Below are 113,621 nucleotides of genomic sequence, written 5' to 3'. Positions count from 1 at the left end.
TGCGCTCGCCATCGGCCACGATCCCGGTTTCCTCGAACAGTTCGCGCGCGGCGGTAGCGGGCAGCGCTTCATCTGGCGCGTCGAGCGAACCGGTGACGGACTGCCAGAATCCCGGCTTGTCGGCGCGCTCGATGAGCAGCACCTCCAGCGCGGGCGTGTGGATGACGACGAGGACGGATTCCGGGATTTTTATGGGCATGAATCAGGTAGGAAAACCAAGGCCAGGATCGGGACCAAAAAAAAGCACGGCGAACCGTGCTTTTCAGTTTAAACGATCTTCGGTTCGGCGTTGCGCAAGCGGATGTGCAGTTCGCGCAGTTGCTTCTCGTCGACTTCGGACGGGGCGTTGGTCAGCAGGCACTGGGCGCGCTGGGTTTTCGGGAAGGCGATCACGTCGCGGATCGAATCGGAACCGGTCATCATCGTCACGATGCGGTCCAGGCCGAAAGCCAGGCCACCGTGCGGCGGCGCGCCGTATTGCAGCGCGTCGAGCAGGAAGCCGAATTTGAGCTGGGCTTCTTCGGCATCGATCTTCAGTGCGCGGAACACCTTGCTCTGCACTTCTTCACGGTGGATACGGATCGAACCGCCACCCAGTTCCCAGCCGTTCAAGACCATGTCGTAAGCTTTGGCGATACAGGCGCCAGGGTTGGTTTCGAGCATGTCTTCGTGGCCGTCTTTCGGCGCCGTGAACGGATGGTGGGTCGCGGTCCAGCGATCGGCTTCTTCGTCGTAGTCGAACATCGGGAAGTCGACCACCCACAATGGCTTCCAGACGTCGTCGAACAGGCCGGCTTTCTTGCCGAAGTCGGAGTGGCCGATTTTCACGCGCAGCGCGCCGATGGCGTCGTTGACGACTTTCTCTTTGTCCGCGCCAAAGAAGATCAGGTCGCCGTCTTCGGCGCCGGTCTGCTCGACGATGGCCGCCAGTACCTCAGGCGGCAGGAACTTGACGATCGGCGACTGCAGGCCCTCGGCACCATCGGCTTTCTTGTTGACCTTGATGTAGGCCAGGCCCTTGGCGCCATAAATGGCCACGAACTGGGTGTAGGCGTCGATTTCCGAACGCGCCATGTTGCCACCCTGTGGTACGCGCAAGGCCACCACGCGGCCGCCCTTCATGTTGGCTGCGCCGTTGAACACCTTGAACTCGACCGACTTCATGAGTTCGGTCAGGTCGGTAAATTCCATCTTCACGCGCATGTCCGGCTTGTCCGAACCGTACAGGCCCATCGCGGTGGCGAAGTCCATCACCGGGAACGGGTTCGGCAGGTCGATGTCGAGCGTGTTCTTGAAGACGATGCGGATCATGTCTTCGAACAGGTCGCGGATTTCCTGTTCGGTCAGGAACGAGGTTTCGCAGTCGATCTGGGTGAATTCAGGCTGGCGGTCGGCGCGCAGGTCTTCGTCGCGGAAGCACTTGGTGATCTGGTAGTAGCGGTCGAAGTTGGCGACCATCAGCAGCTGCTTGAACAGCTGCGGCGACTGCGGCAGCGCGAAGAAGCTGCCGGCGTTGACGCGCGACGGCACCAGGTAGTCGCGCGCGCCTTCCGGGGTCGACTTGGTCAGCATCGGCGTTTCGATGTCGATGAAGCCGAGGTTGTCGAGATACTTGCGCACTTCCATCGTCACCTTGTAGCGCAGGCGCAGGTTGTTCTGCATCTGCGGACGGCGCAGGTCGAGCACGCGGTGGGTCAGGCGGGTGGTTTCCGACAGGTTGTCGTCGTCCAGCTGGAACGGCACCGGCACCGAGGCGTTGAGCACTTCGACCGCGCTGGCGACGATCTCGATCTTGCCCGACTTGAGGTTGCTGTTGGCCGTGTTGCCGATCCGGGCGGTGACCACACCGGTCACGCGCAGGCAGTATTCGTTACGCACCGCTTCGGCGACCTTGAACATCTCCGCCTGCTCCGGATTGCAGACTACCTGCACCAGGCCTTCGCGGTCGCGCAGGTCGATGAAAATCAGTTGCCCGTGGTCGCGGCGGCGGTGAACCCAGCCGCACAGGCTGACGGTTTGGCCCAGCAGTTCTTCAGTGACAAGGCCGCAGTAGTTTGTACGCATGGAGGACATAGTGTTTTCAGTCTAGGTTGGTTATTCAAGGGGCGCGGCAACAACCGCACTCTTACTCTTTGGTTGGCAAATGCTCGGGGGCGACGACGCCCATCGAGACGATGTATTTGAGGGCCGCGTCGACCGTCATGTCGAGTTCGACCACCTTGCTGCGTTCCATCATCAGGAAAAAGCCGGAAGTCGGGTTGGGCGTGGTCGGCACGTACACGCTGACGAAGTCGCCCACCAGGTGGTTCTTGACGTCGCCGCCCGGCACCCCGGTCAGAAAACCGATGGTCCAGCTGTCGGCATGCGGATACGGCAGCAGCACGGCCTTGCGAAAGGCGTTGCCGGACGATGAAAACAGGGTGTCCGAGACTTGCTTGACGCTGCCGTAGAGCGAGCTGACCACGGGAATGCGGTGCAGCAGGCGTTCCCACAGGCGCACCAGGTAGTTGCCGACCAGGTTATTGGCCAGCAAGCCGGTCAGGAACACGATGGCGATCGTCAGGATCGTGCCCAGGCCCGGAATCTCGCGCCCGAACAAAGTGTGCGGCTGCCAGCGCTCGGGCACCAGCAGCAGCGACTGGTCCATCGTGCTGATGACCAGGTTCAGGACCCACAAGGTGATCGCCAGCGGGACCAGGACCAGTAATCCGGTAATGAAATATTTACGCATTCGGCTCTCGGTGATTGGCGGGACGCGCGCGGCGTCCCTTGGCTCAGGTCGTGCCGCTGCCGGGGGTGGCCGCCGGCTTGGCTGGAGCCGCCGCCGCGGACGACTCGGCCGCGGGAGTGGCGGGCGCGGCCGACGCGGGTGTGCCGCCCTCGGCCGGGCCGCTGGCGGTTCCGGTCGACGGCGCGGCGCCGCCGCGGAAATCGGTGGCATACCAGCCGGTTCCCTTGAGCTGGAAGCCGGCGGCGGTTAATTGCTTCTTGAAAGAAGGCTTGCCGCAGGACAGACAGACCGTCAACACCGGGTCGGAGATCTTCTGCAATACATCCTTGGCAAAACCGCATTCATCGCAGCGGTAGGCGTAAATCGGCATTGAATACTCCGCAAAAATCGTCAAAACCCTGAATTATAAGCTTTTTTCAAGATCGCAAGCATAAATGCCCAGCCACGGGGATGGTAAGATGCGTGCCTGCTGCGCGGCATGCGCCGGGCTAACTTGAAAAAGGAAATTGAACGATGTTGATTAAGTCTCGTGTTCTGCTCATCGGCGCTGCCTCGGCGCTGGCTCTGGCCGCCTGCGGTCCAAAAGATGCCACCAAGGCAGGGACCACTCCCGCGACGCCGGCGGCATCGACCGCCGCGCCTGCGGCCGGCGTTGCCGCCACCGTCAACGGCACCGCGATTTCGACCGCCACGGTCGAGATGATGGTCAAGGAACGCACCGCCCAGGGCCAGCCGGACACCCCGGAACTGCGCAAGGCCATTATCGACAACCTGGCCATGCAGACCCTGGTGGCCAACGAAGGCATCAAGAAGGGCCTGGACAAGAGCGAGGACGTGACGCGCCAGCTGGAACTGATCAAGCAGTCGATGACGGCCAACGCCTTCATCCAGGACTGGATGAAAGCCAATCCGGTCACCGACGCCATGGTCAAGGCCGACTACGACAAGATGGTCACCTCGGCCGGCGGCACCGAATACAAGGCGCGCCATATCCTGGTCAAGGAAGAGGCTGACGCAAAAGCCATCATCGCCAAGCTGAAAAAAGATGCCAAGGCCTTCGCCGGCCTGGCCAAGGACAAGTCGATGGATCCGGGCTCGAAAGTCAACGGCGGCGACCTGGGCTGGTTCAATCCGGCCAGCATGGTGCCCGAGTTCGGCGCGGCCGTGGCCAAGCTGGAAAAAGGCAAGTTCACCGAGGAGCCGGTCAAGTCGCAGTTCGGCTACCACGTGATCATGCTGGAAGATTCGCGCCCGATCGCACCGCCGCCGTTCGAGCAGGTCAAGGACCAGATCAAGCAGCAGCAACAGCGCAGCAACATGAAAAACTACCTCGACAAGCTCAAGGCCGACGCCAAGATCGAGATCAAGGCCGATCCGTCCGCGCCTGTCATGAGCGGTAGCGCCCCGTCGGCGGCGCCAGCGGCTCCGGCCGTTCCAACCGCGCCGCCGCAGGCACCGGCGGCACCGGCGGCCCACGACGGCCACGATCACGGAGCAGCGCCTGCGGCAGAACCGGCAGCGGCCACCCCGGCGGCATCGAAGTAATCGCGCCAGGACGGGATGCGCGCCGCGCGCGTGCATCCCCGCCGTTCCCTTTCAGGGGGAACGGCTCAGCTGCGTTGCCACACCTTCCAGCGCTCCTTGCCGGCGAACACGGCAATCGAATCCTCCACGGCAGCATCTTCCACGCAGATAAATGACGGCGTCAGCAGCGCATCGAGCGCGCCCTCGCTGATCCCGAACGGCGGCCCCTTGGCCGCATCGTCAAAAAAGAAAAATCCCGCCAGCAAGGCGCCCGGCGCCAGCAGCTCGGCCCAGCGCGCGGCCACCCGCGGCCACATGGCGCGCGGCAGGGCGCACAGGAAAGCGCGCTCGTAAATCAATTCCAGCGGATGTTGCGGGGCATACGTGAAAAAATCGGCCTCGCGCACGCGCCCGCTCCACGGCCCCAGCGCCGCTTTGGCCGTGGCCACCGCGCCCGGCGCAAAGTCGATCGCGGTGGCGTCCCAGCCGGCCTCGCACAGGTAGGCCAGTTCGTAAGCGGCGCCGCAGCCGGGAATCAGGGTGCGCAGCGGGCGCGCGCAGTGCTCCACAAAAGTGCGCAGCGCGGCCGGCACCCCGCCCCGGTCCCAGGGCGTGAAGCCGCGCGCGAAGCGTTCGTCCCAGAAGGCGGGCGATTGCGGATCGCGGCTGGCGAAGTCATTCATGATCAGAACAGATGGGTCCAGCGCCCGTACACCAGCGCCACCGTGGCGCCGGCCACGATCAGGGCGGCGCCGCCCAGCGCCAGCGAGAGCAGGCGGTTGGTGCGCTGCTGTTCGAGCACCAGCAGTTTGAGCAGGTCCTGGTTGACGGTGGACGGCTCGGCGGCTTGCTGCAGCGCGCGGTGAACCAGGCGCGGCAGTTGCGGCAGGATGTGGGTGTAGCGCGGCGCCTCGGCTTTCAGGCGCTCGACCATGCCGCGCACCCCGACCTGCTCGCCCATCCAGCGCTCCAGATAGGGCTTGGCGGTTTTCCAGAGGTCGAGGTCGGGATCGAGCTGGCGCCCCAGGCCTTCGATATTGAGCAGGGTCTTTTGCAGCAGCACCAGTTGCGGCTGGACTTCGACGTTGAAGCGGCGCGAGGTCTGAAACAGGCGCAGCAGGATCTGGCCGAAAGAAATATCCTTGAGCGGGCGGTCGAAGATCGGTTCGCAGCAGGCGCGCACGGCCGATTCGAGCTCGTCGACGCGGGTTTCGCGCGGCGCCCAGCCCGATTCGATGTGGGCTTCGGCCACGCGCTTGTAGTCGCGCCGGAAGAAGGCCAGGAAGTTTTGCGACAGGTAATCCTTGTCGAAGTCGTTCAGGGTGCCGACGATGCCGAAGTCGAGCGCGATGTAGCGCCCGAAGGTTTGCGGCGCCACCGAGACCAGAATATTCCCCGGGTGCATGTCCGCGTGGAAAAAGCCGTCGCGGAACACCTGGGTGAAGAAAATCTCGACGCCGTCGCTCGACAGTTTTTTCAGGTCCACGCCCTCGGCCGCCAGGCGGTCGATCTGCGAGACCGGAATGCCGTGCATGCGTTCCATCACGATCACGCTGCTGGCGCAGTAATCCCAGTACATCTCGGGCACCATCAGCAGGTTCGAGCCGGCGAAGTTGCGGCGCAGCTGGCTGGCGTTGGCGGCCTCGCGCATCAGGTCGAGTTCGTCGTGCAGGTATTTGTCGAACTCGGCGACCACCTCGCGCGGTTTCAGGCGCTTGCTGTCGGCCCAGATGCGCCCGATCCACTCGGCGGCGATGTGCATCAGCGCCACGTCTTCATCGATCGACTTTTTCATGCCGGGGCGCAGCACCTTGACGGCGACTTCCTTGCCGTCTTTTAAGGTGGCGAAGTGGACCTGGGCGATCGAGGCGGACGCCACCGGGGTGCGGTCGAAACTGGCGAACAGTTCGTCCGGGTGGGCGCGCAAGGAGCGCGTGATCTGGGCGATCGCCAGGTCGGAGCTGAACGGCGGCACCCGGTCTTGCAGGTGGGTCAGCTCGTCGGCGATGTCGAACGGCATCAGGTCGCGCCGGGTCGAGAGCACCTGGCCGAACTTCACAAAAATCGGCCCCAGTTCTTCCAGCGCCATGCGCAGGCGCACGCCGCGCGGGGCGGAAATATCGCGCCAGAAGATCACATTGTCGATCAGCTTGGCCGTGCGCGGCACTTTCAAGCCCGAGATGGCGATTTCGTCGAGGCCATACTTGACCGCGACCCGGAGAATTTTCAGCAGGCGCAGGAATTTCAATACCATTAGCTATCCAATTTCTGTTGCCCGGAAGCATTGATGGCATCCGGTGCGGCGCCAGCGGGCGCCAGCTTTTGTTCGAGCCGCGCGAGGCGCTTGGCGGTGCGTTCGACATCGTCGCGCAGGCGGTTCACCTCTGCGCCGAAGGCCTCGACGGCGCTCGGCCGCACCAGCAGCGGCTGCTCTTCGAGAAAGTACTCGGCCAGGTTCTCGGTCACCTTGCCGTGCAAGGCGCGCGCGCCGTCGAACACGCTGCGGGCGCCGCCGGCGAGGCGGTTGGCGGCGATCGGGCCGAGCAGGCGTTCGAGGTCGTGCTCGGCTTCCCAGCGCAAGCCCTTGCTCAGCTGCGAAATCGTGTTGGCGAATTCGGCGTCGCCCTCGATCTTGACGTAAGAAAAGGCACGCTCGCGGTTCTGCGCGATCAGCGGCAGGTCGGCCAGCTTGATGCGGATGGTGACGTTGGCGCCCTCTTCCGTCCCGGCTGGAGCGGCCTCGACCATGCCGTCGCGCGTGACCAGCAGGCGCAGCGCAATGCCGCTGGCGTCGATGCAGGCGAGCTTGCCGCTGTGCGGCGCCAGCGCATCCCTGGCCCACGCTTCCTGCGCCAGCAAGTGATTGATTGCGGCGATGGCGGGCGCCATCAGCGCGGAGTGGGGAGACAAGGAGTTCGGTTGTGACATGTGGGCACGCTTAAAAAACAAAACCGCCGGGGAACAAGGCGGTTTTGATCTTACCAGTTCGGCGGGCACTTTTCCGGCGGCACTGTTACTTTGAGCAAGAATAATCAGGAAAGCTGCCCGATGCCGGCCAGCTTCCAGTCGCCGCCGCCCTTGACCGGCTTGGACATATTCCACACCTCGGCCAGCGCTTCGGGCGCGGCGCCGGGGGCCGTGCGGATCTGGCCGCTGAAGCGGACCGTGGCGCGGTAGCTGTCGCCGACCGTTTCCACGCCCAGCAATTCGGACTCGATCGCCACCACTTCGGTGACGCTGGCGCCGGGCGCCTGCATTTGCGGCTGCAGTTCGGCGTACACCTGGGGCGTGGTGAACTGGCGCAGGTCGTTGGCGTCGGCCTTGTCCCAGGTCTTTTGCATGCGGATGAAAGTCGCCTTGGCCTGGCGCAGCAAGGCGCCGGTGTCGACGCCGGGCGGCATGGCCGGCTTGGCGCTGACCGGGGCCGGCGCCGGCTTGGCCGCCGCGTCGCGGCGCCGGATGATGCGGAAACCAAAGAAACCGGCCAGGCCGAACAGCATGACCGCACCGCCGATGTAGACCGTGGGCGGCAATTCCGACGCCGGGGCGGTGGCAGGCGCGGCAGCGGCCGGAGCCTGCTGGGCGCTGGCCATGCCGGGCAGCGCCGACGCGGACAGCGCCGACGCGGCGAAAAGCATGCTTGCAACAAATTTTTTCATCGAACTATTCCTAAAACTTGATACCGGTGTGCAACGCCGCCACCCCGGCCGTCAAATTGAAATACTGGACCCGCTCCAGGCCGGCCGTTTCCATCATGGTCTTGAGGGTTTCCTGGTCCGGATGCATGCGGATCGATTCGGCCAGGTAGCGGTAGCTCTCGGCGTCGCCGGCGATTTTCTGGCCCAGCCACGGCAGCACCGAGAACGAATACACGTCGTAGGGCTTTTGCAGGGGCGCGGCGACCTTGGAAAATTCCAGCACCAGCAGCTTGCCGCCCGGTTTCAGCACGCGCCGCATTTCGGCCAGCGCCTGGTCCTTGTGGGTCATGTTGCGCAAACCAAAAGCCACGCTGACACGGTCGAAGTAATTGTCGGGGAACGGCAGCTTTTCGGCGTCGCACAGCAGGGTCGGCGTGATCAGGCCCTTGTCGAGCAGGCGGTCGCGGCCGACGCGCAGCATCGATTCGTTGATGTCGGTGAGCCAGACTTCGCCGGTCTTGCCGGCCTGTTTGGCGAAGGCCTTGGCCAGGTCGCCCGTGCCGCCGGCGATATCGAGCACCTTGAAGCCGGGGCGCACGCCCGCGTTGGCGATGGTGAAGGTCTTCCACAGCCGGTGCAGGCCGCCCGACATCAGGTCGTTCATCACATCGTACTTGGATGCGACCGAATGGAACACCTTGGCCACTTCGTGGACCTTGTCGTCCTCGGAGACCGTTTTGTAACCGAAATGTGTGCTGTTTGTCATAGTAGGGCTGCCGTTTGTCTGCGTGCATTATACAAGCGACGAACGGCAGCGGCACGCTATGCGGCAAGCGATGCGTTTCCTATTGGCTCCAGGCGCGCGAGCGCTCCACCGCGCGCCGCCATTCGCCCATGCGCTGCACCCGCTCGTCCGCCGCCATGGCGGGATCGAAGCGGCGCTCCATCTGCCACTGGGCGGCGATTTCTTCCTGCGAAGCCCAGAAGCCGACCGCCAGCCCGGCCAGGAAAGCCGCGCCGAGGGCCGTGGTTTCGGTCACCACCGGGCGCACCACCGGCACGCCCAGGATATCGGCCTGGAACTGCATCAACAGGTTGTTGCGGGCGCAGCCGCCGTCGACCCGCAGCTGGGTCAGCGGCATGGCGGCGTCGGCCTGCATGGCTTCGAGCACGTCGGCGCTTTGCAGGGCGATGCTTTCCAGGGTGGCGCGCGCGATGTGCGACTTGTTGGTGCCGCGCGTCATGCCGACCATGGTGCCGCGCGCGTAAGCGTCCCAGTGCGGCGCGCCGAGACCGGCGAAGGCGGGCACGAACAGCACCCCGCCGTTGTCGGGCACGGCCAGCGCCAGCTCTTCGACCTGGTCCGCGTGTGCGATGATGCCGAGGCCGTCGCGCAGCCACTGGATGGCGGCCCCGGCCATGAAGACGCTGCCTTCGAGCAGGTAGTCGGTCCGATTCGCGGTCTGGCCCGGCAAGGTCCAGCCGATTGTGCTGATCAGCTTGTTCTGCGAGATGGTGGCGGCCTGGCCGGTGTGCATCAGCATGAAGCAGCCGGTGCCGTAGGTATTCTTGGCCATGCCGGGGCTGTGGCAAGCCTGGCCGAAGGTGGCGGCCTGCTGGTCGCCGGCAATGCCCGCGATCGGCAGGGCCACGCCGAACAGGCTGGCATCGGTGTGGGCGGCGATGCCGCTGCTGGGGACGATTGCCGGCAACAGGCCGGCGGGAATGTCGAGCAGGGCCAGCAGTTCATCGTCCCACTGCCCCGTGTGGATGTTGAACATCAGGGTGCGCGCGGCGTTGCTGGGGTCGGTCAAGTGCTTGCCGCTCATCTTGAAGATGAGCCAGCTGTCGACGGTGCCGAAGGCCAGCTCGCCTTTGTCGGCACGGGCGCGCGCGCCGGGGACGTTATCGAGCAGCCATTTGAGTTTGGGGCCGGAGAAGTAAGCGTCCAGCACCAGGCCGGTTTTTTGCTGGAACAGCACTTCGTGGCCGGCGGCGCGCAGGGCTTCGCAGCAGGGCGTGCTGCGGCGGTCCTGCCAGACGATGGCGGGGGCCACCGGTTCGCCGGTGGCGCGGTCCCACAGGACGGTCGTTTCGCGCTGGTTGGTGATGCCGATGGCGGCGATGTCGGTGGGCGCTACCTTGTTGGTGCGCAGGACCTCGTCGATGACGGCGCGTTGGGATTGCCAGATGTCGTTGGCGTCGTGTTCGACCCAGCCGGGCTGGGGGAAGAACTGGCGGAACTCCTGCTGCGCCGCGCCGTGAATGAGACCGGCGCGATCGAACAGGATCGCGCGCGAACTGGTGGTGCCCTGGTCGATGGCGAGAATGAATTTGGTCATGCTGGGTCGCTAGTAGATCCGTCGTTCCCGCGAAGGCGGGAACCCAAGTTGTTAGCTCAGACGCTACGGCACGAACTTGGATCCCCGCCTGCGCGGGGATGACGGTTTTGAGGTTCGAGGAAAAACGGACGTAGCTTACCTCCTAACGCGCCCGCCCTTCCTTCCACGCCTGCAGCAAGACGTCATACGCAATCGTCTCGCCCTTCGGCTTCTCGTTGGCCAGCTTCTTCCACGGCGCGGCCTTGTCGCTCAAATACGTGGCCGGATCGACCTTGGGATTGAGCTTCGGCGGGCAATGCTGCATCCCGGCGCGCTGCAAACGCGCCATGACCGAATCCATTTCCTCGGCCAGGTTATCCATCGCCGCCTGCGGGGTCTTTTCGCCGCTGACCGCGGTGGCCACGTTCTTCCACCACAGCTGCGCCATCTTCGGATAGTCGGCCACGTTGTTCCCGGTCGGGCTCCACGCCACCCGCGCCGGGCTGCGGTAGAACTCGATCAAGCCGCCGTATTTATCCGCGTTCTTGGTAAAGTACTCGTGCTTGATATCCGACTCGCGAATGAAGGTCAGGCCGGTGATCGACTTCTTGAGCGACACCGTCTTGGACGTGACGAACTGCGCATACAGCCACGCCGCCGCGCGCCGGTCCGGCGGGGTCGATTTGAAGAACGTCCACGCACCCACGTCCTGGTAACCGTTCTGCATGCCCTCTTTCCAGTACGGACCGTGCGGCGACGGCGCCATGCGCCATTTCGGCTTGCCGTCGGCCTGCACCACCGGCAGGCCCGGTTTCATCATCGAGGCGGTAAACGCCGTGTACCAGAAAATCTGCTGCGCCACTTCACCCTGCGCCGGCACCGGGCCGGATTCGGAGAAGGTCATCCCGCCCGCCTGCGGCGGTGCGTACTTCTTCATCCAGTCGACATACTTGGTCAGCGCGAACACCGAGGCTGGCGAATTGGTGGCCCCGCCGCGCGCAACCGCCGCACCGACCGGCGTGCACTTGTCGGCCGCGACGCGGATGCCCCATTCGTCGACCGGCAGGCCGTTCGGAATGCCCTTGTCGGCGGCGCCAGCCATCGACAGCCAGGCATCGGTGAAACGCCAGCCCAGCGACGGATCCTTTTTGCCGTAGTCCATATGGCCGAACACCTTCTTGCCGTCGATGTTCTTCACATCGTTGGTGAAGAATTCGGCGATGTCTTCATACGCCGACCAGTTCTGCGGCACACCGAGCTCGTAGCCGTACTTGGCCTTGAACTTGTCTTTCAGGTCCTTGCGCGCGAACCAGTCGGCGCGGAACCAGTACAGGTTGGCGAACTGCTGGTCGGGCAGCTGATACAGCTTGCCGTCCGGCGCGGTGGTAAAACTCGATCCGATGAAGTCCTTCAGGTCCAGGCCCGGATTGGTGAACGGCTTGCCCTCGCCGGCCATGTAGTCCGACAGCGGCATGATCGCGCCGTAGCGGTAATGGGTGCCGATCAGGTCCGAGTCCGAGACCCAGCCGTCGTAAATACTCTTACCCGACTGCATGGAGGTCTGCAACTTCTCGACCACGTCGCCTTCCTGGATGATGTCGTGCTTGACCTTGATGCCGGTGATTTCTTCGAAGGCCTTGGCCAGCACCTTCGATTCGTAGACGTGGGTATCGATGGTTTCGGAGACCACGCTGATTTCCTTGATGCCCTTGGCCTTGAGCTTGGCGGCGGCGTCGATGAACCACTTCATTTCGTCCATCTGCTGCTGCTTCGACAGCGAGGACGGCTGGAATTCCTGGCCAATCCATTTTTCGGCCTGCTTGGTGTCGGCCCAAGCGCTCGCCGTGGCCAGCAATGCAGCCGCCATCAGTGTCATTTTCAGTTTCATGTCTCCGCCTTTTTTTATATGTACATCGTTAAGAAAGTACCCCACCTGTGCGCAGCTAGCAGGTCAGCCCCAGCGCATCACAATCAACAACACCACAAAACCGATCGCCGCGCCGAAGCCCTGATGCAGATCGGAGAGGCCCGCCCATGCGAGGTTAACATAGGCGGCCGTCAAGAGGCCAATAAACAAACGGTCGCCGCGCGTGGTCGCCATCGGCAGAAAACCGCGCCGCTCGATCGACGGCGAACGTACCTGCCAGATCGTCATCCCGGCCAGCATCAGGCCGATGCAGCTGAAAAAAATCGCCACCGGCGCGGTCCACGCCATCCATGAAAACAGGTTTTCCATCTCACACCCTCCCCATGGCAAAGCCCTTGGCAATATGATTGCGGACGAACCAGATCACCAGCGCGCCCGGCACGATGGTCAGCACGCCGGCCGCGGCCAGCACGCCCCAGTCCATGCCGCCGGCCGAGACGGTGCGCGTCATGATGGCGGTGATCGGCTTGGCGTCCACCGACGTCAAGGTACGCGCCAGCAGCAGTTCGACCCAGCTGAACATGAAGCAGAAGAAGGCGGTCACGCCCACGCCCGATTTGATCAGCGGCAGGAAGATCTTGAAGAAGAAGCGCGGGAAGCTGTAGCCGTCGATGTAGGCCGTCTCGTCGATCTCTTTCGGAATGCCGGACATGAAGCCTTCCAGGATCCACACCGCCAGCGGCACGTTGAACAGCATGTGAACCAGCGCCACGGCCAGGTGGGTATCCATCAGGCCGACCGTGGAATAGAGCTGGAAGAACGGCAGGAGGAACACCGCCGGCGGCGTCATGCGGTTGGTCAGCAGCCAGAAAAACAGATGCTTGTCGCCGATGAAGGAATAGCGCGAGAACGCATACGCGGCCGGCAACGCCACCGCCACCGACATCACCATGTTCATCATCACGTAGATCATGGAGTTGATGTAGCCGCTGTACCACGACGGATCGGTGAAGATGGTGCGGTAGTTCGCCAAGGTGAACTCGCGCGGGAACAAGGTGAGCGCCCCGGTGATTTCTTCGTTGGTCTTGAACGACATGTTCAGCATCCAGTAGATGGGCAGCATCGCCAGCACCAGGTAGAACACCAGCAGCGGTGTGGACATGCGCTTCATTTGGACTCTCCCGTGCCAAGACGTTGCATCCAGCTATAGAGCACAAAGCAGAACAGCAGGATGATGAGGAAGTAAATCAAGGAGAACGCGGCGGCCGGACCCAGGTCGAACTGGCCCACGGCTTTTTGCGTCAGGTACTGCGACAGGAAGGTGGTGGCGTTGCCAGGCCCGCCGCCGGTCAGCACGAACGGTTCGGTGTAGATCATGAAGCTGTCCATGAAGCGCAGCAGCACGCCGATCATCAGCACATTGCGCATCTTGGGCAGTTCGATGTAGCGGAACACGGCAAAGCGCGAGGCGCCGTCGATGCGCGCCGCCTGGTAATAGGCGTCGGGGATCGAGCGCAGGCCGGCGTAGGCCAGCAGCACCACCAGCGGCGTCCAGTGCCACACATCCATCACCAGCACCGTCACCCAGGCGTCAACCACGCTGCCGGTGTAGTTGTAGCTGATGCCCATGCGGTTGATGGTATTGCCCATCAAGCCGATGTCGTCGCGGCCGAAAATCTGCCAGATGGTGCCGACCACGTTCCAGGGAATCAGGAGCGGCAAGGCGATCAGCACCAGCGCCAGCGAGGCGCGCCAGCCGCTGGCCGGCATGGTCAGCGCGATCAGGATACCGAGCGGGAGCTGGATCAGCAGCACCGCCATCGAAAAGCCCAGCTGGCGCACCAGCGCGCCATGCAGCTCGCTGTCGCGCATGATCATCTTGAACCATTCGGTGCCGACGAACACGCTGTTGGTCGGGCTCAGAATATCCTGCACCGAGTAGTTCACGATGGTCATCAAGGGCAGCACGGCCGAAAAGGCCACGCAGATGATCACCGGGAGCACCAGCAGCCAGGCGCGGTTGTTATAGGTTTTCATGTCAGGCCACCCGCTTGTCGTTGACGTAGTAAAGAGTGCGCTCGGGCGGAAAGCGCAGCCACACCGCTTCGCCGGCACGCGCCGGCGCGCTGCGCAGCTTGGCCGTCACGGTATGGCTGCCCACGGCAAAATCGGCCATGAAGTGCGTGCCCATGTTGCGCACGCTGGCCACCGTGGCGGCCACGGTGTCGGCTCCCTGCACGGCTGCGCATTCGACGAATTCGGGACGGATGCCGATGGTGATGGCCGCGCCCCCGGCCAGTGCGGTTTGAGCGCTTGCGGGCAGGTTGACGCCGTCGGCGCCGGGGTAGGCGCGGCCGTCGCGCACCGGGCAGGCCAGCAGGTTCATGCCGGGGTTGCCGATGAAGTAGCCCACGAAGGTGTGCGCCGGTTCCTCGAACAGTTCCTGCGCACTGCCGGTCTGCACCACTTCGCCCTGGGTCATCACGACCACCTTGTCGGCGAAGGTCAGCGCTTCGACCTGGTCGTGCGTGACGTAGATCAGCGAGAGTTTGAGTTCGTGATGGATTTCCTTGAGCTTGCGGCGCAGCAGCCACTTGAGGTGCGGGTCGATCACCGTGAGCGGCTCGTCGAACAGCACCGCCGCCACATCGGGTCGCACCAGGCCGCGGCCGAGCGAAATCTTTTGCTTGGCGTCGACCGCCAGGCCGCTGGCGCGCTGTTTCAGCTCGCTGGACAGTTCCAGCATGCCCGCGATGTGTTCGACGCGTTTGCGTACCTCGGCTTCTTTCCAGCCGCGGTTACGCAGCGGGAAAGCCAGGTTGTCGAACACCGTCATGGTGTCGTAGATGACGGGGAACTGGAACACCTGCGCGATGTTGCGCGCTTCGGGCGGCAGGTCGGTGACATCCTTGCCGTCGAAAATCACGCGTCCGTGCGACGGGCGCACCAGGCCCGAGATGATGTTGAGCAGCGTTGTCTTGCCGCAGCCGGATGGACCAAGCAGCGCATAGGCGCCGCCGTCGTCCCAGGTCAGGTTCATGGGGCGCAGGGCGTAGTCTTCAGGCTTCTGCGGGTTCGGTTTGTAGGCATGCGCCAGGTCGGGCAGTTCGATGCGGGCCATTACACTGCCTCCTGGATCTGCGGGGGCGCGAACAGCAAGGCGCCGCCGGGTGCGAACACGAACAAGTCATCCGGACGCAGGTACACGGTGCACGGCACGCCGAGGTCGAGGTTATGCACGCCGGTCAGTTGCGCCACCAGCCCGATCGGGCCGCGCTGCAAGTGGACATAGGTTTCCGAGCCGCTGATTTCGGCCAGTTCGACCTGGCACTGGATCGGAAAATCGTCGGCGTGCAGAGGCGCCAGGCGCAGGCTGTGGGCGCGCAGGCCGAGCACCACCTCGCCATGCTGCGCGGCCTGGCGGCGCTGGGCCTCGTTCAGGGGAATCGCCAGGTCGCCCGCCACCAGTGCCATGCCGTCAGGGCCGACGCTGGCCGTCACCAGGTTGATCGGCGGGTCGCTGAAGGTGCGCGCGCTCTGGACCGAATTGGGTGCGTTGAACACATCGAGCGTGGCGCCATGCTGCAGCAGGCGTCCTTCGTGCAGCAGCACCGTGTGGCCGCCCAGCTGCAAGGCTTCGAGCGGCTCGGTGGTGGCGTAGACGACGGTGGTTTTGCCTTCCGCGAACAGGGCGCCGAGCTCCTTGCGCAATTCTTCGCGCAGCTTGTAATCGAGGTTGACCAGCGGCTCGTCGAGCAGCAGCAGGGCCGATTCCTTGATCAGCGCGCGCGCCAGCGCGGTGCGCTGCTGCTGGCCGCCGGACAGCTGCGCCGGCAGCTTGTCGAGGTGCGCCGAGATGTGCAGGCGCTCGGCCATGCTCGTCACACGGGTGCGGATCTCGGCCTCGGGCACGCGCTTGATGCGCAGCGGCGACGCGATGTTGTCAAATATCGTAAACGACGGATAGTTGATGAACTGCTGGTACACCATCGCCAGGTCGCGCTGGCGCACCGGCAGGCCGGTCACGTCCTTGCCGCCGGCGATCACCTTGCCGTGCGTGGGCCGGTCCAGGCCCGCCATGACCCGCATCAGCGAGGTCTTGCCGGCCTGCGTGGTGCCCAGCAGGACGTTGATGGTACCGGGTACCAGTTCGAGCGACATCGGGTACAGGTGATCCTGCGCCCCGTACTTCGTGCTCACGTTTTCCAATGACAGCTGCATTTCGTCTCCTATTGTCGGGGCCTCGACTAACCTGCTGCGCGGCGCCATTTTCGCCCTGCGATGCTCACCGTACTTTCGTACGGCTGCGCTTCTCGGACAAAACTGGCACCGCTCGCTACGGTTTTTCGAGGCCCCTTTTCTCGTCTTTTACTGCATCCCTGTCGCGGGATTTGCTTGTATTTGCTTGTTCTACTTGCGGAATTCGGTGATCCAGGCATCGACTGCGATGGCCGCATCGGCGGGCAGATGCAAGCCCAGTTTGGAACGGCGCCACAGCATGTCGGTTGCCGTGGTGGCCCATTCATGATCGATCCAGTACACCGCTTCGGCTTCGTACAGGCCGGGCACGATCTGCGCGCCCATGGCGGCGATGCTGCTGCGCTGGTCGATCACCAGGTGGATGCGGGTGCCGTAGGCGCGCGCGTAGCGTGCCACCAGCGGCGCCGGCAGCCACGCGTACTGCTCCTGCAGGCCGGCCACGAAACGGTCGAATTCGAGCACGCTGCGGTTGTCCGGCAGCGGACCGTGCACGTCGCCGCCGGGCAGGCAGGCGTCGACGGTCCATGGCCCGTGGCTGTTGCCCAGCCTTGGTGCGATCAGGTCGACGGCTTGCTCGGCCAGCTTGCGGAAGGTGGTGATCTTGCCGCCGAAGATGGAGAGCATCGGCGCGCCCTTGTCATCGAGCTCGAAGGTGTAGTCGCGCGTGACGTCGGAGGCGTCGCTCGACTCGTCGTCGAGCAGCGGGCGCACGCCGGAGTAGCTCCACACCACGTCGGCCGGCGTGATGGATTTACTGAAGTAACGGCTCGACAGCGCGCACAGGTAGTCGATTTCGGCCTGGTCGATTTCGACCTTGCCGGCGTCGCCATGGTATTCGAGGTCGGTGGTGCCGATCAGGGTGAAGTCCTGCTCGTACGGAATGGCGAACACCACGCGCCCGTCCGGGTGCTGGAAGATGTAGGCATACGGATGCTCGTACAGGCTCCGCACGACGATATGGCTGCCTTTGATGAGGCGCACCGATTTGTCGGCCGGCCCCGGGTTGGTCCCCTGCAGAAAGCGCGAGGCCCATGGTCCGGCGGCGTTGACGATGCAGCGCGCGCTGACATCCATGGCCGAACCGTCGGCGCGCCGCAGACGCGCTTCCCAGCGCTCGCCCTGGCGCCGCGCCGACTCGCAGGCGGTGCGGGTAAACACGTGCGCGCCTTTGCTGGCGGCGTCGATCGCGTTGAGCACCACCAGGCGCGCATCGTCGACCCAGCCGTCGGAATACACGAAGCCGCGCGTAAAGTCCGGCTTGAGCGGCGCGCCGGCCGCATGGCGGCGCAGGTCGATGCCCTCGGAACCGGGCAGCAGCTCGCGCCGCGCCAGGTGATCGTACAGGAACAGGCCTGCGCGGATCATCCAGGCCGGGCGCTGGCCCTTGTCGACCGGGGTGACGAAGCGCATCGGCCACATGATGTGCGGGGCGGCGCGCAGCAGCACTTCGCGTTCGATCAGCGCCTTGCGCACCAGGCCGAATTCGTACTGCTCCAGATAACGCAGGCCGCCGTGAATCAGCTTGGTGGCCGCCGACGAGGTGTGCGAGGCCAGGTCGTCCTTCTCGCACAGGACCACGGACAGGCCGCGCCCCGCTGCGTCACGGGCGATGCCGGCGCCATTGACGCCGCCGCCGACCACCAGTACATCACACGCGATATTGCCCGCCTTGTCCATGCCGCTCTCGCTTCAATTGGGGATGTTGAATTCACTGCAAAGATAAACAATACGACAAGAACGAAAAAAATGAAACAACAATTTATGTGTTTGTTTTCGTTTTAGTTCGTTTGTGATAAATTTGGCGCTTTTACAGGAGCCCACATGACGCTCAATCCACGCCAGCGCCGTATCCTCGACGCCGTGCGCCAGCAGGTGACGGTATCGCTCGAAGCGCTCGCGCAGCAGCTGGAAGTCACGCCGCAAACCGTGCGGCGCGATGTCAAGCTGATGGAAGAAGCGGGCCTGCTGGCACGCTACCACGGCGGCGTGGGCCTGCCCTCGTCGGTCCAGAACATCGACTACAGCGACCGCCAGGTGCTCAACGTGGACGCCAAGCGCCGCATCGCCAGCGCGGTGGCGGCGCAAGTGCCGTCGCACTGTTCGCTGTTGATCAATATAGGCACCACCACCGAAGAAGTGGCGCGCGCCCTGGTGCATCACCAGGGACTGCACGTGGTCACCAACAACCTCAATGTGGCGTCCATCCTGTGCGACAGCCCGGGCTGCGAAGTCATTCTGGCCGGCGGCGTGGTGCGCGGGCGCGACCGCGGCATCGTCGGCGAGACCACCATCGATTTCATCCGCCAGTTCAAGGTCGATATCGGCATCATCGGCATTTCGAGCATCGAGCCCGATGGCACCCTGCGCGACTTCGACCCGCGCGAAGTCAAGGTGGCGCAGGCCATCATCGAACAGTCGCGCGCCGTGTGGCTGGTGGCCGACCACGACAAGTTCGGCCGCCAGGCCCTGATGCGCATGGCCCATGCCTCGCAGATCGACGTGCTGTTCACCGACGCCAAACCGCCCGAGGCGCTGGCCCGTGTACTGCGCGAGGCCAAGGTTAATGTTGTAATTGCGCAATAATCAAGCTGAGCGCTGGGCCGCTGGCGGTTTTTGGGGGATGATTGGTGTTACCCTGTCTCCCCCTGTTTTGTTAGCCAATGAGCATGTTTACTTTTCTGATGATTATTGCGGTGCTGGCGATCGTGGCCGGCGCCGTGGCGGCTGGTTACTTCTACCTGCAGCGCAGTCAAGTCAGCAGGCTGGCCGGCGATTTCAAGCTGTATGCACCGTATCTGGTCGAGCAAACGGCACGCGTGCGCCTGCGCGTACAGCCGCTGGGACGTGAATACATCGGCGAAGAAGATGCCGAGGCCTACGCCGAGATGAAAAAACTGTGGTCGGGCATGACCAACCACCGCATGAAACTGATCGGCACCTTCGCGTCCGACGAAAACGACCGCGTGTACATCATCGGCCAGCACCCCGACAACAAGATCGTCGGCCTGGTGGGCCTGCAGCGCGGCATGCGCCCGTTCGTCGAATTCTTCAAGCTCTCGGGCAGCGGCACCATGGGGGTGCTGAGCGGCGCGCCCGGTGCGCGCCCCATGCGCCTGGCCACCCTGACGGTCGAACCGAAGCAAAATCCGGCGTGGCGGTCGGCGGTCGAAGCGTTTGCCTCCACGGCCGAAGGGCGAGCGCTCGACGTCAACAACCTGATCGTGCTGTTCGAGCGCGTGCATTCGGCGCGCATGGATCACCAGCTCAAAGCCGCACCAACCCTGGCCGAAATCAAGTCGCACGCCGCCGCGCAGGGCGCCGCCGATACCCTGCACGGCCAGCAGCTCGACCACGCGCTCGAGATCAACCACGTGGCCTGGCGCGACGCCGTGCAGGTGGCACTGCTCGACAACACCAGGCGCAAGCTCAAACTGACCGTCGACACCTGGTCGCGGCTCGAACCGCAGCTGATCGTCATCCACGCGGGCATGGATGTCGACGACGTCATCGCCAAGCTGGCGGAGTATCCGATGGTCGATGCGCTGGGCGTGCAGCTCAAGGCGCAGGAGCTCGGACCGCTGGAGATTTTCAAGCAGATCAACGAGCAGCTGGCGCCGGCCGAACGGCGCCGCCTGGTGGTCGAATTGAATTCCCCGGTAGCCGCCGCGATCTACGCCCGTGCCGGCGCGATGCAGTCGGCCGGCGTGCCGGCGCAGGCGATGGCGGCATGATGTTGAAGCCATCGACCGCGCCCACTCGCGATGCGCAGGTAGAGCTGGCGGATGCTCAGGTTCTCGCCCTGGGCCAGATTGGTCAGCAGTTGCTGGCCGCTGCGCTGGCCGTCCTGGGCGAACAAACCACGGCGCTCAGCCCCATCAAGAAAGCGGACGGCATGAAGGCGGTGCTGGTACCGACCGGCGCCAGCACCGCCCTCATGATCGAAAGTCGCCGGGCCACCGGGTATGACACCGGCATGGCCCGGGAAGGCGCGCTGGTCTATTTGATCGACACCGCGGCGGGGAGCGGCAATGGACCGATCAAGGTGATCGGACCGGCTGCCGGCGACGCTGGGCGCAGGACAGTCGCTCACGGCCGGCAAAGTGACCGTCCATGTTGTCAGCGCTGGCGCTGATGGCGATACGGTCACGGTTCGCATCGGCGATGGAAGGAAAAATCGGGATGGTGTCCGCAGCCCTTGTGCGCGTGCTCGTTAGCGGGCTTGTACAGCTGATCCCACGAAAACAAGCCGGTGTCATGCATGTCCGAGAAGATCGGCCGCACCGCGTAGCTCCGCAGCGGTTCGAGCGCCATGGCGCTTCAAGGCGGCGTACGACCGTAGTACTCGTTCATTAACCGAGCAGCAATCCGCGCGGTCTTACTCACGTCCTTCTCGGACGACGCTCGTACCAGTTGACTCACCGTAGCATCTTTCAATTCTATATCCCGGAAACCATGCTGCTCGGCGAAATCTATCCAACGTTTCAATGGCTTGTCAGACGTCAATTTTCCAATCACACGGATATCACCCGCAAAAACACTGTTCAGATAATAGGACCAACGCTCCTGGGTCAGGCGGTTTAGCATCTGGGACGCTTCTTCCGCAGCGGCCCAGGCGACGCCGTACGAGTTGCCCAATACAACGCAAAGCAAAGCGGTAATGCAAGCAGGTAGCGCAGGAGTCGGAATCGTCGTACCCAGCTTCGCCAAATTCTTTACTGGTGACGCTTCGTTATAAAAGTTATTGAGCCCTTCATGGGCTTTTATGATTGCATCGGCGGCTTTCACAAACGCGTCGCTGCGAAGATTTTCAGGGACGAAATCGAAACCCTTCACCTTCAGCAGCGCGCTCTTCAAACCGCTCACAACCGTGGTTTTGCCATCCGCATACGCTTCCGCGTAAGTCCGCCCGATTTGCCATTTTTCCGTATCGCGCAAACTTGGCCAGATAGCCGGCACCACCACATTGATATTTGCAAGGGCATGGTCCAAATTTCCGCCCGCATTTTTCTTCGCTGCGCTCATGAGCACACTGATCGTGAGCTTATAGAAAAAATACGGCGAACTCTTCAGCATGACGACGTGCGGATCCTCATCAACCAGCGTCGCCCCTTCCAACGCCTTGCGAAAATCCACGAATTTTTTTGCGACTTCTATTTTCGGACGTCCCAACACGCCTTTCACACAGGCTTTTAGCGAAGATATCGCTTCCGATTCATCAATGTCTTCCGAATCGCTTTCCAAAGAATCCATCTGGGAAAAGTGCGTTATCAGTTCGTACGTATGCCTGAGTCGAAGACCATCGGTGGGGGAAACAATTCCCAACTCTTCCGCCAGACGTATCGTATCCTTGACAGTCAGGATATCATCCACGTCGTCATCTTCATCGACGTCCAGTTTTCCGAGCATTTCCCCCAACAGGCGCACGCCAACGGTGGCCAGCTCTTTTTTCAGAGCGGTAATGGTCTTTCCCCACAAATAGCTGACCGCCATTTCGTAGTGGCGCGATTCGAACGCGGCAACCAGTTGAGCCTTATCCTTCGTACTCAACTGCAATGCATAATCCGAAATTTGGACGGGCGATTTCGCCTCCGCGGGAAGCGTTCCATTTTCTTGCTGCCAAACCGTCATATTATCCATGTTCGCTCCCATTAAATTCGGACCATCCGTCTTGCGACTGCATGAACGCTGCACGAAGGTCGTGTCCAACTTTTGCACTAAGACTGCGAAAAGCGCGTCGACGCGCTCCTCCTTGAACAACACCGGCAGCGGCTGTCGCCTCGGGCTCCAGCTTGACAAAACAATTATAGCCAAGCAGACGCCCGCTGCTGTCGAACAGAATGATCCCGTCGGAGTTGAGCATCCCCTGAAGCAAATAGCCTTTGCTTTCAAGTCTTGACTGTTGGGCAGGATCTTTTTTGAATTCGTTGATTAATGCCGGGAAATCGATTGGCTCGTCGAAAATGACGCCGTCTTCGGCCAGGAAGCCAGGCGGCTGCTCAAGGTCCGTGACCGCAATGATGCAACCGTGTGATTTTCGGAGAGTGTCAAACAACAGGCGGGTGACATAGCCGTGCGCCGCCTCGCGAACGTTAGAGTCCGTCCTGGCCACAATCGCCAGGACCAACTCGTCGAGAAATTGCAAGGGTGGCGCGGCGTCTTCTTTGCGATGATTCAGGAACACATAATGAAAAGCCCCCTGATTCGAACGAATTTCCACACACTCATCAGCAACTTGAAAAACCTTTACAACCGAGAATGGATTGTTCTCGCTCATCAAAACCTGATCGACCAGCACCGCAATGGGATTTCCGGAATCCTTGAAAACGCCGTATTCGATCGTTCCAGCCAGGTCCTCGATGTAAATCATCCACCCGCCAGCCGCAAGCGGAGCACATTTCTTTATGGCGGTCTTGAGTCCGTCGACGTCTCTGCTCGTGCTTCCGATCTTCATGCGTTCGCCGCCCGGAAGCATTGCACTCAACAGCTTCATGTCATCGGTCAAATAGACTTTGGGAACGAGCTTGACGCCCTCTTCCATATATCGCGCCAGAAGAACCACAAGCTCAACCAAATGCAATGAGTTGGCAAGAAATGGCAATTTGCTGCTATGGCAAAACTCAGCGACGCCTCCGAGCAACTGAGTCCGAAACGTGATGTTAACGGCCATGTCGTTACCTCCGCAGCAAAGTTAACACAACACTACGCCGCTGCCGGATTTTTCGCAAACCGTATCCACAATTAGCTATCAGCGCGCCAAGAACAACGATATCGGCCAGTTGCAAGTCTGCTTTTTAGTGCTTGTGCCCGCAGCCCTTGTGCGCTGTGGCTGCGCCAGGCAGCACGGCGCCCGGTTCGCGGCCCGCCTCGCCTTCGAAGCCCGCTGCGTGCAGGCGCGCCATGTAATCGGCCCACAGGGTCGCCTGCTCGTTACCGAGCTTGTACAGGTAATCCCACGAAAACAAGCCGGTGTTGTGGCCGTCCGAGAAGGTCGGCTGCACCGCGTAGTTACCCACCGGTTCGAGCGCCGTGACGCCCACATTGCGTTTGCCCAGCTGGAGCACTTCCTGCCCCTGGCCGTGGCCGCGCACTTCGGCCGACGGCGAGTACACGCGCAGCAGCTCGAACGGAATCGAAAAACTGCTGCCGTCTTCAAAGGCGATATCGAGCACGCGCGATTTCTGGTGGACGGTCAGTGCGGTCGGGTTCATGCTGATTTTTCCATGCGGCGGACGATATCGTCCGCCAGTTTCGGCAGCAGCGCGCGGCGCTCCGCCAGGGTCGGTTCGTCGGTCGCGCGCACCGCCACCGTCCACACCGGATTGGGGAAGTGCGCATCGTCGGCGTAGCGCGGAATGACGTGCCAGTGCAGGTGCGGCGTCATGTTGCCAAGGCTGGCGACGTTGATTTTCGCCGGCTTCAAGACATCGCGCAGCGCCAGTTCCACATGCCAGACCGCGTCCATGAACAGCGCGCGGTCGCTCGGCGCCAGGTCGGTCATCTCTTTCACGTGATCGTTCCAGATCACGCGGCAGAAGCCCGGATAGGCGGCGTCGTCGACCAGGATGACCGACAGCTTGTCGTCGCGCCAGATCGGTTCGACCGCCAGTTGGCACAGTTCGCAGCCGTTGACGGCGCTCATACCAGCACCCTCTCGATGCCGCCGTTGTTGGCACGGGCCACGTATTCGGGCAGCCAGTTTTCGCCCAGCTTGTGGCGCGCCATTTCGACGACGATGTAGTCGGCGGTGGTGCCGGCATCGTCGTTGTAGCGCGACAGGCCTTGCAGGCACGATGGGCAGCTGGTCAGGATCTTGACGTCGCCGGTAAAACCATCGGCGCGCAGCTTGTCGGCGCCCTTCTCCATCTCGCCTTCCTTGCGGAAGCGCACCTGGGTGGCGATGTCGGGACGCGATACGCCGAAGGTGCCGGATTCGCCGCAGCAGCGGTCGTTCTTTTCGATCTTGACGTTGTCCACCGTCGACACCAGCGCATTGACGGTCTTGACCGAATCCTGCAGCTTCATCGGATTGTGGCAAGGCTCGTGGTACATGTAGCGCGTACCGCTGACGCCTTCGAGCTTCATGTCCTTTTCGAGCAGGTACTCGTGAATGTCCATGATGCGGCAGCCAGGGAAGATCTTGTCGAACTCATAGGTCGCCAACTGGTCGTAGCAGGTGCCGCACGAAACCAGCACGGTCTTGATGTCGAGATAATTGAGCGTGTTGGCCATGCGGTGGAACAGCACGCGGTTATCGGTCATCATCTTGTCGGCCTTGTCGTACTGGCCGGCGCCGCGCTGCGGATAGCCGCAGCACAGGTAGCCCGGCGGCAGCACGGTTTGCACGCCGACTTCCCACAGCATGGCCTGCGTGGCCAGGCCCACTTGCGAGAACAGGCGCTCCGACCCGCAGCCGGGGAAGTAGAACACGGCTTCGGTATCGGCCGTGGTCACCTTGGGGTTGCGGATGATCGGGATGATCTTGTCGTCTTCGATGTCGAGCAGCGCGCGCGCGGTTTTCTTGGGCAGGTTGCCCGGCATTTTCTTGTTGATGAAGTGGATCACCTGCTCGCGCACGGGCGTCTTGCCGGTGGTCGGCAGCGGTGCGCGGGTCTGCTTCCTGGCAAACTTCTTCAGCACGTTGTGGCCCAGGCGCTGCGCCTTGAAACCCCAGCCGGCCATGACCTGGCGCGTGGCGTTGATGGTCACCGGGTCGGTGGCGTTGAGGAAGAACATCGCCGCCGCATTGGCCGGGCGGAAGGTCTTCTTGTCCATCTTGCGCAGCAGGTTACGCATGTTCATCGACACGTCGCCGAAGTCGATGTTGACCGGGCATGGCGTGACGCACTTGTGGCACACGGTGCAGTGGTCGGCCACGTCTTCGAATTCTTCCCAGTGCTTGATCGAGACGCCGCGCCGGGTCTGTTCTTCGTACAGGAACGCTTCGATCAGCGAGGACGTCGCCAGGATCTTGTCGCGCGGCGAATACAGCAGGTTGGCGCGCGGCACGTGGGTGGTGCAAACCGGTTTGCATTTACCGCAGCGCAGGCAGTCCTTGATGCTGTTGGCGATCTCGCCGATGTCGCTCTGCTGCATGATCAGCGATTCGTGGCCCATCAGGCCGAACGACGGCGTATAGGCGTTGCGCAGGTCGGCCCCGAACTCGGGCAGGTTGAGCAGCTTGCCCTTGTTGAAGCGGCCTTCCGGATCGATGCGCAGCTTGTAGTCGCGGAATTCGCCGATTTCGTCTTCGGTCAAAAATTCCAGCTTGGTGATGCCGATGCCATGCTCGCCCGAGATCACGCCGTCCAGCGAACGCGCCAGCTTCATGATGCGGCCCACGGCTTCGTGGGCGTCCTGCAGCATGGCGTAGTCGTCGGAGTTGACCGGCAGGTTGGTGTGCACGTTGCCGTCGCCGGCGTGCATGTGCAGCGCGACGAACACGCGCGAACGCAGCACCTTTTGATGAATCGCGGTCGACTCGTCGAGAATCAGCTTGTAGGCGGCGCCGTTGAAGATCTGGCGCAGTTGCGCGCGGATCTCCTGCTTCCACGAGACGCGCACGGTGCGGTCCTGCACCACGTCGAACAGGGTGGCGCCGGGCTGCTGCGCCAGGCGCTCGTCGAACACGACGTCGAGACGCTCCATGCCGATGGCGCGCAAGGCGTCGCGCGCGCCGGCCAGCGGCTGGTCGAGTTGCGCCAGCAGCCAGGTCCAGCGCGCGTGCACCGCGCCGAGCAGTTCGTTCGCCTGCTGCACGCGGTCGCCCAGCATTTCTTCGTCGCCGATCGACTCGCCCGAGGCGTCGTCGCTTTTACCGACCGGCAGATTGCCGGCGGCGAAAAACGCGCGCAGTTCGTCGGTCAGTTGCAGCTTGTTCTTGATCGACAGTTCGATGTTGATGCGCTCGATGCCGTCGGTGTACTCGCCCATGCGGTTCAGCGGAATGACCACGTCTTCGTTGATCTTGAAGGCGTTGGTGTGGCGCGCAATGGCCGCCGTGCGGGCGCGGTCGAGCCAGAACTTCTTGCGCGCTTCCGGGCTGACGGCGACAAAGCCTTCGCCCACGCGGGTGTTCGCGATGCGCACCACTTCCGAGGCGGCTTGCGCCACCGCGTTTTCGTCGTCGCCGACGATGTCGCCGAACAGCGCCATTTTCGGCAGCACGCCGCGTTTCGATTTGGTGGCGTAGCCGACCGCGCGCAGATAGCGCTCGTCCAGATGCTCCAGGCCCGCCAGGCGGATGGTGGCGAACGAGGCGCCGCCCTTGGCCGGCAAGCCGTCGAGGTAATCCTTGATTTCGACGATCGATGGAATCGCATCGCGCGCCTGGCCGAAGAATTCGAGGCAGACGGTGCGCGCGTACTTCGGCATCTTGTGCAGGATCCAGCGCGCCGACGTGATCAGGCCATCGCAGCCTTCTTTCTGGATGCCCGGCAGGCCGGACAGGAATTTGTCGGTGACGTCCTTGCCCAGGCCTTCCTTGCGGAAGCGCTTGCCTTCGATGACCAGCATCTCGGTCTTGAACGGCGCATCTTTCGCTTCGCCGCGCGCGTTCGGGTGGGTCCATTCGAGCTTGAAGGTGGCGGTCGGGGCGTCGTGGATCTTCGACAGGTTGTGGCCGATGCGCGTCACTTCCAGCCAGTCGCCGTTGGGGTCGACCATCTTCCACGAAGCCAGGTTGTCGAGCGCGGTGCCCCACAGGACGGCCTTCTTGCCGCCGGCGTTCATGGCGACGTTGCCGCCGATGCAGGACGCTTCGGCCGATGTTGGATCGACCGCGAACACGAAGCCGGCCTTTTCGGCGGCGTCGGAAACGCGTTTGGTGACCACGCCGGCGCCCGAATGGATGGTCGCGTATTCATGGTCCACGCCGGGCAGCATGGTCATTTCGACCTCGCCCAGGGTGACCAGCTTTTCGGTGTTGATGACGGCCGACATGGGCGTGAGCGGGATGGCGCCGCCGGTATAGCCGGTTCCTCCGCCGCGCGGGATGATGGTCAGTCCGAGTTCGATGCAGCCCTTGACCAGGCCCGCCATTTCATCTTCGGTGTCGGGCGTGAGCACCACGAACGGGTATTCGACGCGCCAGTCGGTGGCGTCGGTCACGTGGGCGACCCGCTTCATGCCGTCGAAGCAGATGTTGTGCTTTTCGGTGTAGCGGCCCAGTACCTTGGTGGTGCGCTTGCGCAGATCCCAGGTCTGGCGGAACTCGTTGCCGAAGTCTTCGACCGCTTTCGACGCCGCCTTGAGCAGCTTTTCCACGTTGGCGCTGCGCGCGCGCGCCACTTCGCCGGTGGGGTCGCCGCCGCCCTCCGCATCGACGCTGGTGCGGCGCTTGTCGACTTCGGCCAGGCGGTGATGCAGCGCGTCGATCAGTTCCTGGCGCCGTTTCGGGTTGTCCAGCATGTCGTCCTGCAGGTACGGATTGCGCCGCACCACCCAGATATCGCCCAGTACTTCGTACAGCATGCGCGCCGAGCGCCCGGTCTGGCGCGAGCCGCGCAATTCGTCGAGCAGTTCCCAGGACGACTCGCCCAGCAGGCGGATCACGATCTCACGATCCGAAAACGAGGTGTAGTTATAAGGGATTTCGCGCAGGCGGGTCGCGGCGTGACCATTTGGCGTTTCGGCCAGGAGTGCTTGGATTTGTGCGGGGGCGTTCATGTATTGGTGGACTATGTGGACTGACCCTAAGGGAGTTCATTCTAGCGTATTGCGCTGCACCACGCAGGAACCCCCATCGCTTTTGCATAGGCGGCAAGGGCAATGGGCACAAACAAAACGATGGCGATTTGAGAAATTGACAATAGTTTTGATATTTTTGATCAACTTTGGCAAAACGAAATTTGGTGAAAGTCACGATCACCGAGACGATATGCGGAATCATGCCCGGTCAGCGTTCGCCCATCGCCGCGCGCAGGGCGTCCACATGGCGCTCGCTCACGGGAACCTGCGCGCCGGAGCGCAGGGTCAGGCGCCAGGCGCCGTCGCCCACCACCTCCAGATTGGCGGCCTGGCCGATGCGCACCACGGCGCTGCGGTGCACGCGCAAGAAGCGGGCCGGGTCGAGGTGGCGCAGCAGGCGGCTCAGGGGCAGCCGGTGCATCACGCTGCGCGTGGCCAGGTGCAGGTTGACGTAATTACCGCAGGTTTCGATCCAGTCGACGTCGGCCAGCTCGATGCACTCGATGCGGCCGACCGAGCGCACGCTCACCTGCCGCCAGTACTGGTCCGGCGCGCCGGGGTCGGCCCAGGCGCGCAGCGCGGCGCCGTAGGCCGGCCGCTGGCGCAGGTCGAGCATCGCTTCGGCGCGCGCAAGCGCCGCGGCCAGGCGCGCGTCGTTCACGGGCTTGAGCAGGTAATCGAGGGCGTGCACCTCGAACGCGTCGAGCGCAAAGGCGTTATGCGCGGTGACGAAAATGACCAGCGGCGGATTGGCCAGGGCGGCCAGCGCGCGCGCCAGCACCAGGCCGGAGTCGCCCGGCATCTGGATATCGAGGAAGACCACGTCGACATCCTGCGCGTCGATGATGGCCCGGGCCGCCGACGCGCTGGCGCACTCGCCGGCGACCTGCCAGCGCGCGTGCTCGGCCAGCGCGTAGCGCAGGTTGATGCGGCCGGGTTCCTCGTCGTCGACGATCAGTGCGCGCACCGTCATTGGTCCGGCGCGTGCAGCGGCATGCGGATATCGACCACGAAGCGGCCGTCTTGCAGGCCCGTTTGCAGCGAGGCGTTGTCGCCATACGCCAGGTGCAGGCGTTCGCGCACGTGGCGCAGGCCGAGGCCAAGGCCGGGATTGGCCGAGCGCACGTCGCTGGCGGGGTTGGACACGTGGATCGCCAGGCTTTTGCTGTCGGCGGCAAAAGCGACGCGGATGTCGCTCGGGCGGTCGTGGCAGTCGAGGCCATGGCGCAGCGCGTTTTCGATCAGCGGCTGCAGCAGCAGCGGCGGGATGTCGGCGGCCAGCACGGCCTCGCTGTCGCCGTCGATGCGCACGTGCAGGCGGGCGCCGTAGCGCAGGCGCTGCAAGGCCAGGTAATCGTCCAGGAACTGGCGCTCCTCGCGCAGGCCGACATGATCGCGCGCGCTGGCTTCGAGCGCGTAGCGCAGCAGCGCGCTCAGGTGGTTGATGCCGTCCAGCGCCACCCGCTTGTCGTCGGAGCGCACCAGCGCGCTGATGGCGTTCAGGGCGTTGAAGAGAAAATGCGGTTCGAGCTGGCCGCGCAGGGCCAGCAGGCGTTGCTGCTCAAGTTCGAGGCGCAGGTTCAGATTGTCGCTGTGGGCGCGCATCCAGGCCTGCTCGCGCCGGCGCCCTTCGCGCCAGCTGCATGCGGCCACCACCGCCACGAAGGTAAACGTGACCCATACCAGCGCCATGAACTGCCAGAATCCGGAGCGCGCCAGCGCGGCGTCGATAACCGCCGCTACGCCGGAGAGCTGGCCCTGATCGTAAAGCGTGAGCAGGCGGCCATGGAGCAGTTCGAGCGGCGTCATGACGATTGCCGCCAGCAGGTAGGCCGCCAGTATCCGTGGCACGCTGGCCAGCAGCGCCGGGCGGGCGCTGAAAAAGGCGTAGCAGGCAAAGCTCATCGCCATCAGCAGCAGGTGTTCGCGCCACCACAGCCAGAACATGCGCAGGTAGGAACCGGTATAGCCGGCGCGTTGCAGGTCGTCGCTGTGGTTGCCGACCGCGCCGATGGCGCACAGCACCGTCCAGATGACGACGATCGTGACGAAGGCCTTGGGCAGGCTGGTTTGCGGGGACTGGTTCTGTGCGGTGATCATCGATGCAAAGTATACCAGCGCAAACGGGCCATTTTTCTGCCATGCTGCGGCCTTCGTCATCCAGTTCCGGCGACTCGTCACTTACCGGTGTTGCGCGGCTGGGCGAGCGGACACAATCGGCGTCCCTCTCAACCACTTGGCCGTTCATGAAATACTCTCTCGTTTTGTCGGCGCAGGCGATCGCCCTGCTGTCTTCCTTCAGTCACGCCGTGCACGCCCAGGATGCGGGCGGCGCCATTGCCCAGGTGGAAATCAAGGGCGCCGGCAGCGCCAACGTGCGGCGCGACGATACCGCCGCGCGCATCGTGGTGGGGCGCGACGACATAGCGCAGTACGGCGACACCTCGCTGTCGGCGGTGCTCAAGCGCCAGCCCGGCGTGTCGCTCAGCGGCGGCGAAATCCGCATGCGCGGGCTGGGCGCCGGCTATACCCAATTGCTGGTCAACGGCGACCCGGTGGCGGCCGGTTTTTCGATCGACAGCATCGCCCCGGCGATGATCGAACGGATCGATATTTTGCGCACGGCCACGGCGGAACTGGGCTCGCAAGCCATTGCCGGGACCATCAATGTGATCCTCAAGAAGGGCAACGCGCGCAAGCAGCGCGACGTGAAGCTCGGGACGGGCCTGCTGCCGGGACGGAGCGACCCGTCGGCATCGCTGCAATGGGGCGAGCGCGCCGGCGACCTGGCCTATTCGCTGGCGGCCGAGATGACGCGCACCACCAGCGACAATACCTACATGACGTTCGAGACGCTCGACGATGCGGACAAGGCTGCGCTGGCGCGGCGCGAACTGCGCGAGTGGGCCTCGTTCCGCAACACGCGCCTGAACCTGACCCCGCGCCTGAACTGGACCCTGGCGGACGGCGCCAGCCTGGCGTGGCAGACCTTCATCGACCTGTCGCGCAACTCCAACAACGGCAACGCGATTGAAACCACCGTCTCGGGCGCCAGCACCGCGTATCCGGTCAACGATTACGGCACCAGGTCCGACACCGCGTCGGCGCGCAGCGATCTCACCCTGGCGCGCAACGTCGGGGCCGAGGGCAAGCTGACCGTCAAGGCGGGGCTCACGCACAACAAGCGCGACACCGACTATCTGTTCCGGGGCGCGGGCCAGTCCGGGACGCTGGCGCGCAAGGTGCTCTCGGACGCGGTCGACAACAGCGCCCTCCTGAGCGGCAAATACCTGGCGCCGCTGATGCCGGGCCACGCCGTGGGCATCGGCTGGGAAGGCGGGCGCACCCAGCGCACCGAATCGCGGCGCCAGACCGACAGCACGCTGGCCGGCGAGTCTCCGTCGCAGCTCGATGAAGACTACCGCGCGGTGGTCGGCAGGCTTGCGCTGTTCGCGCAGGATGAATGGACGGTGTCGCCGCGCCTGCAGGCTTACCTCGGCCTGCGCTGGGAAGGGCTGCACACGGCTACCCGTGGCCGCGCACTCGATGAGGTGAGCAGCACGTCGTCGGTGCTCAGCCCCATCACGCAGCTGCTGTGGAAGTTGGGCGGCAAGGACCAACTGCGCGTTTCGCTCTCGCGCACCTACAAGGCGCCGACGGTGCGCAACCTGGTGCCGCGCCGGTACACGGTCAACAACGCCAACGGCCCGACCAATCCCGACGTGCGCGGCAACCCTGCGCTCAAGCCCGAACTGGCGTGGGGTGTCGACACGGCGTATGAAACCTATTTCGGCAAGAACGGCGTGGCCAGCGTGTCGGCCTATGCGCGCCGGATCGACGCGGTGACGGTGCAAACCCTGTACCAGGAAAACGGCGACTGGATTTCGACGCCGTTCAACAACGGCAAGGCCAAGGTGGCGGGACTCGAATTCGACGCCCGCTTCCCGCTGCGCAGCGTGCTGCCGTCGGCGCCGGACATGGACTTGCGCGCCAACGCCGCGCGCAACTGGTCGCGCCTGGACGCGGTGCCGGGACCAAGCAACCGCTTGGGCGACCAGGCACGCATCACGGCCAATCTTGGCGTCGATGCGCGTATCGGGGCGCAGTACACGGCGGGGATGAACCTGAATGTGCAGTACGGCGGGGCGACGCGAATGAGCCGCCACCTGCGCAGCGAGACGGGGCCGGTGCGCCTGCTCGATGTGTACGGGGTGTGGAAAATGGATGCCAGGACGCAGCTGCGCCTGTCGGTGGCCAATGCGCTGCACCGTGACCGCCGCAGCGGCAGCGACTATGCCGACGCCGACGGGCGCAACACGCGCGCGGGGCGCGCATCGTCGGCGGCGGTGCTGCGGATTGTGCTGGAAACGAGCTTGTAGGCGTCAGAACAGCATGTGCCAGAAATTGTTCACCATCTCAGCCAGCTTCTTCCAGAAGCTGTCCGGCACATACAGCAGCGCGGCCGTCATGGTCAGGTAGCGCATGAATTTGCCGATCGCCATATAGCCAAGACTTGGCCAGAACGGCAAATGCAGCCAGCCGCCGAGTGTGCACAGCGGATCGCCAATCCCGGGCACCCACGACAGCAGCATGGTCTTGGCGCCGTAGCGCGCCAGCCAGGCGAACCAGCGCGACTTGCGCTCTTTGGCAAACGCCACCTTGGCGCGGTAGCCGATGAAATAGTCGAGCGCGCCCCCGAGCGTGTTGCCCAGGGTCGCCACCAGGATGGCCGGCCAGAACATGGCCGGATTGGCCTTGATGACGGCAAACACGGCCGGCTCGGACCCGAGCGGCACCAGCGTGGCGGACACGAACGCAATCACGAAGACCGAGCTGAGCCCGACAGCGGGAGCGGCCAGCAATTTGAGCAGCCAGAGGACAGCGGATTCGATCATGGAGACACTTTGATGACTGCTGAAGCCGTCCATTATAATGAGGAAAAATGATTGTACCGACACGATACGCCGAGCCCGTCACCCGGAGACGCGCATCGCACTGCACGCCTCGGTCATCCGCCGACCACACAGTCCAGCGTCAACAGCATCGCGTTCCGGATTTTCCGGCCCAGAATCACTTTGTTTGCAGACTATGACTATCGACTACCTCAAGAAAATCCTGACCGCCCGCGTCTATGACGTCGCCACCGAAACGCCGCTCGAATTCGCGCCGATCCTGTCGCAGCGGATGGAGAACCGCATTTACTTCAAGCGTGAAGACATGCAGAGCGTGTTCAGTTTCAAGCTGCGGGGCGCGTACAACAAGATGGCCAACCTGGCGCCGGCGCAGCTCAAGCGCGGCGTGATCTGCGCCTCGGCCGGCAACCATGCGCAGGGCGTGGCGCTGTCGGCCGCCAAGACCGGCTGCCGCGCGGTGATCGTCATGCCGACCACCACGCCGAGCGTGAAGGTCGATGCGGTCAAGGCCTTCGGCGGCGCCAACGTGGAAGTGATTTTGCACGGCGAGTCGTACACCGACGCCTATAACTTCGCGCTCACGCTCGAAAAAGAACAGAAGCTCGCCTTCGTGCATCCGTTCGACGATCCGGACGTCATTGCCGGCCAGGGCACGGTGGGCATGGAGATTTTGCGCCAGCATTCGGGCCCGATCCATGCCATTTTTGTGGCCATCGGCGGCGGTGGCCTGATCGGCGGCGTGGCCGCGTACGTCAAGCAGATCCGCCCGGACATCAAGATCATCGGCGTGCAGTCGACCGATTCGGACGCGATGGCGCGCAGCCTGAAAGCCGGCGAGCGCGTGACCCTGCCGGACGTCGGCCTGTTCGCCGACGGCACCGCGGTGCGCCTGGTGGGCGAAGAGACCTTCCGCCTGGCGCAGCTGTATGTGGACGAGATCATCCTGGTCGATACCGATGCGATCTGCGCGGCGATCAAGGACGTGTTCCAGGATACGCGCTCAATTCTCGAGCCGTCCGGCGCGCTGGCGGTGGCCGGGGCCAAGGCGTATATCGAGCGTTCGGCGATGAGCAAGAACCCGGTGCGCAGCGAAACGCTGGTGGCGATTGCCTGCGGCGCCAACATGAACTTCGACCGCCTGCGTTTTGTGGCCGAGCGCGCGGAACTGGGCGAAGCGCGCGAAGCGGTGTTCGCCGTGACCATTCCCGAGCAGCGCGGCAGCTTCAAGCGCTTCTGCGCGCTGATCGGGCCGCGCAATGTGACCGAGTTCAATTACCGGGTCAGCGATGCGACGCAGGCGCATGTGTTCGTGGGCGTGCAGATCGCCAGCCGCGGCGAGTCCGGCGTGCTGGCGCGGACCTTCGAGCAGAGCGACTTCAAGACGCTGGACCTGACGCACGATGAACTGGCCAAGCTGCACATCCGCCATTTGGTGGGAGGCAAGAGTGCGTTGGCCCATGACGAACTGCTGTATCGTTTCGAATTCCCCGAGCGTCCGGGCGCGCTGATGCGCTTCCTGGACAGCATGGCGCCGAACTGGAATATCTCGCTGTTCCATTACCGTAATCAAGGCGGTGATGTGGGGCGCATTCTGGTGGGGCTGCAGGTGCCGGTGGAGGAAATGGAAGAATTCCGCCAGTTCCTCACCACGCTCGGATACCGGTATTGGGATGAGAGTGCCAATCCGGTGTATAAGATGTTTTTGGGGTGATGGACGTGCCCTCGCCGACCTAAGCTCCGTCGCTCCCGCGCTGGCGGGAGCGACGGGGTTGATTTTGACTGACTATATATGACCAACACCGCCGATCTGTCCCCCCTGGGCAAAACCTCCGCCTACCAGACCCAGTACGCGCCGGATCTGCTGTTCCCGATCCCGCGCCAGGGCAAGCGCGATGAACTCCAGCTCACCGGCACCCTGCCCTTCTTCGGCGTCGACATCTGGAACGCCTACGAAATCTCCTGGCTGAACATGCGCGGCAAGCCGCAGGTGGCGATCGCCACGATCACGGTACCGGCCGATTCGCCCAACATCGTCGAATCGAAATCCTTCAAGCTGTACCTCAATTCGTTCAACCAGACGCGCTTGTCCAACAGCGACGCCTTGCTGGCCCTGCTGCGCGAAGACCTCGCGGGCGGCTTCGGCGCGCCGGTCCACATCGCCCTGACCGAGCCGCACGACTTCGGCACCGTCAAGATGGGCGAACTCGATGGCATGCTGCTGGACCGCCTGGACGTCGAGATCGACAACTACTCGCCCTCGCCCGCGCTGCTCAGCGCCGCCAAAGACGGCGCGCCGGTCGAAGAAAAACTCGTTTCGCACCTGCTCAAGTCGAACTGCCTGGTCACCGGCCAGCCGGACTGGGCCAGCGTACAGATCCATTACGTCGGACCGCAGATCGAACAGGGCGGCTTGCTGAAATACCTGATCGGCTTTCGCGAGCACAATGAATTCCACGAGCAATGTGTCGAGCGCATTTTTACCGACATCCTGCGCCAGTGCGCACCGCAAAAACTGGCCGTCTACGCGCGCTACACGCGCCGCGGCGGACTGGACATCAACCCATGGCGCAGCAACTTCAGCTCGGGCCGTCCACCCAATCTGCGCACTGCGCGCCAGTGAGTTTGAGGCAGCGCAAGGAGCGCGTTTTCCCTCAGCGCGCACGCTTGACGGGTTTGCTGTGTGGGAATACCTTGGTCGACAAGGGAACGAGTGTGCTTTTCGGGCGACATGTAAAAGCCCCCAACTTTATAATTGAACAACAAGCGCGGATGCGTTCCCGAGCGCTGAAAAAACGGGCAGCAAGCACAGGAAAAATGGCGAACTGCATGAAGGACCGGCATTTGTGTGCAAAATTCTCAATTTCGTACCGGAAATTCAAATTTTCGGATACCCGGCCCGGGAGCAGTTTTCCCGTCTTGCATGAATCGCTATTCAATTTGCGATATGTCAATGCAGGCCTGACATGAATCGACGACGAATTCCGATTACACAGCTGGCAAACAGGCCTATAATTCTGGCTCGCAAGCACCCTTGTGCATCGCATCAATACTCAGCGTTATGACAAATCTTAGCAAAATTTTATCGCTCGAGAACGTGTTGCTTGATCTCGAAGTCTCCAGCAAAAAGCGCGCTTTCGAGCAGGCCGGGCTGATCTTCGAGAACAACTGCGGAATCGCCCGCTCGACCGTCTCCGACAACCTGTTTGCGCGCGAGCGCCTCGGCTCTACCGGCCTCGGCCATGGCGTGGCTGTGCCGCACGGCCGCATCAAGGGCAGCAAGAGCCTCAAGTCGCCGCTGGCCGCGTTCGTGCGCCTGCTGGAACCGATTCCGTTCGAATCGCCCGATGGCCAGCCGGTCAACCTGCTGTTCTTCCTGCTCATTCCCGATCACGTGACCCAGCAGCACCTCGAGATTTTGTCCGAGATCGCCGAGATGTTTTCGGACGACGGATTCCGCACAGCGCTGGCGACCGATCCCGACCCGAAATCGGTTCACTCGCGCATCATCAATTGGCAACCAAGTCTGCAAGCGCTGGGTTAAACTTCCGAGTGCCGGGCGCGTTGGCGCCCTCACTTTTCTGAAGACCCGTTCATGCTGCAAACTCCGCTGACCATCCAACGGCTGTACGACGACAATCGCGAAAGTCTTCAGCTGGGCTGGTTCGCCGGCTTTCCGGGCGGCGAACGCCTCATTTCAGGCGATGTCGCCTCCGCCGCCGACCAGGTCGGCCACCTGAATCTGATTCATCCGGGCCGCATCCAGGTGTTCGGGCATCAGGAGCTGACCTATTACCACCGCCTCAAATCCGGTTCGCGCAGCCACGTGATTGGCGAGCTGATTTCGGGCGGGCCGCCGGCGCTGATCATCGCGCAGGGGCTCGATACCCCGCCCGATATCCTGGCCATCTGCGACGAGCAGAATATTCCGCTGTTTTCCACGCCGCTGCCGGCCGCGCAGGTGATCGACTTCTTGCGCGTGTACCTGTCCAAGAAACTGGCGCAGCGGATCATCATGCATGGCGTGTTCATGGACGTGCTGGGCGTGGGCGTCTTGATTACCGGCGACTCGGGCCTGGGCAAGAGCGAGCTGGGACTGGAGCTCATTTCGCGCAGCCATGGCCTGGTGGCAGACGACGCGGTGGAGTTCTCGCGCATCGCCCCGAACATGATCGAAGGCCGCTGCCCGGCGCTGCTGCAAAACCTGCTGGAAGTGCGCGGACTGGGACTGCTCGATATCAAAGCGATCTTCGGCGAGACGGCGGTGCGACGCAAGATGCGCTTGAAATTGATCGTTCATCTGGTACGTCGCAGCGCGCTGGAAGAGGAAGTCGAGCGCCTGCCGTTCCTGTTCCCGACCGAAGATGTACTTGGGCTGCCGATCCGCAAAGTCGTGATCCCCGTGGCCGCTGGTCGCAACATCGCGGTGCTGCTGGAAGCCGCAGTGCGCAATACGATCCTTCAACTACGCGGCATCGACACGCTCCAGGAATTCATGGAACGCCAGCGTCAGGCAATGAGTTCGGACTAAGCCTGTTTACGGAGTGTGCCCTTGCAAGGGCACACCGTTGCGCAGGCACGGAGCGGTGCTCCGTGAATTCCCTGCTACACCAGGCAATGAGTTCGGACTAAGCCTGTTTACGGAGTGTGCCCTTGCAAGGGCACACCGTTGCGCAGGCACGGAGCGGTGCTCCGTGAATTCCCTGCTACACCAGGCAATGAGTTCAGACTAAGCCCCTGCTACGTCGGCGGAGGCTGTGGCGTCCGGCAGGATGCCAGCGTGGACGCATTCGCCAACGCAACCGCCAGGTACATGAGCAAGACGACTCCCACTGCTGCAAGGTAGAGTGCGGATGCAGGGTTTGGGGCCCGCGTCGCCGTTCCGCTCATGCGGTTCACGCCCACGGGGGCCTTCGTGCCTGATTGAATGGATAGCTAGCGTCCCGAGTCAGAAATTCGTTGAATAAATATGGCGATAATCGCGCCGATACCGCGTCACAAATGCTCGCCAGGCATTTGCCTGTCTGCGCTTTGTTCCTTGTCTCGGTGCGATTTCGCCATATTTAATCATCAACGAATTTCTGACTTGGGACACTAGCGCAGACGACCGTTGTAAAATCTCTGTTGCCTAAGGAGAATGATACGTAGTGGCTAAGCAAACCCCACCCGCTTGGGGTATCATCGGACCTATGCGCATCGTACTCATCACAGGTATTTCCGGATCGGGCAAATCGGTCGCCCTCAATGTCCTTGAAGACGCAGGCTACTACTGTGTCGACAATCTTCCGCCAGCCTTGTTACCGAGCCTGATCGACGCCCTTATCGCCGACGGCACGGCCTGCGCCGCCGTCGCGGTCGACGCGCGCAGCGCCCAGTCGCTGGTCGAACTGCCCGCCAACATCCGCCTGCTGAAGGACCAGGGACACGACATCAAAGTCATGTTCCTGACCTCGAACACGCACTCGCTGGTGGCGCGCTTTTCCGAAACGCGGCGCAGCCATCCGCTGTCGCACCAGCTGCGCCCCGACGAAAACCCGGCCTCGCGCCGCACCCTGATCGAGTGCATTCTCGAAGAGCGCGAGCGTCTGTCGGCCATCGAGCAGCTTGGCCACGTGATCGACACGTCCGACCTGTCGGCCAACAAGCTGCGCGCATGGATCAAGGAACTGGTCGAGATCGAGCGCGCGCCGCTGACGCTGTTCTTCGAATCGTTCGCCTTCAAACTGGGCGTGCCGCTCGACGCCGACTTTGTGTTCGACGTGCGCGCCCTGCCGAACCCCTACTACGACCTGACCCTGCGCCCGCTCACCGGCATGGACGCGCCGGTGATCGCCTTCCTCGACGCCCAGCCCAGCGCGGCCGATCTGCTGGAAGACATCCGCGCCTTCGTCGAAAAGTGGCTGCCGTCGTTCAAGACCGACAACCGCAGCTACCTGACCGTGGCACTGGGATGCACGGGCGGTCAGCATCGCTCGGTGTACATGGCCGAACGCCTCGCCGCCTACTTCAGCCCGACCGAACGCGTCGTACTGCGGCACCGCGAACAGTCCTGAGTTATCGGGCCGGCTTCATCGCGGGCCGGCTTCATCGGCTCACTTGGGCCGCTCGAAATCATGTTCGAACGTGATGCGCAGCGTGGTGCCGGGCATCAGCTCGCGCCGGGTACTGCGGCTGCCGTAATACGATTCCGATACACGCGGCCGGTCCAGCACATCGGTCAGCCCCAAGCGCAAGCGCGTCTGCTTGCCCGCTCCCCACAAGACATACATATCGAGCAGGCGCGTGCCGCCGTTCGATTCGCGCCATTCGGGCGCGTAGCGCGTGCGCGCACCGCGCCCATAGGTGAAGCTGGCGCCGAACGCGAGTTGGGCGAGAAAACCGGTGCGCACATCGATGCCCACGCTGGCCATCAAGGGCGACTGCTCCGCCAGCCGGTTATCCGGCCCCGCCACCTTGTCGATGCGCGACCAGTTGCGCGCCATGTTGCCGTTCAACGATGCCTGCGCAAAGCCGGGCAGCGGCAGCTTCGCTTCCAGCGCGATGCCACGCGCGCTCGCCCTGCCCTGGTTGGCCGGCGTCGATACCCACTCGGTCCCATCCTGGAACAGGCGCGTGACCGTCACGTCATCGATCTTGCGCACATACGCGCTGGCCGCCAGCAAGCCATCCTTGCCGACCTGGCGGTCGTAGCCGATATCGAGCCCCCAGGCTTTTTCGGGCCGCAGCGCGGGGTTGCCTTCGCTGTGCGGATTGGTGGCGCTGTTGTTGTTGTCGGCCGTGTAGCGGCGCGGGATCAGCCTGGCCATGGTCGGCGCCTTGTAAGTGCGCGCCAGCCCCGCGCGCAGCTGGTGGCCGGCGGCCGGCTTGTACAGCGCCTGCAGCACTGGCGCGGGAATCGCGCTGCGCTGGCTGACCGCCGCCACGCCGGCTTCGGCCACCGAGGTGCGCAGCGTTTCCCAGCGCGCGCCGATGGAGAGCGACCATGCGGAGTTGATTTCCCAGCCATCCTGCGCGAATGCGCCGAAGCGGTTGATGACGCCGCGATAGCGGTTGTCGCTCAGTTGCGGCGCCTCGTCGACGGCATCGCGCTCGTTGCCCACGCGGGTCTGGCTGCGCGTGGTGTGGGCCCCATCCCAGCCGGCACTGAGCACGTGGCCACGGCCCAAAGGCCGCGTCCAGGTGGCGCCCAGATGGTAGCCGCCCTCGCGCAGGTCAGAGGTGACGAGGTTCAGCGCGGGCCCGCGCCGTCCGTTGATCATGTCGCCGAACTCGAAGTCCGACTCGCGCCGGCTGCGGTGGATGCCGCCCTTGGCTTCGATGCGCGCGCCCTCGCCCAGGCTGCGCGCCCATTCCAGGTCGGTACGCAGCCACACTGCCGCCATGTTCAATACGGCGGCGCGTTGCGGGTGCAGGGTCGGCGCGCCGATGTGGGTCGTTTCGCTGGCCCAGGCGTCGGTCGCGCTCCGGCTGTTGCTGATAAAGGCCTGCAAGCCAACCGTGTCGCCATTGGCAAGCTTCCAGTTGGCGCGCGGCGACAGGCTGGCCAGGCGCGCGGTATTGACTTCGTTCAGGCGTGTGCTGCGGCGCAGGCCGGGAGCCGTCTCTTCCTCGCGCGATGGCGCCGGCACGGGCGCATACGACAGGCTGACCGGCACCGAGTACGAGAAGGCATCGCTCTTGCCGCTCACTTCCCCGCTCAGGCTGGGCGCGCGCCGGCCGTGCTGCGTGTCCAGCCCCGCCTTGATGGTCGATTGCCGGCGCGTGGCCGACTTGCGCAGCACGATGTTCACGCTGCCCGCGATGGCCTGCATGCTGGTCGCCGCCGACGCGCCGCGCACGATCTCGACCCGTTCGATCAATTCCGGCGCCAGCGATTCGAGCGAGAAGCCGCTCGGCGCGGCCACGCCGTTAAGCAGCACTTGCGTGTAGCCGTTGCCCAGGCCGCGAAGGCGAATGTCGCTGGTGCGCCCGCCGCCGTCGCCGATGGTGATGCCGGGTACGCGCCTGAGGGCGTCGCCGAGCGAGCGGTCGCCGTGGCGCATCAGCTCTGTGCGCCCGACTACCAGGCTGGCGGCGGTTTCTTCGCTGCGCTGGTCGTAGCGCGCGCCCGCTATTTCGATCTTGGGAAGGACTTCTTCGGCCAGCGCCGGTAAAGAAAAAGCGAGCGCGCAGGCGCAGGCATACGGACGGATCTGCATGGGTTTCCTTCGGTGTTGTGGAGGGACGAGCGCGCTCGCACGGCGCTGCTGCGCCGCACGGAAAACCGCGCCTGAACGGGGGATTATCTAGAGTCTGGCGGGACGCTTGCGCAGCGCCCGGGAGGTCGCGAGCGCGTCGAGGCTTGTCAACATCTGCTGCGGATCGATGCGCTCACCATCCCTGAACGCTTCCAGATGCAGGTGCGGACCGGTGACCTTGCCGGTCTCGCCAGCCAGGCCGATGGTCTCGCCGGCGCGCACCACCTGCCCCGGCTTGACCGAGCGCACGCTCAGGTGCGCGTACAGCGAGCGCACGCCGTCGGCGTGTTCGATCAGGACCACATCGCCATACTGCGGACCGCCCTCGTACTGCGCGGTCGATGCCACCACCGTGCCGCCGGCGGCGGCCAGGATCGGCGTACCGGTGCGGGCGGCGAAGTCGATGCCGTGATGGCCGCCTTCCAGGTTCTTGCGCGCGGCGCCGTAAAAGCTGGTCACACGCACGCGCTCGAGCGGCATTTGCCACTGCTGCCGCGGCGCGCTGGCGGCGGGCGCCGCCACCGTCGCCGACGGCGCGCTAACGCCGGGTTCCGCTGCGCGCCACGCAAACGCCGGCTGCAGCAACAGGCTCGCGCCCAGCACCGATGCCAGCGCGGCGGCCACCGCGGCCTTGCCCGGCAAGCCGGGGGCGCGCAAGCCCTGCTCGCGGATCAGGCCCACCCGGGTGCGCAGCGAGGCGGGACTTCCGTGACCGAAGGCGATACTGGCGCCCAGGCTTTCCTGCTGCACCTTGAGCTGGGCCACCAGCGCGGCCGCATACTGCTTGCGCTGCTGCGCCGGACGGCCATCGAGCACGGCGTGGTCGCACCCCAGTTCCTGCGCCCAGTTCAGGCGCCGGGTCAGCACCGCCAGCAGGGGATTGAACCAGAACAGCGTTTGCAGCAGCATGCTGGCGTGCAGCCACAGCGGATCATGGCGCTTCCAGTGGGTCAGTTCGTGGGCGACGATCAGGCGCTGCTGCTCGTCGCTGAAGCTGCGCAGATGGCGCGGCAGCAAAAGGTGGGGACGCGCCAGGCCGGCCAGCATGGGCGAGATGGACGCATCGGTTTCGCACACGCGCAGGCCGCGCCGCAACAGGTCCGCCACCGGTTCGGCATCGAAGCCGGCGTGCTGCGCCAGTGCCGTCGCATCGAGCGGACGGGCATGATCGAGCAAGGCGCGCAGGCCGCGCTGCGCGTGCACCCAGCGCGTGCCGGCGGCCAGCAGGCCAGCCACGTACAGCGCCAGCCAGGCTTGCGCCAGCAGTTCGAGCGGGTCGATGTCGTCATCAAGGCCGTCGGCTTCGTACGCATCGCGCTGCGGCTGCACGGATGGCTGCGCGGCGGCCGCCGCGGGACGCGCGATCTCGATGGCAGGCACCACGCTGTAATCGGCGCTTTGGGGCAGCAGCGCCACCACGAAGGCGCCGGCGATGGCACTCTGCGACCAGAGCCACACCGAGCGGTGCCCGGCCAGCACCGGCCACACGCGCGTGGCCAGCGCGAGCAGCGCCACGATGACGGCGGCGGCAATGCCGCAGGTGATGCTCGCTTTGAGGAAGGAAAAGGCGATCGCGTTCAGCATGCTCAGTCTTTCGCGTCTGGCCAGTCCTGCAGCATCTGTTCGAGTTCGGCCAGTTCCTGCCGGTCGACCAGTTTACTGCCGGTGAACATATTGACCGGCAGCGGCGCGTCGATTTCCATCACGCGGCGCCCGAAATCGTGGGCGAAGGCGGCCAGGGTGGCGACTTTGTCGAGCTGCGCGCGGTAGACCTGAACGCCGTGCTGCATGTCTTGCGCCACCATCTGCTTGTCGAGCATGCGTTCGAGCGTCTTGCGGGTCGAGGAAAACGACCACTCCAGTTCCGCCACGGCGCGCTCGTGCAGCTCGCGCGCGCTCAGGGGCTGGTCCTTCCAGAGAACTTTAAGCAGGCTGAGTTCTGAAACCGAGGGAATGGCTGACATGGTGATGCTCCACATTGTGACTAATGGGGCAAGTATGCGACAGTTGTCACATAAGGTCAAGCATCATGTGTGTCAGTCGCAGATGCCGTACAGGCCCTGCCGGGTGCGGCTGGCAAACGACAGCACGCCGGTCAGCTTGTGCAGCAAGGCGCGTTCGTCCGGATGCAGGCTGGCGCGCAGCAGCGGCAGCAGGATGGCGAGAGCGCGTTCGACCTCGCCGTGGTCGAACGCCTGGTCCTCGCACAGATGCGAAATCCGTTCGAGGAAGCCGCAATCGGTGCGTCGCCTCAGGCGCGTCGCCTCAGGCGCGCTGCCTCAGGCGCGACAAGGCCGGCAGGTCGTGGAAGTCGATGCTGGCGGCGCATTCGGGCGCCGCGCCTTGCTCGCTGCCGGGGCCGGCGACAAGGTCATACGCCATGGCGGCCACGCTGCGTTTGCGTGTCTGCGGAATCAGTCCGCCAGCGCATGCAGGCCGTCCTCCTTTTGGCCGGCAAAGCACAGCACCGCGATCAGCTTGTCGAGCAAGGCTCGCTCGTCAGGCGAGAGCTGCTCGCACATGAGCGGCAGCAGCTGCGTGAGCGCCTGCCGCACTTCGCCGTTCGAAAATGACTGGTCCTGGTAGATGTCGGTCAGCCGCCCGAGAAAGAATGAATCGCTGCGCAGCATCAGCGCCGCCAGCGCCGTCATGTCGCGATAATCGATCGCCCCCACATGCTCGGACGAGCCGGGACGCTTGCTGCGCCAGCCGACCACGAAGTCATACGCCATGGCGATTGCACCAGCTCAGGCAAGGTGCCGCAGCGGATGCGCCGCCGCCGGCCACACCGGCGCGAAGAAGCGCTCGACCATCGGCGCGTCGACCTGATCGAGACTGGCCGGGTTCCACCTGGGCGCATTGTCCTTGTCGATCACCAGCGCGCGCACGCCTTCGAGCACTTCGCCATGTTCGAAGTTATGGCGCACCACCGTGCGTTCCATGCGCAGGCAGGCGGCGACATCGAGCGCCGCGCCGCGCAGCAGCAGTTCGCGCGTGACGCACATCATCAGCGGGGAGCGCTGGCGCATCGCGGCCAGCGCCTTTTGCGCGAACTCGCCGTCGTCACCTTCGAGCGAGGCCATGACGGCCGCCACCGAGGCGGCGCCGAAATGGCGGTCGATGCCATCGCGCTGCGCCTGCAAGGTGGACGCACCCGCATCGAGGGCGAACGGCGCCGCGAAGGCCGCAATCGCCGCGCGCAGGGCGGCGCCCGGGGTGGCGTCGATCAGTTCCCTGAGCGCGCCCATCTGCGCCTGCGGCACGAACAGGTCGGCCAGCCCGACATACAAGGCGTCGGCCGCGCCGATGGTCAGGCCGGTCAGGCCCAGGTACTGGCCCAGCTGCCCCGGCGCGCGCGACAGGAAATAGCTGCCGCCGACATCCGGAAACAGGCCGATATTCACCTCGGGCATGGCCATCTTGGTTTTTTCGGTGACGATGCGGATGCGGCATTCCGGCCCGCCCTGCGCAATGCCCATGCCGCCGCCCATGACCACGCCATCCATCAGCGCGATATACGGCTTGGGATAAAAATGAATCAGGTGATTGAGCGCGTACTCTTCGGTGAAAAAATCTTCCAGCAGCGCGCTGCCGCCCATTGGCGTGGCATGGCCGCAATCGTGGAAAAAGCGGATATCGCCGCCGGCGCACAGCGCCTTGTCGCTGCTGCTGCCAATGACCACGGCGTCGATGGCGGCGTCGTTGCGCCATGCGCTCAGGACCTCGGCCAGGTCGCGCACCATCGCCAGCGACAGCGAATTGAGGGCCTTGGGACGGTCGAGGGTAATCACGCCGGTACGATTGGCAATGCGGGTCTGGACGAATTCGCTCATGGGGCTGGCCGGAAGAAGAAAAGGAGCGCTATTTTATCGCGCATGGATGCAAAAAGGGCGCCACGCGGGCGCCCTTTGAGAATGGGACGGGGCCTGCTTATGCGGCCGACGGCGTCTCTTCTTCAGGCATGTCTTCAGGCATTTCTTCAGGCATGTGCTTGATGGCCTGGTGATTGTGGTCCTGGACTTTGGTTTTGTACTTCATGACCTGGCGATCCAGTTTGTCGACCAGGGTATCGATGGCGGCGTAGAGATCGTGCGACAGGCTTTCGACATACACGGTTTTGCCCGACAGGCGCAGGTTGATCTCGGCCTTTTGACGCTTTTCTTTTTCAGTCAGATTATCGACGGTGAGGATGACTGCGATATCGATCACTTGATCGAAATGGCGCCTTACGCGCTCAAGCTTGCTCTGTACGTATTCACGGATGGCTGGCGTTACTTCAAGATGATGTCCACTGATTGTGAGATTCATACACACACTCCTAATGATAATGGCACTTCTTGTTACTATCGGTTCGTACGCTTGGCAGCGCAGAGGAACAGCTGTATTACCGCACGGACGATGATTCTGCTACGTCCGCAAAATTGCCAATCGATTAATGGATTTAATGGTATTCAACTCCTTCGTTTTGTACCCGAGCAACTCTCTCTCGTGTAGAACCAAGTGTATCAGTTATTTGGCATAGCACAAGGTAAGCACAAAGCGGGAAAGATTCAAGGGAAAATACCCGGTATATTCTTCGCGGTATAAGCTCGCGATACCGGCGGGATCGAAAATTAGCAAAAACCGGATCATGTTTTTGCGGCAAGCGGTTTCACCTAAAATCGTCTCCCCGCCATTTATCCGAGCCGATCATGTTCAAGCGAACCGCCCCCACTTTCCTGCTGCGCCTGGCGCTTGCCGGCGCCCTGTGCGCCAGCGCCGCGCCGGCGCTGGCCGTCCTCAGTTTCGACATGAGCGTGGCCACCAAATACACCGTGGCCACGCATGGCGACAACCCGCCGCCGGACGAGATCAAGCAATACAAGGTGGTGCTGGGCGAACGCTATCTGTCGGTGAGCACGGCGGACGAATCGATGATCTACGATTTTGCGCAGCGGCGCCGCTACCAGGTCGACCTGGCCAGCGCCAGCTATGTCGACTATTCGCTGTTCGACGGCGTCGGCTTCCGGACCTCGGAACTGCTCAACCGCGCGTTCTTGGGCGAAAACCTGCGCAAGGCCGGCGTGGGGCCGGTGTTCGATCCGGTCTTCGACGAACACAATTTGTCGCTCACGGCAGCAGGCCGCAAGCTGTCCGAATCGAACGAGGCCGGCGCCACCGTGCTGGCGGTCGACGGCAACCCGCTGGCGCGGATCCCGGCCGGCGGCACCGGCATCAGCGCCGCCGACGCGGCCCAGTTCGAGCGCATGCTGCGCTACCGTTTCGGCGGCCATCCGCTGGTGCTGGCGCGCCTGTCGGGCGAAAAGCGGGTGCCGGCCGGCTTCGTCATGCATCACAAGCGCATCGGCTTCAGCGAGGCGCGCACCTATACCATCAGCGCGCTCAAGCAAAGCGCCCCGGCCGGCTACGACCTCAAGCCGTACACGGCGCGCACCGCGCAGGGTAACGACATCGACCAGCTGCTCGACAAGGCGCAGGCGCATGCGGCGCCGCCGACGGCGGCAGCCAGGCAGGCGTTCGAGGCCGAGATTGCGCAAGCCTTCGCCGACAAGCGCATCTTCGACGCCATGCTCGGCATGGCCGAATGGAGCTTCACCAGCGGCGTGCAGATGAAGCCGGGCGCGGAACAGGCAGCCCTGTTTCGCGCCGATCCGGCGATCCAGGCCTATCGCGCGATACGCTACAAGACCAGGGCGGAGCTGGAAACGGCGGTCGCGAAGATGCAGGAACTGCGCAAATCCACCACGCGCAAGCAGCACATCGTGATGCTGTTCGAAGCCAATATGCGCGGCAAGCTGGGCGACGTGCGCGGCGCGCTGCCCTTGTACGTCAGCGTCCTGCGCGTCAATCCGGCGCTTGCCGGGGCCTACAAGGATATGGGCGACGCCCTGTACCGGGGCTACGAGATGGCGCGGGCCTGGCGCAGCTGGGACGCGGGACGGCGCATGGCGCCGGCGCTGGACTTGTTCAAGCCGGTGAACCAGCACGAGCAGCAGCTGCTGCGCGACCATCCCGAATATTTTTGAGCCGGCGCGAGGGTGGCGGACGGCCGGCGCGCACGAAGGATGGCGCTCCGATACCGGCGGTATAGGGCTGCGCTACCCTGCGCGCAGGCGCCAGCTGCCTGCTAAAAGATAGCGTTACGACAATTCCTTCCTCGTATAATGGCCCGTCTATCACCACCATATCGGGCCACCATGTTCACGCGATACACCTCCACTTCCCTGCTGCGCCTGGCGATGCTGGGCACCCTGGCCGCCGCTGGCGCGCCGGCGTGCGCCGCCATGACCTTCGACCTGCATGTCGCCGTCAACTACACCGGCGCCAAGCGCGGCGGCGTACCGATACCGAACGAGACGCATGCATTCAAGATCACGCAGGGCGAACGCTATCTGACCGTGCAAGACAAGAAGGAAACGACGATTGTCGACCTGGTCACGCGGCGCCGTTATCAAATCGACGAGGCAAGCCGCAGCTATGTGGCCTATTCGCTGTTCGACACCATCGGCTATCGCCTGCTCGCCATCAAAAAGAAGGGCAGCTTCACGCCGACCTACGGCCTGATCGAGCTGGAAAACAATCTGTCGCTGGAGGTGGCGGCGCGCACGCTGACCGAGTCGACCGAAGGCGGCGCCACGGTATTGGCCGTCGACGGCGTTCGCCTGGCCAGTATCGGCGCCGGCGGCACCAGTGTCAGCGCCGGCGACGCTGCCATGTTCGCACGCGTGCTGCGCACTTTCGGCACCCATCCGCGCGTGCTGGCGCGGCTCTCCGCCCAACAACGCTTGCCGGCCAGCCTGGTCACGTACCACAAGCAGATCGAAGGCTACAGCGAAACGCGTACCTACACGATCAGCGCCGTCAAGCAAAGCGCGCCGGCGACCTACAGTCTCGCCGCATACAAGCCGCGTGCGCCGCAGGGCGACGAGATCGACCAGGTGCTCGACAAGGCGGCAATCAGCGCGGCACCGCCGACGCCCGCGGCCAGGCAGGCGGCCGAGCGCGAAACCGCCCAGGCGTTCGCCGACAACCGGCTGCTGGACGCCATGCTGGGGTTGAACGAATGGGCATTTTCGGGGGGCGATTCGATCGCACGCACGGCGGAGCAGCGCGCGCTGATGAAGGCCAACCCGGAGTTGATCCGGCTGGGCGCGATCATGGGCGACAACAAGACCAGGGCGGAACTGGAAGCGGCCAACGCCACGCTGCAGGACCTGCGCAAGCACACCACGCGCAAGCAGCACGTGCTGATGCTGTTTGAAGCCGATAACCTCAAAGAGCTGGGCCGGTATCGCGAAGCCGCTGCGCTGTACGCCAAGGCGCTCCAGGCCAATCCGGCGATGGCGTCGGCCTACGGCGGCTTGGGAATGGCACTTTACAGAAACGAGGACACCGTGCGCGCCTGGCGCAGCTGGGATGCGGGACGACGCATCTCGAACGGCGGAGAGCTCGACCTGTTCGGCAACGTCGAACAACTGGAAAAATCGCTCGTGCGCGACTACCCGCAGTTCTTGTAAGCACTGCGCAAAACCGCCCGCCCGGGCCGGTGTCGGCCGGGCGTCCGCCCGGAGGCCGGTGTCAAGGCCGGTGTCAGGTCTGACATTCGGACACGAGCCCTGCTGTAATAGCAAGCGATCGGCATGTAATGTTCAGGCCGTGTCCGAATGTCAGACCTGACACCGGGTGGGGGATACAGGTGGGGGTGGCCTACAGGCACTTGCGCAGGGCGACCGGCGGAATCTTGAGCGCTTCACGGTATTTGGCGACCGTGCGGCGCGCAATCACCATGCCCTGCTCGCCCAGCATGTCGGCAATCTTGCTGTCCGACAGAGGACTCTTCGGATCTTCGGCGCTGGTCAGCTGCACGATCAGCGCGCGAATCGCCGTCGACGAGGCTTCCCCGCCCGCTTCGGTGGCCACGTGGCTGCCGAAAAAATACTTCAGCTCGAACATGCCGTGCGGCGTCATCATGTACTTTTGCGTGGTCACGCGCGAGATCGTACTTTCGTGCAGGCCGAGCGTGTCGGCGATTTCGCGCAGCACCAGCGGGCGCATCGCCACCGCGCCGTGCGAGAAGAAATTGCGCTGCCGTTCGACGATCGCTTCGGCCACGCGCAAGATGGTGTCGAAACGCTGGCGCATGTTCTTGATCAGCCATTTGGCTTCCTGCAGCTGCGCACCCATCTGACCTTCGCCCTTGCCCTGCTTGAGCAGCGCGGCGTACATGCTGTTCACGCGCAGGCGCGGCATCACGTCGTTATTGAGCATCACCGACCAGCCATTCTTCGCTTTGCGCACGATCACGTCCGGTACCACATAGTCGGACACGTCGGACGCGAACTCGGCACCCGGATGCGGATTGCACTGGCGGATCACGGTCTGCGCTTCGCGCAGGTCTTCATCGTCGCAGTCGAGCGCTTTTTTCAGCTTGTTGAATTCGCGCTGGGCGAACCAGGTCAGATGGTTTTCGACGATGGTCAGCGCCATGCGCCGCGTCACCATCGGCACCCCAGGCATGCGCCGGATCTGCAGCGCCAGGCATTCGGACGCATTGCGCGCGCACACCCCGCTCGGGTCGAAGCTTTGCAGCAGCGACAGCGCGGTGCGCAGTTCTTCAATTTCGATCTCCAGCTCGGGCGGCATGCGCTCGTGGATTTCTTCGAGCGACTCGGTCAGGTAGCCGTTGTCGTCGATGGCGTCGACGATCAGTTCGACCAGCGCCCGGTCGCGCGCTTCGAGCACGGTCACGCGCATCTGCTCCATCAGGTGCTCGCGCAAGGTGGTGCCTGATGCTTCGAGCTGCGGGCGCGAGTCCTCGTCGTCGGACGTCTTGGCGCGACCGAGGTCGCCCCACTCGCCATCGTTGTCGCTGCTGGCCGGGCTGTCCGCTTCGCCGCCTTCGAAGCCGTCGCCCTCGGCCGCCGCCGGCGCATCCTGCGCGCCCGGCTCGGGCGCCGCTTCGGTCGGCGTCGAGGTGCTGCTGATGGCGCCATCGCCCAGCAGGCGCACCGAATGATCGAGCGGGTCGTCGAGCCGTTCGAGCAGCGGATTGTCGCTTAACAGCTGCTCCAGTTCCTGGTGCAGTTCGAGGGTCGACAGCTGCAGCAGCCGGATCGACTGCTGCAACTGGGGCGTGAGCGCGAGGTGCTGGGAAGTGCGTAGTTGAAGGGACTGTTTCATGCCTACATCCGGAAGTGTTCGCCCAGGTAGACCCGACGCACGGATTCATCCGCGATGATATCGTCGGGACGACCCGAGGCCAGCACCGCGCCCTGGTTGATAATATAGGCGCGGTCGCAGATACCCAGCGTTTCGCGCACGTTATGGTCGGTGATCAGGACGCCGATGCCGCGCTGCTTGAGGAAGCGCACGATGCGCTGGATCTCGATGACGGCGATCGGGTCGACCCCGGCGAACGGTTCGTCGAGCAGCACGAAGCGCGGGTTGGTCGCCAGCGCGCGCGCGATCTCGACCCGGCGCCGCTCGCCGCCGGACAGCGACATGGCCTGGTTCTCGCGCAGTTTTTCGATCTGCAGGTCGGCCAGCAGGGTATCGAGGCGTTCGTTGATCTGCGCCTTGGTGAGCGACTTGCCGTCGACCTTTTGCAGCTCCAGCACGGCGCGGATGTTTTCTTCCACGGTCAACTTGCGGAACACCGACGCTTCCTGCGGCAGGTACGACAGGCCGAGCGTGGCACGGCGGTGAATCGGCAGGCTCGAAATATCGACCCCGCTGATGTCGATCGTGCCCGCGTCCGACGGCACCAGGCCGACGATCATGTAGAACGAGGTGGTCTTGCCGGCGCCATTCGGGCCGAGCAGGCCGACCACTTCGCCGCAGTCGACCTGCAGCGAGACGTCGCGCACCACCAGGCGCTTGCCGTAACTTTTCTGCAGCCCGCGCACGATCAGCCTGCTGCCGCAATTTTTCGGTTCGATCATTGGGTGAGCACCGCTGGCGTGGTGGTGGGCGCAGGCGCTGGTGCCGGCGCCGGCGTAACAGGCGCACCCGGCGCCGGCGTGGCCGGCGTGGCGCGCGGCTTGCGCGGGGCGATGATCATGGTGCCGCGGCCCTGGCCCGGCTTGTTGGTGCCGCTGGCGTCGTTGCGCGCCAAGAAAACTTCTTTGCGGCTGTCGTAGGAAATGAACTCGCTCTCGATTTCATTGGTGGCCTTGCTGCCTTCGAGCTGGCGGATCCTGGCGTTCGAGAACAGCTTCATCAGATCGTTGCGTTCATCGTATTCGATGCGCTGGGCCTGGCCTTCGATCCACAGGTCCGGGCCGCCGTCGCGCTTCTGGCGGAACGTGGCGGCCTTGCCGGCACTGGCGGTCAGGGTCACGAACATGTCGCCTTCCGGGGTTTCCTTGATGGTGGCGCGGTCCGACTTGAGGATCAGCGTGCCCTTGGTGACGACCACGTTCCCGGTCAGGATCGTGACCTGGGTCACTTCATTGGTTTCGAGGGAATCGTAACCGATCACCGCCTGTTTGGCGGCATCGGCCTTTTCGGCGGACGCGGTTGCCGCGGCCAGGCCGAGCAGGGCGAAGGCTAGGAATTTTTTCATTGTGGTTTGCCTGGTGTGGTTGGCGCAGCGCGCGCCGCTTTCGGTGGGTAGACGATCTGCCCGCGGCTGGCGAATTTGAGTTCGCCCGTGGCGTTGTTGGCGTCCATGCCGGTGCCCCTGATGGTGGAGCTGCCCAGCGTGACCTCGACCGGCTGGTCGGAGGTCATGCGGTCTTCGTCGGTGTACACCGTCAGCGCTTCGGTCTTGAGCTGCATCGCGCGGTTGGTGGGCGATGCGGGCCGCACCACATTGACGTCGCCAAGCAGGTCGGCCTGGTTCTGGGCGTGGCGGATGCGTGCGCGCTGCGAGGTGATGGTGGTGACCGGCTGGCCGGGCGCGACGCCCTGCAGCACCGGCAGCTCGACGTCGGAGGTGTCGTCGATCGGACGGTGCGTGAGTTTGGCGCCGGACACCAGGTAGCGCGGCTTGCCCTCGGGCGTCATGCGCACGAAGCTGAATTGTTCGACGATGTAGTCGGGTTCATTCTTGAAGCTGTTCGGATCGACCGACGTGTCGCCGTTTTGCGCCAGCTGGACCAGCCAGAAGGTGCCGAAGGCGAAGAAGGTCCCGACCACCATGATCGCGGTCAGGCGCCAGCGGTGTGCGGTGCGCTTATGCATGGTGGTCTCCTGTGATATGCATCAGGCGAAGTACGGCGCCAGCGCCGCGTCGTAGGTGCCCTGCGCGCGCATGACCATGTCGCACACTTCGCGCACGGCGCCGCGCCCGCCGCCGGCCTTGGTGACGTAATGGGCGCGGTACTGCACTTCCGGGTGCCCGGTCGGCACGGTCACGGCAAAGCCGACCTGCAGCAGCAGTGGCAGGTCGATCACGTCGTCGCCGATGTAGCCGCACTGCGCGGCGCTGACGCCGGTCGCTTCGAGCAGCTTGGCAAACGCCACGCGCTTGTCGTGGATGCCCTGGTGGACGTGCATGATGCCCAGGTCGGCCGCGCGCCGCACCACGATCGGCGACTGGCGCGCGCTGATGATGGCGGTGGCCACGCCGCTCTTTTGCAGCAGCTGGATGCCCAGGCCGTCGAGCACATTGAAGGTCTTGGTCGCTTCGCCATCGGGGCCGTAGGTCAGGCTGCCGTCGGTGAGCACGCCGTCGACGTCGAAAATCATGACCTTGACGGCGGCGGCGCGTTGCATGTGGGCCAGCTGGTTTGCCGGATTGGTCATCAGATCACCTTCGCGCGGGTCAGGTCGTGGATGTGCAGGGCGCCAACCAGCTTGCCGTCGGCGTCGACCACCAGCATTTGATTGATGCGGAATTCTTCCATGATCGCCACCGCATCGACCGCCAGCTGGTCGGGACCGACGCGGCGCGGGTCGGCGTGCATCACGTCGCGGATGGTGATCTTGGTAAAATCCTGGACGCGCTCGATGAGGCGGCGCAGGTCGCCGTCGGTAAATACGCCGATCGGATGGCCTGCCTCGTCGACGATGGCGGTCATGCCCATGCCCTTCTGGGTGATTTCGAGCAGGGCCACCGAGAGCGAGACGTCGGCGCGCACTTGCGGCACGGCGTCGCCGCTGCGCATGACGTCGCGCACGTGGGTCAGCAGGCGCCGTCCCAGCGCGCCGCCCGGATGCGAGCGGGCGAAGTCTTCTTCCTTGAAGCCGTGCGCGTCGAGCAGGGCCACGGCCAGCGCGTCGCCCAGCGCCAGGGTGACGGTGGTGCTGGCGGTCGGCGCCAGGTTGAGCGGACAGGCTTCCTTGGCCACCGAGACGTCGAGGTGCACGTCGGCCAGCAGCGCCAGGCTCGATTGCGGATTGCCGGTCATGGCGATCAGCGGCGCGCCCATGCGCTTGATGATCGGCAGGATCGACATCAGTTCGGCGGTTTCGCCGGAGTTGGAGATGGCGATGAAGGCATCCTGCGCGGTGACCATGCCAAGGTCGCCGTGGGCCGCTTCGCCCGGATGCACGAACATGGCCGGGGTGCCGGTCGAGGCCAGGGTGGCGGCGATCTTGCGCGCGATATGGCCCGACTTGCCCATGCCGGAGACGACCACGCGCCCGCCGCACTCCATCAAGAGGCCGACGGCCTGGCCGACGCTGTCGTCGGTCTCCAGGCGCGCGTGCAGGGCGCGGATGGCGTCCGCTTCGATTGCCAAGGTCTCGCGGGCCAGTTGCATGGCGCGTTGCGTGAGGTTTTTGTCAAAAGCTTTCAGCATTGTTTTTTCATGGGTTACACTCATGGCAGAAGTATAAACGAATTGCGAAAGCAAAAAACTTGCCAGACGCAGAAATCGTCGCCGCTCCGTGTTTTCGCTCGGCCTTTACCATACCTTTACACGGCACCGCATGTTTTCAGGACTAGAACTTACCCTCCTCCTCTTGGGCAGCGCTGTACTGGGCGTGGTCGCTTTCCGCATGATGCACCTGCCGCCGATGCTCGGTTACCTCGCGGTCGGCATCCTGATCGGCCCCCATGCCCTGGGCCTGGCCGAAAACAGCAAGACCACCGAAACCCTGGCCGAATTCGGCGTGGTGTTCCTGATGTTCTCGATCGGGCTCGAATTTTCGCTCTCGCAGCTGATGGCGATGCGGCGCATCGTGTTCGGCCTGGGGATGGCCCAGGTGGTGCTGACCATCGTGGCCACCATGCTGTTCGGCTGGCTGCTGGCGACCCAGCTGCCCGGGCTCAAAATCACCTGGCAGGCTTCCTTTGCGCTGGGCGGCGCGCTGGCCATGTCGTCGACCGCGATCGTGGTCAAGATGCTGACCGAGCGGCTCGAACTCGAAAGCCAGCATGGCCGCAAGATCATCGGCATCCTGCTGTTCCAGGATCTGGCGGTGGTGCCGCTCCTGATCCTGATTCCTTCGCTCGGTAAACCCCCGGAAGAACTGGCCGAAACGCTGGCCTGGGCCGGCGTGAAAGCGGTGATCGTGCTGGTGCTGCTGCTGTTCATCGGCCAGAAGATCATGCGCACGTGGTTTACCATCGTCGTCAAGCGCCGCTCGCAGGAGCTGTTCATGCTCAACCTGCTCCTCATTACCCTGGGCGCGGCCTGGATCACCGAGCATGCCGGCCTGTCGCTGGCGCTGGGGGCTTTTGTGGCCGGCATGCTGATCTCCGAAACCCAGTACAAGCACCAGGTGGAAGAAGACATCAAGCCATTCCGGGACGTGCTGCTCGGACTGTTTTTCATCACCGTCGGCATGCTGCTCAATATCGGCCTGGTGCTGGAAAACTGGTGGCTGGTGCTGCTCCTGCTGGTGCTGCCGGTACTGCTCAAGTTCGCGCTGATCGCGGTGCTGGCCAAGCTGTTCGGCGCGTCCGACGGCGTATCGATGCGCACGGGTCTGGCGCTGGCGCAGGCGGGCGAATTCGGCTTCGTGCTGCTCAACCTGACCTCGGGCGCGCGCCTGATCGACGACTTCATCATCCAGCTGGTGCTCGCCTCGATGGTGCTGTCGATGCTGGTGGCGCCGTTCATCATCTCCAAGTCGGACCATATCGTGATGAAGGTCTCGTCCAACGAGTGGATGATGCAGTCGCTCCAGTTGACCCAGATCGCCAGCCGTACCATGTCGACCCAGAAGCACGTCATCATCGCCGGCTTCGGGCGCAGCGGCCAGACCCTGGCCACCTTGCTGACCGAGGAAAAAGTGGCCTACCAGGCGCTCGACCTCGACCCGGAGCGGGTGCAGGAGGCGCAAGCGGCCGGCGCGCATGTGTCGTACGGCGACGCGGCGCGCCGCGAAAGCCTGGTGGCGGCCGGGATTTACCGCGCCAGCGCGCTGGTGATCACGTATGCCAGCACGGCCTCGGCGATCAAGGTGCTGCACCTGGTGCACGAACTGGCGCCGACCTTGCCGGTGATCGTGCGCAGTTATGACGATACCGATCTCGATGTGCTGAAAAAGGCCGGTGCGGCCGAAGTGGTGCCGGAATCGCTGGAGGGCAGCCTGATGCTCGCCTCGCACGCGCTGGTGATGATGGGCGTGCCGCTGCGGCGCGTGGTGCACCGGGTGCAGAGCGCGCGCGACGAGCGCTACGCGTCGCTGCGCGGGTATTTTCATGGCACCAACGACGCCAGCGACGATCCGGAGCATTTGTTCGTGCGGCTGCATTCGGTGATCTTGCGCGAAGACGCGGCGTCGGTCGGCAAGCGCATCGACCAGCTGGAATTGGCCGAGCTGGGGGCCGACGTGACCACGGTCCGGCGCGGCAAGGAGCGGCTCGATGTGACGCCGCACACGCAGCTGGAAGTGGGCGATGTGGTGGTGCTGCGCGGGTCGGCGGAAGCGGTGAACCGCGCCGAGGAACGCTTGCGCCACTAAGGGCCGGCGGGTCGTTCAGGTAAACGACACCACCCGGTTGCGCCCGCGCTCCTTGGCCTTGTACAGCGCCGAATCGGCATGCGCCACCAGCGCCTGCGCCACGCCTTCAATCGCGTGATCGCGCTCGAAATCGTCGAGCGTGGCCACGCCGATCGACACCGAGATCGTCAGGCTTTCTCCGCCCGTCAACATGAACGGCGTGCCGGCGATGCTGTGCAGGATCCGCTGCGCCACCTGGGTCGCGCTGCCCTGGTCCGCGTCGATCAGCAGCACCACGAATTCCTCGCCGCCGAAGCGCCCCAGCGCATCCGAGATGCGCAGTTCCGCCTTGATGCGCGCGGCCACTTCGCGCAGCACTTCATCGCCGCCCTGGTGCCCGCTGGTGTCGTTGACCTGCTTGAAATGGTCGATGTCGATGTACAGGCACGAAATGCGGTACGCCTGGCGCCGCGCGCGGCCGATTTCTTCGAGCAGGCGGCGGTCGATGTAGCGCCGGTTGTACACCCCGGTCAGCGAATCGGTCAGCCCGATATACTTGAGCATCTCGTTGCTGATCACGTTCTCAAGGCAGATCGCGATGATCGACGCCATGTGCTCGATGAAGTCGGTGGCCATGGCCGGCGTGAAGCGCGTGGCATCCAGGCTGCCCAGATTCAGGCTGCCGATCAGGCGCTTGTTGCGCAGCAGCGGCACCAGCGCGATGCTTTGCAGGCCGGGCGGCTGGTTGGGGAACATCGGCTGGTGCACGGCCGGATGGTAAGGCCCCAGCATCGGCTTGGGCGGGCCGGTGAACACCTCGCTGCGCGACGGCACGAAGCCCAGCGCCGCTACCGCGTCCACGAAAATCATGTGCGGAAACGTGTTGAAGTCCACGCCCAACTTGTCCATCACGGTACGGATGTCGGCGTCTTCGTCGACCAGGCTGAGGGTGACGATATCGAGACCGGCAATCGCCGGCAGGCTGCGGAAGATGGTGCCGATCAGCGCCTGGAAGCTGTCGGAGCCGACGATCTCGAGGTCGAACGCCTGGTGCCGGCACATGATCTCGTGATTGCGCTCGGCCTGCTCCACCAGATAGTCCAGGCGCGCGCGCAAGGACTCGTTTTCGGCTTCCACATCGCGCGCCGGAGCGCCGGGGTCATGCATACGGTTCCCACCTTTTTCCTGTCGACCTCGACAATACTGCCACCTTACGCCATCCGGCCCGCCTTGAAAACGAAAAAATACGGCGTGTCGTATTTACACTGTCCGTGCGCGGCGCCGGCGCGGGCTCAGAATGCCAGTGTCATGGTCACCGGCTGGCCAACCTGCAGACGCTCGCCGTCACCCTCGGTCACAATCGCATTCATGCCAAAACAGATTTTGTCGTCCATGACCGCCTTGCTGCGGTAGGTGCGCAGGATATCGAGCGGATCGGGACCCGGCTCGCCGCTGGCCTGGTCGACGGCCGGAATCGGGCAGCGCGAGCATGGCTTGACCGGTTTCAGGCGCGCCGCGCCCAGCGCGAAGTGGTCGGCGTAGTCCTCCTCGAAAGCGTCGATGCCGCGAATGACGAGATTCGGGCGGAAGCGGTTCATGGGCAGCGCATCGCGCCCGGCCGCCCGCATTTTTTCATTCAGGTCGTCGAGCGAGGCCTGGCCCACCACCAGGATCGGATAGCCGTCCGAGAACAGGGTCGGCTCGGCCGATCCGCCGGTCCATTTGGTGCTCGAAAAACGGGTGGCGGTGGCGTGGAAACGCACCAGCCGGCACGGGGCGCCGATCGCTTTCGAGAACCAGGTGGCGGTGGTTTCGTCGCAGTCGTAGGCCAGTACGGTGTCTTCCCAGACCGTCACTTCGCGCGTGATTTCGTGGTCGGGGTCGGGCAGGCCGAGCGGGATTTCGAGGCGCAGCATGCCCGGTGCGCGCAGTTCGAGCGTGTCGGACAGCAGGCGCGGCACGATCAGCGCCATGCGCGGATGCTCGCGCTGCGTGAGGAACTGTCCGTGCTCGTCGATGAGCATCCATTCGCGGTCGTACACCGCATCGACCGACAGGCCGGAACGCGTCAGCGTGGCTTCGCGCACGGAGATGCCGGCGCAGGATTTGATCGGGTACAGAACCAGTTCGGACAGGATCGCCATCGTGTTTACGCAGTAATGAAGGTTGGAGAAAAGCCAAGTCTATCTCAGTTTCCGTCCGCTGGCGCCATTCGGGCAAGGATGGTGTACATTAGCGCCCTCGCAAGTGCCTCCCTGTTCGACACAGCCCGACTCATGCGCCGTCTTCTCCTTCCCGCCTGCGCTGCCGGCCGCGCCAGCGACCATGTGCTGCGTTGGCGACAATGAAACCCACGTCGGCTACTTGCTTCCGTGATCACAATAAAAAGACAAAAATGTGTCTTTCTTGCCCTTTTTCTTGCCTTGAAGCAGTCTAAATCATGCCGATGTCACGCAACCCGTGTAGATTTGCAAGCTTGCGGTTTTACCCATTAACGCTCAAGGACAACTTATGTTGAAAACCCGTTCTTTACTCGGTGCCGGGGTGCTGCTGATGTCGGCAGGCGCGCAGGCAACCGAACCGGCAGGCCTGAAAAGCGCCCTCGCCGGAGAACGACTCGGGCTGTTGCCGGCCATGCAATTTCGGCTCAGCAATGGCAACTGCCCGGACTGCGTCACGGTCAAGCAAGGCTTGTGGTATTTCCAGAACGAAGTGCTGGCGGTGCCGCTGCCGTCGCAGCCGGTATCGAGCTTCAAGCGCGGCGGCGATATCGTGCGCGGCACCAGGGAATGGGCGCCGGACGGCGCCAAGGACCAGCTGGCGCTGCCTGGCCTGGTGTGGCTGGGCGCCCCGCACATCCTCGACGACGCCCGCATTCTGGCGGACGGCGCCCATGTGCGCAGCACCGACGATGCCGTAACAAGCCTGGCGCTGGCGCCCAAACTGGCCAGCAACCTGTCGTACTGGGATCCCAAGACCACCGCCTTCTTCGCCCAGCGCGAGGTGCGCATGCGCGGCACCTACATTGAAGCGGACGGCAAGTCGTCGTTCGTCGCGCGCACGGTCTGGCCCAAGGACTTCGCGATCGACCAGAGCAAGATGCGCGCGCAGCCGCTGGGCAAGGACGAAAGCTTCGCCAGCTACGTGCGCGCCGAAGGCGGCGGCGCATCGAGCCCGTTCTCGACGCGCCTGCTGTGGGAGCGCAAACCCGGCCAGGCCCGCCAGTGGCAGGAAAAGCCGGTGATCGGCGTGGTGCTCAACGGCGCCCAGGGCGACGACGACGAAGCCTACGGCGGCCACTTCGCGGTCGCCACCGGCTATCTTGGCCGCCAGGGCGAATGGTCGGACTGGATCGTCAATAACTTCTACAACCTCGATTCGGTCAGCGAAAAAGGCATCATCGCCGCGCCCGTCCCGATGGATAACTACCTGATGGACCTCAACAGCGGCCAGCAGTATTACCGGCCCTCGTACATGCTGGTGGCGGTCCTGAGCAACGCGCGCACGGCGGCGGCCTACCAGGGCGGCGTGCAGCGCGTGTTCAACCACTTCTACCGCCACGACTTCACCTACCAGCATGCCAAGGCCAACTGCACCGGCATCAGCCTGGACGTGTTCAAGGGCCTGGGCTGGAACATCCCGCAGCGCGGACCGACCAGCAACCTCAAGGCGCTCGGCGCCTACGCCTACCTGTCGGCCAAGGACATGAGCCTGGCCAGCGGGCGCAAGATCTACGATTACCTGACCGAAGAACAGGTGCGCCTGTATCCGGCGGTGGCGTTCGAGGCGGCCGGCAACGACCTGCTGCAACTGGTCGGCGCGACCAAGGGCAAGGCGCGCAAGCTGACGGCGTACGAAAAGCAGTTGCAGGGCGATATCGAGGCGCTGGTGCTGGTGCGCATTCCGCAGATTCCGTCGAGCCGCGTGATGGGATCGAACCCGGTGTTTTCGTTCAGCGAATACATGAAGCGCACCCCGCCCAACCAGGCCGACTGGAAAATCGTCCCGGTCGGAGCGCGCCCCTTCCCCGAAGCGCTGCGCGACACCAGTACGCCGCCGCCGAAGGCATCGAGCCCCGTGCCGCTGCCGGTGGCCGGCATCGCCCTGGGCGGCGTGATCGGCATCGGCGCGCTGATCCGGCGCCGCCGCAAGCCGCGCCCGAGCGCCGGCTAAATTGTAAAACCGCGGTCTGGGCAGGGTTGCCGGTACCGCAACATGGTGCTGGCGCCGCACAATCCGATTGCCGGCAATCGGCCAAGCATGCGGCAGCACCTCCTGTTGTAAGTCGGCTCCAGTAACGATGTGGACGGGGCCGCCAGGCAAGTCCCCCGCGTCATTGCTCCCTCCTTGACCGCTCACCCTTTCTCGAATTTAGAAGTGTTGACACCTTACAATGTTTTCCTTAAAACATTAGTTCCACTTCCTTTTGAAAGCCCTTATGAATCCGACCGTCATTCACGGCGATGCCAGCAACAATCAACTCGATGGGAGCGCCGATGCGGACCTGATGGACGGCCATGGGGGGGACGATGTCCTTGGCGGTGGCGCGGGTGACGACACCCTGGTCGGGGGCGTGGGCAACGACACCCTGCGGGGAGGCGCGGGCAACGATACGTATGTCTTCAATTTGGGCGACGGACGGGACACCCTGGTCGACCGGCGCGAAGCGGTTTACCGTCCTGGCAACGTCGTGCGTTTCGGGGAGGGCATTGCGCCGGCCGATCTGCGCATCACCCAGATCGGCGCCGATCTTGAAATCGCCTACGGCACGGCCGGCGACGCGCTGCTGCTGGCCGCTTTCGATGGCACCGTGCCGAACGCCCTCGGGCCGCTGCGCCGCTTCGAATTTGCCGATGGCAGCACCCGCACCTACGACGGGCTGATCGACCATGCACCGGTCCTGGCGCTGCCCTTTCCCGACCAGCTGCGCGGGGTAAGCCAGCCTTTCAAGATGGTGATCCCGGCCGCGACCTTCAGTGACCGCGATGCCGGCGATGCGCTGACCCTGGCTTTGAGCCTGGCGGACGGCAGGCCGCTGCCGTCCTGGCTCAGCTTCGACGCGGCCAGCGCGACCCTGCAAGGCACGCCGCCGCCCGCAATGACCACGTATGCGCTGCGCCTCTCGGCCACCGACATCGACGGCCACACGGTCAGCCAGGTGTTTCGTCTGGCGATCACCCCAAAGAACCTTGCGCCCACGCTGACATCGCCAGGCAGCAACCTGACCGTCCGCGAAGGCGGCAGCGTGACCCATGTGGCGCCGGCATTCGCCGACAACGGCCAGGTGCTGCGCTCGGAGCTAGGCATGGCCGACGGCAGCGCCGTACCTGGCTTCATGCGTTTCACTCCTGGTTCGAACAAGGTGCAAGTGAGCCCCGGGGCGTCCGACAGCGGCGTCTACAAGCTCAGGTCGACCGCCACCGACGCCGGCGGCATGTCGGCGTATCGCGATTTCACGGTCACGGTCACCAACGTCAATTATGCGCCGGTGCCGACCCAGGCGCTCGGTACGCTGGTGGTGGGCCAGGGCGTACTGTTCGACTACGCCATCCCAGCCCGGGCCTTCACCGATCCGGAGGGAGGCGCGCTGACCTATTCTGTCAGCAAGGATCCCCGCGGCACACCCTTGCCGGCCTGGCTGACGTTCGATCCCATCACGAATCGTCTCAGCGGCACCCCCACCTTGGCCGATGTCGGCACCCTGCCCCTGACGCTGACCGCGGCGGACAGCGCAGGCGTATTCCTGAACAATCGGCCCGCTTTCTATCTCAAGATATCAGCCGACCCCCAGCTGGCGCTGACAGGTGGCGACGATGCCGACCTGCTGAGCGGCATGGAGGCCAACGACCAGCTGCTGGGTGGACTGGGCGCCGACCAGTTGAACGGATCGGGCGGCAACGACCTGCTTGACGGCGGAGGCGGCGCCGACACACTGGCCGGCGGCATGGGGGACGACCACTACCGTGTCGATGACGCCGGCGACACGCTGATCGAAGTGTCCACCGGGGGACGCGATGAGGTCCTGTCATCGGTGAACTACACCTTGCCTGACAACATCGAAGTGCTGGTCCTGACCGGCAATGCCGAGGTGGGCATGGGCAATTCCGAAAACAATGTCTTGACGGGCACGGATGGCGACAACAGGCTGGACGGCGCTGAAGGCAAGGACATTCTGCAGGGCGGGGCCGGCAACGACTACCTGAGCGACGGCGCCGGTGACAACTTGTTGCACGGCGGTAGCGGCGATGACGTGCTGGTCAGTAATAATTTGCCAGGATACGGGCATACGATGTTCATTGGCGGCACCGGAAACGACACCATCCATGTGGACGAGGGCGGCATTGTCCTGTTCAATCGGGGCGATGGGATCGACACCATTGCGCCGACGCAGAACATGGCCAAGGCGATCTCGCTCGGGCACGGGATTGTGTATGCCGACCTAGCGTTGAGCAAAGCCGACAATGACCTGATACTGGCGGTCGGCGCCGACGAATATATCGTCATGCAGGACTGGTATGTCGATCCCGCCGTCCAGAGTGTCGAACGGCTGCAGGTGGTCATCGAAGGAACGCCGGACCACCGCCCTCGCGTGGGAGGCGAACTCGTCGAGGGAAAAGTCCACATTTTCGACTTCCTCGCCCTTGTCACCAAGTTCGACCAGGCGCGCGCCGCCGATGCCGGGCTGGAAAGCTGGATGCTGCGCCCTTCCTTGTTCATGGAACAGTTGGCCGGGTCAGACAACATCGCCATTGGTTACGAATTAGCCTACCAGTACGCGGTCAACGGCGACCTGTCGCAGGTGTCGCTCGCCAACGGCTTGCGCCTGATCGGCAAAATGCACTATGTCGACGCGGATGACGTGCCGTTCAACCCCTTGATGAGCGGGGACAATTCCGGCTACCTGATGTAAGCGCAGCATCGCCAGAGCCATCCAGCGCTGCCCGGCTCCCGAAGCCGCGGCTCCGTCATTTCTGTCAGTTCAATTGGCGGGAATGACGGAGTTCAATGTTAGTCCAGGGTCTGACGATAGCGCAGCATCGCCACCGTCCCCGCCACGCCCATCGCCAGCGCGATCGGCCATGCATGCGGCAGCACCTCCGCCAGCCCGTTCCCCTTCAACATGATCCCGCGTGTGATGCGCAAGAAGTGCGTCAGCGGCAGCACTTCGCCGATCGCCTGCGCCCATCCCGGCATGCCCCGGAACGGAAACATGAACCCGGTCAGCAGCATCGACGGCAGGAAGAAAAAGAAGGTCAGCTGCATCGCCTGCATCTGGTTGCGCGCGATGGTCGAAAACGTGAAGCCGATCGCCAGGTTGGCGGCGATGAAGAGCACCAGTGCGCTTGATAACAGCGCCAGGCTGCCCACCATCGGCACATCGAAGACCAGCCAGGAGGCCAGCAAAATCACGCCCACCTGGATGTAACCGATCAGGATGTACGGCACGATTTTGCCGATCATGACTTCGAGCGGCGACACCGGCGTGGCCAGCAGGTTTTCCATGGTGCCGCGTTCGCGCTCGCGCGTCATGGCCAGCGCCGTCATCATCACCATCGTCATGGTCAGGATCACGCCCATCAGCCCGGGCACGATGTTGTAGCGGGTCAGCCCTTCCGGATTGTAGCGGCGCTGGCTGCGGATCTCGTACGGCGCCTCAATCGGCCGCAGGCGCGCCAGCGGTCCGCGCAGCTCCGAGCCGATGGCGCGCGCCGCGATCGCATTGACCGACCCCAGCGCGTTGCCGGTGGCGGCCGGATCGGTGGCATCGGCGGCGAGCAGGATCGCCGGACGCTCGCCGCGCACCAGCTTGCGCGAAAAGTCGCCCGGCACCACCAGCACGAACTGCACCTCGCCGCGCGCCAGCAGCGCGTCGCCCTCGTCCGCGCCGCGCACATGGCGCACCGTGCGGAAGTATTGCGACGTCTCCAGCGCCGCCACCAGGCGCCGCGAGAACACGCTGCGGTCCAGGTCGGCCACGGCCAGCGGCAGGTGGCGCACGTCGCTGTTGATGGCAAAGCCGAACAGGATCAGCTGCATGATCGGAATGCCGACCATCATGCCGAAGGTGAGCCGGTCGCGCCCCACCTGGCGCAGTTCCTTGAGCAGCACCGCCAGCATGCGCCGCCAGTTCATGGCGCCGCTCCGCCGAAGTTATCCTGCGCGTCCTGCATCAGCGCGATGAAGACGTCTTCCAGGCTGGTGTCGATCGGCGTGGCGGCCAGCCGCGCCAGTGCCGGCGGCGCCAGCGCCTGTGCCAGCGCCTCGGCCGAGTTGGCGCTCACATGCAAGGTCATGCCGAACGGCGCCACCGTGCGGATGCCGGGCGCGCCGCGCAGGCTGTGGGCGGCGCTGTTCAAGTCCGGGCCGGTGAGCGACCAGGTGCGCAGGCCGGCCGCGGCGATCACCTCGGCCACGCTGCCGCGCGCGAGCAGCTTGCCGTAGGCGATGTAGGCCAGCTGGTGGCAGCGCTCCGCTTCATCCATGTAGTGGGTCGAGACCAGCACCGTCATGCCGGCGGCGGCCAGGTCGTGGATCTGGTCCCAGAATGCGCGCCGCGCGGACGGGTCGACCCCGGCCGTCGGTTCGTCCAGCAGCAGCAGTTGCGGGTCGTGGATCAGGCAGGCCGCCAGCGCCAGCCGCTGCTTCCAGCCGCCCGAGAGCGAGCCGGCCAGCTGCGCGCGGCGGCTGGCCAGGCCAAGCCGTTCGAGCGTATCGGCGATGCGCTCGCGCCGCCTGGCGACCTGGTACACGCGGGCCACGAAGTCGAGGTTTTCTTCGATGCTCAAGTCGTCGTACAGGCCGAATTTCTGGGTCATGTAGCCGACCTGCTTCTTGATCTGGCGCGCTTCGGTGCGGATGTCGTAGCCGAGGCAGCGGCCCTGCCCCTCGTCGGGCGTGAGCAGGCCGCACAGCATGCGGATGGTGGTGGTCTTGCCGCTGCCGTTCGGACCCAGGAAGCCGTAGATGCGGCCGCGCTCGACGCGGATATCGACATGGTCGACCACCATGCGCCCGCCGTAGGACTTGGTCAGGCCCTGCACGTCGATGACGATGGCGGGCGAGCTCACTGGCGCTCCGTGCGCACCGTCAGCGGCTGGCCGGGATGGAGTTCGGCCTGTCCCGCATCAAGCGAGGCTTCCACCATGAACACCAGCGCGGCGCGGTTTTCCTTGCTGTAGATGAGGGGCGAGGTGTATTCGGCCTCGGGCGCGATGAAGGTGATGCGGCCCTTGAGCGGCCCGGCGCAGCCATCGCAGGCGATGACGGCGCCCTGCCCCACGCGGATCTTGCCCAGTTCTGTTTCGGGAATGAAGAAGCGCGCCTTGATGTTCGCCGGCGGCAGCACGGTGACGATGGGCGCGCCGGCCGGCACCCATTCGCCGCTGCGGTAGGCCACATCGCTGACCATGCCGCCCACCGGCGTGGCCTGGGCTTTCTGGTCGACCTTCCACTGGGCCTGCGCCAGTTGCGCGCGCGCCGCCTCGACTTCTTTTTCGGCGGCCGCCACCTGGTCGCTGCGGGCGCTGGTGCCGGCGCTGCGCAGGCGCGCGCGTGCCTGTTCCACGCGGGCGCGGTCGGCCGCCAGCGCCGCCGCCGACTGGTCGAGCCGGGCGCGCGCGATGAATTTGTCGGCCACCAGCTTGCGCTCGCGCTCCAGGTTCGCCTGCGACAGCGCCAGCGCCGCTTCGGCTTCGCGCAGCGCCGCCGCCAGCGCCGCCAGGTCATCGCTGCGCGCACCCTTGCGCAAGTCGGCCAGCAGCGCTTCGGCGCGTCCGACCCGGCTTTGCGCTTCCTGGCGCGCCGCCGTTTCGCTGGCCTGTTCCAGCACGTAGGCCGGGGCGCCGGCCTTGACCCGGTCGCCGCGGCGCAGGTGCACCGCGGTCAGGGTGCCGGCCAGGGGTGCCGACAGGCGCACGTACTCGCCTTCGGCGTAGCCGGGAAAGGCGTCGTCGGGCGCAGGGCCGCAGGCCGCGCACAGGGCAAGCGGCACGATGGTGGCGCAGACGCGCGCGCGCAGGGACAGTGGCGGTTTCATGGTGGAGCAGGCTCCTTCGTCGCGCTGAGGATGGCGCGCATGGCCAGGTCGATGCGCAGGCCGATGGCTTGATCGGACAACAGCGCCTGCCGCGCCAGCGCCGCCAGTTCGGGCGGGGCGGCGGGCAGGCGTTCGAGCGCGCCGCCGGCGAACAGGGGACCGGCGATCGCGCCGAGCACGAAAGGCAGCAACTGCACGGCCGGGGCGTCGATGATGTCGCCCTCGGCCTGGCCCTGGCGCAGCAGTTGCGCCAGCACCGCGATGTGGCGCGGCAGGTTCTCGCGCAGGAAGGCCACCGGCAGCGCTTCGCCGCGCATCGCTTCGGACAACAGCATCAAGAGCAGGTGGCGGTGGCGGCTGGCGAAGCCGGCCAGCACGCGCAGGGCGCCATCGAGGCTGCGGGCGCCGCCCTGGGACGCCTTCGCGCGCAGCGTGAGGGCGGCGAACATTTCCTCGTACATGTGCTGCAACAGCACGCGCAGGAAATTATCCTTGTTCTTGAAGTGGTAATGAAACATGCCGAGGTTCACGCCGGCGTGGTCGACCAGTTTGCGCACCGACAGGCCGGCGCAGCCGGTCTGCGGCAGCAAGACCATGCCGGAGGCGATCAGCTGGGCATCGATTTTTTGGGATGGGCGGTTCATGCGAATTATTATACGCTTGTATAGTAATGTGTCCATGCCTTCTGTGCGGCAGTACCAGCGATAAAACAGCCGCGACTGGCGCAGCGGAAGAAAAGGGGAAAAGCGGAGCGGACGACAAGCTCACGCTGGCTCAATGCCATCCGGCATTGTCGAGGCGCCTGGACAGCAGCAACAGAAGCGACAGAACGATGCTCACAGGCAGCGACAGCGCAACACTGAGCAGCAGTGTCCTCGCCATTTTCGCATTGCCCTTCACGTCCGCCAGCATTGCCAACGGCAGCGGCGCCAGGCTGACCAGCGCGGGAAGGATCAGCAGCGCGCGCTGCCACGACGCCCCGCCTGCGCTGCCTGCGCAGGCAAACGTCACGCCCACCACCAGCAGCAGATGCAAGCCAACCATGGCGACCCGCGCGATCATGAAGGGCGTGTCAATGCGACGCTTCGCTGGCCAGGCGCCGGTTGAGCCGTTGGCCGGCATTGGCGGCGTACGCGCGGCACGCGCCCGGGTCGATGAACGTATTCTCGGCGGCACTGCGCAAGGCGTGCTTTTCCATCAGGCTCGAGAAAACCGGATGCACCGAAATGAGCACGTCGCACTTGAGGGCCGCGACCTTGTCGATGCTGGCCCGGAACGCGCGCACCCGTTCCGGCATCGTGGCGCTGCCCGAGAAGCGGAAACCATCCTGCGAAATGGGATTGAGGCTGTCGGCATAGACCACGTCGAGGCAGCGCTTCGGCTCGCACGATTGCCACGTCCACGTGGTGCCGCCGGGGGTGTGGCCGGGCGTCATGTGGGCCTGGATGGCCAGCGGGCCGACCCGCAGGATGGCGCCGTCGGCCACCTCGGTCACCTGCGCCACCTTGGGAAAGCGGTCCGGGCCGTTGGCCTTGTACTGGGGATCGTCCGGCCCGACCAGGCCGGCGCGCAGCGCCTGCGCTCCCGCTGCGCTGGCGGCCACGGTGGCGCCGCTGGCGCGCTGCAATCTGGCAATGCCGCCCGCATGGTCGTCGTGCGCATGGGAATTGACAATCAGCTTCACATCTTCGATGCGAAATCCGAGTGTCTTGATGTTGCCGATAATCAGCGCGGCCGACTGCGGCAGCGCGCCGTCGAGCAGGATATGGCCCTGGTCGCTGGTGATCAGCACCGCCGACAAGCCGCGCGGCCCGACGTAATAGGTGTTGCCGATGATCTGGAACGGCTGCTGCGGCTGGTTCCATTCTTCGCACATGCCGCACTTGACGTCCTCATCGGCCAGCGCCGGTGTCATTCCCGCCGCCACGATCGCCAGGGCGAGTGCCAGCTTGCCTGATATTGCCATTACTTACCTCCAATCAAGAATGGACGCCGACGCCCCGCTGCCAATTTTGCAATGTTACACCTTAAACAGCACGCGGTGGCCGCCACGGCGCATGACATTCGTACTACCCGCGCCCGGCGCAAATCAGGCGTTCCCTCCCATGCCGAACAGGACATCCGGCCGATTTGCAGCCGGGCCCGTCTAAATATACTCGTCTCATCGATCACGCAAACGCCACCCGGCCTTGCGGATCCCCGACAACTGTCCCACCAACATGAGCGCCCCATCACCATGAACGAAACAGCCTACTTCTTCGAACTGCTCGGCATGCTGGTCACCGACCCGCGTACCGGGGTGCTGCTGGCCCTGCTGCTGGCGGCGGCGGTGGCCGACTACCGCACCTTCCGCATTCCCAACCTGATCACGGCCGGCGGCATCGTCTTCGCGCTGGTCTACAACAGCATCGTGCCGCCCGTGTGGAACGCCGGCTGGGCCTGGGCGCCGGCCGGCATGTTGCTCGGCTTTTGCGCCATGCTGCCGATGTACGGGATGGGCGTGATGGGCGCCGGCGACGTCAAGCTGATGGCGATGGTGGGCGCTTTCCTCGGCTTTCACGCCACCTTGCAGGCACTGCTGTTTTGCGTGCTCACGGCCGGTGTCGCCGCTCTCGTCTTCGGCCTGCGCAAACGGGTCATGGGACGGATGCTGGCCAACGCCGGCGACGCCATGCGCGGCATGTTCTGGTCCGCCATTGCCAGCGGCAAGCCGCAACTGGCGCCAGGCGCCATGCCCTCGGTCGGCAAGCTCGCCTACGGCATCAGCATCGCCATCGGCACCGCCTGCTACCTGCTCGCCGCGCAGTTCAATCTGGTCTGACTCCCGGCCAACCCTCAGCCAACAATACCGCGAAAGACATCACCATGAAAAACCTCAAGGCACTCGGGCTGATCGCATTCGCCCTCGTCATCGGGCTGGTCGCGGCCGTGTATGCCGCCGGCTGGGTATCGCGCCAGGGCGGCGTCACCGTCAACAAAGTCGTGGTGGCGGCAGTCGACATCGAACCGGGCAGCAAGATCAACGCCGAAATGCTGTCCCACATCGACTGGCCGGCCGGCGCCACTCCGCCCGGCGCCTTCAACAGCGCCGCCGAATTGCAGGACCGCATCGCCCGGGTCAGCATCTTGCGCGGCGAACCGCTGCTCGACGGCAAGCTGGCGCCGCTGGGCACCAAGGGCGGCTTGTCGGCTGTCATCGCCGAGGGCAAGCGGGCCATGACGGTGCGCGTCAACGATGTGGTGGGCGTGGCCGGCTTTGCCTTGCCCGGCAACTACGTCGACGTGATGGTCAATGCGCAGCAGGAAAAATCCGGCACCGAAGAAGGCAAGCAGATCAGCAAGACGGTGCTGGAGCGGGTGCTGGTGCTGGCGGTCGCCCAGGAAGCCGGGCGCGACGACACCAAGCCGAAGGTGGTCAGCGCGGTCACCCTGGAACTGACCCTGGACGACGCCGAGAAGCTGGACCTGGCGCGCAGCGTCGGCACCCTGTCGCTGGTGCTGCGCAACCAGGTCGACCAGAAGACGGTGGCCACCGCCGGCATCACCAAGGACGAGCTGTTCGGCGCCAAGAAGGCGGCCGCGCCCCTGCCGGCCCCAGCCCCGGCAGTGCGCCAGCCGCGCACCGCGCAGGTCGCCGCCCAGCCAGCCCGGCGCGCCCATTGCGTGGAAGTGATCCAGCACGGCGTGCTGGCAGTGAACTGCTTTTGAACAGCCACGGAGACCTGACTCATGAACAAGCACATTCGCATGGCGGCCCTGTGCGTCGCGACAGCCGGCATGGTTGCCGCCCCCCACGGCGCGACGGCGGCGGCCGGCGCCAGCGGCAGCAAACATTGCAAGTCGGTGGTGGTGGCACCAGCGGTCCAGGTGATGCTCGGCAAATCGTCGGTGATTCCCCTGGCGGCGCCGGCGGTCCGCATCGTGGCCAGCGGCCAGCGCGACAGCAAGCAGCCTGCCCAGGCCGCTCCGGCGGCGGGCGGCGACACGGCGGACGCGGACAGCGTGGCCGACATCGAGGTACTTCTGCTCAGCCCGATCGACCTGTTCCTGCTCGGTAAAAAAGCCGGCGCCACCAGCCTGATCCTGCAGGATACGAGCGGCGTGTGCACCCTGCGCGACATCGTGGTGGCGATCGATCCGGCCACCCTGCAAGCCAAGCTGGCCGAGCTGATGCCCGAGGAAAGCGGCATCGTCGTCAAGAGCGCCGAAAACGCCATCGTACTGACCGGCAGCGTGCGCGACGCCGGCCAGCTCGACGAAGCGCTGCGCGTGGCCGGCGCCTACGGCGGCGGCAAGCGCGTGCTGAACCTGCTGCGCGTGACCTCGCCCCAGCAAGTCATGCTGGAAGTGAAAATCGCCGAAGTGAGCAAGACCCTGCTCGACAAGTTCGGGGTCGACTTCGCCCGCATGGTGGCCTCGGCCGACGGCCTGAGTTCACGGGTCATCTCGGGCATCCTGGGCGGCGCGCCGGCGCTGGCCGGCAGCTTCAGCCACGGCGGCTCAGTTGGCTCAGGCGCCGCGCTCGGCATCGTCGCCGACGCCGCCGTCCGCGGCGGCAACACGGCCGCCGGCGCCAGGCTGGCGGCGGGCGCGCGCGGCGCCACCCTGTTCGGCGTCGATGCGCAGAAAAAGGATGGCCTGGTGCGGGTGCTGGCCGAGCCGAACATCATGGCCATCAGCGGCCAGTCGGCCAGTTTTCTGTCGGGCGGCAAGATCTTCATCCCGGTGGCCCAGGCGCGCGAGGCCGGCGGCGCCAACGTCACCCTGGAAGAAAAGGAATTCGGGGTCGGCCTGAAATTTTCGCCGACGGTGCTGGGCGGCTCGCGCATCAACCTCAAACTGGTCTCGGAAGTGTCGGAGCTGGCGCAGAGCGGTTCGCCCTTCACCACCAACGGCGGCGTGACCTCGGTGCTGCCGTCGATCACCACGCGCCGGGTCGATACCACCGTGCAGTTGAACGATGGCCAGAGCTTCGCCATCGCTGGCCTGATCCGCAACAACGTGACCGAAACCCTGTCGCGTTTTCCCGGGCTGGGCGACATTCCGGTGCTGGGCGCGCTGTTTCGCTCGACCGAGTTCCAGAAGGACCAGACCGAGCTCATTTTCATCATCACGCCGCGCCTGGTCAAGCCGGCCGGCGCACTGCCGGCGCCGACCGACAACCACGTGCCGGCCAACCGCGCCGACCTGATTTTCATGGGCAAGACCGAAGGCAAGGCAGAGGGCAAACCCGCCCCCGCCAACCGCAAATAAGGAGAGCGCCATGCACAAACTGATCTTCTCCACCGCACTGGCCGCGCTGGCCGGCTGCGCCAGCGCCCCCGCCTACGATGCGCGCTTCGGCGACGCCGTGCGCCAGGCGCGCAGCGCCATGACGGCCGACCCGCAGGCCGGCGCCAGGCTTGACCGCGCGGCCGGCATCGACGGCCAGGCCGCGCGCGAAGCCATGGCGCGCTACCACGACAGCTTCAAGACGCCACCACCCGTCATCACGGTGATCAACGCCGGCGGCCCCGCCGCCCGGTGAAGCATCCGGCAGCGGCCACGGGGCCGCTGCCGGCGCAGTACCCCGCCCGCAGGGGCGGGCATGTTTGCCCATCCATCTCAATCGAAAGGGTCACAAAATGAACACTTTTTTGAAAACGATAAGCCAGTCGGTCCAGTCCTTCGCCCGCGACGACGAAGGCGCCCAGGTCGTCGAGTACGCGCTGATCATCGCGGTCGTCTCGATCATCCTGGTGGTGGCGCTGCGCAATCTGACCGGCACCGACTTCAACGGCTTCATCACCCGCGTCGGCACCTGCCTGTCCGGCGGCACCTGCGCCTGAGCGCCACCCGCGCCCGCTCCTCCCAACTCTACTTAAAGGTTCCTACCATGAACGCCATGCTCAACACCGCAAGCGGCATCCGCTCTTTTCTGCGCGACGATGAAGGCGCCCAGGTGGTCGAATACGCGCTGATCATCGCGGTCGTCTCGATCATCCTGGTGGTCGCGCTGCGCAACCTGACCGGCACCAGCTTCGACGGCTTCATCACCCGCGTCGCCAACTGCCTGACCGGCACCTCCTGCGCCTAAGCCCAGCCGACGGGCCACGGCCTGCCCGCGGCCCGTCATTTTTTGGATGAAAACCATGATCCCGCACACTCGATACGCCGTTCACCAGCGCCAGCTTGGCGCCGTGATCCTGACGGTCAGCTTCCTGCTGTTTTTCCTGCTGGGGTTTGTCGCCATCGCCTTCGACCTGGGGCGCCTGTTCATCGTCAAGACCGAGCTGCAAACCGCCATGGACAGCTGCGCGCTGGCGGCAGCCCAGGAGCTCGACGGCCAGTCCGGATCGCTGGCGCGGGCGCGCCGCGCCGGCACCACCGCCGCCAACCTGAACCGGGTCAACCTGCAGTCGGCCAACTGGGACGGCCAGGGCCAGTTTTCCGACACCGGCATCAGCTTCCGCGACGCCGCCTACACGCCCACCACCACGCCCGCCGGCGCGCGCTACGCGCAGTGCGAGCACCGCCAGAATGGCGTGAGAATGTGGCTCCTGCACGCGCTCGGGGCCTTTACCGGCAACAGCGCCGCCAATCCGGCCGCGCGCGCGGTGCTGGCCGGCGCGGTCGCCACGCGCGGCAGCGCGCAGAGTACCTGCCCGATCCCGGTGGCGGTCAAGGCCAGGGTGGGCGGCACGGCCGCGAACAACTATGGCTTCATGATCGGCGAATGGGTCACCGTGTTCGACAAGGGCGGCGCGGCGGCATCGGCCGGCGAAATGGGCTGGTACAACCTCGATGGCAGCAACAGCGCCAGCGAAACGGCCGCCGAACTGGCCGAGGGAGGCTACTGCGGCACGCGCCTGGGCGACACGCTCGGCACGCCGGGCGCGCAGACCAGCGTCGACCGCCCATGGAACTACCGCTTCGGGGTCTACAAGAACAGCGACTCGCCCAGCCTGAACCACCCCGACCAGAGCGGCTATTCGTACACCAGCGCCAACTGGAAGAATGCGGTGCCGCAGAACGCCTTTGACGGCACCCCGGCGCCCGGCTCGCACGCCAGCGCGCAGAACTACGTCACCAAACGCGCCGCCTGGGCCTCGCTGGCCGACACCGGCACCAATATCAAGACCGGATCGCTGATCGCCTTTGGCGACAACAACCGCCTGAACAGCTTTCAAAAGCTGGCCACGCCGGGCGCAGCCGGCGAGCATCGCCAGTACGGCAGCAACCGGCGCCTGGTGATCGTCCCGGTGATCAATGGCGCGTCCCAGGTGATCGATTTCGTGTGCATGCTCATGCTGCATCCACTGAGCGGCCCCAACGACCCGGCCAGGCTGGAGTTCCGCGGCCTGGCGGGAATCGCGACCTCGCCCTGCGCACCGGGCGGCACGCCGGGCGGCGCCAGCGGGCCGCTGGTGCCGGTACTGGTCAGGTGAGCGCCATGAGACACCGTCAACAAGGCGTGGCGCTGGTCGAATTCGCGTTCGTGCTGCCGCTGCTGCTGATCGTCTCGCTGCTGTGCGCCGAACTCGGACGCGCCGTGTACCGCTACAACAGCACCGCCAAGACCGTGCGCGACGCGGTGCGCTACCTGTCGGTGCAAACGCCCGGCACCCATGCGGCCGAGGCGCGCAACCTGATCCTGTACGGGAACGTGGCCGGCAGCGGCGCCCTGCTCGACCCGGCCCTGACCGCCGCCAACGTGCCCGCGCCGACCTGGCAGACGGCCGGCAGCGATCCGCTGATGAACACCGTCACGATCCGCGTGTCGGGCTACCAGTTCCGGCCGATGGTGGCGAACATGTTCGGCACCAGGTTCTCGGCCATTACCTTCAACGACATCAGCGCCACCATGCGCAGCCCATTATGAAACCGACCCGGAGATGCGCCGCCCAAGGCGGCGCGACCACGATCGAACTGGCCTTCGTGCTGGTGATCTTCTTCATGTTCCTGCTCGGCGCGACCGACATGGCGCGCATGCTGTTTACCTGGAACGCGGCCACCGAGGCCACGCGCGCCGGCGCGCGCTACGCGGTGGTGTGCGCCGACCCGGCCAACGACGGCCAGGTGCTGCAGAAGATGCGCATGATGGTGCCCGAGATCGGCGCGGTGGCGCTGGCGTGGGAGCCGGCCGGCTGCGACGCCGCCAGCTGCGCCGGCGTGACGGTCACCATCACCAGCCTGCACTACCGCTGGCTCTCGCCCCTGCCCGGGGCGCTGGTGCCGGCGCGCGCGCTGCCCACCTTCAGCACCTACCTGCCGCGCGAAATGATGCGGCGCGACCCCAACAACGCGCTGATTTGCCAATAACCGCAACCTGAGGATCCCGCCATGAAAGTCGCCCTCGTATCGCCCGACAAAACCCGCCTCACCGAGATCGGCCAGCTGCTGCAGGCCGGCGCGCACGCGCTCAGCGCCACCAACGGCGGCGCCGCCGACCTGGCGGCGCTGGCCGAACGCGAACAGCCTGACCTGCTGCTGGTCGACGGCTGTGCGGATAGCGCCGGCCTGGCCGCCATCGCCACCGTCACCGGCCGCCATCCGGCCATGGCGGTGGTGCTGCTGTGCCCCGCCTGCTCGCCCGATTTTCTGATCAACGCCATGCGCGCCGGGGTGCGCGAGGTGCTGCCCGCGCCGCTCGCGCCGGCCGAACTGGAAGCGGCCCTCGGGCGGGTCGGCGCCAAGCTGCGCGGCGCCCGCGCGCACAGCGAAGGCAAGGTGCTCGCCTTCATCGCCTGCAAGGGCGGCAGCGGCGCGACCTTCCTGGCCACCAGCATGAGCTTGCAGCTGGCACGCTCCAGTTCCGTGCTGCTGGTCGACCTGAACCTGCAGTTCGGCGACGCCCTCGCCTTCGTGCACGAAGGCCGCGCGCCCTCGACCCTGGCCGACGTGGCGCGCGCCATTGCGCGCCTGGACGCCTCGTTCCTGGCGGCCAGCACGGTCAAGGTGGCGCCCAACTTCAGCATCCTGGCCGCGCCCGAGGACCATGCGCAGGCGGCCGAGATCAGCGTCGCCCATGTGGATGCGGTGCTGGCGCTGGCGGTGCAGCACTACGACTACGTGGTGCTCGATATCGGACGCCCGGTCACCACCCTGGGCATCAAGGCGCTCGACCGCGCGCACCGCATCTACCCGGTATTGCAGGCCGGCCTGACCTCGATCCGCAACGCCAAGAAGATGCTGGCCATTTTCAAGTCGCTCGATTACAGCGCCGACAAGATCGAACCGATCCTCAACCGCTTCGAGCGCAAGGGCCAGATCGGCGTGGCGGACGTGGAGCGGGCGCTGGGCAAGTTCGCAATCCACACGGTGTCCAACTCGTACCGGCAGATCACGGCCGCCATCGACCATGGCGAGCCGTTGACGATCAGCGCGCGCGCCAACCCGGTGCTGCACGACGTGGCCGACCTGGCCGAGGCGCTCACGGCGCGCCCGCCAGCCGCGCGCAGCCCGCAGGGCCGTTCGCCTTCGCGCCTGCCGGCCCGCCTGTTCGGACGCCTGTTCGGACGCCTGTTCGGCCGTTCGTCCCGGCCTCATCCTGGAGAATCCCATGTCCTTCCGTGAACAACTCAATGCCATCGACAGCCAGGCCGACCTGCGCGTGGCGCCGCCCGGTGCGAGCGACGACTACCACGCCATCAAGGGGCGGATTCACCTGAAACTGCTCGACAAGTTCGACCTGGCCGCGCTCGAAGCGCTGCCGGGGCCGATGCTGCGCGCCGAAATCGCGGTGATGGCCGAACGCCTGCTCGACGAGGAGCAGGCCGCCATCAACGAAGCGGAACGGCGCTCGCTGATCCGCGACATCCAGCACGAGATGCTCGGCTTCGGCCCGCTCGAACTGCTGATGGCCGATCCGACCGTCTCCGACATCCTGGTCAACAGCTACAACCGCATTTTCGTGGAACGCAAGGGCCGGCTGGAACTGAGCACGGTGCGCTTCACCGACGAAAAGCACCTGCTGCGCATCATCGACAAGATCGTTTCGCTGGTGGGGCGCCGCATCGACGAGTCGAGCCCGATGGTCGACGCGCGCCTGCCCGACGGCTCACGCGTAAACGCGGTGATCGCGCCGGTGGCGCTGGACGGCCCGATGATGTCGATCCGCCGCTTCGCCCACATTCCCTTGAAAATGGAGAACCTGATCCACGACCTGCACAGCCTCACGCCCGACATGGCGACCGTGCTCGAAGGCCTGTGCAAGTCCAAGGTCAACATGATCATCGCCGGCGGCACCGGGGCTGGCAAGACCACCCTGCTCAACATTTTGTCCGGCTTCATTCCGCCGGCCGAACGCATCGTCACCATCGAAGACGCGGCCGAACTGCAACTGCAGCAGCCGCACGTGGTGCGCATGGAGACGCGCCCGGCCAACATCGAAGGCAAGGGCGAAATCACCCAGCGCGCGCTGGTGCGCAATGCGCTGCGCATGCGCCCGGACCGGATCATCATCGGCGAGGTGCGCGGGGCCGAGGCGGTCGACATGCTGCAGGCGATGAACACGGGCCACGACGGCTCGCTCACCACGATCCACGCCAACAACCCGCGCGACGCGCTCTCGCGCCTGGAGAACATGATCGGCATGGCCAACCTGAACCTGCCGCACAAGGCGGCGCGCCAGCAGATCGCCTCGGCCATCACGGTCGTGGTCCAGGGCCTGCGCCTGATCGACGGCCGGCGCAAGATCACCAGCATCCAGGAGATCACCGGCATGGAAGGCGACATCATCACCATGCAGGAAATCTTTGCCTTCCGCCAGACCGGCGTGGCCGCCGATGGCGCGGTCGAAGGCTACTTCCAGGCCAGCGGCGTGCGTCCCAAGTTCAGCGAGCGCCTGCGCGCCTTTGGCGTGACCCTGCCCGACGCCATGTTCGACAGCACCCGCCGCTACCAATAGGAGGCCAGCATGTTCTCTCAAGCCCATGGCCCCTTGTCGCCGCTGCTGTCGGTGATGGTTTTCATCGCGGTGGTGCTGCTGCTCGAAGGCCTGTACCTGATCTGGAAGACCTACAAAGGACCGCAGGCCAGGAAGATCGAACAACGCCTGAACGCCCTGTCGGCGGCCGGCGACGGCTCGGCCCAGTCGCACCTGCTGCGCGAGCGCATGATGAGCGAGCTGGCGCCGTTCCAGCGCTTTTTGCTGCGCCTGCCGCGCGCCCACCAGCTGGACCGCTACCTGCTGCAAGCGAACCTGAACTGGACTGTCGCCAAGCTGCTGCTGGCCTGCGCGGCGCTGGGGGCGGCCGGTTTCCTGCTGGTGACGGCGCTGCTGCACCAGCCCTTCCTGGCCGGCACCATGGCCGCCGGCCTGCTGGCCTGGCTGCCGCTGGCCTACGTGCAGCGACGCCGCCGGCGGCGCCTGACCAGGCTCGAACAGCAGCTGCCCGACGCGCTCGACCTGCTGGCGCGGGCCCTGCGCGCCGGCCACGCCTTCGGGGCCGGCCTGCAGATGATCGGCGAAGAGATGGCCGACCCGATCGCCGGCGAATTCCGGCTGGTGCACGACGAGATCAACTTCGGCGTCTCGCTGGAACAGGCGCTGGGCAACCTGAGCGTGCGCGCGCCGGTCACCGACCTGCGCTACTTCGTGGTGGCGGTGCTGATCCAGCGCGATTCGGGCGGCAACCTGACCGAAGTGCTGGGCAACCTGAGCCGCCTGATCCGCCAGCGCCTCAAGCTGTTCTGGCATGTGCGCGTGCTCTCGGCCGAGGGGCGCATGTCGGCCTGGCTGCTGTCGCTGCTGCCGTTCGCCATCGGTGGCCTCATGAGCGTGTTCAATCCGGCGTTCATGGCGCCCTTGTGGACCGACCCGCTCGGCCAGAACCTGGTGCGCGGCATGCTGTTCTCGATGGCGCTCGGCGTCCTGCTGCTGCGTCACATCATCCGTATCCGTATCTGATTCTTATCTGGAGGAGACCATCATGTTCGTGCTCGCTGCCCTGGTTTGCCTGGCCGTTACCGCCGCCGTCGCCGGCCTGTTCATGCTGCTTGTACCGAGCCGCCTGCTGCGGCGCCTCGACGCCATCGGCAACCCGGCCGCGGCAACCGACTGGAGCGCCACGGTGGCGCAGGCGGTCGGCCCGTTCGCACGCGTGCTGGCGCCGGCCGGCGACTGGGAAAGCTCGCCCCTGCGCCTGCGCTTCATCAACGCCGGCATCCGCCATGCCGATGCGCGCCTGATCTACTTCGGCCTCAAGACCGTTCTGCCGCTGGTGTTCGCGGGCGCCACCTGGCTGCTGCTGCGCGCTTTTACCAGCATGGACGAGATGACGGTGCTGATGAACCTGGGGATCGCGGCGCTGCTTGGGTGCCATCTGCCGAACCTGGCGCTGTGGCTGCGCCTGCGCGAACGCAAGCGCGAGATTTTCGAGCGCTTTCCCGATGCCGCCGACCTGATGCTGGTATGCGTGGAAGCGGGCCTGGGACTGGACGCGGCCCTGATCCGGGTGGCCGACGAAATGGCCATGAGCAGCCGCGCCCTGGCCGAGGAACTGCACCTGACCAACCTGGAGATGCGGGCCGGCGCCAGCCGCGCGCAGTCGCTGCGCAACCTGGCGCTGCGCACCGGCATCGAGGAAGTCGGCACCTTCGCCACCATGCTGGCGCAGTCGGATAAATTCGGCACCAGCATCGGCGAATCGCTGCGGGTGTTTTCGGAAGACCTGCGCCACAAGCGCCAGGTGCGCGCCGAAGAACACGCGGCCAAGGTGCCGACCAAGATGCTCATTCCACTGGCGCTGTTCATTTTCCCGGCGATCATCATGGTGGTGCTGGGACCGGCGATGATCATCATCGTGCGCACCATCATGCCGGTGCTCAGTGCCCAGTGACGCGCTCCTGGGGCTGGCCGGGTTTGCGGGTTTTGCCGGGTTCGACCAGGCCATGGCGGATCGCGTACACGTACATGCCGAGCCGGTTGGGCACATCGAGCTTGCGGTAGATCGAACTGAGATGGTTGCGCAAGGTGTGCTCGGAAATGAACAGGCGCTGCGCCACCTCGTGGTTGGCGCTGCCGCTGTGTTCGACGGCGGCGCTGACGATGGCGCGTTCGCGCGCGGTCAGGGCGGCGTGTTTTTCGGCCGGCGGATCGGGGCGCAGCGCGCGGCGCCAGCCCAGCATCTGGCCGAACACGCGGTCCATGGTGCCGGCGTCGAACCACAGTTCGCCGCGCTGGATCTTGGCGATGGCCTTGATGACTTGTTCGGCCGTGACTTCCTTGTGCAGGATGCCGCGCGCGCCGCGCCGCACCGCCAGGTCGAGCAGTTCGGGATCGTGCGCGGCGGTCAGCACCAGCGCGCGCGAGACGCCGTTGGCGAGCAGCTCGGGCAGCAATTCGACGGTGGACACCCCGGCCAGGTCGAGGTCGAGGTCGAGCAGGATCACGTCCGGCGCCAGTTGCGCGGCGCCCGCCAGCGCCTCGTCGCAGGTGCGCGCCGTGCCCACCACGGCCATGCGCGGGCGTTCGGCGTCGACCAGGGTATGCAGGCCCCACAGCATGGTCTGGTGGTCTTCGACCAGCATCACTTTAACGGTATCGTGCGCTTCGCTTTTCATAATGGGATCTCCACGGTGACAATGGTCTCGCCGGCGCTGTCGTGGTGGACCACGGCGGCGCCGCCGAGAGCGCCGGCGCGCTCGCTCAGAGAACGCGGCTGGAACGCCGGCGGCGCAGTGCCGTCGTGCGGGTTGATGATGTCGATGCGCAGGATGGCGCCGGTGCAGCGCAGGGCCACGGTGGCCGTGGCGGCGCCGCTGTGGCGGCACACGTTGCTGATGCCTTCGCGCACGATCTGCAGCACTTCCGCGCCGAGCCGGTCGCCCAGCGCCAGGCCGGGCGCGGCGTCGATGCGGATCTCGACGCCGTAGGCGGCCGCTGCCTGCGCCGCCTGGCGCCGCAGCGCGGCCAGGAACATGGCGTCGTCGGCGCCGGGTGCGGCGCAGGCGCGCTGGGCGTCGTCGCGCAGCTGGGCGATGACGTCGGCCGCCATGCTCACCAGCCGGTCGAGATCGGCCGCGAGCGGGTTGCCGGGGGAGGCCTTGCGGCACAGCGCCACCAGGCCGAGCTGCAGGCCGATGTAGGACTGGATTGCGCTGTCGTGCAGGTCGAGCGCGATCTTCTTGCGCTCGAGCGCGGCGGCGTCGGAGGCGATGCGGTCGAGCAGGTCGATGCGGTCGATGGCGTGCAGGCCCTGCTCGGCGATGCGCTCCAAAAACAGGGCGTCGCCGCGGCCCAGGTGGCGCGTGGCGGCGGCCACGATGAGGCGGCCCTTGCCGCGCCCGAAGCTGACCGGGGCGCTGATGAAGGAGGCCGCGCCCAGCAGCTCGGCCTGTTCGCGCAGGCTGGCGGGAGCGTACCCGGTCCAGGCGGCGCTGTCGCCGGCGTGGCTGAGGGCGGAAGCGCCGAACGCGCGCCAGCAGCGCCACGCGCGCACGTACAGCAACACGCCGGTGCGCGCCGCGGGCAGCATGGCGCGCGCCAGGGCGGGGGCGACCGCGATGGCGGGGGCCACCGCGGGGCCGCCGGCCCGCACCGTGCGCAGGGTATGCACGCCGCTATCCGGGTCGTCGAGCAGCATCAGGCAGCTGTCGGCCATGAAGAAGGCGCGCACCCGCTCCAGCGCGGCGGTCATGCTGCGCTCGATGCCGAAGCGCGGGTTGGCCACCTGGTTCAATTCGCGCAGCAAGGCCTGGCGGCGCGCCGCCAGGATATGCAATTCGCCCAGTTGCGCGATCACGCGCCCGAACGCGAGCAGCACCACGGCGCGCAGCAGCACGCGCCCCGGCGCCACCTCGGGCAGCGTGATGATGGCCGCCAGGTAGTACAGCAGGACCGTGGCGATGGTCACGCGCACGCCTTCGGCCAGGCCGTAGCGCAGCGATGCGACCACGATGGCGAAAAACAGGAACACCAGCGGGAAGATGTCGGCCTGGCCGACCGCGGCCACCACCGCCGCCGACACCGCCACGTCGAGCCGGTGGCGCAGCTTGCCGCGGGTCCAGCGCGGCTGGCACCGGGGACACAGGTAAACCGCCGCGCACAACAGCGCGTAGGCCGACAGGACCATCAGCGCGGTGAGGTTGGCCGGACCGGGGCCGGCGTGGTCGAGGATGGCGACCAGGACGGCGCAGACGGTCAGCACCAGGCGGATGCGCGCGACCAGCTGGCTGTAGGCCACGTCGGACTGGGCCGCCGCGCAGGCCGCGTCCTTGTCCAGGGGGGTGTCCGCAATTACCATCGTCGTCGCTTCCGTTCGCCGCCACGTGATCGTGCCTGCCGCCGCCCGCCAACGGCGCCGGACCGGTGTTGCTGTTGCTGCTGTTGCAAATAGATTATTGATTGTAGGTTGTTACTTTTGCGCGCCCATGACGCGCGTCACAGCATCGGGCTATGGGGAACAGGACGCGATGCTGTGGCTTGGGAAGGGGCGAAGGATGCGCGGCGATGCCGGCCGGAATGAACTTGCGAAGTCAGCGTGTCGGCCGGGACCACAGTCCGGCCGACATCAGGCGCTGCATCAACGGGGCGCGCTTGCCATGGCGGTCCACGAAGGCGCGCAGCAAACGATGGTAGTCGTCCATGTTGCCGCGTAAAGCATACGCATCGGCAAGATCGGCCATCGTGCGTTTGACAGCGTCGTACGAGGATGCTGTTGCCCGTAGCGCCTTCTGTTCCATGTCGCTCCAGCATTGTTCAGCATTGTCGGCGACGCTGTGCAGATAGGCGTCGCGCTGTTTGCGGGCGGCCTCGTTGCGCCGCAATTGCTCGTCCGCTTGCTGTTTCATGCGAACTGCTTCGGCCTGCTTTGCCAGAACCCGCAGATCGGCGACGCTGCGTTGTCCGGGATTGCCTGGCTCGCCAGAGCCACTCTCGTTGCGCCATACCCGAAAGGCCGACTTGACCCGGCGCTCCGCCTGCTGCGACTCGCCGTGCAACAGCATGTTGAAGACAAGGCGCATCTCCTTCTTCGGCAAGCCTGCGATCCACGCTTCAACGCTGTCGTCGTCGAGTCCCGCATCCTGCCCGGCGCTCCCCGCCGCCGCCGCGGCGAGCAGGTCCGGATCGATTTCCAGGAACGCGGCCAATGCCTGCTGCGCGGCAGTCAGCCGGGACAAGCCCGCGGGAACAGCCGGTTCCAGCGCGTCGTCATCGTCATCGCCCATGCTCACGCCGGCGAGCCAACCGAGATACAAGGCGCGCAGGTCGCCACGCAATAATTCGTCGCGCACGGGCAGAAGGCGATCCATCCAGCCTGGGCCGTCCTCCATGCAGAAGCGCTCGTCGTCGCCGCCCTCCTCCAGCGACCAGTCGATGACCAGGCCGGACCTGGTTTCTTCGCAGTTCAGCGAGGTTTGCGTCTGGAACGGCGCCACGTCGGAGCGACGCAGGGTCTTGGACGGGAGGCGCAGTACGAGACGGCAAGTACGCCAATTGGCGGAGTACACAAAGGCGTCGAAATAGCGCCGCATCCATTCTTGCGGGTCGCCTTTCAGATCGCCCCAGTGGTATTCATTCACAAAACCGGCTGGCGAAATAGTCGCGCGCGTGGATATCAAACGCAGCTCGGCCATCTCGTCCCGGCTCAAAGGCCGGTCGACCGCACGGAATTCGTAATATTGGTACTCGCTCACTTGGACACTTCCTTTCTGGTCGTCAGTATTTGTCGGGGACGGACAGCCATCTCGACATCAGCGGCAAAAAACCCCGCCATCGCGATCGATGAACGGGGTTCTTGTGACCGGATGGCGCCGCTATCCGCGCCTTGTCCGATTAGACTTAGACGTTGAACAGGAAGTTCAGCACATCGCCATCCTTGACCACATATTCCTTGCCCTCGGCGCGCATCTTGCCCGCTTCCTTGGAGCCCGCTTCGCCCTTGTAGGCGACGTAATCGTCGTAGGCGATGGTTTGGGCGCGGATGAAGCCGCGCTCGAAGTCGGTGTGGATCACGCCGGCCGCTTGCGGCGCGGTGTCGCCCACGTGGATGGTCCAGGCGCGTACTTCTTTCACGCCGGCGGTGAAGTAGGTCTGCAGGCCGAGCAGCTTGTAGGCGGCGCGGATCAGGCGGTCAAGGCCCGGCTCTTGCATGCCCATATCGGCCAGGAAAGCACCTTTGTCGGCATCGTCGAGGTCGGCGATTTCGGCTTCGATGGCGGCGCAGATGGCCACGATCGGCGCGTTCTGCGACTTGGCGTAGGCGGTCAGCTGGTCGAGCAGCGGGTTGTTGACGAAGCCCGTGTCGGACACGTTGGCCACGTACATGGCCGGCTTGGCGGTGATCAGGCACAGCGGCTTGATCAGCAGCATCTCGTCGGCGTCCAGGCCCATCGCGCGCACCGGCTTGGCGTCGTTCAGGAACGGCATCATGCGTTCCATCAGCGCGACCAGCTTGGCGGCATCCTTGTCGCCGGAACGGGCTTTCTTGTTCTCGCGGTGGATGGCTTTTTCGACGGTGCCCATGTCGGCCAGCGCCAGCTCGGTCTGGATGACTTCGATGTCGTCCAGCGGGCTGACCTTGCCGGCCACGTGAATCACGTTGTCGTCTTCGAAGCAGCGCACCACGTTGACGATGGCGTCGGTTTCGCGAATGTGCGACAGGAACTGGTTGCCCAGGCCCTCGCCCTTCGACGCACCGGCGACCAGGCCGGCGATGTCGACGAATTCGACGATGGCGTTGACCATGCGTTCCGGCTTGACGATATCGGACAGCGCAGCCATGCGCGGGTCCGGCACCTCGACCACGCCGACGTTCGGCTCGATCGTGCAGAACGGATAGTTTTCGGCCGGAATACCGGCCTTGGTCAGCGCGTTGAAGAGGGTGGACTTGCCGACGTTGGGCAGGCCGACGATGCCGCATTGGAGACTCATGAAAAACCTTTAATTATCAATAAGTTAGGCGGATGCAGATCGTGGCGTAACACGCCAGGCAAGACTTTTACGTCAACCACCGTCACTACTATGAATGGCAACAAAACTCCCACAAATGCAGCGCGATGGCTGAATTTTATGCGAGTTTTGTCAAAGAATACGGCTATTGTAACCCTCCGCGACACCCTTCTCCAAAAGCTGCGTTGCCCTGCCTTGTTCGGCTACGCCTGTTTTGGCGTACTGATCCTCAATCCCGGCTTGGCGTAGATACCAGGAAACGTTGGGATTGACAATGAATATGTGAGTCCCCGGCCAGAACGGCATCCGGATTGCGTCATGCGCCGTCGTCGTTCCAGCAGATGCCTTTGATCACGCCGCCATTCAGAACGCCCGAATGCGCGACAGGTCCGGCCGCGCGACGAACGCGGCAAACTCGTCGCGCAGGCGCTGGCCCTGGCCGATTGCCTGCTGCCAGTTTCGGATGCGCGCGTCATGGTCGAGGCCGTAATAGCTGAAGTCCTTGCGATCCAGTAGCTTGCCGCGCGGCAGGGTGCTGAGGAAATGCGGGGTCGGCGCGACCAGCAGCACGTTGTCGAGCCAGCCGCACTGGGGACCGCGCGCCATGCGCCGCCATGGCATTGCCTTGTCCAGCCAGCCCGGCACGATGTGCTCGCTGAAGTGCGGGTACAGCACGATGTCGCCAGGCGCCAGATTGGAGTACGGCAGCGCCAGGTGATAGTCGACCAGCCCGCCATCCCAGTAGGCGCCGGGCGGGGCGCCGGCGATATTGCGCACCGGCTGCATCAGCATCGGCAGGGTGCCGGAGGCCAGCAGGGCGTCGGCCAGATTGCTGCTGTCGAGGGTGGCGAAATGGGTGGTGAAGCTGTCGAAGCCGGGCGCCATCCAGGCCGGGGCGCCGCGCGCGTCGCTGACGATGACCCGTTCCGCCATGCGCGCCAGGCTGGCGCGCGATGCCAGGTTGAGCAGCGCGGCGGCGGCGAAACCGGTGGCTTCGGCACGCCGGTGCGCCGGCGCGGCCAGTGAACCCCGCCCGCGCGCCGCGATGACATGCAGGCGGTGGTGAGGGTGAGCGGTCACTTGCGCTTCGTGGCCGCCGACCAGTTCGTGCAGGAGCTTGCGGCAGACGCTGTCGATTTCCTTTGGTGACGGCTTGGCGGTGTAGCGCTGGCCGCAGTACAGCTCGCCCAGCCTGGCGAAGGCGGCGACCGGGTCGGCCCGGCAGGCGGCGGCCATGCGCCAGGCCCCGATCGAGGCGCCGATCAGGGCGCGCTCGCGCGGCGCTTGCGCGAACCAGTCGCCGAACAGCCATTGGTCGAGCGACTGGAAAATCAGGCCCTTGGGACCGCCGGCGGCGGCCGGAACGACGGCAATGTCGCGCGCGCGCAGGCCGTGCTGGCGGATATGGGCCAGCGCGTGCGGGCCGGCGTGGAAGGAAAGTGCGTGCATGGTGCGATTATGGCGACAAGTGGGCCGGTGCGGCAAGTCGCAGCGCGACCTGAAGTACAAGCGACGACTCCCATCCCCCTCCATGATCCGGGCAAGCCGTCCACGCTTGTGGATCCGGGTCTGCGTTGCGACGCTGTCGTCAGCGGAGGAGCCCCGATTCCTCCGCCGTTCCGCATTCTGCGCACGCGCGGCTTTTCGTGAGAACATGTCAGGCTTGTATCCAAGAGAAATGCTGAGAAAACGATGGTCTGCCTGGCGATAAGCACACAAGGCTTGCGGGAAATCTTGACGTTCGCTGACCATTCTCGTATCGACATCCGGTGTGGTGCCGATGCGTTGTCAACAGCGGAGTATCAGATGCCGGAATACCGCAATCTCTCCCGCTTCGATGATTCTCTTGCGCAGGCGGACGAAGCGACAATGGCCGACGCGCTATCGGCAATCCGGGAGCATCATCCACAAGAAATAATGTGGGTCGAGAGCATCGCTGGCTGAATATTCTGCTGTTCCCAACCGCGATTCGACACGGCGACGCGCTCATGCGGATGCACCACTCTGCATCATGACAGCAGCCCGGCCGCCCGAGCACGATTGCGGCAGCTCAAATCCGGCCGAAAGCGCCTGCGTAACATGGTCCGCTGATGCCTCATCCGGAGCCCTTCATGCCCACTTGCCTTGCCGCAGTATTGAGCGCCCTCCTCCTTCTTGCCAACACCAGCGCCGCCGCCAGCGCCGATACCGGCACCGATCCCGCGATCGTCATCGACAAATACCTCCAGCATTATGTGGTCGAGACCGACGGCAGCTACCGCCTCACGGTCGACAACGTCAAGACCATCGTCCTGGCGCGCGCGGTGCAGGCGCACAGCCAGTACGTGATCAGCTACAACACCGGCCTGGACGAACTGGGCGAGGTGGAGGCCTTCACCATCAAGCCGGACGGCCGGCGCATCGCGGCGCCGCCGCAACAGCTCAATGACCAGCCAGACCCGGCCGCGAGCGACGCGCCCATGTTCCAGGATGCGCGCCTGAAAATCGTCACCTTTTCCGAGGTCGCGGTGGGCGACCAGGTGGCCATCCGCTACGTGCTCACGCGCAAGCGCGCCTTGTTTCCCGGGCACTTCGAGGATTTGTCCTCATCGCAGTTTTACGCGAGCAAGCAGTTTCACCTGATCTACGACATGCCGGCGTCGATGACCTTGTATGCCGATGCGGCCGGCTTCGCACAGGTGCCGGCAAGCAGCGCATCGGGGCGCCAGGTATACCAGTGGAAATATGTCAGCGGCCCGAACCGGCGCATCGAGTCGGACTCGGTCAGCTATCTCGATTACGGCAAGCGGCTGGCGGTGTCGACCTTTCCCAACTACGCCGCCCTGGCGCGCGCCCATCATGCCCGCGCCAGGGCGCAGGCGGCAGTCACCCCGACCATCGCCGCGCTGGCGCGGGAAGTGACGGCCGGCCTCGACACCCCGCGCGCGAAAGCGCTGGCGCTGTCGGAATGGGTGCGCCGTCAGATCCGTTACGTGGCCGTGCCCATCGGCGCCGGCGGCGTGCTGCCGCATCCGGCCGCCACCGTGCTCGAGAACCGCTACGGCGACGCCAAGGATCACGCGATCCTGCTCGAAGCGCTGCTCGGCGCGGCTGGCATCGACAGCAGCGCCGCGCTGGTCAACAGCGGCAATGCCTACCGCCTGCCGGACGCGCCCACCCTGGGCATCCTCAATCATGTGATCACCTATATTCCGGCGCTCGGGCTGTTTCTCGATGCCAGTTCGGATGCGGCCGAGGCCGGCTATCTGCCTTCCGCCCTGCTCGGCAAACCGGTGCTGCTGGCCGCGACCGGCAAGCTGGCGCATACGCCCTCGATGCAGCCCGAGGTCAACCGCATGCTGGCGCGCGTCGAGGTCGGGCGGAACGGGCGCGGCATTCTGGACGTGGTGCGCACGGCCGGCGGCGCGCTGGCCGAAGCGTACCGCCAGGCGGTGCGCGACACCGCGCCGGCCGAGCGCGCGCGCTTCGTCGAGCGCATGCTGCAAGCGCTGGGCCAACACGGCGACGGCAGTTTCGATGTCGGCCTGCTCGATGGCGCGGGCGACGAATACCGGATGGGTTTTGCGGGCGTGAGCGACAATCTGGCCGACCTGCCGGGGCCGGCCGGCGTGGCAAGCAGCTTCAATTTCTGGGGCGGAACGAGCGAGTCGGTCGAGGCCATGGCGGAGGAAACAAGGCGCACCCAGGACTTCATCTGTCCCGCGCTCGATAGCGCCGACGAGACCGTGATCACCTTCGCGCCCGGCATCCGCATTCTGGCGCTGCCGAAGGCGCTGTCGGTGAACGAGGCCGGCCTGTCGTACCAGGCCAGCTACGCGCGCCTGGGCAACCGGGTGCTGGTCACGCGCAGCCTGCGTTTTCGCCATGCCAGCCGGACCTGCACGCCGGCCGACTACCAGCGCATGCGTGCGCCGCTCGAGCGCATGCAGCGCGACCTGCGCAGCCGGATCATGGTCAAAGCCGGCTAAAACCCGGCTTTACGCGGTATGCAGCTGCATCGTCGCGATATCGAACTTGCCTTCGACCGCCAGCGGCAGGATGCGCAGGCTCTTGTCGATGGTCTCCTCGATCAGGATCTGCTCTTCCTTGCGCGGCCGGTGCAGCACGAAGTCGGCCACCGGCTGCTGCGAACCGAGGGTACGCGGATGGCCGATGCCGATGCGCAAGCGCCAGTAATCCTGGGTGCCGAGCGAGGCGGTGATGCTCTTGAGGCCGTTGTGCCCGCCGCTGGAGCCGCCCTTTTTCATCTTGACCACGCCGGGCGCCAGGTCGAGCTCGTCGTGCACGACCAGCACCTCGTCGGGAACGATTTTGTAGAAACGCGCCAGCGCGCCCACCGATTGCCCGGACAGGTTCATGAAGGTTTGCGGTTCGAGCAAAAAGACTTCCTGGCCGGCGATCGCGCTTTTCGCCACGAAGGCATTGAAGCGCGACTCGCGTTGCAGGCGGCAGCCGGGCAGGCTGTTGGCGAGCTGGTCAACCAGCCAGAAACCGGCGTTGTGGCGGGTCTGTTCGTACTCGGGGCCGGGGTTGCCGAGGCCGACGATCAGGCGAATGGGCATGGTGTTCTACATTTTCAAAATGGAATGCAAGGATAATAGACGATAAAAAACCCGCTGGACGCGAGGCCAAGCGGGTTCTTCTTCAACAAGCCGCTTGCGCGGCGCGCGAATGATTACTTCTTGCCCTTGCCTTTGGCAGGAGCGGCAGCAGGTGCCGCTTCGGCGGCGGCGGCGGCGGCGTCAGCTTCAGCCGACACGTGGCCAGCTGGAACAGCAGCGGTGGCAACGGTTGGGTTCTTGCCGTGGGTGATCGCGGACACGCCTTTTGGCAGGACCAGGTCGGCAACGTGGATCGAGTGACCAACGTCGATGTTGGTCAGGTCAACGGTGATGAACTCTGGCAGGTCGGTTGCCAGGCACGATACTTCCAACTCTTGCAGCACGTGCGACACGATGGCGCCGTGCAGTTTGACTGCTGGCGAGACGTCGGCGTTCACGAAGTGCAGGGCGATTTTCTTGTGCAGCTTGCTGTTGGCATCGACGCGCTGGAAGTCAGCGTGCAGGACCAATTGCTTAAATGCGTGCATCTGGAAGTCGCGCAGCAGCACTGGCTGGGTCTTGCCGTCGATTTCCATTTCCAGGACCGAACCGTGGAACGCTTCTTTTTTCAGTGCGTGGTACAGCGCGTTGCCGTCCAGTTGAATCATGACAGGGGCTTCAGCGCCACCGTAGATGATACCTGGGGTTTGACCAGCGATACGCAGGCGGCGGCTCGCTCCGGACCCCTGCAGATTGCGATTGAATGCGATAACTTTCATGTGAAACTCCAAAAAGTGCGGGGCTTGATCGCCCTGCGGTGTGAGCGCCCCCGCGACCAGGGGCACTCGAAAACGGCCACGCTGGCGTGGCCGGAAAAATGGGTACTGAAATAGACTTCAGGGTGGCGAGGCCGGGAGCTGCGTGCTCCCGCCTTGCCACCCTGCGCCTCGGGTATTTCCGCTGACTGATTTAGTCGATAAACAGGGACATCACCGAATCGCCCTTGCTGATCCGCTTGAACGTTTCAGCGAGCAGCGGTGCGCAGGTCAGCTGGCGAATCTTGTCGCACGCCAAGCCGGCGGCCGACAGGGGAATCGTGTCGGTCACAACCAGTTCGTCCAGCGGCGAGGCCGAAATGCGGTCGATCGCGGGACCGGACAGCACCGGGTGTGTGCAATACGCTACCACTTTCTTGGCGCCGCGCTCCTTGAGCACTTCGGCGGCCTTGGTCAGGGTGCCGGCGGTATCGACCATGTCATCCATGATGACGCAGTTACGGCCTTCGACTTCACCGATGATGTTCATCACTTCCGACACGTTCGCCTTCGGGCGGCGCTTGTCGATGATGGCCAGGTCGCAGCCGAGGCGTTTTGCCAGGGCGCGCGCGCGCACCACGCCGCCGACGTCCGGCGAGACCACCAGCAGGTCGTCGTAATTGCGTTTTTGCAGGTCGCCCAGCAGGATCGGGGATGCGTAAATATTGTCAACCGGGATATCGAAGAAGCCCTGGATCTGGTCTGCGTGCAGATCCATGATCAGGACGCGTTCGACACCGGCTTTTTCCAGCATGTTGGCCACGACTTTGGCCGAGATGGCCACGCGCGCCGAACGCGGACGGCGGTCCTGGCGGGCATAACCAAAGTAAGGGATGGCGGCGGTGATGCGGCCGGCGGACGCGCGCTTGAGGGCGTCGACCATCAGGATGATTTCCATCAGGCTGTCGTTGGTCGGTGCGCAGGTCGATTGCAGGACAAAAACGTCTTTACCGCGGACATTCTCGTTGATCTCGACCATGACTTCGCCATCCGAGAACTTGGAGACGACTGCTTTGCCGAGAGGGATGCCGAGATTTTTTGCGACTCCTTCAGCCAGCGCAGGGTTAGCGTTGCCGGTAAAAACCATCAGGTTTTCGTAAGCCATGGGAGTCCCAAGAGGTAAGCGTTGATTTCTTTGAATGATGTCGCCGGACAGAACCGGCCGGCTGACGCTAAGCTAACAAGTGACTCGCGAGAGCGAGGCCACCGAGTCCGCCTGCTGGACGCGCACTTCGCATCGACAGACCAGGCAAAACGAATGGCAGGGGAACAAGGATTCGAACCTTGGTATGCTGGAATCAAAATCCAGTGCCTTAACCAGCTTGGCGATTCCCCTACGCAACTGACTGCTTGTCGTCACACTTGACATTTTATCGTCAAACACAACGCCAGGCCAAATTCTATTCTATAACCGCACTAACTTGCAACACCGTGTTGAGAGGATGATGCATCAGCGCTTTTGCTTTCCATGCTTTCCAGACGCCTGGCACTTGTTGAAGTACCGTATCAGCTTCCGTTTCGCTGGAAAACGCGCAAAACACACACGCTCCCGAGCCAGTCATCCTGGCATCACCGTGAGCCGAGAGCCAGTCGATCGCCTGTGCTACCGGCGGGAACAAACTCACTGCCACTGCTTGCAAATCATTTTTTCCGAACCCCTTGAACACTGTGTGTTTCATGGTGTGTCTGGAAAAGTCCGTTATTCTGACCGGCGCCGTGTCCCTTGTCAACTGTTCTGAGCAAAATATTGCTGCGGTCGGTACAGCGACCCCTGGTTCGATCACCAGATACCAGCAATCCGGGGCCTCCACCGCTTGCAGCGCCTCGCCCACGCCTTCGGCAAACGCGGTCTGGCCAAAAATGAAAAACGGGATGTCGGCACCCAGCGGCAGCGCCAGCGCCATCAGTTCTTCGCGGGTGAGTCCCGCTTGCCACAGGGCGTTGGCGACCATCAGCGCGGTGGCGGCGTCCGAGGAGCCGCCGCCGAGCCCGCCACCCATCGGCAGGCGCTTGTCGATGGCGACGTCGATGCCGGGCGGCGGGTGGCCGTGGCGCTCTTCGCAGGCCGCTTGCAGCAGCACCAGCGCACGCACGATCAGGTCGCTCTCTTCCGGCACGCCGGGCACCTCGGTGGTGCGGCGGATGCGCCCGTCCGCGCGCAGGTCGAAGTGCAGCAGGTCGCCATGGTCGACCATCTGGAACACGGTCTGCAGCAGGTGGTAGCCGTCGGCGCGGCGCCCGTTCACGTGCAGGAACAGATTGAGCTTGGCCGGGGCCGGGCAGTCATGCAGGAACCTTGCGCGCATATCAGCCTTGCGGGTCGATCACGATGCGAATTTCCATCGCTTCCACGGTGGCGCTGGCCACGCGGGCGACGTCGATGCGTTTCGGCATCGGCTTGGCCGCCCCGGCGCCGGCTGTATCTTGCCAGCTCACGTAGGTCAGGCGCCAGCCGTCGGCGGTGGTGACCGTGTTGGCGGCCGGCGAGGCGGCGAAGCGCTGGCCGTCGGCGCCGGTGGCGTAGCCTTGCAGCCAGTCGCGCAGGCCCGAGACCGGCAGCGACCAGCCCAGCGCTTGCGCGGTCAGGCTGTCGATGTCGCGCGCCACGCGCGGCGCGCGGTCGCCCTGGGTCAGGGTGGCCGACTCGGGCGTGACGGAGATCGTGGCGATGGTCTGGCCCAGCGGCGAAGCCAGGCTGACGTTGACCGCGGCCGGGGTCTGGTTCCAGTTGAACTTGCCGGTCAGGGTCTCGGTCTGGCCGTCCTTCTGGTAGTTCACGGTCAGGCGGCCACCCAGTTCAATCGCGTCGCGGTAGGCGGCCACGCCTTCCCTGGACAGGTTGGCGTCCGGCGTGGCGCAGGCGGACAGGAGCGCGGCGCAAGCCAGCACGAGGAAGCGGTTTTTAAGCATCATGGCAGTGGGGCGGCGTGAGGAAGATGCGCGGCATTATGACCCATCACAGCTTGAGCTGCAGCCGTGCAAGCGTGCTCTTGAGCGTGTCGTTCTTGGGATCCTTGGCGCGCGCTTCGCGCCACAGCTGCTGGGCGTCGGATTTCTGGCCCTTGTGCCACAGCACTTCGCCCAGGTGCACGGCGATTTCGACATCGTTGCGCAGGGCGTAGGCGCGGCGCAGGTGGGCCTCGGCTTCGTCCAGGTTGCCCAGGCGGTACTGGACCCAGCCCATGCTGTCCATGATGAAGGGATCGGCCGGGGCCATTTTGAGGGCCTTGTCGATCAGCGCCAGCGCTTCGTCCAGGCGCACATTGCGCTCGGCCAGCGAGTAGCCCAGCGCGTTGTAGGCGTGGTGGTTGTCGGGCGCGAGCTGCATGACCTGGCGCAGGTTCTTTTCCATCACCTCGACCTTGCCCATTTTTTCGGCCAGCAGGGCAAAGTCGTACAGCAGGTCGGGATTGCTCGGGAAGCGCGCGGCGCCCTGCTCCATCACGGCGTACGCCTCATCCATCTTGCCGGCGTCGCGCAGGACCTGGGATTGCACCAGCACAATTTGTACCTGCTGCGGCACCTGCTGGGCCGGTTCGTCGGTCTTGAGGGCGGCCAGGTAGGCGCGCGCGCCCGCCAGGTCGCCCTGCTTGCCCATCAGCTGGGCGCTACGCAGCTGCGCCGCGAACCAGGTCGGCGCGTCTTCCTGGTCGATCTTGTCGAGCCAGGCGCGGGCGGCGGGAACATCGCCGCGCTCTTCGGCCAGTTGCGAGAGCATCATCAGCACCTTGGCCGGATCGCGCTCGTCGCTCGGGTTCTTGTCGAGCAGGGCGACGAAGCCGGACAGGTAGGTTTCGGCCGAGGCCGGGTCGTTCAGCTGCATCGACAGGATGCCCAGCGCGTACAGCGTGCCCGGATTGTCGGGCTGTTCCTTGAGCAGGGCCACGAATTCCTTGCGCGCCGCTTCGTACTGCTTTTGCGTCACGAGGATGCGGGCGTGGGCGGCGCGCACTTCGCGCGCCCCCGGATTGGCGGCGAGGAATTTTGCCAGCAAGGCGGCCACGTCGGCCTGCTCGCCGCTGACCTGGGCCAGGGTCAAGACGGCGATCTCGGAATCGGGCTTGATGCGCAGCGCTTCCTGCGCATGGCCCAGCGCCACCTCGCCGGCGCCGCGCGTGTAGGCCGACTGGGCCAGGACCACGCGCGCTTCGCTCATGCCGCTGTAGGGCGCCAGCAGGCGTTCGAGCAGCGCCCCGGCGGCGGCCTTGTCGCGCGCGCGCGTGAGCAATTGCTGGATCTGGTACATGACCAGGCCGCGGCTGGCCGGCGGCGCGTCGCGCAGGCGCGCGGCGAACAGCGCGCCGGCTTCGCCGAGGTCTTCGGCCATCACCGAGGCGGCAATGTAGTACTGGGTCGCTTCGTCGGACTCGGGCGCCAGTTCGCGCCACAGGCGGATCGCGGCCAGCGATTCGCTGCCCTGCTGAGCGGCCTGGGCCATTTCGGCGGCGCGCTGCGCCAGGCGCGGGTCGCGCGTCTGCTGGGCCAGGCCCAGCATGGTCATGTACGGCCCCTGCCAGGCGCCGCCGCGAAACTCGAATTCGGCTTTCATCAGCTTGTAGAGCATGTCCTTGGTCAACACGACCTTGGGCAGCTTGAGGTCGGGGGCCGGCTCGTCCGGCGCGGAGGCGCGCTCGCCTTCGGCCATCACCTCGGCGGACGATGGCATGGGGGCCTCGGCAACGGCCGCTGCCGGGGTGGGCGCGGGGGCGCTTGCCGGGGCCTCGGTCTGAGGCGTGGGCGCCACGGCGCACGCCGAGAGCAGTCCGGACAGGGTTACAATGACGAAAGCGTTTTTCAAGGTGGTTCCAGAGTGACAGCTGATGTCCGATTCTACGCCCAACCCACGCTTCGCGTACGGGACCGCCGCGCCACAAACACGAATTTTCTGATCACATATGCCTGAACTGCCCGAAGTAGAAGTCACCCGGCGCGGCGTCGCGCCCCATATCGACGGCCGCCTCGTCGAGCACGTGCTGACGCGCCGGGAAGGCTTGCGCTGGCCGTTCCCGCCGGGCCTGTCCGAACTGCTGGCCGGGCAGCGCATTTTGCACACCGGGCGGCGCGGTAAATACTTGCTGATCGCCTTCGATCATGGCACCCTGATCATTCATCTGGGCATGTCCGGCCACCTGCGCGTGCTGCCGCTGGACACGGAAGTGAAAAAACACGACCATTTCGACCTGGTCGTGGCCAGCGACGCCGGCCCGCAAGTGCTGCGCATGAACGATCCGCGCCGCTTCGGGGCGGTGCTGTGGCATCCCGGCGATGACGGCGAACTCGACCAGCATGTGCTGCTGCGCGGCCTCGGCGTCGAGCCTTTGGGCGACGGTTTTTCGGGCGAATTGCTGTACCGCGAGACGCGCAAGCGCTCGGCGCCGATCAAACAGGTGTTGCTGGCGGGCGATATTGTCGTCGGCGTAGGCAATATCTACGCGTGCGAGAGCCTGTTTCGGGCCGGAATCAACCCGAAAACGCCGGCGGCGCGCATCGGCCGCGAACGCTACAAGCGGCTGGCCGAGGCCATCCGCCTTATCCTGTCTGAGGCTATTGTGCAAGGGGGCAGCACTTTACGTGACTTTATTGCTGTAAATGGGCAATCGGGCTATTTCCAACAGACATATTTCGTCTATGATCGTGCTGGAGTGCCTTGCCGCAACTGTGGGGCAGAGATTCGTCAGATCAAGCAGGGACAGCGGTCGACTTTTTATTGTGTAAATTGTCAAAAATGACAATCGAGCAGGATTCGCAAGAACCTGTACGCGAGGGCAATGTGAGCATAATGGTGCAAGATTTTGAGCAGTACAGCGCGTGGCGTCAGGACGTGGCGATGGCGCTGGAAAAGTATCAGATGTGGGTCAATGCGGCCGAACTGACCGACGCGGCAACGGAGCAGCGCATTGCGCGCGCGCTGGCGCGCCTGGCCGACGACCGGCTGTCGGTGGCGTTCGTGGCGGAGTTTTCGCGCGGCAAATCCGAACTGATCAATGCGATTTTCTTTGCCGATTACGGCCAGCGCATCCTGCCGTCGGCGGCCGGGCGCACCACCATGTGCCCGACCGAGCTGATGTACGACCCGGCGTTCCCGCCCTGCATCCGCCTGTTGCCGATCGAAACGCGCGCCAGCAACCTGTCGACCAGCGATTACCGCGACGACCCGGCCGCCTGGACCGTGCTGCCGCTCTCGCTCGACGCCGGCGAGGAAATGCACGAGACCTTCAAGCAGGTCAGCATGACCAAGCACGTCAAGGTCGAGGAAGCGAAGCGCTACGGCCTGTTCGACGAAACCGATCCGGACGTCGCCGCCACGCTCGACGACAACGGCATGATCGAAATTTCGCTGTGGCGCCATGCGATCATCAACTTCCCTCACCCGCTGCTCAAGCAAGGCCTGGTCATCCTCGACACGCCTGGCCTGAACGCGATCGGCACCGAGCCGGAACTGACCCTGAACCTGATTCCGAACGCGCACGCGGTGCTGTTCATCCTGGCCGCCGAAACCGGCGTGACCAAGAGCGACATCGAAGTCTGGCGCACGCACATCGGCGCCGGCGCCGGCCGCATCGTGGTCATGAACAAGATCGACGCGATGTGGGATGAGCTCAAGACCGAGGAGGAGAACGACGCCGAGATCGAACGCCAGCAGACCACCGTGGCGCACATGCTGGCCCTCGAACCGCGCCAGGTGTTCCCGGTATCGGCCCAGAAAGCCCTGGTCGGCAAGATCAACGGCGACATGGCGCTGCTGGAGAAGAGCCGCCTCGGCGCGCTGGAAGCGGCCCTGTTCAACGAACTCATTCCGGCCAAGCAGGACATCATCCGCAAGCAGCTTTCGGACGACTTGAACGCGGTGGTCGGCACCCAGCAGGCCACCATCGGCGCGCGCATCCGCGACATCGTCGAGCAGCTGCAGGAATTGAAAAGCCTGCGCGGCAAGAACCAGGGCGTGATCGCCCACATGATGCGCCGCGTCGAAGTCGAGAAGAAGGAATTCGACGGCAGCCTGTTCAAGCTGCAGGGCACGCGCGCCGTGTTCGCGCGCCTGTCGACGGAGCTCTACACCACGCTCGGCATGGACATCGTGCACAAGGAAATCGCCGCCGTGCGCGAAGCGATGGCCGCGTCGCGCTTCGTCACCACCGGCATCCGCGGCCCGGTCAAGCACTTCTTCGACCAGGCGCGCGGCAATCTGGACATCTCGAACCGCAAGATCGCCGAGATCAGCGAGATGATGGAAATGATGTACCGAAAATTCGCTGCCGAACATGGCCTGAGCCTGGCGGTGCCGATGACGCTCTCGCTCGACAAGTACCGCAAGGAGATCGACGCCATCGAAGAGGTGTACGTCAAGCAGTTCGGCACCACCACCTTGCTCATCACCAGCCGCGACGCCGTGATCGAGCGCTTCTTCGATTCGATCGCCTCGCGCGTGCGGCGCAGCTACCGCGCCGCCAACGCCGATGTCGAAGCGTGGCTGAAGGTGATCATGTCGCCGCTGGAGGCGCAGATCCGCCAGCACAAGGACCAGCTCAAGCACCGCCTGGCCTCGATCCAGCGCATCCACGATGCCACCGACAGCCTGGAAACGAAGATCGAATCGTTCGAAGCGAGCCAGTTCGCGCTGGAGAAGGTCAAGGGCCGCCTGACCGACCTGGCGGGCAACGTGGACACAGCCATGCAGCGCAGCACCGCGCAAGCATTCGAAGCGGCTGCGTGAAGAGACTGACCGAGTTCGGGCAGCTGGAAGACCCCTCGTTTTCCGCTGCCGTCATCGACTGGCAGAAGTCGCACGGACGCCACGCCCTGCCGTGGCAGAACACGCGCGATGCTTACCGCATCTGGCTGTCCGAGATCATGCTGCAGCAAACGCAGGTGGCCGCGGTGCTGGCGTACTATGCGCGCTTCCTGGAACGCTTCCCTACCCTGCACGACCTGGCAGCGGCGCCATCCGAGGATGTGATGGCGCAGTGGAGCGGCCTTGGCTACTACACGCGCGCGCGCAACCTGCACGCCTGCGCCAAGCGCGTGCTCGACGAATACGGCGGCATCTTCCCGAGCGACCCGGCGCTGCTGGCCGACTTGCCGGGTATCGGGCGTTCCACGGCGGCGGCGATTTCCGCATTTTCCAGCGGCACCCGCGCCGCCATTTTGGACGGTAACGTCAAGCGCGTGTTCGCGCGCGTGTTCGGCATCGATGAATTCCCGGGCGTAAAGGCGGTCGAAGATGGCTTGTGGCGGCGCGCGCAAGCGTTGCTGCCGGCTGACGGCATCGAATCGGGCATCGAGTCATATACGCAAGGCTTGATGGACCTGGGAGCGACCCTCTGCACGCGCAGCAAGCCCGATTGCGCACGCTGTCCCTTGCAGGAGCGCTGCGTGGCCTACGCCACCGGCCGCACGGCCGAACTGCCGGTGCGCAAACCGAAGAAAACCATCCCCGAAAAACAGGCGGCCCTGCTGGTCGTCATCGAAGGCGGCCAGGTGCTGCTCGAACAGCGCGCGCAGACGGGCATCTGGGGCGGGCTGATGTCGCTGCCGGAAGTGGACGGCCATGCCGTGCGCGGCGTGCTGGCCATCGACGCGGTGGCGCCGGCGGCCAGTGCCCTCGGTGAGGTTGAAGAGATTCATGCGCTGCTGCCGCTGGTGCACGTGTTCACGCACTACCGCCTGCATATCGCGCCGTTCCAGGTGACGCTGTCGCAGCGTGCGCCATTGAATACGCCCTACCTGTGGTGGGACCTGGCACGCATCGACAGCGCTCCGCTGCCGGCGCCGGTCAAGAAGCTGCTGCTCGACCTGAGCGCGCCCTCCCTGTTCTGACTACAAATCCTCGAGCGAGAAAATGCGCCGGTGTTCGCGGATCGCGTAGCGGTCCGTCATGCCGGCGATATAGTCGGCGATCTTGCGCGCCTGGCGCGTGACGTCGCCGCCAGCGAACTGATAATCGGGCGGCAGCAGCACCGGTTCGGCCATGAAGGCGTCGAACAGTTCGCGCACGATGCGGCTGGCCTTCACGCGCATCCGGTTCACCTTGAAGTGGCGGTACAGATTGGCGCGCAGGAAGCGCTTGAGCTCCGTCGCATCCTTGCGCATCGGGTCGGAAAAGCGGATCAGCGGGCCGCTGGCGCGCACCGCGTCAAGGTCGGCCGGCGCCGCTTCGGCCAGCAGCACGCTGGAGGTTTCAATCAAATCGTCGGCCAGCACGGTGATCAGGCGGCGCAGGGTTTCGTAAATGGCGCGCCGGCCCGACAGGCCCGGATACGCCTTCTGCACATCGTGCCAGCGGCGCGCGAAAAAGTCGACTTCCTCCAGCTGCGCAATCGTGATCAGGCCCGAGCGCAGGCCGTCGTCGATATCGTGGCTGTTGTAGGCGATTTCGTCGGCCAGGTTGGTCAGCTGCGCTTCCAGCGAGGGCTGGGTGCGGTCGATGAAGCGCTGCGCCACGGGGCCGAGCAGTTTGGCGTTGGCCAGCGAGCAGTGCTTGAGGATGCCCTCGCGCGTATCGAACATCAGGTTCAGGCCATCGAAGGCGCCGTAGTGCTCTTCGAGTTGGTCGACCACGCGCAGGCTTTGCAGGTTGTGCTCGAAGCCGCCGTGCTCCTTCATGCATTCGTCGAGCACATCCTGGCCGACATGGCCGAACGGCGTGTGGCCCAGGTCGTGCGCCAGCGCGAGCGCTTCGACCAGGTCTTCGTTCAGGCGCAGGTTGCGCGCCATGGAGCGGCCGACCTGCGCCACTTCCAGGCTGTGCGTCAGGCGCGTGCGGAACATGTCGCCCTCGTGATTGAGGAAGACCTGGGTCTTGTATTCGAGCCGGCGGAAGGCCGAGCAGTGGATGATGCGGTCGCGGTCGCGCTGGAACTGGCTGCGCGAGGCGTGCGAGGTTTCGGGATGGCGCCGGCCGCGCGCCGTCTCCGAATGCACGGCGTACGGGGCGAGGTGGGCGTCGGGGTTCATGTCAGCCGACGCAGGCGGCCAGGGTGGCCAGCAGTTGCTCGCGCGGGGCGCTGGTGATGCTCGGACTGCCCAGCGGCTTCATCAGGATGAACTTGATGGCGCCGCCTTCGTTCTTCTTGTCGACTTCCATCAGTTCGAGCCAGCGTTCGGTGCCGAGGTCGGGCGCGACGGTCGGCAGGCCGGCGGCCGCGACCAGGGCGCGCATGCGCGCCACGGTGGCCGCGTCGACCAGTCCCAGACGGTGCGACAGGTCGGCCGCCATCACCATGCCGCAGCCGACCGCTTCACCGTGCAGCCAGGCGCCGTAGCCCATGCCCGCCTCGATCGCGTGGCCGAAGGTGTGGCCGAAGTTGAGGATGGCGCGCAGTCCGCCCTCGCGTTCATCCTGGCGCACCACGTCGGCCTTGATTTCGCAGGAACGCGAAATGGCGTGCGCCAGCGCGGCCGGGTCGCGCGCCATCAGCTTGCCGATGTTCGCTTCGATCCAGTCGAAAAATGCGGCGTCGATGATGGCGCCGTGCTTGATCACCTCGGCCAGGCCGGCCGACAGTTCGCGCGGGGCCAGCGTGTCGAGCGAGGCGGTATCGGCCAGCACGGCGCGCGGCTGGTAAAAGGCGCCGATCATGTTCTTGCCGAGCGGGTGGTTGATGCCGGTCTTGCCGCCGACCGAGGAGTCGACCTGCGACAGCAGGGTGGTCGGCATCTGCACGAACGGCACGCCGCGCATGTAGCTGGCGGCGGCATAGCCGGTCAGGTCGCCGATCACGCCGCCGCCCAGGGCCACCATGGTGGTCTTGCGGTCGCACTTGTGTTCGAGCAGGGCGTCGAAGATGGTCATCAGGCTGTCCCAGCTCTTGAACTGTTCGCCGTCGGGCAGGACGATTTCGAGCACATCGCGCCCGCTGGCGCGCAGCGGCGCGGCCACGCGCTCGAGGTACAGCGGAGCCACCGTGGTATTGGTCACGATGGCGACCTTGCGCCCGGCGATATGGCGCTCGAGCAGCGCCGGGTCGGACAGCAGGCCGGCGCCGATGGTGATCGGGTAGCTGCGTTCGCCCAGGTCGACGTTGAGGAAGATCCGGGATGGTTCGGTATTCGGTACTGGGGATGCTTGTGAGGCTTGTGATGGTGGCATATTGGACCCACGCGCTGTTCTCGCGGCGGCTGGGCCGAGCGCGGACAGTTGCGTCAGAATTGTTTGGACCATCGATTGTACGTTAGGTCGGCCCGTGTCGATCACCAGGTCGGCAATCTCGCGGTACAGCGGCTCGCGCTGGGCCGTCAATTCTTCGAGTTTCTTGCGGGGGTCGGCCGTTTGCAGCAGCGGCCGGCTTTTGTCGTGGGTGGTGCGCAGCATGATGCTGTTGACGCTGGCGCGCAGGTAGACCACGCGGCCACGTTGTTTCAGATAGGCACGGCTGGCGGGGTCGAGCACGGCCCCGCCGCCGGTGGCGAGGACGAGGCCGTCCTGCGCCGTCAGGTCACGGATGACCTCGGCCTCACGGCGACGAAAACTCGCCTCGCCTTCGATTTCGAAAATCCACGGGATCGTGGCACCGGTGCGGGCCTCGATCTCGTGGTCGGAATCGACAAAGCGCTTACCTAGCTTCCTGGCAAGAATACGGCCGATGGTGGTTTTTCCCGCCCCCATCAGCCCTACCAGGAAGATATTCTCCGACTTCAACCCGACTTGAACAAGAACGAGGACACCGACTTGCCGCGTGGGGTGGTGGTCTTGATTGAAAATTCACCTCCGACGCAGTTCGTTTCCTTCTTGATGTTGACCCAGTGCTGGGTTCCGCCGAGGCGGTTGGTGGCCGGGATCACATTCGGCGACACGGATTGCGGCTGGACCTTGTCGGCATCGCCAGCCGTGACCGTGGTGCCGCTTGGAAGCGGATTGTTGTTAACATCGACGATGCGGAAATACACGACCTGGTTTGTGCAATTCTCGCCGCTCAGACCGGCGATGATATTGACCGGGCCATCGGCCGCGGTCCAGTCGCGCAGGGTGCCGTCGGTATTGGCGAACTGGCGAATGAAGGTTGGCTCGTCGCCGCTGAAGACGATTTCGGTCTCGCGCCAGATGTAGTTCAAGCCCCACTGTTGGTTACCGTCGACGCTGTATGCGGTGCGATTGTAAGGGAACGGCAGATCGCCCAGCGAGCTGGTGTATTTCCGGTCTTTTGCAGGGTCTTTGTCGCGTTGAAGCGTGTTGCCGCCCGGGTTGCCGCGGATGATTGCATGGTTGCCGGTATTGAGGAACGGATCGCCCTGGTCGCTGAAGCGTTCGCCGGTGGTAGGCGTGCAGCTGTCGACCAGCGGACGGTACGGAGTCGGGTCGTCCTTGTTGGCAAGAATCGGCTGTTTGCAGCTGTACACGCCATCACCATTTTCGTCGACAAAGTCTTCAATACCCTGGACATAGGCCAGCACGGTGACGCGCCCGTTGACCGGACGGAAAGCCTGGCTCTTGAGGTCGACCGTGCAACCGCCGCCCTTGGTTTTGCAACCGCCTTCGTCCGGCGTGGCGATCGCGCCGCCTTCGGTGACGAAACTGACAGCGGTGTTGTCCGAGATCGGATTGCCGTACTGGTCGGCCATCAGGACGGTGACCTTGGCGATGGCCGAATCGTAGCCGAGGCCGTCGATATTGTAGCTATCTGCGCTGAGCGACATCGATTTCTGGATCGGCAGGCCGGTCGAGATGATCAGGCTGTCGGACAGGCCGCTGATGGTGGTGCCGTTGCGCGTTGCCTGGGCAACTACGCGTACCGGCGTCGGAATCGTGCCCGATGCGACGGTGGTGGTGACGTTGCCGGTGGCGTCGGAAGTGGCCTTGGCCGGTTGAACGATCAGGCCGCCGGTGGTGGTGGTCGCGGTGAAGGTGACGTCAACGCCAGGCAAGCCGATGCTGTTCTGGTCGAGCACGCGGAAGGTCAGGATCGACGATTCCTTGCGTCCCAGGCCGCCCGAGCCGCGCAGGACGATGGCGTTGTTCGCCAGGTCCGAACCGACGAACTGGATGGTGCCGATATTGGCCTTGCCCACGTTGATTTTGACCGTCTGGTTGAAATTGCCGAGCGATACGGTGATGGTATCGGTCTCGCGCAGGCAACCTCTGTTGGTGTAGGTGACCGACTGCACGCCTTTGTCCAGCGCGCCCGGCACCAGGGTGGCGGTACCGTCGTTGCTGCACAGGGAATTGATGGTCAGGCCCGGTGCGGTGGTCGCTGCCACGTTGCCGGTGGTGATAGGAATCTGCAGCAGGGCGGTGCCGAAGGCCGGCAGGATCTCGCCGTTGCGTTCCGGCACAAACTTGATCGTGCCGAGCGTCAGCGGGGCCGCGCCAACGGCCAGGTTGATCCCGCCATTGACCGCTTTGCCGCCAGCAGTTGCCACAACGGCGATGTTGACCGCGCCGGCCGCCGTGACGCTGGCCGGTTTGACGGTAATGACCGCCACGCCCGATGCGTCGGTCAGTGCCGTGCTCGATACTGGCGTGAACTGCAGCAAGGTGTCGTCGGTGGTGAATTTCACGACTTCATTCGGGGCGACATTGCCCTTGGCGTCGAGCAAGGTGACTTTCACCTGGCCAGCCTGGCCACCCGACAGGGTGCTGATTGGAACACCGGCGGCGTCGACCAGCTGCACGGTCATTTTCGGCTCGGCCGGCACCACCGGTGTCGGGGTCGGGGTCGGAGTCGGGGTCGGGGTCGGGGTCGGGGTGCCGGGCGTGACCGAGCTGGTTCCGCCAGGATTGCCTCCGCCGCCGCCGCAGGCCACCAGGGCCGTGGCCATGGAGACGCAGGTCAGCACGCGAACCGGATTCGCAAAAGCGCGTTGTAAATATGTGGGCAGCATGTTAATTCCTGATTAAATGTATTCTGGTGTTAGCGCGTCGACAGGCGATCTGCGACGATTTTCGGGGTGATGAAGACCAGCAGTTCGGTCTTGGTACTTTGGCGCGAGGTGGACTTGAACAGATTGCCGAGCACCGGCAAGTCGCCCAGAAACGGCACCTTGGTCACATTATTGGTTTCGGATTGCTGGTAAATTCCGCCCAGCACGACCGTACCGCCGTTTTCGACCATCACCTTGGTTTGGACGTGCTGGGTGTTGATCGCAAAGCCCGCGCGCGTTTCATCGCCCTTGGTATCCTTGTTGACGTTCACTTCCAGCACGACGTTGCCGTCAGGCGTGATCTGCGGGGTCACTTCGAGGCGCAGGTTGGCTTTTTTCCACTCGATCGAGGTGGCGCCGCTGCTGGTGGCTTTTTCGTACGGCAGTTCGATACCCTGCTCGATCACGGCCACGTTCTTGTCTTCGGTAACCACGCGCGGGCTCGAGATGACCTTGCCCTTGCCGTCCGCTTCCAGCGCCGACAGCTCCAGGTTCAGGAAACGGTTCGAGGCGGCCGAGAACAGGCTGGCGGCCAGCGAGGCGGCCGGGTTGCCGGCGATGTTGGCCGCAGGCAGGTTCAGCATGGTGGTATTGGTGTAGCCGTCGCCCTTGTCCGGGGTCTGGCCGGTGACCTGGCCGATGCCGACCAGGTTGCCGCCGATGGCGACCCGCTCGTTGCCGCGGTAAGCGTAGCCGGAATCGCCGCCACGCAGGGTGCGCAGGTCGGCAAAGCCGATTTTGGCGCCCAGGTTGCGGCTGAAGCCGTCATTGGCTTCCACCAGGCGCGCTTCGATCAGCACTTGCTTCGAGGCGACGTCGGTTTTCTGGATCAGCTTGCGCAAGTCTTCCAGCTTCGAGGCGATGTCGGTAATGAACAGCTGGTTGGTGCGTGGATCGATCACGGCGCTGCCGCGTTTCGACAGGATGCGCGAGCGGCTGTTGTCGCCTTCCTCCTTGGCCGAGCCGTCGGCGTTGATGCCGAACACGGTGCGGAAGGCTTCGGCTTTCTGGTAGTTGAGCTGGAAGATTTCCGACTTGAGCGGCTCGAGATCGGCGATCTGGGCGCGCTGTTCGAGTTCCAGCTTTTCCTTGGTCAGCAGTTCATCCTTGGGGGCGATCCACAGGACCGAGCCGTTCTTGCGCATGTCCAGGCCCTTCGCTTGCAGCACCACGTCGAGCGCCTGGTCCCATGGCACTTCTTTCAGGCGCAGGGTCAGGTTGCCGCTGACCGAATCGCTGGTGATGATGTTCAGGCCCGAGATGTCGGCGATGGCCTGCAGCGCGGCGCGCACTTCCACGTTCTGGAAGTTGAACGAGATTTTCTCGCCGCGGTAACCCTGGGTGCCCTGGGTCAGCTTGTTGGCGTCTTCCTTGATCGGCTTGACGTCGATCACCAGCTGGGTATCGCTCTGGTACACGGTCTGTTCCCACAGGCCGCGCGCTTCCACCGTCATGCGCACATTGTCGCCCTGGGTGACCGTGGTGACCTGCGACACCGGCGTGCCGAAATCGGTCACGTCGAGGCGCCGGCGCAAGGTTTCCGGCAAGCCGGTCTTCATGAAATCGACCACCACCGTGTTGCCGACCTGGCGCACATCGACCGCGACCTGGCTGTTCGGCAGGTCGACCACGACCCGGCCTTCGCCGTTGGCGCCGCGGCGGAAATCGAGGTCGCGCAAGACCTGGCGCTTGGCGCCCTGCGGCACCGGCAGCGGTGCCGAGGAGGACGAGACGCCGTTCAGGACCGGCTGGCCGGCGCTGTCGACGGCCTGGGCCACACCGCCGGAACCGTCGATGGTGACGATGATCGACTTGCCATCGATGGCGGTGGCGTAGTTCAGCGGACGCTTCAGGTTCAGCACCAGGCGCGTACGGGCGCCGGCCTGGACCACGTTAATGCCGCGCACGTCGGCCAGGTTCACGTCCTGGGCCGTCTTGCCGGTGGCATTCACGGTGGCCCCGAAATCGAGGGCGATGCGGGTCGGATTGGTGATCGAGAAACCGATCGGCAGCTTGGTCGGGGCGTTTTTCATCGCCACGTTCACCACCACGTTCGAGCCCTGCTGGTTGGCCGTGATCGATTCGATCGCGTTCTCTTGGGCCAGGGCGCTATTGGCGCCGAAGGCCAGAGCCAATAATGCGCCCATGCGGATCACCGTGCCCATCAGCGCGGTGCCATTCATTCTCAGTGCGATCATTTCTTCTCCTTACTTTCCTGCAACTCTAGCTTGGTGGGACGTTCGATCCATTCGCCGCCGGCATCCTGGACCGTTTCCTTGATACTGATTGCTTCATCGCTCACGCCGGTGATGATGCCGAAATTCTGGCCCACCCGGTCGCCTGGCTTGACGTGGTACATGGTCTTGTCGATCTGTACCAGCGCATACATGACGCCTTTCGATTTCATGCTGCCCACCATGGACATGGTGTCGAGCGGGAACGCCTCGAGGACTTCCTTGGGCCGGCTGTCGTCCGGCTTGAGCGGGTTGTTGGCGCCCGAGGTGCGGGCCAGCTCGGCCAGCAGCTTGTTCGGATCGTAAGGGTCAACCTGGCCGACGGTGCTGTAGGCAAACGGGACGAAGGTGGTCGGCTCGGTCAGCGGCTTCACATCGACCTTGGTTTCCTTCTTGGTCTGCTCCATCCACTGGTTCACTTCCTGGACGTCGCTGTCGCCGCAGCCGGCCAGCAGGCCGGCGCCGATCAGCAGCGCGAGGCAGTTGCGTTTGGCGCTCATTTGGCACCCCCTTTACCCTTGGCCAGCTTGTCGCGGTCCGAGCGGATCTTGCGCTGCGCATTGGCTTCTTCGGGATCGAGGTAGCGGAAGGTCTTGGCGACCGCTTCGAGCACCAGGCCGCCATCCTTGTTGGCCGACAGCGACATATTGTTGAGCGTGACGATGCGCGGCAGGTTGGCCATGTCGCTGGCAAACGCCCCGATGTCATGGTAAGTCCCGGCCACCCGGATATCGATCGGCAGTTCGGCGTAGTAATCGCGCACCACCACCTGGCCCGGCTTGAACAGGTCGAACGACAGGCCGCGGCCGACGCCGGCCTGGTTGATGTCCGACAGCAGGGCCGCCATTTCAGCCTTGCTCGGCAATTGCTTCTGCAGGCGTTCGACGTACTGGTCGACCTGGGCTTTCTGGGCGATCAGGGCGTCGAGGTTGATGGCCTGGGCGATCTTGGTCTTGTACTCGGCCTGCAAGGTCAGTTCTTTGGCGGCCAGCGCGTCGTACTCTTCGAACTGGGTGCTCCAGTAGAGGAAGTGGCCGGCCGTGACGACCGCCGCCATGACGGCGATGCCGCACAGGATGCGCGGCGCGATCGGCCACTGTCCCGGCGGGCGCTCGCCCAGGTTCTGGAACTGGGAGCTGAGCGAGCCACCCAGCGATTTGAAGTCTTTAGTCATTCTTTCAATCCGATCTGGCTAGGGGGCCGCTGTCGCGGGAGCCGGTGAGCCGGTGGCGGCAGTAGCGCCGGCGGCCGGTTTCTGGCCCGGCTTGAGCGCTTCTTCCTTCTCGCGCTGGCGCTTGATGTACAGGTTCAGCGTAAACTCGACGACTTTCTTGCCGGTTTTACTCTGCGCCAGTTGCGCCGCGCGCACCTCGGTCAGGTCGGGACGTTCGAGCCATGGCGAATTGCCGGCGATATTGCGCAGCAATTCGGCCACCCGTTCCTGCGACTGGGCGAAGCCGCCCACGGTGACGCGCTGGCCGTCCTGCTTGAAGGACTTGAGGTACACCCCTTGCGGCGTCTGCCGGACCAGTTCGTCGAGCAGGTAGACCGGCTGGTTGCGCTCGCCCTGCAAGTCTTCGACCGCCTGCTGGCGTGCCTTGAGCGCTTCGATTTCCTGTTTCAGGTTGGCGATTTCGGCGATCTTCTTGTCGAGTTCGACAATGGCCGCGGTAAACACGCCGTTGCGTTCTTCCTGGATCGAGATGCGGCGCGCGTTGTAACCGCCGACGGCGATCACGACCAGCACGCCGAGCACGGCCGACAAGGCCATCAGGGCGACGAAGGCACTCTTCTTTTGCTTGCGCTTTTCTTCCCGGTGGGGAAGCAGGTTAATTTTAATCATCAGCCAAACCTCCGCAGTGCCAGCCCGCAGGCGACAAGATAGGCGGGAGCCTCGCTGCGCAGCTGCTGCTCGCGCACGGACGGACCCAGCGACATGCCCTTGAAGGGCGATACCACGGCGCTGGAAATCTTGGTGCGGCTGGCCACGATGTCAAGCAGGCCGGGAATGAGCGCGCAGCCGCCGGCCAGGAACAGCTGGTCGATCCGCGTGTAGGGCGTGGACGTGTAGAAGAACTGGATCGCGCGGGTCACTTCGAGCGCCGCGTTTTCCAGGAACGGGGCGAGCAGGTCGGCCTGGAAGTTGTCGGGCAGGTCGCCCGCTTTCTTCTTGGCGTCGGCTTCGTCGAAGGACAAGCCGTACGAGCGCACGATATCCTGGGTCAGCTGGTTGCCGCCGAAGGGTTGTTCGCGCTCATAGATGGTCTCGCCGTTGAGCATGACCGAAATATGCGTGACCTGGGCGCCGATCTGGAACAGCGCCACGATCTGGCCTTCGGAACCCTTCATCTGGGAAGTCACGCGTTCGAGCGCGGCACGGGCGGCGTACGATTCGATGTCCATCACCACGGCGGTCAGGCCGGCCGCTTCGGCGATCGCCACGCGGTCCTCGACCTTTTCCTTGCGCGAGGCGGCCAGCATGACGTCGATGTCGTCGGCCGAATTGGCGGCCGGTCCGATCACGTCGAAGTCGAGGCTGACCTCGTCGAGCGCGAAGGGGATATACTGGCTTGCTTCAGACTCGACCTGGACCTCGAGCTGGTCTTCCGACATGCCGGCCGGCAGGATGATCTTTTTGGTGATCACCGAGGCCGGCGGCATGCCGAGCGCGACCAGCTTGACGCGGGTGCCGCTTTTCTTCCAGACGCGGCGCACCGCCTCCGAGACCTGCTCGATATTTTCGATATTGCCGTCGACAACCGCCCCTCGTGGGAACGGTTCGGACGCATAGCGTTCGAGACGCAGCTCGTTTTTGCCGACCACGACCAGCTCCACCAGGCGCACGCCCGACGTGCTGATGTCCAGGCCGAGCAAAGGCGGGCTGGATTGACCGAACAAGGAACCTAAATTGACCATCAAGACCGTACTCCCTTACCTACCTATAATCAATGCTTACGCTGCAAAACGGGCCTTGCAGAACCAAATATGACAGTGCCCGACGCGGGGAATTTGTGATAAAACCGCCATTTAGCATCCATACATAAGGCAGTACATTAAATCGTAGCAATAAGCGTGATCCCATGTAAAGGTATTTCTGTTTTGAAATTTTATGCCTGTAGCTTGGAATGCGACACTCTGTGAACGGCTCGTCATCACAGTTGTCGGAGGGGTACAAATGTTCCTAAAGGCAAGTACTCGGCGGGCTGCCGCAGGCAGTGGCGGTGCATTATAATGAGGGGCACCCATAAAAGCGAAAGATTCGACCCGCATGAGCCCTTCCAAAACGGACGCCAGCAACACCTCCCCCGCGCGCAAGCGCTCGCCCAAGCGACTGTTGTTAATTGTCCTCGGCAGCCTGGTCGGCACGGCCCTGGTGGGCTTGCTGATCGTGGTCTTCGCGCTGGCCATGGCGTACCCGAATCTGCCGCAGCTCGACACCCTGACCGACTACCGCCCGAAGATGCCTTTGCGGATTTTTTCGGCCGATAATGTGCTCATCGGCGAGTTCGGCGAAGAGCGCCGCAACCTGGTGCACATCAAGGACATTCCCGAGGTCATGAAGAAGGCGGTGCTGGCGATCGAGGACGACCGCTTCTACCAGCACGGCGGGGTCGACTACACCGGCATCCTGCGCGCGGCCTTGCACAACGCCACCGGCGGCGCCAAGCAGGGCGCCTCGACCATCACCCAGCAGGTGGCGCGCAATTTCTTCCTTTCCAGCGAGCAGACGCTCAAGCGCAAGGCGTATGAAGTGCTGCTGGCCTGGAAGATCGAGCAGAGCCTGACCAAGGACCAGATTCTCGAGGTCTACATGAACCAGATCTACCTGGGCCAGCGCGCCTACGGTTTCGCCTCGGCCGCCCAGATCTATTTCGGCAAGAACCTGAAAGACATCACCGTGGCCGAAGCGGCCATGCTGGCCGGCCTGCCCAAGGCGCCGTCGGCCTACAACCCGGTGGTCAACCCGAAACGCGCGCGCACGCGCCAGCAGTACATTTTGCAGCGCATGCACATGCTGGGCTACATCACCCCGGCCCAGTTCGAAACGGCCAAGACCGAAACCCTGCGCATCAAGTCCGACAGCAGCGAGTTCGGCGTGCATGCCGAGTACGTGGCCGAAATGGCGCGCCAGCTGGTGTACGAGCAATTCAAGGAAGAAACCTATACGCGCGGCCTGAACGTGTTTACCACCGTCACCAAGGCCGACCAGGATGCGGCTTACCTGGCCCTGCGGCGCGGCGTGATGGATTACGAGAAGCGCCACCCCTACCGCGGTCCGGAAGCGTATATCGACATTCCCAAGTCCAAGGAAGAAGCCGACGAAGCGATCGAAAACGAGCTGGCCGAGCATCCCGACAGCGATGACATCATCGCCGCCATGGTGCTGCAGGCGACGCCCACCGGGATCACGGCGGTGACCGCGTCGGGCGAGGAAGTCAAGATCAGCGGTACCGGGCTGGCGTTCGCCCAGAACTGGTTGTCAGCCAAGGCGCCGGCCAACCGGCGGGTCAAGCGCGGCGCGGTGATCCGCATCAGCCAGGACGGCGGGACGGCCTGGTCGGTCACGCAGATGCCGGAGATCGAATCGGCGTTCGTGGCGGCCGACACCACCGATGGCGCGATCCGCGCGCTGGTGGGCGGTTTCGACTACAACCGCAACAAGTTCAACCACGTCACGCAAGCCTGGCGCCAGCCCGGTTCCTCGTTCAAGCCCTTCATCTACTCGGCCTCGCTCGAGCGCGGCCTGTCGCCGGCCACCATCATCAACGACGCCCCGATCTCGTTCGACGCCGGCCAGACCGGCGGCCAGGCCTGGGAGCCGAAGAACTACGACAGCAAGTACGAAGGACCGATGACCATGCGGCGCGGGCTGACCAAGTCGAAGAACATGATATCGATCCGCATCCTCAACAAGATCGGCGCCAAGTACGGCCAGGAATACGCCACCCGTTTCGGCTTCGAGGCCGACAAGAACCCGCCCTACCTGACCCTGGCGCTCGGTTCCGGCTCGACCACGCCGCTGCAGCTGGCCGGCGCCTACGCGGTGTTCGCCAACGGCGGTTTCCGGGTCAGCCCCTACCTGATTTCGAAGGTTACCGACAGCAACGGCAAGATCCTGTCGCAAGCCACGCCGGACAAGGCGGGCAATGAGGAGAACCGGGTGATCGATGCGCGCAATGCCTTCCTGGTCGACAGCATGCTCAAGGACGTGGTGCGCTACGGCACCGCCACCAAGGCGCTGGCGCTCAAGCGCACCGATGTGTCGGGTAAAACCGGCACCACCAACGATTCGATCGACGCCTGGTTCGCCGGCTACACGCCGAAACTGGTGGGGATCGCCTGGATCGGCTACGACCAGCCCAAGAACCTGGGCAACAAGGAAACCGGCGGCGGGCTGGCCCTGCCGATCTGGATCAACTTCATGCAGAAGGCGCTCAAGGGCGTGCCGAACGAGGAGCGGGTCGTGCCCGAGGGGCTGGTGATGGCGGGCGACGACTATTACTATGCCGAGAACCCGCCCGGCACGGGAGTGCAGAGCCTCGACATCGGCGCGCGCGGCACGCCGGCCGAGGAAAAGGTCAAGGACGCGGTCAAGAACGAGCTGTTCTGACGCAGGTGAAACCGGTGTAAAACCGGACGGACGGGGTCAGACCCCGGTGTTGCTGGTTGGGGTCTGACCCCGGTTGTCCGGTTTTACACCAGCGTGACCCTGGCGCCGCCCTGGGCGCTGGCCAGCTCGGAGAGCGCGGCGAACAGCTCGCTGCCGTCGCGCGTGTTGATCCAGGCGCCATCGACCCGCTTGTAATGGAAGCCGCCCGACTTGGCCGCCACCCACAGTTCCTGCATCGGCGCCTGGCTGTTGACGATGATCTTGCTGCCGTTGTCGATGAATTCGATCTCCAGCACATTGCCGCTGCGCTTGCATTCGACATCGATGACATCCTCGTCGTTCAGCCGGTCCATCGCTTCTTCGATCGTGTTCAAGGTCGTTTCGGCCAGGTCCAAAAATTCTTTTTCGCTCATGCTACACTCCAGGGTCTGCCAATCAAACCGTGATTCTAATCGTGAAGTCTTCATCCGCGCTCAATATCGGCATCGCCGCCGTGGTCTTTGGCTTGCTGGGAGGCTGCGGCCAGACCGGTCCGCTGTACCTGCCCAAGCCGCCCGCCAAGCCTGCCGTACCCGCCGCCGTCACACCGCCGCCGCCTGCATCCATCCCAGCCGCCCAATAACGCTTCCCATCTAAATCCATGCCGCATTTCTTTCATCTGGACGGCGTCCTGCACGCCGAAAGCACCCCCCTGTCCCGCATCGCCGAGGAGTTCGGCACGCCGACCTATGTGTATTCGAAAGCGGCATTGCTGGAGAACTTCGACGCCTTCGCCGACGCCTGCGCCGGGCGCGATGCGCTGGTCTGCTATGCGATGAAAGCCAATTCGAACCTGGCCATCCTCGACCTGCTGGCGCGCCGCGGCGCCGGTTTCGACATCGTCTCGGGCGGCGAATTGCTGCGCGTGATCGCCGCCGGCGGCGATCCGGCCAAGGTGATCTTTTCGGGCGTCGGCAAGACGGTCGACGAAATGCGCCTGGCGCTGTCGCACGACATCCTGTGCTTTAACGTCGAGTCGATTCCCGAGCTGCACCGCTTGAACGAGGTGGCCGGCGCGATGGGCAAACAGGCGCGCGTGTCGCTGCGCGTGAATCCGAACGTGGACGCCAAGACCCATCCGTACATCGCCACCGGCCTGAAAGCGAACAAGTTCGGCGTGGCCTTCGACGATGCGCTGGCCACCTACCGCACTGCGGCCGCCCTGCCGCACCTGACCCCGGTCGGCATCGATTGCCACATCGGTTCGCAGCTGCTGGACGACGCGCCGCTGCTCGAAGCGCTCGACAAGCTGATCGAACTGGTCGACGCGCTCGGCGCCGAAGGCATCGTGCTCGAGCACCTCGACATGGGCGGCGGCATCGGCATCAACTACGGCGCCGCCGGCGACACCGCGCCGGTGCCCGTGGCCGACTACCTGGGACGCGTGTTCGCGCGCATCGATGCCTGGCGCGCGGCCAGCCATGGCGGCGCGCCGCTCAAGGTGATCTTCGAACCGGGCCGCGCCATCGTGGGCGACACCGGGGTGCTGCTGACAAGCGTCGAGTTCCTGAAACCGGGCGCCGAAAAGAATTTCTGCATCGTCGATGCCGCCATGAACGACCTGATGCGCCCGGCGCTGTACCAGGCCTGGATGGATGTGCAGCAGGTGCGCGCGGGCAGCGCGCCGGCGCTGAGCTACGACGTGGTCGGGCCGGTGTGCGAGTCGGGCGACTGGCTGGCGCGCGAGCGTAGCCTGAGCGTGGAGCAGGGCGACCTGCTGGCGATCATGCAGGCCGGCGCTTATGGCTTTACGATGGCGTCGAACTACAACACGCGCGGCCGCGCCGCCGAAGTCATGGTCGACGGCGAGACGGTGCACCTGGTGCGCCGGCGCGAAGAGCCGGCCGAGCTGTTCGCGCTCGAATCCATGCTCAAGTAACTCAGGTGCGGCCTGCCTGGACGGGCGCCGCGTCGTCACCGAACAGCGCCGCCAGGGTCGGCGCGGTGATGCTGCGCTCGATCCAGTGTTCAAGTTCCGCTTGCGCGGATTGGTCAATACGCTGCGCAACCAAGGGCGGCACCTCACCGAACTTGATGCGCAACATGTTTTTGAGAATATCGCGGAAAGCGATCAGTCCTTCCGCCCTGCCTTCCGCCTTCCCTTCCGCCCTGCCTTCCGCCATGGCTCGCGCCGTCGCTTCTTGCGTGGCCTTCTCAATCTGCACGAGTGCTCTTTGCTCGGCCATTATTTGCATCTGCTCGTCCCAGGTTAATGTTGCTAAGTCCACATCGATGTCACCCTCCTCTGCACTATCCAGGTTAAACAATTGCGTATTGTGCGTTTTACGCTCCAGCAGCGCTTTCCACCATGCCCAGACCGAGGTTCGCAGGCTGGTCAGGGGTGTTGTCCTGAACCAGGTTTTCAGCGCCGGCACATGCGTCTTTAAGACATCGGGGAACCGCGAAAGTTCAATCCGGAACAGCAGCGCCAGCAAATCATCATTGGCGTCGAGCGCCGCCCGGTCCAGGCGCCACTGGTCGATCAGCGCGTAGCGCTGCGATGGCTGCAAGGCCGCCAGCTCGGCGGGCGGCGCCGTCAGCAACTCGGCCAACTCCTTGGGCGCGCTCCAGGTCGGCACGCCGTTGTAGAACACCAGCGGCA

At 64.6% G+C, this 113,621-nt stretch carries 103 protein-coding genes and 1 tRNA gene (2 of these 104 running past the window's edge); 36 read left to right on the top strand and 68 right to left on the bottom strand.

The genetic code is table 11. The annotated features are described in order from the left end of the window. The 4 genes from nudB to F2P45_RS04695 form a co-directional block, all read right to left on the bottom strand. Positions 1-199 carry the start of a dihydroneopterin triphosphate diphosphatase gene (gene nudB, locus F2P45_RS04710; RefSeq protein ID WP_166870987.1) on the bottom strand. 260 nt of this gene lie to the left of the window's left edge, so the window shows 199 of its 459 coding nt (coding positions 1-199); its start codon is at positions 197-199; its stop codon lies beyond the left edge, outside the window. A 68-nt stretch (positions 200-267) separates the two neighbouring features. Next, positions 268-2,073 carry an aspartate--tRNA ligase gene (gene aspS, locus F2P45_RS04705; protein ID WP_166870985.1) on the bottom strand — a complete coding sequence of 602 codons (1,806 nt, stop codon included), beginning with the start codon at positions 2,071-2,073 and terminating at the stop codon, positions 268-270. A gap of 52 nt (positions 2,074-2,125) precedes the next feature. Beyond that, positions 2,126-2,731, bottom strand: a complete 606-nt coding sequence (locus F2P45_RS04700; RefSeq protein ID WP_166870984.1) for a DUF502 domain-containing protein — start codon at positions 2,729-2,731, stop codon at positions 2,126-2,128. A 43-nt stretch (positions 2,732-2,774) separates the two neighbouring features. Then, the gene (locus tag F2P45_RS04695; protein ID WP_166870981.1) at positions 2,775-3,101 is read right to left on the bottom strand and encodes an FmdB family zinc ribbon protein; all 327 of its coding nucleotides are present in this window, start codon (positions 3,099-3,101) and stop codon (positions 2,775-2,777) included. A 143-nt stretch (positions 3,102-3,244) separates the two neighbouring features. On the opposite strand from F2P45_RS04695, the gene F2P45_RS04690 reads away from it, so the two are divergent. After that, positions 3,245-4,276 carry a peptidylprolyl isomerase gene (locus tag F2P45_RS04690; protein WP_166870979.1) on the top strand — a complete coding sequence of 344 codons (1,032 nt, stop codon included), beginning with the start codon at positions 3,245-3,247 and terminating at the stop codon, positions 4,274-4,276. A gap of 65 nt (positions 4,277-4,341) precedes the next feature. On the opposite strand, the gene F2P45_RS04685 is transcribed toward F2P45_RS04690, so the two are convergent. The 13 genes from F2P45_RS04685 to glpD all read right to left on the bottom strand — a co-directional run bounded on the left by F2P45_RS04685 (position 4,342) and on the right by glpD (position 18,018). Continuing rightward, on the bottom strand, positions 4,342-4,938 hold the full coding sequence (locus F2P45_RS04685) for a methyltransferase domain-containing protein (protein ID WP_166870977.1): 597 nt from the start codon (positions 4,936-4,938) through the stop codon (positions 4,342-4,344). Between the two features lie 2 nt (positions 4,939-4,940). Continuing rightward, positions 4,941-6,509 (bottom strand): ubiquinone biosynthesis regulatory protein kinase UbiB, encoded by a 1,569-nt coding sequence (gene ubiB / locus F2P45_RS04680; protein ID WP_166870976.1) that lies wholly within the window; start codon positions 6,507-6,509, stop codon positions 4,941-4,943. Beyond that, a complete protein-coding gene (locus F2P45_RS04675; RefSeq protein WP_166871167.1) occupies positions 6,509-7,144 on the bottom strand; it encodes a ubiquinone biosynthesis accessory factor UbiJ in 636 nt (211 codons plus the stop codon). The genes ubiB and F2P45_RS04675 overlap by 1 nt, the downstream gene beginning before the upstream one ends. A gap of 143 nt (positions 7,145-7,287) precedes the next feature. Beyond that, positions 7,288-7,914, bottom strand: a complete 627-nt coding sequence (locus tag F2P45_RS04670) for a Tim44 domain-containing protein (protein ID WP_166870974.1) — start codon at positions 7,912-7,914, stop codon at positions 7,288-7,290. 10 nt (positions 7,915-7,924) lie between these two features. After that, on the bottom strand, positions 7,925-8,659 hold the full coding sequence (gene ubiE / locus F2P45_RS04665) for a bifunctional demethylmenaquinone methyltransferase/2-methoxy-6-polyprenyl-1,4-benzoquinol methylase UbiE (RefSeq protein WP_166870972.1): 735 nt from the start codon (positions 8,657-8,659) through the stop codon (positions 7,925-7,927). A gap of 79 nt (positions 8,660-8,738) precedes the next feature. Further along, on the bottom strand, positions 8,739-10,235 hold the full coding sequence (glpK, locus tag F2P45_RS04660; protein WP_166870970.1) for a glycerol kinase GlpK: 1,497 nt from the start codon (positions 10,233-10,235) through the stop codon (positions 8,739-8,741). 142 nt (positions 10,236-10,377) lie between these two features. Continuing rightward, complete coding sequence (locus F2P45_RS04655; RefSeq protein ID WP_166870968.1) at positions 10,378-12,102, bottom strand: ABC transporter substrate-binding protein; 1,725 nt, start codon at positions 12,100-12,102, stop codon at positions 10,378-10,380. 63 nt (positions 12,103-12,165) lie between these two features. Further along, positions 12,166-12,441 carry a DUF2160 domain-containing protein gene (locus F2P45_RS04650; protein ID WP_370661616.1) on the bottom strand — a complete coding sequence of 92 codons (276 nt, stop codon included), beginning with the start codon at positions 12,439-12,441 and terminating at the stop codon, positions 12,166-12,168. Between the two features lie 10 nt (positions 12,442-12,451). Further along, positions 12,452-13,252 carry a carbohydrate ABC transporter permease gene (locus tag F2P45_RS04645; protein ID WP_166870965.1) on the bottom strand — a complete coding sequence of 267 codons (801 nt, stop codon included), beginning with the start codon at positions 13,250-13,252 and terminating at the stop codon, positions 12,452-12,454. Then, the gene (locus F2P45_RS04640; RefSeq protein WP_166870963.1) at positions 13,249-14,118 is read right to left on the bottom strand and encodes a carbohydrate ABC transporter permease; all 870 of its coding nucleotides are present in this window, start codon (positions 14,116-14,118) and stop codon (positions 13,249-13,251) included. The genes F2P45_RS04645 and F2P45_RS04640 overlap by 4 nt, the downstream gene beginning before the upstream one ends. Position 14,119: 1 nt before the next feature. Continuing rightward, positions 14,120-15,202: an ABC transporter ATP-binding protein gene (locus F2P45_RS04635; protein ID WP_166870961.1), complete on the bottom strand. Its 1,083-nt coding sequence runs from the start codon at positions 15,200-15,202 to the stop codon at positions 14,120-14,122. After that, on the bottom strand, positions 15,202-16,302 hold the full coding sequence (locus tag F2P45_RS04630) for an ABC transporter ATP-binding protein (protein ID WP_166870959.1): 1,101 nt from the start codon (positions 16,300-16,302) through the stop codon (positions 15,202-15,204). Before F2P45_RS04630 ends, F2P45_RS04635 begins: the two co-directional genes overlap by 1 nt. A gap of 189 nt (positions 16,303-16,491) precedes the next feature. Beyond that, the gene (gene glpD, locus F2P45_RS04625; RefSeq protein ID WP_166870957.1) at positions 16,492-18,018 is read right to left on the bottom strand and encodes a glycerol-3-phosphate dehydrogenase; all 1,527 of its coding nucleotides are present in this window, start codon (positions 18,016-18,018) and stop codon (positions 16,492-16,494) included. Positions 18,019-18,162: 144 nt separating this feature from the next. Between glpD and F2P45_RS04620 the strand changes: the two genes are divergently transcribed. The 3 genes from F2P45_RS04620 to F2P45_RS04610 all read left to right on the top strand — a co-directional run bounded on the left by F2P45_RS04620 (position 18,163) and on the right by F2P45_RS04610 (position 20,473). After that, positions 18,163-18,924 (top strand): DeoR/GlpR family DNA-binding transcription regulator, encoded by a 762-nt coding sequence (locus F2P45_RS04620; RefSeq protein ID WP_166870955.1) that lies wholly within the window; start codon positions 18,163-18,165, stop codon positions 18,922-18,924. A gap of 83 nt (positions 18,925-19,007) precedes the next feature. Next, positions 19,008-20,072 carry a hypothetical protein gene (locus F2P45_RS04615; protein ID WP_166870953.1) on the top strand — a complete coding sequence of 355 codons (1,065 nt, stop codon included), beginning with the start codon at positions 19,008-19,010 and terminating at the stop codon, positions 20,070-20,072. Beyond that, complete coding sequence (locus F2P45_RS04610) at positions 20,069-20,473, top strand: hypothetical protein (RefSeq protein WP_166870951.1); 405 nt, start codon at positions 20,069-20,071, stop codon at positions 20,471-20,473. The genes F2P45_RS04615 and F2P45_RS04610 overlap by 4 nt, the downstream gene beginning before the upstream one ends. 11 nt (positions 20,474-20,484) lie before the next feature. Here F2P45_RS04610 and F2P45_RS04605 read toward each other — a convergent pair whose 3' ends face one another. The 8 genes from F2P45_RS04605 to F2P45_RS04570 all read right to left on the bottom strand — a co-directional run bounded on the left by F2P45_RS04605 (position 20,485) and on the right by F2P45_RS04570 (position 30,186). Then, positions 20,485-20,652 carry a gamma-butyrobetaine hydroxylase-like domain-containing protein gene (locus F2P45_RS04605; protein WP_166870949.1) on the bottom strand — a complete coding sequence of 56 codons (168 nt, stop codon included), beginning with the start codon at positions 20,650-20,652 and terminating at the stop codon, positions 20,485-20,487. A 6-nt stretch (positions 20,653-20,658) separates the two neighbouring features. Then, a complete protein-coding gene (locus F2P45_RS04600; RefSeq protein WP_166870947.1) occupies positions 20,659-21,978 on the bottom strand; it encodes a hypothetical protein in 1,320 nt (439 codons plus the stop codon). Next, complete coding sequence (locus F2P45_RS04595) at positions 21,971-23,008, bottom strand: hypothetical protein (protein ID WP_166870945.1); 1,038 nt, start codon at positions 23,006-23,008, stop codon at positions 21,971-21,973. Before F2P45_RS04595 ends, F2P45_RS04600 begins: the two co-directional genes overlap by 8 nt. A gap of 124 nt (positions 23,009-23,132) precedes the next feature. Next, positions 23,133-23,549, bottom strand: a complete 417-nt coding sequence (locus F2P45_RS04590) for a gamma-butyrobetaine hydroxylase family protein (protein WP_187367139.1) — start codon at positions 23,547-23,549, stop codon at positions 23,133-23,135. Beyond that, positions 23,546-23,980 carry an HIT family protein gene (locus tag F2P45_RS04585; protein WP_166870943.1) on the bottom strand — a complete coding sequence of 145 codons (435 nt, stop codon included), beginning with the start codon at positions 23,978-23,980 and terminating at the stop codon, positions 23,546-23,548. The genes F2P45_RS04590 and F2P45_RS04585 overlap by 4 nt, the downstream gene beginning before the upstream one ends. Further along, on the bottom strand, positions 23,977-28,005 hold the full coding sequence (locus F2P45_RS04580) for a DUF3683 domain-containing protein (protein WP_166870941.1): 4,029 nt from the start codon (positions 28,003-28,005) through the stop codon (positions 23,977-23,979). Before F2P45_RS04580 ends, F2P45_RS04585 begins: the two co-directional genes overlap by 4 nt. A 229-nt stretch (positions 28,006-28,234) precedes the next feature. Further along, positions 28,235-28,999 carry a LytR/AlgR family response regulator transcription factor gene (locus tag F2P45_RS04575; protein WP_166870939.1) on the bottom strand — a complete coding sequence of 255 codons (765 nt, stop codon included), beginning with the start codon at positions 28,997-28,999 and terminating at the stop codon, positions 28,235-28,237. Further along, positions 28,996-30,186, bottom strand: a complete 1,191-nt coding sequence (locus F2P45_RS04570) for a sensor histidine kinase (RefSeq protein ID WP_229504912.1) — start codon at positions 30,184-30,186, stop codon at positions 28,996-28,998. Before F2P45_RS04570 ends, F2P45_RS04575 begins: the two co-directional genes overlap by 4 nt. Positions 30,187-30,272: 86 nt before the next feature. Between F2P45_RS04570 and F2P45_RS04565 the strand changes: the two genes are divergently transcribed. Further along, positions 30,273-32,405 carry a TonB-dependent receptor plug domain-containing protein gene (locus F2P45_RS04565; RefSeq protein WP_166870937.1) on the top strand — a complete coding sequence of 711 codons (2,133 nt, stop codon included), beginning with the start codon at positions 30,273-30,275 and terminating at the stop codon, positions 32,403-32,405. Between the two features lie 3 nt (positions 32,406-32,408). On the opposite strand, the gene F2P45_RS04560 is transcribed toward F2P45_RS04565, so the two are convergent. Further along, positions 32,409-32,921 (bottom strand): YqaA family protein, encoded by a 513-nt coding sequence (locus F2P45_RS04560; protein WP_166870935.1) that lies wholly within the window; start codon positions 32,919-32,921, stop codon positions 32,409-32,411. 193 nt (positions 32,922-33,114) lie between these two features. Between F2P45_RS04560 and ilvA the strand changes: the two genes are divergently transcribed. The 5 genes from ilvA (at position 33,115) to rapZ (ending at position 38,989) form a co-directional block, all read left to right on the top strand. Continuing rightward, a complete protein-coding gene (ilvA, locus tag F2P45_RS04555) occupies positions 33,115-34,650 on the top strand; it encodes a threonine ammonia-lyase, biosynthetic (protein ID WP_166870933.1) in 1,536 nt (511 codons plus the stop codon). Between the two features lie 78 nt (positions 34,651-34,728). Further along, a complete protein-coding gene (gene queF, locus F2P45_RS04550; protein ID WP_166870931.1) occupies positions 34,729-35,559 on the top strand; it encodes an NADPH-dependent 7-cyano-7-deazaguanine reductase QueF in 831 nt (276 codons plus the stop codon). A 438-nt stretch (positions 35,560-35,997) separates the two neighbouring features. Beyond that, positions 35,998-36,480: a PTS sugar transporter subunit IIA gene (locus F2P45_RS04545; RefSeq protein ID WP_099873918.1), complete on the top strand. Its 483-nt coding sequence runs from the start codon at positions 35,998-36,000 to the stop codon at positions 36,478-36,480. Positions 36,481-36,531: 51 nt separating this feature from the next. Then, complete coding sequence (gene hprK / locus F2P45_RS04540) at positions 36,532-37,467, top strand: HPr(Ser) kinase/phosphatase (protein WP_166870929.1); 936 nt, start codon at positions 36,532-36,534, stop codon at positions 37,465-37,467. A 658-nt stretch (positions 37,468-38,125) separates the two neighbouring features. After that, on the top strand, positions 38,126-38,989 hold the full coding sequence (gene rapZ / locus F2P45_RS04535) for an RNase adapter RapZ (RefSeq protein WP_166870927.1): 864 nt from the start codon (positions 38,126-38,128) through the stop codon (positions 38,987-38,989). Between the two features lie 39 nt (positions 38,990-39,028). Here the strand turns inward: rapZ and F2P45_RS04530 are convergent, their stop codons facing one another. From F2P45_RS04530 to hpf, 6 genes are all read right to left on the bottom strand, one after another. Continuing rightward, positions 39,029-41,134: a TonB-dependent receptor plug domain-containing protein gene (locus tag F2P45_RS04530; RefSeq protein ID WP_166870924.1), complete on the bottom strand. Its 2,106-nt coding sequence runs from the start codon at positions 41,132-41,134 to the stop codon at positions 39,029-39,031. 87 nt (positions 41,135-41,221) lie between these two features. Continuing rightward, positions 41,222-42,757, bottom strand: coding sequence for a M23/M56 family metallopeptidase (locus F2P45_RS04525; RefSeq protein WP_166870922.1), 1,536 nt, complete (start codon positions 42,755-42,757; stop codon positions 41,222-41,224). Positions 42,758-42,759: 2 nt separating this feature from the next. Continuing rightward, positions 42,760-43,137 carry a BlaI/MecI/CopY family transcriptional regulator gene (locus F2P45_RS04520; protein WP_166870920.1) on the bottom strand — a complete coding sequence of 126 codons (378 nt, stop codon included), beginning with the start codon at positions 43,135-43,137 and terminating at the stop codon, positions 42,760-42,762. Positions 43,138-43,587: 450 nt separating this feature from the next. Then, a complete protein-coding gene (locus F2P45_RS04515; protein WP_166870918.1) occupies positions 43,588-43,905 on the bottom strand; it encodes a hypothetical protein in 318 nt (105 codons plus the stop codon). Positions 43,906-43,920: 15 nt separating this feature from the next. Beyond that, complete coding sequence (locus tag F2P45_RS04510; protein ID WP_166870916.1) at positions 43,921-45,006, bottom strand: enoyl-CoA hydratase/isomerase family protein; 1,086 nt, start codon at positions 45,004-45,006, stop codon at positions 43,921-43,923. A 97-nt stretch (positions 45,007-45,103) separates the two neighbouring features. Next, complete coding sequence (gene hpf, locus F2P45_RS04505) at positions 45,104-45,481, bottom strand: ribosome hibernation-promoting factor, HPF/YfiA family (RefSeq protein WP_166870914.1); 378 nt, start codon at positions 45,479-45,481, stop codon at positions 45,104-45,106. A 383-nt stretch (positions 45,482-45,864) separates the two neighbouring features. Here hpf and F2P45_RS04500 point away from each other — a divergent pair, with 383 nt between their 5' ends. Then, the gene (locus F2P45_RS04500) at positions 45,865-47,199 is read left to right on the top strand and encodes a hypothetical protein (RefSeq protein WP_166870912.1); all 1,335 of its coding nucleotides are present in this window, start codon (positions 45,865-45,867) and stop codon (positions 47,197-47,199) included. 171 nt (positions 47,200-47,370) lie between these two features. Continuing rightward, on the top strand, positions 47,371-48,690 hold the full coding sequence (locus F2P45_RS04495; protein ID WP_166870910.1) for a tetratricopeptide repeat protein: 1,320 nt from the start codon (positions 47,371-47,373) through the stop codon (positions 48,688-48,690). 190 nt (positions 48,691-48,880) lie between these two features. Here the strand turns inward: F2P45_RS04495 and F2P45_RS04490 are convergent, their stop codons facing one another. Genes F2P45_RS04490 through F2P45_RS04465 form a run of 6 tightly spaced genes read right to left on the bottom strand, consistent with a single transcriptional unit; the run spans position 48,881 to position 53,943 of the window. Further along, positions 48,881-50,353 carry an RNA polymerase factor sigma-54 gene (locus F2P45_RS04490; RefSeq protein ID WP_166870908.1) on the bottom strand — a complete coding sequence of 491 codons (1,473 nt, stop codon included), beginning with the start codon at positions 50,351-50,353 and terminating at the stop codon, positions 48,881-48,883. Between the two features lie 2 nt (positions 50,354-50,355). Further along, positions 50,356-51,114 (bottom strand): LPS export ABC transporter ATP-binding protein, encoded by a 759-nt coding sequence (lptB, locus tag F2P45_RS04485; RefSeq protein ID WP_166870906.1) that lies wholly within the window; start codon positions 51,112-51,114, stop codon positions 50,356-50,358. Further along, positions 51,111-51,737 carry a lipopolysaccharide transport periplasmic protein LptA gene (gene lptA, locus F2P45_RS04480; RefSeq protein WP_166870903.1) on the bottom strand — a complete coding sequence of 209 codons (627 nt, stop codon included), beginning with the start codon at positions 51,735-51,737 and terminating at the stop codon, positions 51,111-51,113. The genes lptB and lptA overlap by 4 nt, the downstream gene beginning before the upstream one ends. Further along, positions 51,734-52,357: an LPS export ABC transporter periplasmic protein LptC gene (lptC, locus tag F2P45_RS04475; protein ID WP_166870901.1), complete on the bottom strand. Its 624-nt coding sequence runs from the start codon at positions 52,355-52,357 to the stop codon at positions 51,734-51,736. Before lptC ends, lptA begins: the two co-directional genes overlap by 4 nt. Positions 52,358-52,378: 21 nt before the next feature. Then, positions 52,379-52,921 (bottom strand): KdsC family phosphatase, encoded by a 543-nt coding sequence (locus F2P45_RS04470; protein WP_166870899.1) that lies wholly within the window; start codon positions 52,919-52,921, stop codon positions 52,379-52,381. Next, on the bottom strand, positions 52,921-53,943 hold the full coding sequence (locus F2P45_RS04465; RefSeq protein ID WP_166870897.1) for a KpsF/GutQ family sugar-phosphate isomerase: 1,023 nt from the start codon (positions 53,941-53,943) through the stop codon (positions 52,921-52,923). Before F2P45_RS04465 ends, F2P45_RS04470 begins: the two co-directional genes overlap by 1 nt. Positions 53,944-54,049: 106 nt before the next feature. Here F2P45_RS04465 and F2P45_RS04460 point away from each other — a divergent pair, with 106 nt between their 5' ends. Continuing rightward, positions 54,050-56,032, top strand: a complete 1,983-nt coding sequence (locus F2P45_RS04460; RefSeq protein WP_166870895.1) for a monovalent cation:proton antiporter family protein — start codon at positions 54,050-54,052, stop codon at positions 56,030-56,032. Between the two features lie 15 nt (positions 56,033-56,047). Here F2P45_RS04460 and F2P45_RS04455 read toward each other — a convergent pair whose 3' ends face one another. After that, positions 56,048-57,178, bottom strand: coding sequence for a DUF484 family protein (locus F2P45_RS04455; protein WP_166870893.1), 1,131 nt, complete (start codon positions 57,176-57,178; stop codon positions 56,048-56,050). Between the two features lie 125 nt (positions 57,179-57,303). Further along, a complete protein-coding gene (locus F2P45_RS04450; RefSeq protein WP_166870891.1) occupies positions 57,304-58,155 on the bottom strand; it encodes an MOSC domain-containing protein in 852 nt (283 codons plus the stop codon). 367 nt (positions 58,156-58,522) lie between these two features. On the opposite strand from F2P45_RS04450, the gene F2P45_RS04445 reads away from it, so the two are divergent. Together F2P45_RS04445 and F2P45_RS04440 are read left to right on the top strand one after the other, a co-directional pair. Further along, the gene (locus tag F2P45_RS04445; protein ID WP_166870889.1) at positions 58,523-60,184 is read left to right on the top strand and encodes a hypothetical protein; all 1,662 of its coding nucleotides are present in this window, start codon (positions 58,523-58,525) and stop codon (positions 60,182-60,184) included. 265 nt (positions 60,185-60,449) lie between these two features. Continuing rightward, on the top strand, positions 60,450-62,921 hold the full coding sequence (locus tag F2P45_RS04440) for a putative Ig domain-containing protein (protein ID WP_166870887.1): 2,472 nt from the start codon (positions 60,450-60,452) through the stop codon (positions 62,919-62,921). Between the two features lie 98 nt (positions 62,922-63,019). Here F2P45_RS04440 and F2P45_RS04435 read toward each other — a convergent pair whose 3' ends face one another. The 6 genes from F2P45_RS04435 to bla form a co-directional block, all read right to left on the bottom strand. Further along, the gene (locus tag F2P45_RS04435; RefSeq protein ID WP_166870886.1) at positions 63,020-64,144 is read right to left on the bottom strand and encodes an ABC transporter permease; all 1,125 of its coding nucleotides are present in this window, start codon (positions 64,142-64,144) and stop codon (positions 63,020-63,022) included. Next, a complete protein-coding gene (locus tag F2P45_RS04430; protein WP_166871162.1) occupies positions 64,141-65,019 on the bottom strand; it encodes an ABC transporter ATP-binding protein in 879 nt (292 codons plus the stop codon). The genes F2P45_RS04435 and F2P45_RS04430 overlap by 4 nt, the downstream gene beginning before the upstream one ends. A 56-nt stretch (positions 65,020-65,075) precedes the next feature. Then, a complete protein-coding gene (locus F2P45_RS04425; RefSeq protein ID WP_166870884.1) occupies positions 65,076-66,047 on the bottom strand; it encodes an HlyD family secretion protein in 972 nt (323 codons plus the stop codon). Beyond that, a complete protein-coding gene (locus tag F2P45_RS04420; protein ID WP_166870882.1) occupies positions 66,044-66,691 on the bottom strand; it encodes a TetR/AcrR family transcriptional regulator in 648 nt (215 codons plus the stop codon). The genes F2P45_RS04425 and F2P45_RS04420 overlap by 4 nt, the downstream gene beginning before the upstream one ends. A gap of 130 nt (positions 66,692-66,821) precedes the next feature. Then, positions 66,822-67,109, bottom strand: coding sequence for a hypothetical protein (locus F2P45_RS04415; protein WP_166870880.1), 288 nt, complete (start codon positions 67,107-67,109; stop codon positions 66,822-66,824). Positions 67,110-67,119: 10 nt separating this feature from the next. Next, the gene (bla, locus tag F2P45_RS04410; RefSeq protein ID WP_166870878.1) at positions 67,120-68,013 is read right to left on the bottom strand and encodes a subclass B3 metallo-beta-lactamase; all 894 of its coding nucleotides are present in this window, start codon (positions 68,011-68,013) and stop codon (positions 67,120-67,122) included. A gap of 270 nt (positions 68,014-68,283) precedes the next feature. Between bla and F2P45_RS04405 the strand changes: the two genes are divergently transcribed. The 13 genes from F2P45_RS04405 to F2P45_RS04345 all read left to right on the top strand — a co-directional run bounded on the left by F2P45_RS04405 (position 68,284) and on the right by F2P45_RS04345 (position 78,868). Further along, entirely contained in the window at positions 68,284-68,868 is a 585-nt protein-coding gene (locus F2P45_RS04405; RefSeq protein ID WP_166870876.1) for an A24 family peptidase, read from the top strand. 44 nt (positions 68,869-68,912) lie between these two features. Then, positions 68,913-69,755 carry a Flp pilus assembly protein CpaB gene (gene cpaB, locus F2P45_RS04400; protein WP_166870874.1) on the top strand — a complete coding sequence of 281 codons (843 nt, stop codon included), beginning with the start codon at positions 68,913-68,915 and terminating at the stop codon, positions 69,753-69,755. 21 nt (positions 69,756-69,776) lie between these two features. Continuing rightward, entirely contained in the window at positions 69,777-71,300 is a 1,524-nt protein-coding gene (locus tag F2P45_RS04395; protein ID WP_166870872.1) for a type II and III secretion system protein family protein, read from the top strand. 10 nt (positions 71,301-71,310) lie between these two features. Continuing rightward, entirely contained in the window at positions 71,311-71,574 is a 264-nt protein-coding gene (locus F2P45_RS04390; RefSeq protein ID WP_166870870.1) for a hypothetical protein, read from the top strand. A 97-nt stretch (positions 71,575-71,671) separates the two neighbouring features. After that, complete coding sequence (locus F2P45_RS04385) at positions 71,672-71,875, top strand: Flp family type IVb pilin (RefSeq protein WP_166870868.1); 204 nt, start codon at positions 71,672-71,674, stop codon at positions 71,873-71,875. Between the two features lie 56 nt (positions 71,876-71,931). Beyond that, entirely contained in the window at positions 71,932-72,123 is a 192-nt protein-coding gene (locus tag F2P45_RS04380) for a Flp family type IVb pilin (RefSeq protein ID WP_370663208.1), read from the top strand. Between the two features lie 55 nt (positions 72,124-72,178). Beyond that, a complete protein-coding gene (locus F2P45_RS04375; RefSeq protein WP_166870864.1) occupies positions 72,179-73,474 on the top strand; it encodes a Tad domain-containing protein in 1,296 nt (431 codons plus the stop codon). 5 nt (positions 73,475-73,479) lie between these two features. After that, positions 73,480-73,908, top strand: coding sequence for a TadE/TadG family type IV pilus assembly protein (locus F2P45_RS04370; RefSeq protein WP_166870862.1), 429 nt, complete (start codon positions 73,480-73,482; stop codon positions 73,906-73,908). Next, on the top strand, positions 73,905-74,348 hold the full coding sequence (locus F2P45_RS04365; RefSeq protein ID WP_166870860.1) for a TadE/TadG family type IV pilus assembly protein: 444 nt from the start codon (positions 73,905-73,907) through the stop codon (positions 74,346-74,348). The genes F2P45_RS04370 and F2P45_RS04365 overlap by 4 nt, the downstream gene beginning before the upstream one ends. A 21-nt stretch (positions 74,349-74,369) precedes the next feature. Next, positions 74,370-75,602 (top strand): CpaE/TadZ family protein, encoded by a 1,233-nt coding sequence (locus F2P45_RS04360; RefSeq protein WP_166870858.1) that lies wholly within the window; start codon positions 74,370-74,372, stop codon positions 75,600-75,602. Next, a complete protein-coding gene (locus F2P45_RS04355; protein WP_166870856.1) occupies positions 75,589-76,935 on the top strand; it encodes a TadA family conjugal transfer-associated ATPase in 1,347 nt (448 codons plus the stop codon). The genes F2P45_RS04360 and F2P45_RS04355 overlap by 14 nt, the downstream gene beginning before the upstream one ends. Positions 76,936-76,944: 9 nt before the next feature. Further along, the gene (locus F2P45_RS04350; protein WP_166870854.1) at positions 76,945-77,937 is read left to right on the top strand and encodes a type II secretion system F family protein; all 993 of its coding nucleotides are present in this window, start codon (positions 76,945-76,947) and stop codon (positions 77,935-77,937) included. A gap of 22 nt (positions 77,938-77,959) precedes the next feature. After that, positions 77,960-78,868, top strand: a complete 909-nt coding sequence (locus tag F2P45_RS04345) for a type II secretion system F family protein (protein ID WP_166870852.1) — start codon at positions 77,960-77,962, stop codon at positions 78,866-78,868. Here the strand turns inward: F2P45_RS04345 and F2P45_RS04340 are convergent. The 5 genes from F2P45_RS04340 to F2P45_RS04320 form a co-directional block, all read right to left on the bottom strand. After that, the gene (locus F2P45_RS04340; RefSeq protein ID WP_166870850.1) at positions 78,855-79,592 is read right to left on the bottom strand and encodes a response regulator transcription factor; all 738 of its coding nucleotides are present in this window, start codon (positions 79,590-79,592) and stop codon (positions 78,855-78,857) included. The two genes, F2P45_RS04345 and F2P45_RS04340, sit on opposite strands and share 14 nt — an antisense overlap. Then, positions 79,589-81,274: a sensor histidine kinase gene (locus F2P45_RS04335; protein ID WP_166870847.1), complete on the bottom strand. Its 1,686-nt coding sequence runs from the start codon at positions 81,272-81,274 to the stop codon at positions 79,589-79,591. The genes F2P45_RS04340 and F2P45_RS04335 overlap by 4 nt, the downstream gene beginning before the upstream one ends. Positions 81,275-81,506: 232 nt before the next feature. Beyond that, positions 81,507-82,667 (bottom strand): hypothetical protein, encoded by a 1,161-nt coding sequence (locus tag F2P45_RS04330; RefSeq protein WP_166870845.1) that lies wholly within the window; start codon positions 82,665-82,667, stop codon positions 81,507-81,509. Positions 82,668-82,812: 145 nt separating this feature from the next. Further along, positions 82,813-83,904 carry a redox-regulated ATPase YchF gene (gene ychF / locus F2P45_RS04325; RefSeq protein WP_166870843.1) on the bottom strand — a complete coding sequence of 364 codons (1,092 nt, stop codon included), beginning with the start codon at positions 83,902-83,904 and terminating at the stop codon, positions 82,813-82,815. A gap of 381 nt (positions 83,905-84,285) precedes the next feature. After that, complete coding sequence (locus F2P45_RS04320) at positions 84,286-85,371, bottom strand: patatin-like phospholipase family protein (protein ID WP_166870841.1); 1,086 nt, start codon at positions 85,369-85,371, stop codon at positions 84,286-84,288. A gap of 285 nt (positions 85,372-85,656) precedes the next feature. Between F2P45_RS04320 and F2P45_RS04315 the strand changes: the two genes are divergently transcribed. Both F2P45_RS04315 and F2P45_RS04310 read left to right on the top strand, forming a co-directional pair. Continuing rightward, entirely contained in the window at positions 85,657-85,866 is a 210-nt protein-coding gene (locus tag F2P45_RS04315) for a hypothetical protein (RefSeq protein ID WP_223164671.1), read from the top strand. 167 nt (positions 85,867-86,033) lie between these two features. Beyond that, positions 86,034-87,890 carry a DUF3857 domain-containing transglutaminase family protein gene (locus F2P45_RS04310; RefSeq protein WP_166870837.1) on the top strand — a complete coding sequence of 619 codons (1,857 nt, stop codon included), beginning with the start codon at positions 86,034-86,036 and terminating at the stop codon, positions 87,888-87,890. Between the two features lie 9 nt (positions 87,891-87,899). Here F2P45_RS04310 and pth read toward each other — a convergent pair whose 3' ends face one another. The 7 genes from pth to F2P45_RS04275 form a co-directional block, all read right to left on the bottom strand. Continuing rightward, on the bottom strand, positions 87,900-88,484 hold the full coding sequence (gene pth, locus F2P45_RS04305) for an aminoacyl-tRNA hydrolase (RefSeq protein WP_166870835.1): 585 nt from the start codon (positions 88,482-88,484) through the stop codon (positions 87,900-87,902). Positions 88,485-88,597: 113 nt separating this feature from the next. Next, entirely contained in the window at positions 88,598-89,242 is a 645-nt protein-coding gene (locus tag F2P45_RS04300; RefSeq protein WP_166870833.1) for a 50S ribosomal protein L25/general stress protein Ctc, read from the bottom strand. A 190-nt stretch (positions 89,243-89,432) separates the two neighbouring features. Beyond that, the gene (locus tag F2P45_RS04295; RefSeq protein WP_054265879.1) at positions 89,433-90,383 is read right to left on the bottom strand and encodes a ribose-phosphate pyrophosphokinase; all 951 of its coding nucleotides are present in this window, start codon (positions 90,381-90,383) and stop codon (positions 89,433-89,435) included. 154 nt (positions 90,384-90,537) lie between these two features. Continuing rightward, positions 90,538-90,614: transfer RNA gene (locus F2P45_RS04290), tRNA-Gln, on the bottom strand. A 64-nt stretch (positions 90,615-90,678) separates the two neighbouring features. Continuing rightward, on the bottom strand, positions 90,679-91,584 hold the full coding sequence (ispE, locus tag F2P45_RS04285; RefSeq protein WP_166870831.1) for a 4-(cytidine 5'-diphospho)-2-C-methyl-D-erythritol kinase: 906 nt from the start codon (positions 91,582-91,584) through the stop codon (positions 90,679-90,681). A gap of 1 nt (position 91,585) precedes the next feature. Continuing rightward, positions 91,586-92,191, bottom strand: coding sequence for an outer membrane lipoprotein LolB (locus tag F2P45_RS04280; protein WP_308613304.1), 606 nt, complete (start codon positions 92,189-92,191; stop codon positions 91,586-91,588). Between the two features lie 43 nt (positions 92,192-92,234). Then, positions 92,235-94,076 (bottom strand): tetratricopeptide repeat protein, encoded by a 1,842-nt coding sequence (locus F2P45_RS04275; protein ID WP_166870829.1) that lies wholly within the window; start codon positions 94,074-94,076, stop codon positions 92,235-92,237. A 97-nt stretch (positions 94,077-94,173) separates the two neighbouring features. Between F2P45_RS04275 and mutM the strand changes: the two genes are divergently transcribed. The 3 genes from mutM to mutY are packed head-to-tail and all read left to right on the top strand — an operon-like array spanning position 94,174 to position 98,095. Continuing rightward, positions 94,174-95,007 (top strand): bifunctional DNA-formamidopyrimidine glycosylase/DNA-(apurinic or apyrimidinic site) lyase, encoded by an 834-nt coding sequence (mutM, locus tag F2P45_RS04270; protein ID WP_166870827.1) that lies wholly within the window; start codon positions 94,174-94,176, stop codon positions 95,005-95,007. Positions 95,008-95,057: 50 nt separating this feature from the next. Beyond that, a complete protein-coding gene (locus F2P45_RS04265) occupies positions 95,058-96,992 on the top strand; it encodes a dynamin family protein (protein ID WP_166870825.1) in 1,935 nt (644 codons plus the stop codon). Beyond that, positions 96,989-98,095: an A/G-specific adenine glycosylase gene (gene mutY, locus F2P45_RS04260; RefSeq protein ID WP_166870823.1), complete on the top strand. Its 1,107-nt coding sequence runs from the start codon at positions 96,989-96,991 to the stop codon at positions 98,093-98,095. Before F2P45_RS04265 ends, mutY begins: the two co-directional genes overlap by 4 nt. Here mutY and F2P45_RS04255 read toward each other — a convergent pair whose 3' ends face one another. The 8 genes from F2P45_RS04255 to F2P45_RS04220 are packed head-to-tail and all read right to left on the bottom strand — an operon-like array spanning position 98,096 to position 108,285. After that, the gene (locus F2P45_RS04255) at positions 98,096-99,232 is read right to left on the bottom strand and encodes a deoxyguanosinetriphosphate triphosphohydrolase (RefSeq protein WP_166870821.1); all 1,137 of its coding nucleotides are present in this window, start codon (positions 99,230-99,232) and stop codon (positions 98,096-98,098) included. Position 99,233: 1 nt separating this feature from the next. Continuing rightward, a complete protein-coding gene (gene aroKB, locus F2P45_RS04250; protein WP_166871158.1) occupies positions 99,234-100,883 on the bottom strand; it encodes a bifunctional shikimate kinase/3-dehydroquinate synthase AroKB in 1,650 nt (549 codons plus the stop codon). Positions 100,884-100,912: 29 nt separating this feature from the next. Then, positions 100,913-103,096, bottom strand: a complete 2,184-nt coding sequence (locus F2P45_RS04245) for an Ig-like domain-containing protein (protein ID WP_166870818.1) — start codon at positions 103,094-103,096, stop codon at positions 100,913-100,915. A 29-nt stretch (positions 103,097-103,125) separates the two neighbouring features. Next, positions 103,126-105,282 (bottom strand): type IV pilus secretin PilQ, encoded by a 2,157-nt coding sequence (locus tag F2P45_RS04240; RefSeq protein ID WP_229504922.1) that lies wholly within the window; start codon positions 105,280-105,282, stop codon positions 103,126-103,128. A 47-nt stretch (positions 105,283-105,329) separates the two neighbouring features. Continuing rightward, positions 105,330-105,869, bottom strand: coding sequence for a pilus assembly protein PilP (locus tag F2P45_RS04235; RefSeq protein ID WP_166870816.1), 540 nt, complete (start codon positions 105,867-105,869; stop codon positions 105,330-105,332). Further along, positions 105,866-106,543, bottom strand: a complete 678-nt coding sequence (locus F2P45_RS04230; protein ID WP_166870814.1) for a type IV pilus inner membrane component PilO — start codon at positions 106,541-106,543, stop codon at positions 105,866-105,868. The genes F2P45_RS04235 and F2P45_RS04230 overlap by 4 nt, the downstream gene beginning before the upstream one ends. 18 nt (positions 106,544-106,561) lie before the next feature. Then, entirely contained in the window at positions 106,562-107,212 is a 651-nt protein-coding gene (locus tag F2P45_RS04225; RefSeq protein ID WP_166870812.1) for a PilN domain-containing protein, read from the bottom strand. Further along, the gene (locus F2P45_RS04220; protein WP_166871154.1) at positions 107,212-108,285 is read right to left on the bottom strand and encodes a pilus assembly protein PilM; all 1,074 of its coding nucleotides are present in this window, start codon (positions 108,283-108,285) and stop codon (positions 107,212-107,214) included. The genes F2P45_RS04225 and F2P45_RS04220 overlap by 1 nt, the downstream gene beginning before the upstream one ends. Before the next feature lie 352 nt (positions 108,286-108,637). Between F2P45_RS04220 and F2P45_RS04215 the strand changes: the two genes are divergently transcribed. Continuing rightward, the gene (locus F2P45_RS04215; protein ID WP_166870809.1) at positions 108,638-110,980 is read left to right on the top strand and encodes a penicillin-binding protein 1A; all 2,343 of its coding nucleotides are present in this window, start codon (positions 108,638-108,640) and stop codon (positions 110,978-110,980) included. Between the two features lie 83 nt (positions 110,981-111,063). On the opposite strand, the gene cyaY is transcribed toward F2P45_RS04215, so the two are convergent. Next, positions 111,064-111,393, bottom strand: coding sequence for an iron donor protein CyaY (cyaY, locus tag F2P45_RS04210; protein WP_166870807.1), 330 nt, complete (start codon positions 111,391-111,393; stop codon positions 111,064-111,066). Between the two features lie 41 nt (positions 111,394-111,434). Here cyaY and lptM point away from each other — a divergent pair, with 41 nt between their 5' ends. Both lptM and lysA read left to right on the top strand, forming a co-directional pair. Next, positions 111,435-111,602 (top strand): LPS translocon maturation chaperone LptM, encoded by a 168-nt coding sequence (gene lptM / locus F2P45_RS04205; protein WP_166870731.1) that lies wholly within the window; start codon positions 111,435-111,437, stop codon positions 111,600-111,602. Between the two features lie 18 nt (positions 111,603-111,620). Next, on the top strand, positions 111,621-112,898 hold the full coding sequence (lysA, locus tag F2P45_RS04200; RefSeq protein WP_166870805.1) for a diaminopimelate decarboxylase: 1,278 nt from the start codon (positions 111,621-111,623) through the stop codon (positions 112,896-112,898). A 1-nt stretch (position 112,899) separates the two neighbouring features. Here lysA and F2P45_RS04195 read toward each other — a convergent pair whose 3' ends face one another. Continuing rightward, a protein-coding gene (locus tag F2P45_RS04195; protein WP_166870803.1) for an Rpn family recombination-promoting nuclease/putative transposase crosses the window boundary here: on the bottom strand, positions 112,900-113,621 show its 3' portion. Its footprint extends 352 nt past the window's final position; 722 of the gene's 1,074 nt are visible here — the last part of the coding sequence; its start codon lies beyond the right edge, outside the window; it ends in the stop codon at positions 112,900-112,902.

It is taken from the genome of Massilia mucilaginosa (assembly GCF_011682145.1).
In the GTDB taxonomy this organism is placed as follows: domain Bacteria; phylum Pseudomonadota; class Gammaproteobacteria; order Burkholderiales; family Burkholderiaceae_D; genus Telluria_A; species Telluria_A mucilaginosa.
This window is presented reverse-complemented; position numbering and strand designations above follow the sequence as displayed.

Excerpts from the sequence above, each read along its gene's own strand:
- F2P45_RS04230 (WP_166870814.1), bottom strand. The coding sequence starts at position 106,543 with ATGACTAAAGACTTCAAATCGCTGGGTGGCTCGCTCAGCTCCCAGTTC.
- F2P45_RS04460 (WP_166870895.1), top strand. The coding sequence starts at position 54,050 with ATGTTTTCAGGACTAGAACTTACCCTCCTCCTCTTGGGCAGCGCTGTA.
- F2P45_RS04335 (WP_166870847.1), bottom strand. The coding sequence starts at position 81,274 with ATGGTAATTGCGGACACCCCCCTGGACAAGGACGCGGCCTGCGCGGCG.
- lptC (WP_166870901.1), bottom strand. The coding sequence starts at position 52,357 with ATGCATAAGCGCACCGCACACCGCTGGCGCCTGACCGCGATCATGGTG.
- rapZ (WP_166870927.1), top strand. The coding sequence starts at position 38,126 with ATGCGCATCGTACTCATCACAGGTATTTCCGGATCGGGCAAATCGGTC.
- F2P45_RS04640 (WP_166870963.1), bottom strand. The coding sequence starts at position 14,118 with ATGAAAACCTATAACAACCGCGCCTGGCTGCTGGTGCTCCCGGTGATC.
- lysA (WP_166870805.1), top strand. The coding sequence starts at position 111,621 with ATGCCGCATTTCTTTCATCTGGACGGCGTCCTGCACGCCGAAAGCACC.
- F2P45_RS04570 (WP_229504912.1), bottom strand. The coding sequence starts at position 30,186 with ATGACGAAGGCCGCAGCATGGCAGAAAAATGGCCCGTTTGCGCTGGTA.
- queF (WP_166870931.1), top strand. The coding sequence starts at position 34,729 with ATGACCAACACCGCCGATCTGTCCCCCCTGGGCAAAACCTCCGCCTAC.
- F2P45_RS04525 (WP_166870922.1), bottom strand. The coding sequence starts at position 42,757 with ATGCTGAACGCGATCGCCTTTTCCTTCCTCAAAGCGAGCATCACCTGC.
- F2P45_RS04670 (WP_166870974.1), bottom strand. The coding sequence starts at position 7,914 with ATGAAAAAATTTGTTGCAAGCATGCTTTTCGCCGCGTCGGCGCTGTCC.
- F2P45_RS04610 (WP_166870951.1), top strand. The coding sequence starts at position 20,069 with ATGATGTTGAAGCCATCGACCGCGCCCACTCGCGATGCGCAGGTAGAG.
- lptB (WP_166870906.1), bottom strand. The coding sequence starts at position 51,114 with ATGATCGAACCGAAAAATTGCGGCAGCAGGCTGATCGTGCGCGGGCTG.
- ubiB (WP_166870976.1), bottom strand. The coding sequence starts at position 6,509 with ATGGTATTGAAATTCCTGCGCCTGCTGAAAATTCTCCGGGTCGCGGTC.
- lptA (WP_166870903.1), bottom strand. The coding sequence starts at position 51,737 with ATGAAAAAATTCCTAGCCTTCGCCCTGCTCGGCCTGGCCGCGGCAACC.
- F2P45_RS04425 (WP_166870884.1), bottom strand. The coding sequence starts at position 66,047 with ATGAAACCGCCACTGTCCCTGCGCGCGCGCGTCTGCGCCACCATCGTG.
- cpaB (WP_166870874.1), top strand. The coding sequence starts at position 68,913 with ATGAAAAACCTCAAGGCACTCGGGCTGATCGCATTCGCCCTCGTCATC.
- F2P45_RS04580 (WP_166870941.1), bottom strand. The coding sequence starts at position 28,005 with ATGAACGCCCCCGCACAAATCCAAGCACTCCTGGCCGAAACGCCAAAT.
- glpD (WP_166870957.1), bottom strand. The coding sequence starts at position 18,018 with ATGGACAAGGCGGGCAATATCGCGTGTGATGTACTGGTGGTCGGCGGC.
- F2P45_RS04340 (WP_166870850.1), bottom strand. The coding sequence starts at position 79,592 with ATGAAAAGCGAAGCGCACGATACCGTTAAAGTGATGCTGGTCGAAGAC.
- F2P45_RS04470 (WP_166870899.1), bottom strand. The coding sequence starts at position 52,921 with ATGACCAATCCGGCAAACCAGCTGGCCCACATGCAACGCGCCGCCGCC.
- F2P45_RS04560 (WP_166870935.1), bottom strand. The coding sequence starts at position 32,921 with ATGATCGAATCCGCTGTCCTCTGGCTGCTCAAATTGCTGGCCGCTCCC.
- F2P45_RS04605 (WP_166870949.1), bottom strand. The coding sequence starts at position 20,652 with ATGGCGCTCGAACCGCTGCGGAGCTACGCGGTGCGGCCGATCTTCTCG.
- F2P45_RS04380 (WP_370663208.1), top strand. The coding sequence starts at position 71,932 with ATGCTCAACACCGCAAGCGGCATCCGCTCTTTTCTGCGCGACGATGAA.
- F2P45_RS04300 (WP_166870833.1), bottom strand. The coding sequence starts at position 89,242 with ATGAAAGTTATCGCATTCAATCGCAATCTGCAGGGGTCCGGAGCGAGC.
- bla (WP_166870878.1), bottom strand. The coding sequence starts at position 68,013 with ATGGCAATATCAGGCAAGCTGGCACTCGCCCTGGCGATCGTGGCGGCG.
- F2P45_RS04510 (WP_166870916.1), bottom strand. The coding sequence starts at position 45,006 with ATGAGCGAATTCGTCCAGACCCGCATTGCCAATCGTACCGGCGTGATT.
- F2P45_RS04440 (WP_166870887.1), top strand. The coding sequence starts at position 60,450 with ATGAATCCGACCGTCATTCACGGCGATGCCAGCAACAATCAACTCGAT.
- F2P45_RS04565 (WP_166870937.1), top strand. The coding sequence starts at position 30,273 with ATGAAATACTCTCTCGTTTTGTCGGCGCAGGCGATCGCCCTGCTGTCT.
- F2P45_RS04520 (WP_166870920.1), bottom strand. The coding sequence starts at position 43,137 with ATGTCAGCCATTCCCTCGGTTTCAGAACTCAGCCTGCTTAAAGTTCTC.
- F2P45_RS04295 (WP_054265879.1), bottom strand. The coding sequence starts at position 90,383 with ATGGCTTACGAAAACCTGATGGTTTTTACCGGCAACGCTAACCCTGCG.
- F2P45_RS04235 (WP_166870816.1), bottom strand. The coding sequence starts at position 105,869 with ATGAGCGCCAAACGCAACTGCCTCGCGCTGCTGATCGGCGCCGGCCTG.
- F2P45_RS04430 (WP_166871162.1), bottom strand. The coding sequence starts at position 65,019 with ATGGTGGTCGACCATGTCGATATCCGCGTCGAGCGCGGCCGCATCTAC.
- hprK (WP_166870929.1), top strand. The coding sequence starts at position 36,532 with ATGCTGCAAACTCCGCTGACCATCCAACGGCTGTACGACGACAATCGC.
- aroKB (WP_166871158.1), bottom strand. The coding sequence starts at position 100,883 with ATGGGGGCGGGAAAAACCACCATCGGCCGTATTCTTGCCAGGAAGCTA.
- F2P45_RS04345 (WP_166870852.1), top strand. The coding sequence starts at position 77,960 with ATGTTCGTGCTCGCTGCCCTGGTTTGCCTGGCCGTTACCGCCGCCGTC.
- F2P45_RS04590 (WP_187367139.1), bottom strand. The coding sequence starts at position 23,549 with ATGAACCCGACCGCACTGACCGTCCACCAGAAATCGCGCGTGCTCGAT.
- F2P45_RS04585 (WP_166870943.1), bottom strand. The coding sequence starts at position 23,980 with ATGAGCGCCGTCAACGGCTGCGAACTGTGCCAACTGGCGGTCGAACCG.
- F2P45_RS04350 (WP_166870854.1), top strand. The coding sequence starts at position 76,945 with ATGTTCTCTCAAGCCCATGGCCCCTTGTCGCCGCTGCTGTCGGTGATG.
- F2P45_RS04595 (WP_166870945.1), bottom strand. The coding sequence starts at position 23,008 with ATGGCCGTTAACATCACGTTTCGGACTCAGTTGCTCGGAGGCGTCGCT.
- F2P45_RS04695 (WP_166870981.1), bottom strand. The coding sequence starts at position 3,101 with ATGCCGATTTACGCCTACCGCTGCGATGAATGCGGTTTTGCCAAGGAT.
- F2P45_RS04255 (WP_166870821.1), bottom strand. The coding sequence starts at position 99,232 with ATGAACCCCGACGCCCACCTCGCCCCGTACGCCGTGCATTCGGAGACG.
- F2P45_RS04215 (WP_166870809.1), top strand. The coding sequence starts at position 108,638 with ATGAGCCCTTCCAAAACGGACGCCAGCAACACCTCCCCCGCGCGCAAG.
- pth (WP_166870835.1), bottom strand. The coding sequence starts at position 88,484 with ATGCCCATTCGCCTGATCGTCGGCCTCGGCAACCCCGGCCCCGAGTAC.
- F2P45_RS04405 (WP_166870876.1), top strand. The coding sequence starts at position 68,284 with ATGAACGAAACAGCCTACTTCTTCGAACTGCTCGGCATGCTGGTCACC.
- F2P45_RS04385 (WP_166870868.1), top strand. The coding sequence starts at position 71,672 with ATGAACACTTTTTTGAAAACGATAAGCCAGTCGGTCCAGTCCTTCGCC.
- F2P45_RS04355 (WP_166870856.1), top strand. The coding sequence starts at position 75,589 with ATGTCCTTCCGTGAACAACTCAATGCCATCGACAGCCAGGCCGACCTG.
- aspS (WP_166870985.1), bottom strand. The coding sequence starts at position 2,073 with ATGTCCTCCATGCGTACAAACTACTGCGGCCTTGTCACTGAAGAACTG.
- ispE (WP_166870831.1), bottom strand. The coding sequence starts at position 91,584 with ATGCGCGCAAGGTTCCTGCATGACTGCCCGGCCCCGGCCAAGCTCAAT.
- F2P45_RS04635 (WP_166870961.1), bottom strand. The coding sequence starts at position 15,202 with ATGGCCCGCATCGAACTGCCCGACCTGGCGCATGCCTACAAACCGAAC.
- F2P45_RS04245 (WP_166870818.1), bottom strand. The coding sequence starts at position 103,096 with ATGCTGCCCACATATTTACAACGCGCTTTTGCGAATCCGGTTCGCGTG.
- F2P45_RS04630 (WP_166870959.1), bottom strand. The coding sequence starts at position 16,302 with ATGCAGCTGTCATTGGAAAACGTGAGCACGAAGTACGGGGCGCAGGAT.
- F2P45_RS04465 (WP_166870897.1), bottom strand. The coding sequence starts at position 53,943 with ATGAGTGTAACCCATGAAAAAACAATGCTGAAAGCTTTTGACAAAAAC.
- glpK (WP_166870970.1), bottom strand. The coding sequence starts at position 10,235 with ATGACCAAATTCATTCTCGCCATCGACCAGGGCACCACCAGTTCGCGC.
- F2P45_RS04700 (WP_166870984.1), bottom strand. The coding sequence starts at position 2,731 with ATGCGTAAATATTTCATTACCGGATTACTGGTCCTGGTCCCGCTGGCG.
- ilvA (WP_166870933.1), top strand. The coding sequence starts at position 33,115 with ATGACTATCGACTACCTCAAGAAAATCCTGACCGCCCGCGTCTATGAC.
- F2P45_RS04280 (WP_308613304.1), bottom strand. The coding sequence starts at position 92,191 with ATGATGCTTAAAAACCGCTTCCTCGTGCTGGCTTGCGCCGCGCTCCTG.
- F2P45_RS04415 (WP_166870880.1), bottom strand. The coding sequence starts at position 67,109 with ATGATCGCGCGGGTCGCCATGGTTGGCTTGCATCTGCTGCTGGTGGTG.
- F2P45_RS04530 (WP_166870924.1), bottom strand. The coding sequence starts at position 41,134 with ATGCAGATCCGTCCGTATGCCTGCGCCTGCGCGCTCGCTTTTTCTTTA.
- F2P45_RS04600 (WP_166870947.1), bottom strand. The coding sequence starts at position 21,978 with ATGGATAATATGACGGTTTGGCAGCAAGAAAATGGAACGCTTCCCGCG.
- F2P45_RS04395 (WP_166870872.1), top strand. The coding sequence starts at position 69,777 with ATGAACAAGCACATTCGCATGGCGGCCCTGTGCGTCGCGACAGCCGGC.
- F2P45_RS04690 (WP_166870979.1), top strand. The coding sequence starts at position 3,245 with ATGTTGATTAAGTCTCGTGTTCTGCTCATCGGCGCTGCCTCGGCGCTG.
- F2P45_RS04360 (WP_166870858.1), top strand. The coding sequence starts at position 74,370 with ATGAAAGTCGCCCTCGTATCGCCCGACAAAACCCGCCTCACCGAGATC.
- F2P45_RS04545 (WP_099873918.1), top strand. The coding sequence starts at position 35,998 with ATGACAAATCTTAGCAAAATTTTATCGCTCGAGAACGTGTTGCTTGAT.
- F2P45_RS04620 (WP_166870955.1), top strand. The coding sequence starts at position 18,163 with ATGACGCTCAATCCACGCCAGCGCCGTATCCTCGACGCCGTGCGCCAG.
- F2P45_RS04390 (WP_166870870.1), top strand. The coding sequence starts at position 71,311 with ATGCACAAACTGATCTTCTCCACCGCACTGGCCGCGCTGGCCGGCTGC.
- F2P45_RS04370 (WP_166870862.1), top strand. The coding sequence starts at position 73,480 with ATGAGACACCGTCAACAAGGCGTGGCGCTGGTCGAATTCGCGTTCGTG.
- F2P45_RS04685 (WP_166870977.1), bottom strand. The coding sequence starts at position 4,938 with ATGAATGACTTCGCCAGCCGCGATCCGCAATCGCCCGCCTTCTGGGAC.
- F2P45_RS04240 (WP_229504922.1), bottom strand. The coding sequence starts at position 105,282 with ATGGGCGCATTATTGGCTCTGGCCTTCGGCGCCAATAGCGCCCTGGCC.
- ubiE (WP_166870972.1), bottom strand. The coding sequence starts at position 8,659 with ATGACAAACAGCACACATTTCGGTTACAAAACGGTCTCCGAGGACGAC.
- F2P45_RS04615 (WP_166870953.1), top strand. The coding sequence starts at position 19,008 with ATGTTTACTTTTCTGATGATTATTGCGGTGCTGGCGATCGTGGCCGGC.
- F2P45_RS04375 (WP_166870864.1), top strand. The coding sequence starts at position 72,179 with ATGATCCCGCACACTCGATACGCCGTTCACCAGCGCCAGCTTGGCGCC.
- ychF (WP_166870843.1), bottom strand. The coding sequence starts at position 83,904 with ATGAGTCTCCAATGCGGCATCGTCGGCCTGCCCAACGTCGGCAAGTCC.
- F2P45_RS04310 (WP_166870837.1), top strand. The coding sequence starts at position 86,034 with ATGCCCACTTGCCTTGCCGCAGTATTGAGCGCCCTCCTCCTTCTTGCC.
- F2P45_RS04220 (WP_166871154.1), bottom strand. The coding sequence starts at position 108,285 with ATGGTCAATTTAGGTTCCTTGTTCGGTCAATCCAGCCCGCCTTTGCTC.
- F2P45_RS04575 (WP_166870939.1), bottom strand. The coding sequence starts at position 28,999 with ATGACGGTGCGCGCACTGATCGTCGACGACGAGGAACCCGGCCGCATC.
- F2P45_RS04495 (WP_166870910.1), top strand. The coding sequence starts at position 47,371 with ATGTTCACGCGATACACCTCCACTTCCCTGCTGCGCCTGGCGATGCTG.
- F2P45_RS04420 (WP_166870882.1), bottom strand. The coding sequence starts at position 66,691 with ATGAACCGCCCATCCCAAAAAATCGATGCCCAGCTGATCGCCTCCGGC.
- F2P45_RS04265 (WP_166870825.1), top strand. The coding sequence starts at position 95,058 with ATGGTGCAAGATTTTGAGCAGTACAGCGCGTGGCGTCAGGACGTGGCG.
- F2P45_RS04225 (WP_166870812.1), bottom strand. The coding sequence starts at position 107,212 with ATGATTAAAATTAACCTGCTTCCCCACCGGGAAGAAAAGCGCAAGCAA.
- F2P45_RS04445 (WP_166870889.1), top strand. The coding sequence starts at position 58,523 with ATGTTGAAAACCCGTTCTTTACTCGGTGCCGGGGTGCTGCTGATGTCG.
- F2P45_RS04435 (WP_166870886.1), bottom strand. The coding sequence starts at position 64,144 with ATGAACTGGCGGCGCATGCTGGCGGTGCTGCTCAAGGAACTGCGCCAG.
- F2P45_RS04645 (WP_166870965.1), bottom strand. The coding sequence starts at position 13,252 with ATGAAGCGCATGTCCACACCGCTGCTGGTGTTCTACCTGGTGCTGGCG.
- F2P45_RS04450 (WP_166870891.1), bottom strand. The coding sequence starts at position 58,155 with ATGGCGATCCTGTCCGAACTGGTTCTGTACCCGATCAAATCCTGCGCC.
- F2P45_RS04490 (WP_166870908.1), bottom strand. The coding sequence starts at position 50,353 with ATGAAACAGTCCCTTCAACTACGCACTTCCCAGCACCTCGCGCTCACG.
- mutM (WP_166870827.1), top strand. The coding sequence starts at position 94,174 with ATGCCTGAACTGCCCGAAGTAGAAGTCACCCGGCGCGGCGTCGCGCCC.
- F2P45_RS04320 (WP_166870841.1), bottom strand. The coding sequence starts at position 85,371 with ATGCACGCACTTTCCTTCCACGCCGGCCCGCACGCGCTGGCCCATATC.
- F2P45_RS04515 (WP_166870918.1), bottom strand. The coding sequence starts at position 43,905 with ATGGCGTATGACTTCGTGGTCGGCTGGCGCAGCAAGCGTCCCGGCTCG.
- hpf (WP_166870914.1), bottom strand. The coding sequence starts at position 45,481 with ATGAATCTCACAATCAGTGGACATCATCTTGAAGTAACGCCAGCCATC.
- F2P45_RS04655 (WP_166870968.1), bottom strand. The coding sequence starts at position 12,102 with ATGAAACTGAAAATGACACTGATGGCGGCTGCATTGCTGGCCACGGCG.
- F2P45_RS04500 (WP_166870912.1), top strand. The coding sequence starts at position 45,865 with ATGTTCAAGCGAACCGCCCCCACTTTCCTGCTGCGCCTGGCGCTTGCC.
- F2P45_RS04365 (WP_166870860.1), top strand. The coding sequence starts at position 73,905 with ATGAAACCGACCCGGAGATGCGCCGCCCAAGGCGGCGCGACCACGATC.
- F2P45_RS04455 (WP_166870893.1), bottom strand. The coding sequence starts at position 57,178 with ATGCATGACCCCGGCGCTCCGGCGCGCGATGTGGAAGCCGAAAACGAG.
- cyaY (WP_166870807.1), bottom strand. The coding sequence starts at position 111,393 with ATGAGCGAAAAAGAATTTTTGGACCTGGCCGAAACGACCTTGAACACG.
- F2P45_RS04675 (WP_166871167.1), bottom strand. The coding sequence starts at position 7,144 with ATGGCGCCCGCCATCGCCGCAATCAATCACTTGCTGGCGCAGGAAGCG.